Here is a 115343-nt window from a genome sequence, read left to right as displayed (position 1 = left end):
TTAGCCGGTTAATAGCAGTTTCAAATGATTTAGCATCTTCCTATTTAACGTTGGAGTTACAACTGAAATACCCTGATTATATTATGGCTTGTGTGGGATTTCACCCTGAATTGCCCCCACCAATTAAACAAGATTTTCATGAATGGAAATCACTTATTAAACAAGAACGTAATAGGATTACAGCTATTGGAGAAATTGGATTACCTCATTATAAACTTAGTCACTTGTCAGAATCACTTGAATACCACATCGATCTGTTCAAACAATACTTAGAAATCGCTAAATACTTTCAACTGCCTGTAGCACTACATGCTGTCCATGATAAGGCTGGGATTGTGTTATCTATACTCCAAGATACAGGGATCAAACAAGCCCATTTTCACTGGTTAAAAGCATCCGAAAAAGTCCTTGATGATATTATTCAGGCTAGGTATTTTGTTTCTGTAACCCCTGAAGTATGTTACCGTAGTCGCGATCAGCTGTTAGCAACTAAAGTACCACTTACACAATTGTTAATCGAAACAGATGGACCTTGGAAGTTTGATGACGTATTCAAACAGCATCAAACAACTCCTTTATTTCTACCGGCTATAATTAGAAAGCTGGCTGATATCAAAAAGGTTTCACATGCTAGAGTTAAGCATCAAACAATTAAAAATACAGAAAATTGTTATCAAATTACCTAATCAGTTGTTTGAGTTCGGAACTTGAGTAATTAGTAAGGACGCCTGGTTTGGAACGAAGATAGTCGATAATTTCAGAATCATGTAGCCCAACGTACCTTTTTAACCCTTCAATAATCATGCTTAAATATTCATTTGAAGGTTTATTAAAAGAAACATCTAGATCCCAATCTGCTGTGAAAGTAAATATAGGACGTCCTTTTTCTTTACCTAAATACAATATCGTTCCATACCATGAATCTCTGAGCGTTTTGTAACCGTTAGTTTCGACCTCTTTTAAATTAATGGCTAGTTCAAGCCCATTATTTTCTTGTTTGACAACATCCAAAAATTGTTCTTCTGTTATTAAATACTTCCTGCTATAAGTGCGAGTTTGTTCATCCTTGGTCAACCCAATAAAAGCAACACCTTGTTTTTGCCACCGACGAGATTCTTTTGCAAAGTATAAAGGATAATGCATTTCATATGTCGCTTCTTCAATCGGAAGGGACTTGTCACGACAGCCTACCTCAGCTTTTTCTGAACCTTCAGGCTGCCCACCTCTGATGTAACATAAAAACCGATCTCTGCTTAAGTTTGATCCGTAACTTGCATACCAAACATAATTATTTGTATTAATACTAATCACTTCCTTTTCGAGAAAGATTTCGCACACTCCAAAACAAACTGATTGAATACTAATTGCATGCTTTCGTCCTCGCTGGCCATCTCTTCTGGGTGCCATTGAAGCCCTACTAACAAGCTAGATTCATTTTTTCCTTCTACCGCTTCTATTACACCATCTGGGGCGACGGCGACCTTTTTTAAATTTGGTGCTAGCTTGTCAATAGCTTGATGATGCATACTATTAACTCGAACTTTTTCCATAAGAATAGTTGAGAAGAGCCAACTATCTTTAATTATGTTGATTTCATGTGTCGGGTCAGACCTTTCAGCTTGTTGATAATGTTTGATTGCAGTGGGGTTATACTGTTCAATGTCTTGTATAAGAGTGCCACCCAACGCAACATTCAACATCGTAATCCCTCTGCATATCCCTAATATTGGTTTCTTTTGAATTATTGCCTGTTTTACCAACTCGATTTCCACGTTGTCCCGTTTCATATCCGTTTTTTGTAATTTGGGATCAGGATTATCACCGTAAGAAAACGGCTCAACATCCTCACCGTTACTTAAAATAACCCCATCACAAATAGAAATCCAGTCCTCTGCTAAATCTTTTGAACCGATGGGAATCACAATCGGAGCTCCTCCAGCATCAGCTACTGCACGTATAAACTTATCATGTAAATGAACAGATCTGATTTGATTATGATACACAATAGAACTTGTAATACCTATAATAGGTTTAGTGGAGGTTTTTTTCATATCTCTGCTCCTCTAAAAATTCATCTCTTTTGGTCTTATTGTAATCTAATTATCGATGAAAAATTCAAGATGCAACTATTATTTAAGGAAAACGGAAAGAAGTCTACATGTTAGTGTAGACTTCTTTGTAAGATTGGTGGTATTGCTTCTTTATTTTTTGAATGCTTTTTTACGACCTTCAGCTCCAACTGAAATACCAGAATTAAAATCAGAATTTTGATCTTCTATCCCAAGCTTTGGTTTCTTTGCCCCACTTAGATACGGAGTTTTATGTTTCTTCTGTATTTTACTAATTTTATCGTAATCCTGGTTCATCAAAAGCCCTCCTTTTTATAAACCACCAACTTATAGGTTTCTCCAAATAGCTTTATTCATACTTAAAAAAAATACAAGCTTTTTAGCTCTGTTGTAAAGCTGTTACGACTTCTTCTAGCTTCATCCCTCTTGAAGCCTTTACTAAAACAAACGTTTGGTTATCTGTCATAGCTTTTAAGTCCTTAATTAGGTCTTTTTTCTTCTGATAAGCGAACACTCGATCTGTAGGTAATATGCTACGTGCACCTTCTGCAATATATTCTCCTAAAACTCCATACGTATATACAAAATGAATTTTTTCAGGATCAATATTTTTACCGATGTCATAATGGAATGCATTCTCATCAGGACCAAGCTCGAGCATATCTCCAAGAACAAGAATTTTTTTCGTATATCCAGGTAGATTGGCCGCTAGTTCAATGGCTGCCCTCATTGAAGTAGGACTTGCATTATAAGCATCATTGACAATCTTTTCACCTTTTGATCCATTAACTAATTCCATTCTCATATTCGTTAATTTTAAAGATGCAAAAGCCTGATTCATTTTTTCAAAAGGGATTCCAAAATGTTTAGCAACCAACATCCCACTTAGAGCGTTTAAAATATTATGTATACCTAGTACAGGCAGATTAAATTCAATTTCATGATCATTTATTTTGAACAAACTACCATTGTCACTTTGAGTAATCTCTCTTGGATAAACGGTATTGTTTTCAAGTCTTCCAAACGTTTGAATGTCAGCGTTCCCTTTAAAATTCTTTAGTGGTTCATTTAGTAATGGCTCGTCACCGTGATAAACGATTAATCCATTATCTTGTAAGCCTTGAACAATTTCTAATTTTGCCTCTGCAATCCCTTCTCTAGAGCCTAGATCTTGAAGGTGTGACTCACCAATATTGGTTATAATAACTACATGAGGCTCTGCTAGCTTCGTTAAAAACTCGATTTCTCCTCTTCCACTCATTCCCATTTCTAATACAGCCATCTCTGTATCTTCATCTAAATCAAGAATTGTTAACGGTAAGCCAAGATGATTATTGTAGTTCCCTTCTGTTTTTTGAACTTTATATTGTAATGTAAGAAGGTTTGCCACTATATCTTTAGTCGTGGTTTTTCCGTTACTTCCTGTAATTCCAACTACTTTTACATCCAAATCATTTCGATAGCTTCTTGCGAGTTCTTGCAAAGCTGTTAACGTATCATCTACAACTATAACTGGTAAGTGAAGTGGCGGGTTAGGAACATCACTTTGCCAAAGGGCTGCAGCTGCTCCACTTTTAATGGCATCCTCAACAAATTTGTGTCCATCGGAACGCTCTCCTTTGAACGGAACGAACAAGTTACCTTTTGCAATTTTTCTTGAATCAATCGAAACTCCATTAATTAATGAATCTTCATAAGTAGATAAGTCATTTTTAACATTTATCATACTGGTTATCTGTTTAATCGTTCGTTTTATCATAGTGATTGCTCCTTCTAAAAAAATGGTCGGACACGGCAAATAATGCCGTACCGACTTTCACTTACTAATTTACTTTATGGATAACGTATACCTTAGAACGTATGTTTAATTTTTTGTTTCTCACTATGTCTTTCGATTCCTAGTTCAACTAATTGTTCAATTAGTTTTGGATAATCCACTCCAGTATGCTTCCAAAGTAACGGGAACATACTGAACGGGGTAAATCCTGGCATCGTATTGACTTCATTAATATATGCTTTCCCATCTTTTGTTAAGAAGAAATCGGCTCTCACTAAACCTGAACAATCGAGGGCTTGAAATGCTTCAATCGCCATTTGTTTTAACAGATCATTTTCTTCTTTAGTTATTTCTGCTGGAATAACTAAAGCTGTATTGCCATCCTCGTATTTTGCTTTATAATCATAAAACTCAACTTTCGGAACAATTTCACCGGCAACAGAACATTCTGGGGCATCATTCCCTAAAACACCAAATTCGATTTCTCTAGCAGTAACTCCTTCTTCAATAATAATTTTACGATCAAATTGGAATGCTTCTTCAAATGCAGTCGCTAATTCTTCTCTATTTGTGCATTTACTAATCCCTACACTCGATCCAAGGTTAGCAGGTTTTACGAAGCAAGGATAGCCTATCTCACTCTCAACTTTTTCATATGTTTCTTCACTGGCATTTTCCCAACTACTGCGAATGAACCATACATAATTCACTTGAGGCAATCCAGCTTGAGCAAAAATATTTTTCATAATTACTTTATCCATACCTGCCGATGAGGCTAAGACACCATTTCCTACGTAAGGAAGGTTAAGGAGCTCTAATAATCCTTGTACGGTTCCGTCTTCACCATTTGGTCCATGAAGAAGAGGAAAAACGACATCAAATGATTCTTGTTGTTCTGTTGCCTGAAATAGAGTTGAAGCTAACGCTGTTGGAGGAAGTGTTTCCCCTTTAAATTCTAATTCTTTTACACTTTGAACTGGTCCAGTCAATAAAGGGCCTTTCATCCATTGTCCCTCTTCTGTAATGTAAATCGGGTGAATTTCAAATTTATTATGGTCTAATGCATTGATAACAGCTAAAGCTGTTTGCATTGAGACTTTATGTTCAGCAGATTTACCACCATATAACAACCCAAGTTTAGTTTTCATGTAAAAACCCTCCATCATGTATTGTACTTTTAAGTTTACCATTTCTTAATATAGGACAGAACAAATCGTTCGCATACCTACTATCTTCTTTTTAACACTAGTCTAATCTCACTCTATTCCATATTTATATGTATGTATTATACTGCTTGCTTAAATCCTTACAAAACAAAAAGCTATAGACTTTCAATAAGGAGATACATTTTAAAACAGTGTACTCGTTTTTAATCGTTGTACAGCCTCTTGTAAGAGTTCCTCACTTTGAACTAGAGAAATACGCACGTATCCCTCACCCTCTGAGCCGAATGCAACTCCTGGAATCATTACAATCCCTGTCTCATCAATTAATTTATAGGTAAACTCAGTTGAAGTAATATTTTTGGGGATTTTGGCCCAAATAAACATCGAAGCCCTCGGACGTTCAACCAACCAACCCAACTGATGTAACCCATTCACAAAGATATCACGACGTTTTTTATAAATGTTTCGTAAGTTCTCACTGAAATCAGTGTTGTTGTCTAACGCACGGATCGCAGCATGCTGAATCGGTAAAAATACACCGAAATCAAGATTAGATTTCAAGCGATTTAGTCCCTCGATCACATTCTTGTTGCCCACTACATAACCAATGCGACACCCTGCCATATTAAAACTTTTGGATAGAGAATTAAATTCAATTCCAATGTCTTTTGCTCCTTCAATCGATAAAAAGCTTATAGGTTTCTCTTCATAATACAGTTCAGAATAAGCAAAATCATGAAGTACGACAATGTTATATTTCTTAGCAAATATCACTACATTCTTGAAATACTCTTTCGTCGCAAGAGCTGGAACAGGATTTCCAGGGAAGCTTAAAATCATCAATTTTGCTTTCATTCTGATTTCTTCCGGTATCTTTTCTAAATCAGGTAGAAAATGATTCTCTTCTTTAATTGGCATAGGATAGGGTTGTGCCTCGGCTAAAGAAATACCTGCTGTGTATGCCGTATAACCTGGATTTGGTACTAAAATAACATCACCAGGATTGGTTAATACAGTCGGCAGATGAACTAAGCCATCTTGTGATCCCATAACCATTAATGCCTCATTGTTTGAGGAAATCGCAACATTGTATTGACGTAAATAATAGCGAGAAACTGCTTCGAGAAATTCTGGAGTGCCTTCCAATGAATAGCGATATAACGAAGGGTCTTTTGCTTTAGTAGCAATCTCTTCCATCACAAACTTAGGGGGCGACAAATCAGGACTGCCAATACTCAAATCAATTATATTGTAGCCTTCTTCAATTTTTTGTTTTTTGTATGTGGCTAATTCAGTAAAAATGCTCGTTTGAAAAGCTTTCATTTTATTTGAAAATGTGAAAGACATCTTTATACCTCACTTCTTGCTCCAAATGTACGTTAAAAAAATATTATAACAGATTCTTCCTTAGAATTATTCGTTTTCCGTCTAACTATCTTGAAAATAAAACGAAAGTCCAATAGAAACCAAAAGTACGTTTCTATTGGACTTTTATATATTCTCATTTAGCTTCTATGTCCCTTGTAATGTTTCGGAAAATAATAACTAGGTGGCTGGTTATTGATCGTTTTGGAAGGTTGATGATACGTTGACGGTTGGTTGAACATCTCTGCAGCATGAGTTCCATTCTTTGGATGAGGGTGCGTGTAATCCTGTGATGGCCAATGCGTAATATTCACCTTATGATAGTGTACAGGTTCATCTTGTACATATGCGCAGACATTTCCTTTGGTTTTCAGGTGTTTATCATCTTTTATTATTTGGTCAATCCCCATAACTGACGGAATTGTGATATGAGTGTCTCCTTTGATATAGGAGGGGTCTTGAATATGTTGATTCAATGACTGTAAAACCTCGACTTGTACGTTGCAGCTCTTGGCTACATCATATAACGACTCACCTTCACTTGTTACATAAATTTTCAATTTTATTGCCTCCTTATTTTATAATCTAATAGCATAGCAATATATGTGTATTCATTTAACCCAATTTTGCTATTTTCTACTTAAGGAAAATTATATTAATATGCAGGCACTTATTTAGTGACAACGCATAGTATGACGATGAGTCTATATAAAACTACACGTTTAACACGCAAACTAGAATCAACCATCTAAGGAGGAGAATTTCTCATGTGGACACATATGAATAATATATTTGGCATTCGTATTAACAGTACTTCTAATAACGCGTCAATGAACTTAGGGAATGCCTTGCATAAAGGGCATCAAGCTAATGTCAAAAGCCATACCGGTTACATTCAGCCAGGAGATGCGAACTTTTCCCCATTACAATTTAACAATGCCAATTTTACAAATGACCCTGACATCGTCGACCAAGCTCAAGGGCAAGTTTAAAATATTTATATATCAATTAAAAAAAACAGAATTTAGCGGATTTATTCGTTTCATTCTGTTTTTCTTTTTATTGAAGTAAACATCATTACAGTATTTCTATGCACTTCTTTCATTAGTACTACATACTATACAAATATTGAAGAATTTCGCTGTGTCATAGGCAGGTCAATAGGCATACGATTACAATATGAATGATGAATAGGAGGTATAAAGGTGACACATATAAATAATATCTTCGGCATTCGAATTAATAACGCCTCCAACAATGCCTCAGTGAACTTTGGTAACGTATTGCATAAAGGACATCAGGCAAATGTGAAGATGAACGTTGGTTATGCTCAGGCTGGAGATGCAAACTTCTCTCCACTTCAATTCAATAATGCTAATATGGTGAATGATCCTGATGTTGCTGATCAACCACAATCACAGGTTTAATGAGTATCGCGAAAGGACTGATTGTAATGCAAATAAATATTAGAAATATACGTATAAATTCAATTAGTACAATTGGCTCTTTGAATATCGGGAAAACAGTTTTGGCACAAAACAGAGCTACAAGTGCTCAATTTCCAAAACCCAACTATGAAGAAATTGAACCTGAAAATGAGAATGAGGAAAATAGTCCCTTTGTTGATTTTGTGCCGGCGATTGACGCTCCAGTTATGGGGTTGCCACCAGGTTCTGACCAATCTTAACTGAGTATACATTTAATTGATTGTGGTTAAATTGGCAAAGCTTTCACGTTTAACAAGGAGTGGATAGTATGTATTATTGGTATAATAATCAGTCATGTCCTTCAGGCTCTCAAGTAGATCCACAATTTGTGGAATATCCATTTCAACAACAATATACTCCTTATCCACAACACATGTACTATCCAGATCAAAATTATACGAATTATCATTCTACTTACTATTCCTATAACCCTTACCAAACAAACGAATATCAAATCAATCCATATTATCAAACGGTCCCAGCGCAACACATGCCATTACCAACTCATAGTCAATCCGATCAAAAGCGAAGTAAAAAGAAACAAGTGATCGAAAAACATAATAAACAGACAGAAAAGGAACAAAATCGCGACAAGCAAAATAGCACTAAAGGCAATCTTGTACCTGAAAATAATGCCTATAAACAATATTATGATAGCATTAGCCATCTAGATCCGCTCTTGTTGCTTGAAAAAATGAACAAGCAAATTACTCAACTAAGTGAAAAGTTAGATTTGGTTGAAAAAGAGAAAGAAGAATTAAAAGACCAAGTTGAACAAATCAAGCCTATTAATATTGAAAATATCAATTATAAAGTTCAAGAATTGACTGTTGAAGAGTTATCAGGGAATTTAATGATTGGTATGACAGCATTAGGTGACGCAGAAGAATTAAAAAACTTATTAAATGAAAATGGAAAAATTCAGTTCAATGATATCGATACCGAAAAGTTCGAACAGGAAATGGAAGATCAAGAGTTTGGCAATGAAGGTTGATGGATCGCGCTATAAATAACATAATTGTAAATTATTTCACTTGGAAATTATTATACAGTATTGTTAGGTTGAAGCATTTCATACAGCATCCTAGCTGCTTCTTGTTCTGTCCTTGGTAATTTCTTCGTGTCTAGCATACGAAACAGTCTTGCGATTACTGGTAAATGTAAGTTCGCCTTTCTTATCCACTCTTCATCTACCAATAATTCAGGTCCACCTACAGCAAGAAGCCGGCCTTCTTTCATTAATATAATCGTGTCAGCCCAAGAAGCAGCAAAATCGACATCGTGCGTCGATAATAAGATTGTTTTCCCCATAAAATTAAGTCCTTGTAGCAATGCAGCTACGTCGTCTCGTCCTTGGGGGTCTAAATAAGACATTGGCTCATCCAAAACAACGATGTCAGGTTTCATGGCTAATATACCAGCGATGGCCACTCTCTTTTTTTGTCCATAACTTAGATGAAAGGGCGCCTTTGATTTAAATTCTAACATTCCGACCGAACCAAGTGCCGCGCGACATACATCTTCAATTTCTTCCTCTGACATCCCTAAATTACGTGGACCAAACTCTACATCATCTAAAACGGTTCCAGAAAAGACTTGATCATCAGGGTCCTGAAAAACAATACCTACCTTTTGACGTATCGTTTTTGTGGTTTTTTTCGATAATGGGATTCCCATTATTGTTACACTGCCTGCTTGTGGCATTTTCAATCCATTTAAATGGTGAAGAAGAGTCGATTTCCCAGCTCCATTAGGCCCTAACAAAGCTACTTTAGCACCAATAGGTATTTGAAGTGTAATATCCTCAATAGCTGTTGTCCCATCTTGATAATCAAATGTTAAATTGGTAACTTCGATAGCATCCATTTTATCCCTCCTACATAAACTTTCCTAGATATATAGAAGTGACTAGCATCCGACTAGCCACCTCCACTTTAAAACTAGTGATTAGTTCTTATGAAAATTTCTTCCCTAACTTACCGGCATCGACCATTGACGCCAACACATCAGCAATAATACGCGTAGCAAGTAATGATGTTTTATCACTGATATCATAAGGAGGAGATACTTCTACAACTTCTAATCCACAAATCCCTTCCCGAGCAATTAAGTCTAAGAATTTCAATCCTTCTCTCGGTGTAAAACCCCCAGGTTCAGGCCAGCCTGTTCCAGGAACGAACCCAGCATCAAAGCTATCAATATCTACGCTAAGATAAACGGCTTTGGCTCCTTTCCATGCTTTTTCCAAAGCAATTTCTGCGACCTTCTCAATCCCTAACCGTTCAATATCCATAATCGATATTGCTGTTGTATTAAATTTTCTTACATTCTGAACAGCTTCCCGAGGTACTTGCCAACCACCAATCCCTACTTGAACTAGATTTTCAGGTGGAGCATTCGGGATGTTTGTTGCATGAAACCACGGGGTTGTGTGCATACGTTCATCCATGTCTTTTTCCTGTAAGTCTAAATGGCGGTCCATATGGATTATGCCGACTTTGCCATCGACATTGTCTGCAATTGCCCTCAGACATGGATAGCCTATAGCGTGGTCACCACCGAGCATGACGGGTAATGTCCCTTGAGCGAAAACATGAGAAACAGCTTTGAAAATTTGGTCAAAGCTTTTTTCAATATTAGCAATGGTAAATACATCGCCGACATCACACATGTTTAATGACTCAACCAAATCAACTCCCTTTTCATAGCTATAGCTCGTGTAGAGCTTTGAGATACGCCTAATCGCTTCAGGGCCAAATCTTGCTCCGGCTCTGTATGTTGTACCAATATCAAAAGGAACTCCCATAAAAGCTACATCATATTCTCCTACTTTACGCACATCTTCCAAAAAAGGGGTTCGTAAAAAAGTAGGAATTCCTGCATAAGCAGGTCTTGGTTCCCTTGTGAACGTCGATATGGTACGGTCCCCAATAGAAGGAGCAGCTTCTAACCCGTACTTTAGTGACCTTTCCAAAATCCTTTGGTTTTCCACTTCTGGAATTTTTGCTTCCTTTGCAGCTTGCTCAAGGCCTAATAAATCGTACTGCCTATCACTTTCGAGTGCTTTTTTCTTCCGGAAGCTCAGCCCATGATCGTCAAAAAAGCCCACTATCTACCACCTCTCTCCGTAATCTAGGATGATTATAAATCTTGCTGAAAGGAGTCGAAGTCCATTCCAACATCATATATATTCATAATGAATTCCCTTATTACATCAATAAAAAAGACCAGCTTTATTTTTTGCTGGTCTTATCTAAGTTTTGGACGATTACTTTGTTTTTGGACTGATTTGATCTAAATAACCGATGTAAATGAATAAATAAATGTCCACGTTTAAATAATGCTTCGACTTTATCGTCACGTACGGCAAATGGCAATTCAACTGAACGTTGTATTGGGCCCTGTGGGATTTCTTGATGTACTAAGCGAAACCCATTGTAATCAATATGAACCGTACCCCTTATTTCGAGAGTCTTTTCATATACATATATATCAACATCCTCTAACTTTAGCCCCGGTAGAGCGAAAACGCAAAGTAGTTCGTGCCCAGATTCATATATATTCATGTTGATATTGGTAGTCGCGCCACTACTATTATTCTCTACATCCATATTTTCAAATGCAGAAAAAAAATCTTCTCCTAAAAAGTTCGGCAAAGATTTTTTCCAATTATTTGGCCAATATTTATTCACCTTTGTCCCTCCTCATAAAAATTTCTTTATATATTTTATGAGATATAGATAAATAGGTGACTGATGAATACTTTTTCGTTTCTGTTTAATTGCTTATAATTGGTTATTTACCCTTCCATATTAATCCTATGTTCATACACTATGATATCAACAACTATATAGAAAAAATGGAGGAGTGAAAAAGAACATGTTTCCTAAACACCTTAACCAACGAATGAAACCACCAATGTCTCCGATGGGGTTCAACCCTTTTGAATATGGGATGCAACACCTTCCGATGAATACCCCTTTTTTCGGAAACTTTTTCAAGCAAGTCCCCCCTCATCAAGGAGCTAACCAAACACATGAGCCTAATCAACCAGGTCAACCGTTTCAAATTGAAAATCCATTCCATCCCTCTTTTATGAGTTTAGGAATCCCTAATAAAGGATCAATGAATCATCCATTTTTAAGTTCTTTTTTTGGTCCTGAAGATTATCCAGTAGGGGGTACGACGCAAAAACAAGGAAATTCACCACATTCACCAGAGCAACAAACACCTAATCAACAGCAAGCGGCAAACGCTATAGGAGGATTTCCTTTTAATATGATGGGAGGAGGAATTGGAAAGGCAATTAATTTTTATCAACAGGTAACTCCAATGTGGAAATTTTTTAATGATTTTATGAAGTAGGTACGTTGAACGGATGATGCGACATCCTAACCGATTGTCTTGGATGTTGTATTCCTCCCCTCTTAATGATGCCGATCAAAAATCATCATTATTTTCTTCTTCCTTATTTTTTTTAACTGGACATCCAAAGTTAAATTCATCACCAATGATAATCTCACCTGCATTGATTTTTTGGTTTGCCTGATGACCTTTATGAATGGATGGACCATAATTTATAGAAGCCCCTCCTGAAATATGATTAACAGTTAAATGGTTAATGATTGTTTTGTGTCCGTGCTTTCTCATCTCACCCTACCCCCTTCCTTATCATTAATTTATGTACTAACGGACAACCTTGTATAGTTGAGCGTCTTCTTACTTGCAAAATGTATGGTTGTCTATATGTTTCGATAAAAAGACTGCTTCGTTCTGAAATACAATGAAAGAATTTTGGGTTGGACAAACATATTTCATAATTGGCATTGATATAGATAATTGACTCCTTAAATAATAGTTGATTTAAATGCTAACGAATGAATCAGAATCAAAAGACAAGGGAGGTGATATTGATTTATGCATATAGCTGATGGTGTTATTAGTCTTCCGGTGGCTATAACAACGACTGTTGGAGCAGTTGGGGTGTTAGCTTACTCAATAAAAGGAGTAAGGGAGGAAGAGATTCCAAGAATCAGTCTTTTGACTGGGGCATTTTTTGTTGCATCTTTAATAAATATCCCGATCGGTCCTACATCCGTACACCCTCTTCTAGGTGGATTTCTTGGTCTAGTATTGGGAAAAAGAGCACCACTTGGTATTTTTATAGGACTAATTCTACAGGCTGTTTTGTTTCAACATGGTGGAATTACTACACTTGGGGCAAACATGTTATTAATGTCAATACCTGCTTTATTCATTTATTTCTTATTTAAACCTTTAAGAAACACTTCATTGTTATTTAAAGGTTTCATATCAGGATTTTTAGCGATTTGTTTGGGAGTTATCCTTCTAATTATCCTTCTACTTTTCTCTGATCAACGTTACGGAGAAGGTGTTTTCTCTGTGATTCGTATCGTCCTCATAGCTTATTTCCCATTAGCCTTGTTAGAAGGAACTTTAACCGCATTTGCAGTGAAACATCTCTATACAATGAAACCAGATCTACTAGATACTAAGTAGCAAATTTAGAATGGAGGTGATATATAAAACCGATGCGCACTATACTAATGCCCTTACTATTCTTAGGGACCTTTATCCTTTCTATACTTGTGATTCCCGAAACTGCTAACGCTCACAGGATGATAATTGAGCAAAATGACGACCGAACAATACTCGTTCGTTATGATGATGGAACGACCGCTGCTTTAGCTAACGTGTCTGTTTATCATCAGGACGGAACACTTCTTACAGAAGGAAAAGTTGATCAGGATGGCTATTTTTCTTTCGATAAAGAACAATCTCCTTATCGATTTGTTGCTGATGATGGTTTAGGTCATCGAGTCACATTAATAGTAGATCAGGATCCCAATTTTTTAGAATCAATGCCATTAGCAATTCGAACATTCTTAGGACTATCAGCCTTACTCTTTGTTGCGGCTATTTTTATTTTCCGTACCAGAAATTGAAACAGAGGTGAGTAATCGATATGAAGAAAAATATCGCTATTTTTATCTTTGCTTTTTCATTACTATTGTTACTTTTTCCAGGTTCTACTTCGGCCCATGAACTTTTTATTCAAGTAGAGGAACAGACTGAAGGTGAAGAGTTAAGAATAGATGTTTTATGGGGACATTTGAGTGACTTTGTAGATAACGCCGATCATGATCAATACGATTTATTTGTTAGATACCCAAACGGTGAAGAGGAGCAACTTGATATAGAGAGCATTGGCGTGCATGCAGTTTCATATGTACCTATCACGGACGAAGGAGATTATACGTTCTGGGCTGTCAGGGAACCGAGTACATATACACCTGATAACGGAGTGACTCAGTTAAGTAATCAGATGGCCAAAGTCATTCACCAAGTCGGAGGTAGCGCTTCAACTGCAGATGAACCAATTAACTTAGACTTAGAAATAGTCCCAACAATTAGTTTTTCAAATTTTACTACCGGATTATTTAGAGGTATAGTTCAATTAGATGGCCAGGAGGTTCCTGATGCAACAGTAACAGCATACGGACCAGATGGTGAAATCTTAGAAGGTATAACAGATAGTAATGGTGTTATTGAATTTAACTTTGAATCTACTGGACAATGGTTGTTAAAAGCAAATGTTAGATCAGAGACAGAGGGAGAACTTGATGGTGAAGAATATGAAGTTCTAAGTCAAACTTCCACTCTTTTATTAGATACATCTGAACCAGAGGAGAGTTCAGCAACAAATATTTGGACATTGATTGCTACCTTAGTAATTGGTTTATTTATTGGAGCTTCTGTCGTATTACTAACTATAAAGAAAAAGGGAAAAACGACTTAGGTCGATCCCCGAAGGTGTGAGAATCCATGACAAATAATGGAGAAAGCGAACAATTAGCAGGTATTTCGAATTGGGCAGTTGTTTGGGAACCTCGTGCCAAATTGTTAGCAGCTGTCATTTATATCTTTGGTGTTATCAGCTTAACAACTCCTTCCATTGCTCTGCTTGCCTATTCCGTTTCAGTATTAGCTGTACTAATTATGGGGATATCTATCACGTTATTACTAAAGAGGTATTTAATCATTTTGCCTTTCCTTCTATTAATGACTGTTCCATTATTATTTGGTCAAGGTATCCCACTGGCAATGGAAAACGTATCTTTCGCTAGTTTAGTGATCCTAAAAGCCTTTACTTCCATGACAGTTATTACCATAATTCTTGATACGCAATCACTTGAACAATTCATGACAAGTCTTGCTCACTTGAAAGTACCGCCAGTATTAATAACAGTGTTGATGCTCTCCTATCGTTATGTATTTTTATTTCTTGACGATATTCAAAAGATGCAAACTGCTGCAAAGTCACGTTTTTTCCGAGGTGGAATTGGACTTAAACAGTTGAAAATTTACGGACAGTTAACCGGATGTTTGCTACGAAAATCATTAGACCGATCAGATCAAGTTTACGAGGCAATGGCATCGCGTTGCTTTAACGGAAGGCTTCGTTTTGCCAATCCGCAGGTTGTGACTAATGTCGATATTGTGAAAACAGTATTAGCTATTACAATTGTTGGATTTCTAATTGGATTTGAGAGATTCATTATGTTGGCCTAAAACCAAAAGGGAAGGAGTTGTTAAAGATCAACTCCTTCCTTTTTTTTATTACTTTTTCGTTAACTCGATCGCTTTTTTAATATCTTTAAATGAATTGGATTTTCCATACATTAGTACTCCACCTCGGTATATCTTTGCACCAAATATAGCAAGTAGTACGATTGTAACTAACAATACTATAATTCCTAATATAGGTTCAATTGGAGCTATATTTAACATGCCGACTCGAAGAAACATCACCATTGGTGTGAAAAATGGAATATATGATGAAATCGTGATAAATGTTGATTCTGGAGCTCCTAACCCAAATATTGCAATAAAAAAACCAATCATAACAAGAAATGTCATCGGCAAGATCATTTGTTGGACATCTTCAATCCTACTAACAAGTGATCCTAATAAAGCCGCTAACGTAGCGTATAAAAAATATCCTAACAAAAAGAAAATAATAGCATATAGAATAATAGATGTTGATAAATCAGTAAATCCAAATACGTCGAAGAATCCTCCGACTAGATTCTCTTGATTTTGCATTAATGAAAAGTACCCTACTAATAGTAAGACAGTCAATTGAGTTAACCCCACTAACCCTACCCCTATTATCTTAGCAAACATTTGCTTCACCGGAGAAACACTCGAGATTAAAATTTCCATTACGCGTGAAGACTTTTCGGTTGCGACTTCTGTAGCTATCATATTCGCATACATAATGACAGAGAAATAGATGAAAAATAACAGGATGTATACGATCCCTCTTGCTTGATTTAATTCTTCATCTGATTTAGCACCTTCAACTATGGCTTCTTGTTGAAAATTAACCGGAGAGTTTAGTAATGTTAACTCTTCTGATGATAGATTTAACTGTGAGGCAGCAACTGTGGAATGAATATGTTGCAATGCTGTATGGATACTTGAGGAAATGGCATTCATTGACAAAGATGTTGACTTATAGACCGCCTCAGGAAGTTCATCTTCTCCATATGATAAAATTAGTAAACCTTCGTACTTACCTTCTTCGACATTCATTTCAAGTTCTGTAACGGCATTGCTTTCTTCTAACAGCTCAATACTTTCATTAATTAAATTCAATTCGGCCTCGAGCTTAGGTAGCAATTGATCTGTGTGGTCGAGAACGACTACCTGGTAAGTTCTATCTTCTTCTTGAAAAGCCCCTGTTATCGTACCAATATTTGCCATAATTAGTATACCAATAGCTAGAAGGATGGTCGTAATAATAAATGATCGAGCTTTTAATTTTGAGAAATACGCATGAGAAAGCATAATCCAAAAACTATTCATAAGAAGTTCCCACCTTTTCAATAAATATGTCTTGTAAGGACGGTTCTTCTAATTCAAATTTCCTAACAAACCCTTTTGAAACAACATGTTGAAAAACCTTTTCGGCAACAGATTCAGATTCAACTTGCAGGTGAACTCCTTCTGTTGTTTTTTTCCATTTCAACACACCAGGAAGATCTTCCAATGCCTTTAAATCAAAATCAGCATGGATGGAAATATTTTTCTTTCCAAATGACCGTTTAATCGTTTTTAAGTTTCCCAACACAACTGGTGATCCTTTGTGCATAATACAAAGGTTCTCGCATAGTTCCTCCACATGCTCCATTCGATGACTAGAAAACACAATCGTTTTTCCATTTTCCTTCATTTCTTTTACAGCATCTTTTAATAGTTCAACATTTAGAGGGTCCAACCCACTAAACGGTTCATCTAAAATGAGTAGCTCAGGTTTATGTATTACAGCTGCTATAAATTGGATTTTCTGTTGATTGCCCTTCGACAGTTCTTCCACTTTTTTATGCTTATATTCAGGGATGTTAAATCGGTCGAGCCAAATTTCTAATTCTTTTAAAATAGCTTGTTTTTTCATCCCTCGTAACCGAGCAAGATAAACAATTTGATCGCTTACTTTCATTTTAGGATAAAGTCCTCGTTCCTCTGGTAAATAACCAATTCTTGAAGTAGTTGAATAGTTTACCTCTTTACCTTGCCATGTTATTTTACCTTCTGTCTGATCCAACAAACCTAATATCATTCTGAATGTAGTTGTTTTTCCTGCCCCATTCGCTCCAAGGAATCCAAACATTTCTTGAGTCGGAACTTTTAGAGTTAGATTATCTACAGCAGTGAAATTACCAAATCGTTTGGAAACATTCTCTAGCAACAAACTCATTATATAATCCCCCTTCAACCTTTTTTGGTTTAAATGACCTAGCTCTTCTTAATTGAGAACTAAAGTTTCCTTCCATTTTATAGCTACTATCAAATACGAATTAAAGAGCAACACGTTTCATTTTTTATTAAACTTCAAAAAGAAAAGGTGTAACAAATGCTACACCTTTTCTTTTAAGTCAAAGCCAAACAGTAATGATTACTTCAACAGCTTTATTACTGGCCTACATTCGTAACTATGGAGTTTTGCACTATGATTAGAGCTCAAAATCTACTCCAATACTATCGATTCTACCTACTTCTTTAATGTAAGCAGCTACTGCTTGATGTTCTTTGTTTTCCACATACGCATTAAGTGCTTCTTTATCTTCAAAGCGCACAGTAAGGACTACTTGATACTCCTTGCTTTTTTCTGCAAAATTCAGACCAGCTTGAAGGTCAACAATTCCAGTTAGGTGGTCTTCCAACGCTTTAAAACGAGTAATAACATCCTGTAATTGCTCAGGAGTTGTAGTATCTGCAAATTTTATAAGTACGGTACGATTAATCATGGCGAATTCCTTCTTCCTATTCTTTATTTTCTCCTGTTTTATTTTAACGAACAATGTATGCAATCGCAATAATTTAGAATAGGTAACAATCACTGTAGTTGCCGTACTCGATTAAGTGTTATACAACAAAAAAATCATACACGATAAAAAAGAAAAGAATTTTTAAAATTTATTGTAAAACAGTATTGATTTTTATAAACTGTTATAATACAATTAACTCAACAAAACATTTGGAGGGATTACAAATGACACCAACACCTGAATACTTTAGAAATATCGAGCCAAAAAAATGCACTGATTGTGGGACTTCAATGGATGAAATGCACGAATGCTACTTGAATCAATGCGACAAATGCTTAAGACTTATCGATCATAATTAATAGCACCAACTGTTGTAATACAGGAAACCCGAAAAAGTCGACTTCATAATTAGTCGGCTTTTTTCTAGTTTGATTACTATTATTTACAATTCAATATAAGATCCGACTTCTATCGCTAATTTGTTAACGAAAGAACAAAAATGTCTAAGTACGTAAAAGAAAAGCAGCCATCAGGAATCGTCTTAATGGCTGCTTACTTTTTTATATTGTACATATCTCAACTGGGCAATCTCCACACTGCAAAAACTCTTTTAAAAATTGAATATCACGAATGACAATCCGATTGTCCTCGTAATGAATAATTCCTTCTTTTTTCAAGTCGCTCATCATCCGGTTCACACCTTCACGCGTAGTGCCAATATAGTTGGCGATTTCAACATTCGTTAAATTAACGCTAATTAAAATCCCGTGCTGATGCTTAACTCCGTATGAATTGCTAAAACGTATAAGTGTCGAGTACAATCCACCTTTTTTTCCACATAATAATAAATCTCGAAATTTCGATTGTGTTGATTGGTTTTGGATTGAGGACCACTTCATAAAAGCAACGGCTAACTCACCGTTTTCGATAAATAATTCCTCAATCGTTCTTCGTTCATACCGTATTAAGTGCGCGTCTTCTTCAACAGTAGCTGTTACTGTTACAGCTAGCTCGTTAAACATTGCTGCCTCCCCGATTAATTCGTCTTTTTGAAGAAGGCTTACTGAAAATTCTTTCCCATCTGCAGTCAACTTACTTAACCGAATAAGACCAGATAAAATTAAATAAATATATTTTGGGGCATCTCCTTCGGAAAAAAGAACTGAACCGGATTGCACATTAATCTTCGTTCCTTTACTAAGCATTAGTTGTTTATTTTCTTCTGATAATTGTTCCAAGAAACGAGTCTTATTTAGTTCTTGTTTTCCCATGTAACACCCTCACTTCCATAGTTTAGCTTCATCTATCCTAACAGCTATGTAATAGGATGTAAATTTATTTTCACTATAACAACAGTGTTAAACTCTCAAAACAAAAAACTTTGTTATTATTTTGGAGGAGTTTTCATATTTTATTCAGTGTTTCTAGCATTATCCAAGGTTCCATAAGAAAACAAAGAAGCCTGAATGAAAATACAGGCTTCAACTTTTATTTATATTCAATTTTTCTCCACTTAAACATTGTTACTAACGCAACAACCGAAGAAATGAGTGCAATCACTGTATAACGAAAAACAAGTTCAAACTCTAATCCTAAATATGCTTCAATGGTCCATTGCAACATAACAACATTTAATGCCAAAGTTAAAAATATAATACCCCAGCAAATTTTTTTAGCCATGGCGAATCTTCCTTCCGGCTGCATATACGACTCCATCATGAACTTCTAATTCAATCAGAGGTAACTCACGTTGAGGAGGCCCTGCTGTTGGATGACCACTATTTAAGTCAAAATACCCTTGATGACAAGGACATAACAATACTTCGCTTTCCTTTTCATAGAATACAGGACACATGAGATGTGTACAAGCACTGTTGTATGCTTTAAGCTCTCCTGCTTTTGTATGAACCAAAAGAGCTGGGTCATTATCAGTTGGGTAATTGAACGTGATCGATGAGCCTTTAGGTAAAGCATCTAGTTTTGTTATTTCGAAAAGCTCTATCTCTTCATCAAATTCTCCTAAAAAAGCTTTAACTGAGAAAGGTAATGTCGAAAGGCCAATAGCGACAGTTGCCCCGACTGCGGTTTTCAAAAAAGCTCTTCTATTAAATTTCAAATCGTCAAAACGACTAACGTTATCTGTTAAGTTCATCATATCTTCTTTGCTTTGGTGTTTTTCGCGTTTACATTTTGTCCGCTCACTCATAATTGAACCTCCTCTCTAATCAGAATACACTCCAAAAAATTCAGGTACGTACTTCCATTTATCGTTTTCGCTTGGTTTTTTGCCTTCTATTAAATTCATTTGTGTCCGGCGTCTTCGTAATTCTTGCATCTCATCGAAATCAATAAATCGGATCGCTTCCGATGGACATACTGACGCACACATTGGTGCAATATCATATTTGGAGCGATCATAACACATGTCGCATTTATACATTTTGTTTTCCTCAAAATCAAATTTAGGAATTCCAAACGGACAAGCAAATGTACAATTTCGGCAACCGATACATTTTTCTTCCATCGCAGATAGAACGACACCTTCATCTGTTATTTGAATAGCATTTGCAGGACATACTTTTGCACAAGCAGGATCTTTACATTGCATGCACATCATCGGAAATGTTTGTCGGCTTTCGGTAAAATCAATATATTCAACATAATTTCGCTCTTTCGCGTCATGGTCTCCACATTCTCGGCATGCCGCTTGACAAGCGCGGCAGCCGATACATCGTTCAAATTCAAGATACATAATTTTATTCATAGGAACATCCCCCTAATTAATTAACATCATTACACTTTTCTAATTTCACAGCGCATACCTTAAACTCTGGCATTCGTGAAGTTGGATCAAGAGCTGGATTTGTAAGTTTATTAACCGCAAGCTCTTTCCCCCAATGATACGGAACAAAGACCGTATCCTTTCGAATAGCTTTGGTTAGACGTACTTCCAATTTCATATCACTTCTTGGAGTTGTGAGTTTCACGGTATCTTTGTTATTCAGTTGATAGCGGCTAGCAAGTTCCGGATGGATTTCCACATAAGGAGTTGGACACTGCTCCATAAGAAAGTCAATTCTTCGCGTTTGCGTTCCTGATAAATAATGAAACACTACTCGTCCAGTTGTTAACGTGTAAGGGAATTCCTCAGTCGGCACCTCATCTGCGGGTTTCCAAGCAACTGAAGGTAGATTTGCTTTTCCATTTTCGGTACCAAATTTGTCTGTAAACATGACAGGAGTTCCAGGGTGGTCTTCTGATGGACATGGCCAGAATACACCATCTTCACGGTCAATTTTTTCATACGTAATACCCGAATAGTCTGCTTTCCCACCTTTTGTTGCTACACGAAGTTCTTCAAAAATCTCTCTTGGATTTTGATACTCAAAGTGTTTTCCTTTTCCAAGTTTCTTTGCAATTTCACTTAGAATAACCCAGTCAGGCTTTGACTGATGCAATGGGTCGACCACTTTACGAATCCTAATAACTCTTCCTTCAAGATTCGTTGTCGTTCCTTCATCTTCCGCCCATGATGTTGCAGGCAAAACAACGTCTGCAAATTCTGCAGTCTCAGAAAGGAATAAGTCATTTACAACTAGAAAGTCAAGTTTTTTTAAGCTGTCCCATACATATTCAACATTCGGCGCAGAAACAGCAGGATTACTACAGACGACATGCATTGCTCGTATCGTGCCTTTTTGTATTTCGTCAAACATTTCATAAGCCGAAACACCAGGCTTAGGCATTTCCTCAGGTTTAATCCCCCAAACCTTTGAAATATATTTGACTGCTTCAGGATCGGTGAGCTTACGATAACCTGGAAGAAGATCAGATTTTTGTCCGTGTTCACGACCACCCTGTCCATTCCCTTGACCAGTAAAGGTAGCCACTCCTGATGCAAATTTTCCAATTTGTCCACGAAGTAAAGCTAATGATGTATAAAGAGTTACATTATCGACGCCTTTTGATTGTTGTTCAGCACCACGGGCAAACATTACGACAGATTTAGGTGAACGTCCAAAGATATGAGCTGCTTTCACAATTTTCTCAACGGCAATTCCTGTTAGTTCTGAAGTATATTCCGGTGTGAAAACCTCTACAGATTTCTTTAAATCTTCATAGTTATTACAACGTTTTTCTACATACTCTTCGTCTACATACCCTTCTTCGATAATCAAGTGCAGTAAACCATTAGCAAGAGCCGAATCTGTACCGGCTTTTAAATCAAGATGTATATCAGCCAGTCGAGCTGTCGGTGTTTCTCGGGGATCAATAACAATCATTTTTGCTCCCTTATCTCGCGCTTTCCAGAACCATTGGATGCTAGTCGGGTGACATTCTGCTGTGTTAGATCCTGCAATTAAAAAGCAGTCTGTATGTTCTAGCTCAGTCCATGGCAATGTCGAACCACGATCGATACCTAGTGTTTTCATAAATCCCCCAGCAGCAGAACTCATACAAAAGCGACCATTATAATCGATAAAACGAGTTCCTATAGCTACGCGAGCATACTTACCAACTAAATAACACTTTTCGTTCGTCATTGACACGCCACCAAAAACTGAAACAGAATCTTTTCCATATTGAGTTTGTAATTCTGTAAATTTTGAAGCGATTAATGACAAAGCTTCTTCCCAGCTGCTTTCTACGAACTTTCCATTTTTCTTGATTAGGGGCTGTTTAATACGTTCTTTGTGATCAATTTGTTGATACGCTGTTACCCCTTTCGGACAAAGCTTTCCACGTGTTACTGGCCAATCATATCTCGGCTCCACTCCAACAATTTTCCCCGTACTTTCTTGAACTCGTATATGCATCCCACACTGCATTCCACAATAACTACAGTGTGTTGTGACCAACTTTTCCCCTTTATGCTGTAGGTTTTTTACACCGTCTTTTACTAAGTACTCACTCATTTATTCGTCCCCCGTTTTCTTATAATAAGAATCTTCTCTTTTTTGTCCGAATCCCGGGATATGAATACCGTTATTTGTTCGGATCGGTCCACTTGGTGAAGGTAAATGTGACTCAAGATTTAGCTGTTTCATAACACGAATTCTTCTTCGGCAACTTGGACAGTAGTCTGCTAGATAAGAGCCATCTTCTAACTTGAGATCAAAGTTCTGAACTGCAAGAATATCTTTTACATCTGATATTTGATCATCATTGCTATATGGAGTGTTACAAGACTTGCATTCTCTTGTATCAATCCCTATTTCTTCTTGGTAATTCATCGGGACAGCTGTCGCAAGTGGCCTTACTGGAAGGTGAAACAGTTTTCCAAATGGAAAATACACTAAGAAAATGACAACTGTAATTTGATGAATTAGAGCCAAATATGAGTGCATCCAGCCACCTAAAAATTTGTAAGAAATAGTTAAGAACAATCCTGATACAGTAACCCAAAGAAGAATATATAACGGTAGCAAATCAAACTCTACACGTTGAGTCACTTTGACATCTTGATTTTTTGATCGTCTAATTAAAGCCATCGTAACTCCACCTAACACCATAAGGGCAGTAATATTTAACCCTTCATACACTAACTTCGCCAATAACCCATTTGCAGCCATCGCTATAGTCGGAATTCCCATCACGACAATTTGGTATGTTTCGGGATCTATCAATTTAAAATGCACCCAACCGAATGTTAGCCCAAATGTAATTGCAAATGATCCGATACAGCCCCAAGCAATGAGCCAATGCATAATTCCTCGATAGATTCCACGTTTGAAGATGAATTTTTGAAGTAGAATATTATCAACAAATGTCTTGATAATTGCTTTCCAATTCCGTTTCACTCTTTTTTTATTCTTTATATTACTAAAACTTCTCTTTATTACTTGATGCGTTGCTGGTCTTATTGCCCATGCACTTATACGAATCGTCATTCCAATTGCAAAAACAAAAGAAGAAATCAAATAACCGAACAACATGATATCAACATGAGAAAACTGTCCAGTGCCGATCCACATTAGAAAGATTAATACCATGACGACGAGGAATGAATACATACTTGCTTTTGAATAAAATGATTTTTGTAACTGGCTCATTTTTTTACTCCTTATGACAACTTTTTGTTTTATAGTGCCATTCTAGATTTTTTCAGTATAGTAAACTATGATGTTTATCACACTTAGAAAAAACTACTTGATCGTTCAATATCTAGACAATTCTATAATAAAAAACGAGATACCCTTTTAAAATAAGCAGGTCTCTCGTTATATCGACATATTTTTAATTGAGTTGTTCTTTATCAAGTTGCATGACTTTTTGATAATCCAAATTGCTTACAACCCGAAATGGAAAAGGTTTTAATTTGTCTCCTTTTTCTAACGTATCTACGTTTAATACTTTAAATGTGACTTTTTCTAATATCTTCATTAAACCAAATTCTTCTTTTTCTACTAACTCTCTAGTCGCCTCTATACAGGAACGATCATATAAACCATGATATAAATGCAAACTCCCATTCCACTCTGGTGCGATGGCTTGCACACCTGTTTCCCTTTTCAATTCCACCATATAAGAAACCACATCAGCACAAAGATATGGCATGTCCGATGTAACAATCCATAATGCCTCATTTTTAGCTAATGAGAAAGCTGCATGTAAGCCACTTAGCGATCCAGCCCCTTTATAATAATCGGTAATCATACGAATTGAATTACCGAGCAGGGGCAAATAATCGTACGGATTATTTGTTACAAGGATGACTTCGTTGCAAATCTTTTTCATCTCCATGACTTGTTTCTCGATTAAAGTTTTCTCACCAATTTTAACAAAGCTCGTTAATTGATCGCCCTCCAACTTATGAGTTTCACTATCTAAAATTACTCCAGTCAACTGCATAGGTTTCACCCCCCTTTACTTACAACTATAAAAGTAAACCGAGATAATAACTGTTAAAAGTGTCACAGCTAGAATTTATGAACAAAATTCACAAATACTCATGGTGTGATTTTTATCACATTTTTCTTTGTGCCTTTTATATATAATGTAGTTAATTGGTTGTTAGGAGGAGTTTTCATGACAGAACTAACGTTAGAACGGAGCATTAATCAAAACACATATCATTTATCAGAAAAAACATTGACTGCACTGAGAGAAATTATGTATGAACAAGAAGTTAAAGCAGATACTTTCCTATTTTGGGAAGGCGATACTGCAGATAAACTTTTCTATATAAAAAAAGGAAATGTTAAATTAACAAAAACATCTTCTGATGGAAAAGAATATATTTTGAATATGTTTGATGAAGGTGATTTATTCGGTGAGTTAAGTAGTTTTATGTCTATTAATTATAGTTACAATGCACACGCAGTAACAGATTGTGTGATTGGTTTTATTCAACAAAAAGACTTAGAAATTCTTCTTTGGCAACATGGTGAAATTGCTGTAGAATTTTTAAAATGGACATCACTTTTAAACCAAATCACACAATCAAAACTTCGTGACCTTACTTTCCATGGCAAGCTAGGTGCTCTATGTTCTACACTAATTCGGATGGCTAATTCGTATGGTGAAACATATAATAACGATATTCGAATTACTAAAAAGGTTAAAAACGGGCAAATTGGTGAATATATTGGCGCTACCAGAGAAAGCGTTAACCGTATGCTTTCTGACTTACGTTCAAAAGGGATTATAGGTCAAGACAAAGGTTACCTTCTTATACACGACTTAGATGCGTTAAAGGATATTTGTCATTGTGAAAATTGCCCCCTTGAAATATGTAGAATGTAGAGGGATATCTCAACGAGGATGTCTCAAAAGGTAAAAAACAACCTTTTGAGACATCCTCGTTTTTATTTTTTACTTCATAACTAAATTATTATTCCTATTAGAAACAGAGTGATGGAGATCACAGTTTTTATTTGTTTAATTCGTTAATCTATTCTTAAAGGAGTGAGTAATTTGATAAACGGAAATGTGATCTCGATTACAAGTGGAAAAGGTGGGGTTGGTAAATCAACTGTCGCCGTCAATCTTGCATTATCTTTAGCGAAATTAAATAAAAGAGTGGCTCTCATTGATTTAGATATTTATGGCTATAGTATTCCAAAGATTTTAAATATCACTTCAAAGCCTAGAACAATGAATAACAAAATGATTCCAATTGGACACGGAGATATTACGGTTATGTCGATGGGGTTCTTATTAAAAGGAAACGATCCAGTCGTTTGGCGTGGGCCCATGCTTGGCAAGATGATTGACCATTTTTTTGATGATGTAATTTGGGGCAAACAAGATTACGTGATTCTAGATTTGCCCCCTGGTACCGGTGACATCGCCCTGGACTTGCATCAAAAATTGCCGGTGTGTCAAGAAATCATTGTAACAACCCCTCACCCTAATGCAGTTCATGTAGCTGAACGAGCTGGGCGTATGGCTAAACAGACTAAGCATACTATTTTAGGTGTGATTGAGAATATGTCTTACTTTTCTCCACCAGATTCTGATGAACAATACTATTTATTTGGACAAGGTGGAGGCAAGACACTTGCAAAGAATTTAGACACAGAACTATTGGCATCAATCCCTCTAGTCTCACCGAATGAGAATGGAGAACCAAAAGTATTAATTGAAGAGGACCCATCATTAGAAGCCGTCTACCAAATATTAGCAAAAAGACTAGTTGAGAGCCCTACATTAGTGGAAGTTGGTTTATAATAGAAACAATAGCTGCCTAGTATTTTTTCTAGGTGGCTTTTTTATTAAATTGAATTTGCTATTTCCATTAATCCTGCTAAATTATAGTTCACAGATTGTCTTGTACTTCCTCCAATCAAGTAACCCCAACCATTCTTTTTAAAAATTAATGAATGAAAGTGGTCATTTTCCTGGAAGTAAGCTTTTGTACCATCTTTAAGTGTTACTACTTTATCATCTGATTTAATGTGTGTCTCAATTTTATTCTCTGGGTGCATAACTGAAAATACAAATTCTTGATGTGGTTTATTGAAGAGTCTAATATAACGTAACTTTAAATCCCCTTCATTCGTAATTTGTCCAAATCGATGTGTTGGTTTAAAAGGAAGTTTCGTTGGCAGATTCACTTTTCTTCCCTGTTGTTGTTCAAAAAGTTTAATCGCCTTTTTAGCCGAAATATAATTATTATCATCCATAAACTCTTCAATTTCCTTATCAGGGTTATCTTGTGCATTAACATCTAATTCTGTAAATAATAGTGAGCAGCTGATAGCAATGAATGTGATCAATAATGTGAAAATTTTCATATTCAATTCTCCATTCCAGCAAATTATTCTTAGTTTTAGTATGTGTGTTTTCATGTTAAATATTTAGCTCTTAGAACCTAATTCCAAACTACAGAAACAACAAAAAAAGCAGAACACTTAGTTTCTGCTTTTTTTAAGGTATGTAGTTTCATGTTGATAATTGTTTAACGGTAATTAATGAATTGCACATCAATCGTTAAATCAGCTTCTCTTATTGCTGCAATAATCGCTTGTAAGTCGTCGCGTTTTTTACCAGTAACTCTAATTTGATCATCCTGAATTTGACTTTTTACCTTTACACCACTGTTTTTAATAATCGTATTAATTTTTTTCGCTTGTTCCTTATCGATGCCTTGAATTAACTTGGCTCTTTGACGGACTGTCCCACCTGAAGCGCCTTCAATTTTGCCGTAGTCTAAATTTTTAATTGAGACTTCACGTTTAATTAATTTACTTATTAAAACATCTTTTAATTGTTCCAATTTAAACTCATCATCAGATACTAATACAAGTTCTTCGTTTTCAAATGCAATGCTACTTTTACTGCCTTTAAAATCATAACGATTTTGAATTTCTTTCGTCGCCATCGTAACGGCGTTTGTCACTTCGGAAAGATCAATTTTAGAAACAATATCGAATGAACTATCTTTTGCCATCATGTACCTCCATTTGCTTTGATTAGTTCTATTATAGGTGATAAGTTATCAGAGCTTCAAGTAATCACTAATCTGTCAATCGATCACTTACTATTTTTTTTAAAACTATCAAAACACGTAGCACTACCTTTAATTTGTTTTTTTAAAGGTATCAAGACAGTTTTTACAAATACATGATTTCCTTAATTCATGCTCTGGCACCAATTCGAATATTTCACTCGGAAACGTTTCTTCTGTGCACCAACAGCTACGGCCAGAGCAATTATTTTCATTATTGCATATAGGACAGTATTTATTAGTCATTTAACCACCTGCCAATTGTTTTTATCACACAGTAATAGATATTCAGTGTGCTTTTAAAATATCATTACAACAACCAATTTCATAGACTTAACAATAGTAGGAGCATGCTGTTAATCTAAGTTTCAGGTAAAAAAGATCTGACCCTCTTATTATATATTTAGAATTTAAAAATTTGCTTACATCTTATTTCAGGGTCAGAATTTTAATTAGAAACCTGATTTGGATATCATTCGTCCTTTACTTTAATTTTTTCATGGATACTTTCAAGTTCCTTTAAAGACAGGTCACTTAATGATTTTTTTATTTCTTCTTCTAATTCTTTTCTATTACTTTCTCGGTATTGTTCCCACCACTCTCGCAGCCCTTCTGTATTTGTTAAAAGGTATTCGATATCGATTTCTTCAACTTCGTCATCTGATAAATAATTTAGAACAGCAGCCAATAATCGATTAAGCTTAGCAACTTCGTCTTCCGATTTCACCTTCGAGTTATTTGTCTTCTCATTTTCCTCTTCAGTTGGAGTCGTTTTTTTAGGCATGTTTGTCCTCCTTGCTTGGAATCATTTTGTAGGGATATATGTTAGTCTTTCCAAAGAGGTGCATTTCCTTTCTGTTTATTATCGCTGTTATAGGGTTATCTTCTTCTTTCTGATCGGGTTTTCATACTCAATTATAAGGAATAGATACCTACTTTTGTTGAAAACACTATGCCACCCCTACTGTATAAAGTGAGGGTGGCATAGTGTTTTTTATTAATCATACCATTACTTTACAAATATTATTAGTAAATTCCACAGGGTCGTTTACTGGTAACCCTTCAATTAGTAATGCCTGGTTATATAGAAGTTCAGTATATAGATTTAACTTATCTTTATCTTGTTCAAACGCATTTTTTAATGAGTTAAATACTTCGTGATTAATATTAATTTCTAAGATCTTATCAGCTTTTATGTTTTGGTTATCAGGCATTGATTGAAGTATTTTCTCCATTTCAATTGTTACTTCACCATCACTTGCTAAACAAACAGGGTGAGTTTTAAGTCTTTTTGATACTCTGACATCCTTTACTTTCCCTGCTAATGTTTGTTTCATATGTTCAAATAACTCTTTATACTCTTTTTCATTTGAAGTACTATCTTCACTTTCTTCTTCTTCAATACCTAAATCGCCACTTGATACAGACTTAAATTCCTTTTCTTTATAGGAAGTTAACATCTTAATAGCAAATTCATCAATATCCTCGGTGAAATATAAAATTTCAAACCCTTTTTCAGCAACCAGCTCTGTTTGAGGCATTTTTTCAATTCGCTCATAGCTTTCTCCAGAAGCATAATAGATGTATTTTTGATCATCAGACATTCTAGAAATATACTCAACTAATGTTACTAACTTCTTTTCTGATGACGAGTAAAATAATAGTAAGTCTTGCAATTCTTCTTTATTACTTCCAAAGTCACTATAAACTCCGTATTTAAGCTGTCTGCCAAACGATTTATAAAATAGCTCATACTTATCTCGTTCATCTTTTAACAAGCTTTGTAACTGGCTTTTTATCTTTTTCTTGATATTTTTTGCAATGACTTTTAATTGTCGGTCATGTTGCAGCAACTCTCTTGAAATGTTCAAAGATAAATCTTCGGAATCTACCATACCCTTAACAAAACTAAAGTAATCTGGAAGTAAGTCAGAACACTTCTCCATTATTAAAACACCGTTAGAATAAAGCTCTAATCCCTTTTCGAATTCTTTTGAATAATAATCATAAGGGATGTTATCAGGGAAATAAAGAATGGCATTGTATCTAACTGCTCCATCAACCTTAATGTGGATATGCTTTAGAGGTTTATCGAAACCATAACGCTTTTCTACATAAAAATTGTCATAATCTTCATCAGTTAGCTCATTTTTATTCTTTCTCCAAATAGGAACCATACTATTGACAATCTGTTCTTCTTTTTCATCTGTATTTTTAGCTTCATCAGATTGACTATTGCTACTATCAACATCCATTTTGATTGGATAACGAATGAAATCTGAGTACTTTTTAACAATAGCCTTTATTCGGTAATCCTCTAAATACTCATCATAATTTTCGTCTTCAGTATTTTCTTTTATATTTAAAATAATGTCTGTTCCAACTGTATCCTTTTCGGAAGGTATTATCGTATAGCCGTCTGCACCTTCTGATTCCCATTTATAAGCTTTGTCACTCCCTAGAGCCTTACTTATTACAGTAACTGTATCAGCTACCATAAATGCTGCATAAAATCCAACACCAAATTGTCCGATAATATCGTGACCATCTTTTAATTCATTTTCTTTTTTAAATGCCAAAGAGCCACTTTTTGCTATAGTTCCAAGGTTTTTCTCAAGCTCTTCTTTTGTCATTCCAATTCCAGTATCTGAAATTTTAAGTGTTCTTGTTTCTTTGTTAGCACTCAATTTTATGTAATAATTGTCTTGATCAAAATTTACATTCTCATCTGTTAGTGCTCTGTAATAAATTTTGTCAATTGCATCACTAGCATTAGAAATTAGCTCTCTAAGAAAGATCTCCCGATGTGTATAAATAGAATTAATCATCATTTCTAATAATCTTTTCGACTCAGCCTTAAATTGTGTTTTTGTCATATAAACTCTCTCTCCTTGTAAAATTAAATTGGAACATGAATTTTCTGAACCTAAGTATAACTGGATGTAGTAATTGTTAGAGTGATTTAGCACTCTCTGAAGTTAAGTGCTAACACAATATTTTAATATCATACAAGCTCATCATTTGTCAATACTATAGAAGATTAATTATTATTTTTTAGTCCAAAGTTAGGATTTAACTAATACTAAAAAATCTACACCTCCAAATGTTAGTTCGTGTCTTACAATTGGAGGTGTAGTTTATATCTGCTAGACTTTTTTCAGTTATATTGCCACAATGCCGTTCCTATTAATGCTGTTTTAATGAAGTTCATCGTCCGATCATTCACAGACTCCCTCCTTCAACACCAGGTGCGAACAATGTAGCTTGAAATGATTGGAATAAGTACAACAGTCTGTTTCCATAACGTTCGATAAGCCATGTTTTGTACCTTAGTACTTCAAACGGATTTATCCTCGTACTCCGGTGGTAATCATCTATCTACAAACAGAAATTCCTGTCTGTCTATCTATCCGTTGAAATTCCTTCAAGATAGTTCCCCTACCAAATTTGGGTTTCTCGCTCGTGGGGTTTACCGCGTTCCATCTCTTTCGTTTCCAAAAGAGCTTCGTCACTGTGGCACTTTCAGAGGTACTCGACCATAGCACTCAATGCCTTAGGTTCTTTTCCTCGCCGTCAATCCAGTTCAAACCAGATTGCCCTAGCTTATTGATTGGCTAGGCACGGACACTACGATCATTTCAGATCGTGCGAGCATGGACTTTCCTCTACATCAAAAGATGCAGCGATTACCTGAACGTTATTTCAGATGTTGTATTTGTAGTATAGCACGCTTTTTAATTCTGCGCAACTATGCGTTTTGATCCTCTTTATTATTATTATTTTTTAATTAATATAGAAAAATAGACAAGTTCCCCCTCCTCTTACGCATATAGTTATGTAATTACTTAAATAAAGGAGGACTGTAGCATGCTTATCGTCATAAGGAAAAAATGGTTTTTTCTTGCCATTACATTAGCACTTGTTAGTTGTGGTTGGTATTTTTTCACTTCAACAGTTACCACAGAGACACCAACTGTATCATCAGCGAAAGAAGTTTTCGAGGTGCACATGGTTACCAATGAAATCAAAACAACAACTGAAGACGGGAAAGAGATTGAATCGTACCGTTGGGATCCAGGAACCGTTGTTGTTCCAAAAGACCAACATGTAAAATTAAGAATATATGGAGTTAAAGGAAAAGAGCACCCATTTATTATTGAAGGAACAGATGTTAAGGAAACCGTTAAAAAAGGAGAAGAAACAGTTATAGATCTCCACTTTTCTGAGGAAGGTGTTTATCGGTTGATTTGTACATCCCATGTACATTACGATCAGGAAGGCCCGATGATTGCCTATATTGTTGTTGATTAAGTCTTTACTCTTTTAATTGGTACAATGAGAAAGGTGTTTCCACATATAGTTTGAACATTCTAACCTAATATCTTATTCAACCAAAACCTTGCTTTTTGGAATTCAAACACTAATAACCCCAACTTCAATTAAACTAATAGAGAAATTGGGGTTATTTTTTAACAATATTATATATCAGGGAGTCACCGCAATTTTTATAACTGGTTTTGATCGGTTTTCGAAGATTTCGTAACCTTTTTCAATATCGCTCAAGCTCATACGGTGTGTAATTAATGGCATTAAGTCTAACTTACCAGCATCAATCATACGGATAAGGCGGTTCATATTTTTAAGGTCCCCTAAACCAAATCGTCTACTGCTATTCCATTTCAGCAAGGTTCTGTGACGCAAAGCGATCAAGCAGTTCACGCACATCATCTGTTGACTCTGTGTTCATTAATTGATTTCTTAATCCACTCGCTCCTCGAAATCCCTTTACATATATCTTAAAAAAACGATGAAGAGCCTTGAACGGACGTAGCTCTAAATCTGAATATTGATCATGGAGATCTAAATGCAATCGTAAAAGATCAAGTAATTCCTTACTGCTATGATCTTGCGGTTCTTTTTCAAAGGCAAATGGGTTAGTGAAAATACCCCGGCCGATCATAACCCCATCAACGCCATATTGATCGGCAAGCTTCAACCCAGTTTGACGGTCAGGAATATCCCCATTGATCGTCAAAAGTGTATCTGGTGCCACCTGGTCACGAAGTTTTTTAATCTCCGGAATCAGCTCCCAATGTGCATCCGCCTTGCTCATTTCATTCCTTGTACGCAGATGGATGGAAAGATTTACAATGTCCTGTTCAAAAATATGGGTAAGCCAGCCTCGCCACTCGTCTACATCCGTGAAACCAAGCCTTGTCTTTACACTTACGGGCAATCCTCCTGCTTTTGCTGCTTGTATTAAATCTGCTGCAACTTCCGGACGACGGATAAGGCCACTTCCCTTCCCGTTTTGTGTCACATTAGGTACAGGACATCCCATATTGATATCCACACCTTTAAATCCAAGTTTCGCCATACCAATACTCATTTGCCGAAAGTTTTCAGGCTTATCCCCCCAAATATGCGCTACAATTGGTTGTTCATCCTCTGTAAAAGCCAAACGTCCACGCACACTCTGCTTCCCATCTGGATGACAATAACTCTCACTGTTTGTAAACTCTGTAAAGAACACATCAGGTCTGGCTGCCTCGCTCACTACATGGCGAAAAACAACATCCGTCACATCTTCCATCGGTGCCAGTATAAAAAAAGGTCGTGGTAAATCACGCCAAAAATTTTCTTCTATCATATTAAATTCAAATCCTCTCATTATGGGATAGCAGGCCAAGCCCTTATCCCAAAATAAAAAAGCAAAATGTCCATGCTTCTTTTACACTTATACCATGCTTAAACACTTTTTATCAAACTGAAAATTTGAGAAGGTGATTTCTCAAATCTGTTCTCTTTTTTCAGTACACGAAAAAGACGATCACTTTGAACGTGATCGTCTCTTAGATAGGTATTTTTCAGCAATAGCCGTACACTGCGCAAAAAAATAGTTATTTCACTTTTTTAATGTCCATTTCCTATAACCCAATTATTTCTGCCACGATTTGGTGGGAGTAGAGTCGAGCGTTGTGGTCATAAACCATTGAGCTCACCATTATCTCATCTGCTTTCGTCTCATCTAGGAAGGATTGCAGCTTTTTCTTAACGTTGGAAGGACTTCCGATGATCGTAGAGCCTAATTGTTTTTCTAAAACTGCCTTTTCATAAGAGCTCATGAGCTCATCCAAATTCTTTATTGGTGGTTGTAACTGTGATGGTGAATTCCTCATCATGCTTAGAAAACTTTGTTTGATGGAAGTGGCAAGTAATTCTGCTTCATCATCTGTATCTGCTGCTATGACGTTTACGGCTACCATTGCGTAAGGCTCTTTATAATCCTCCGACGGTTGGAAGTTCTCGTAATACAATTCCAGGGCTGGTATTGTGTTTTCAGGTGAAAAATGACTGGCGAAAGCAAACGGCATCCCGAGCTGTGCCGATAATCGGGCACTAAACCCACTAGAACCTAACAACCAAATAGGGATATTTGCTCCTTCTCCTGGGATTGCTCGTACCACTGCCGAACCTTGAAAATAGGCTTGCAGTTGCTCTAATTGTTCTGGGAAATCATCGCCATTAGTGTAGTTTGCCCCACGAAGGGCATGGGCTGTTCGTTGGTCCGTTCCCGGAGCACGCCCTAACCCTAAATCAATTCGGCCTGGAAACATCGCTTCGAGGGTTCCAAATTGCTCGGCGATAACCAGTGGCGAATGGTTGGGAAGCATGATACCACCGGATCCTACACGAATAGTTGAAGTATGTGCCGCTACATGCCCGATGACTACGGATGTTGCAGAGCTTGCTATGCCTGGCATATTATGATGCTCCGCTAACCAGTACCGTTTATAGCCTAGTTTTTCTGTTAACTGTGCTAACTCTATCGAATGTTGAAAGGACTCTCTTGGCGTCCCTCCTTGCACGATTGATGCAAGGTCAAGGACGGAAAAGTTTATTTCGTTGAGAGATTTTGTTGGTCTATTTATTGGCATGGAATAACCACTTCTTTCTTTTTCATTTACTAGTTGGAATAAGCTTTGATATGTTTGACTAGTATAATATTAAGCGACCCTATATAAAGGTATTACATATTAATATGTTTTTATCATAACAGGAAGAAGAGATGATTTAAATTGAAATGACTTAGTTGTAGAAGGCGTAAGTTCGTGCACTACTTTTTGGAAAACATCATTCGTTGCTCGATTTAGACTGCTGAATTGATACTGTTGGTTTGATTCAGTACCCTTTCTTATTATCTACCACACTAATAGCATTTCAGTTAGTTGCGAAAAAATCCCAAAACTACTATTATTTTTACTAGGGTAAGCACACAACATCTTTTTACATAGGAAGGAAAAAACCATGGCAAAATTACCTCCAGGACAATTCAAAACAGAGAAATGGCCTGTTTTACACCAAGGGGACGTGTATGAGTTTAACGAAGAAACATGGAGATTTAAACTGTTTGGCGAAGTAGAAGAAGAGAAAACATTCACTTACTCTGAAGTGATGGATTTACCAAAAACGATTTCTACGATTGACATGCACTGTGTAACGACATGGTCCAAATTCGGAATGGCGTTTGAAGGGATTACGTTGCGAGAGTTAGTAAACAAAGTAAGGCTTCGTCCAGATGTCCATTATGTGAAAATATTCGGTTACTATAATGAGGACCCCTTTGGTTACTCAGCAAATTTACCGTTGAAGGATTTAATGGGAAATGATGCATTGTTCGTGTATCGCTATAAGGATGTAAATCAGGAACAATGGACCGATATAACACCAAAGCACGGTTATCCATTAAGGTTTATCCCCCCTGCCTCCTTTTATCTATGGAAGGGATCGAAATGGGCTACTGGAATTCAATTCATGAAGGAAGATGAAGCTGGATTTTGGGAGGAGTTGGGCTATTCTATGACGGCGAATCCATTTAAGGAAGAGCGGTATCGTTGATTTTAATGCGAAATAGAACCGTCTGATTATATAAATAATTGCTTCACAAGTATCGGTGCACTGTGAAGCAATTGACCTGCTGTTCTTTCCGTATTCACTTCTTCAACGTAAGTTCCTGTCAATATAGTTTGTGGCTCAATGTATATTTTTCAGCGAATCCATTGTAATGACCTCCTTTTTAAATAGAGAATAACAATTATCAATGGAATCCGACTAACGGAGCACACTTCTGCAGGATGAAAGATATTGAGCAAAAAAGTTCTTGCCCCTCTGTGAAAAAATTTCACCGTATTTACTAGGAGACTACTGATAATTTATCGATATCTACTACGACATTTCTATTAACGGTAGCTCTAAGCATAATTTTTCCATCATTCGTCAACCCATTATTCTCGAAATAAAAATAAAAATCACAGTCATCTACCTGTGATTATGAGTAAACGGAATGTATCTTTCTGATCTTATTGCCTAAAAAATCACCTGACCAAATAAACCTAATTTCTCAACTGAAAAAGGAGTGTTAAGTGATCCGAATCCTCTTATAAGCATAAAAGAAGAAGGCAGAACGATCAACCTTTCTACATATAGCAAATCCCTATGCAAAATGAAGATGATTAAAGAAGGCCAGATTTTATAAAATCAATAGAAAATTTATAATGAACATATAGATCAGTCGTTTCTCATCCTACCTGTATAAATCAAAATCGCATCTCTCAAAAATTCTGTCATCCCTGACTTCTTTTCATAATACTTCTTAAATCGTTCATCGTCTAAATACACCTGGGCAAGACCTACATGAGCATCCTTGTTGTACTCACTCCAGTAATACATAAGCCACTTCTTATGCAACTCCACCGTATTTTGTGCAATATCACTTGATGGATCTCCCGTTTTAAAAGCTTCTTCAAGAGTCTCCTGAACTTTAATGGCAAGACGGCTAACCTCGTCATGTTCTTCTTTTCTCATATTCTTAATTTTTTCATTAGAACGGTTCACCACATCATCACCATATTTTTCACGAATCTCTTTCCCGTATTTCGCTTCGTTGTCATCAATCAATTGCTGCTTGAACCCTTCAAATTTCTCTTTATCTGTCATCATGATTCTCCCTTCCATTGAATCAATTGTTTTTTCTACATTGGCAATCAGCACTTCTAACTGCTTCCTTTTTATGAGAAGTTGTTCTCGATGTTCCTTCAGGGCTTGGGTTTCATCATATGAAGAGGAAGTGATGATTTTCTTGATCCTTTCAAGACTTATCCCTAACTCTTTATAAAACAAGATTTGCTGTAATCGATCCACTTCTTTCTGACCATAAATACGATATCCAGATGAGTTTATTCGTGCTGGTTTAAGAATCTCGATTTCATCATAATACCGAAGTGTTCTCGTACTGATGCCTGCCAGTTGAGCCAGTTTCTGTACGGTGTATTCCATTAGTTCACCTCCTAATACTAACAACTCTACACCTTTACGTACGCGTGAAGGTCAACTAAACTCCTTTATTAATTTCCCAAATTAATTCATGTCAGTTTTTACGATAAATAAAAAACTCAAAAACGCGCCACATTTTTGAGTTTTGTCATCTATTTTGTTATTAAACTAAGTTTCTGTGATCACACCTCTTGACGGAAGGTGTCGGCCATTCGTATCCATAACTCAGTAAACAATGGGAGCTGCCATCAACAATTCCTTGCTCTTACATCCGTTTAATTGAATAACTTATTCCATGTTACAGTGAAAGTAAGTCATTCTTAGTCCCGACTTTTCAATAATAGGAAGACCACCCATATCAAAACAACCATTAGAGGCTGCTGTCACTTCTAAATAACTAAAGTATGATTGGGTAGCGATTAAGATTGATACCATCAAAAATGCTATCGTGCCTATCAAAATTAATCCTTGTATTGGAGTAATCTGTTTTATCCAGTCCATATTTAGACCCTCCTGTCTCCTAAAGATGATATTAAATCATATTAACATAAAAAATTAACCTGATTGTTGCACAAGTAACAACTGATTTTTTTGAACAATCGATAATTGTTAATTTATTACCACAATTGTATCAGCGCTTTCTAAAGGTATTCCAGGTAATACTTTGTTATTGCTTTGTCTTAGCTAAAAAATAAGAACTACTCCCCATGATCACCCCTCCACCAATACCTAGGAGGGTTCCGAGTGCAACCCAATGAATAGATAAATATATACCTAACATTAGAATCACTAATCCCGTAAAAAACAAAACTATTCCTTTTTTCATATCTCCCTTCCACCCTTTTCACCCATTTGTCCTTTAAACTGCCACTCATTTTCTTTCATAAATTCTTAGGTTACGTTTTCTTGGAAAACACTTTTATTCTTTGAAACAAACCTAATTCCATTAGAAATGTCGGTAATTTGTATGTAATAAAAAAGAACAAGCCTTGTCTCATCATGACGAAACTGACAATATTTCTACTCCCATATAAGCCTCAGATGTTTTACTAAACGAAGAGAAAAAGCATCCTTAAGCATTAAAAGAAAGAGCACCTAATAAGAAAACAATCACAAAGCAGGGTAATAGAAACATGAGCTCTAGCATCGAGTACCAAAAAGATTTACTCTTCCAACTCAACTTTGCAAAAATGACAATATGGTCAAAAGAATACGAAGTAGTTACTTACTTTCCATTTCACTTACTACTTTATTGAGCATAATTCGTTAGCACACGTAGCAACTGAAATGGATGCAAATTTTTTCAATTGTTCCCCCTCCTTCCTTTACATATGCTTGTTCAAAAAGCGTTCAGTTGGCGGAACGCTATTAGTTAAATATTATTTATCTTTATTGTTCATCTCCTCAAGTAGTTCAATAATTCTTTTATTTTGATTTGATTGCTCTTTCAGATACCCTACTATTGTACCAATACCTATAACAACAAGTAATATCAAGATCCACATCATATATATTCCCCCGCTCGTTACTCAGACTTAAAGAATCGCTATCCTTACTTGAAGAAAAAAGCTTAAGACTATCCGCAAAATTCCCCCTTTATATTACCTTCATATTATCCCTATAAATAAATGTTAATTAAGTTATTCACAAAATATTCCTGTGATTGCGGAACAGAAGCTTCGATAGCTACTCCAACTGCTATAACTATATTAAAAATTGGGCAACCTAAAAATGGGAGGTATGAAAATGATCGCGTATTTTGGTACTACGATTAAAATTGAAAATTTTACTAGTGAAGCAAAGGTTCAAAATGTCAATAACGTTATTGGTACAATTGGATTTTGGCTAACATCTGATATTCATTCTGCTAAACCCTATGCAATAGATACGGAGACGGTTTATCAAAAGTCAGAAACAGAATTTTGGGAAGATGGAGCACCTAAGGTTATTCAAGTTAAAAAGCGAGTAACTGGCTTTATTTACAAAATATTTTTAGATGAACCAAACCTTAAAATATATGATTCTCATACCGTGGATTCGTATGAATTGTTTATGAATGATCGTGACAAATATTGTGAATATATTCATGCCAGAAAAAGAAACTTTACCTGGAAAGATGAGGCTATCCTTTTAAATATGGAGGAAGCCAATGAAAAATTTCGTAACAGCCTTATTCATCAGGGGTATGAAGGCTTCGTCATTCAAAATTGCAAACTACAAAATGGGGTTACTGACTTGTATTGTCTCTTTTCAATTAACTCTCCACTTATTTCAGATATTATAGCGGTAGAAACTTTGTAGTGTGAAGCAGTACGTTGAAACAGTACCTGTCCCCCAATCCACTAACGCTTAAAAAAGCGGGGGACCATTTCCCACAGTTAGCTATGTGATAACAGTGTTTTGCCTCATTAAATCCAAACAAAATCATAAAAACGCTTATCAGAGCTGATTATCAGGAAAACAAAAAGAACGCAACCATTTATGGCTACGTTCCTGATTTCACCACAAAATAAACATGAACCGGAAGGCCTATATTTCGTTCCTCTCGGCAAAATCCCTTCCTCTTGAATCTCTTCAGGAGTCTTTTCAATTAAATGCTCGACATATTGTCCAACCAACTCCGTAGCTGAAGAGAAAACGTGTGCTGATACATTAAAACAATCTTCTCGTCTGGCACTAGATGTTTGAAGAAGACACTTAGCGCATAACCGCGCCAAATCTAAAAAATAGAAATCTTTAGCGACAGGCTATTAATATGATAGTTGTGTTAACGATTTGTATTAATTATAGTATTTCACTTCGTTACTTCTTAGATCCTTGACCGTATTTCTGTCCGTAGATCCAGTCCACCTGACTAAAGTCTTTTGCATCTCGTTGTTTAAAAATCGTATCACGCAACAGGATAGAAGTTGGGTCTTCCGCATGAATAATTTCTCCCCAAATACGAGCATTTCTTTGTACTCTTGCCGTACGTGGAATACGTTCTTCTTGGAACGCTTTGAATGCTGCTTCATAGTTTTGGCCATGTTTCTTAAGCATATCAGCTAAATAGGATGCATCTTCCAACGCTTGACCACCACCTTGAGCCAAGTATTGAAGCATAGGGTGAGCAGCATCACCAAGAAGACAAATGTTCCCTTTTGTCCAATTATCGATTGGCTCCCTGTCATACATCGGCCAACGTATTTGACGTTCAATAAAGGATAGAGCCTTTTCAACAAGAGGGTGAGCTCCTTCAAATACTTGATCCATTTCTTCTGGAGTTCCCCAGTCATCAGAATCTTCTTTATAATTTAAGCTTTTAAATACAACAACTTGGTTGTAAAGCTCACCACGACGGACAGGATATTGGACAACATGATGATTTGGACCAATCCACATAATCACGTCATCCATATCCATATTGGTATTATCGCTAATTTCAGAGATTGGAATCGTACCACGATAAGCGACATATTGCGAACAAATTGCCTTATCATCAGAGAAATAAGCACGAGTCTTAGACCAAAGTCCATCTGCTCCAATTAACGCTTTGCCAACCACCTTTTCTCCGCTAGCCTTTATCGCAACAACACCCTCTGCTGTTTGTTCTATGTTTTCAATGTGTTGGTCAGTGATAAGATTAACTAAAGGATTCTTTTCACATGCGTTTAAAAGCGCAAAGTGCAAATCTGAACGGTGTAAAACGATGTATGGGAAATCATATTTTTCTTTAAATTCTTCCCCTAAATCTAATGTAGATAACTCTTCACCTGTAAACGTATCCTTTAAAACAAGTCGTTTTGGAAAAACTGCAATTTTTGAGATTTCCTCACCTACTCCAAAACGGTCTAAAACAGCCATTGCATTTGGCCCCATTTGAATACCCGCACCAATTTCCCCGAATTCAGGCGCTTGTTCCAGTACGGTTGTTTTTTGGCCAGCTTCTGCAGCTGCTAGAGCAGCTGCCAATCCTCCAATGCCTCCACCGACAATAATCATTCTATCTTCTGCTTTTGTCATTTTAAGTACCTCCACATTTAGAATGTTCTATCTCTATTTCAGTTACCAAGCTCTGGTTTAAATTCGCTTGTTATTTCTTGATAACCATTCCCTTGCTCATACACTTCTTCTCTCTCGACATCAAAGTGTTCCATAATAGGTAAGTCACTTACAGAAAAGAAGAACGTATCTTCATCAGCCACATGCTCATGCCATGCCCAATTTGGAACAATAAAGTAATCCCCTTTTGACCAATCAAAACGTTGACCATTAATCACACTATAACCAGACCCTTTATACACTTGGTAAATAGTCGAATGTGTATGGCGATGTGCTTTAGAATGGAATCCTTTTGGTAGCTTCTGCATCCAAGCTGCAATCGTTGGATTCGCTGTTTTACCAGTTGAAGGATTAATGAACTCAACTGCGTATCCATCATAGGTGTCTGGCTCAAAACGACTTAGCCCTTCAATCGCTGCCAATGTTCGATTCCACTTATATGAACCAAGCGGTGCTTTTTTCGGATGACGATCAGAAATGGGACGCATCATCCCACCCATATAACGTTGTGCAGAATAGTTATCTGGTACACTAGGTTGTTCAATTTTTTCTGGATAAGGCTCAAAGAAAGTAGCCCCCATCATGTAAACAGTTGGAATATCAAGAACATCCATCCAAATCATCGGCTCCTTCCCAACATGACCGTGACCATGCCAAAGATCTTTTGGTGTAATTAGGAAATCCCCTTCTTCCATAAAGAGGCGTTCACCTTGAACAATCGAATAGGCACCCTCGCCATGCGTGATAAAACGAAGCGCATTTTGAGTATGACGATGAGATGGAGCCTCTTCACCTGGCTGAAGCAGCTGCACAGCCGCATAGAGCGTTTGACTCGTTGAAGCCCATCCCCATGGCTTGCGATAGTCAAGTCCTGGATTTTGAAGATAGATCGCTCTTCTCTCCCCACCGCGTTCTGGAGTGAAAATTTGCGCCGCTTCACCTAATTTCTTTTCAAGAAGGTCCCATTTCCAAAGGTAGGCCTCTGCATGTGGCTCTGGTTGCTTATGCATGATTGCTGGAATCGCTTCCCAAAGGGGTCCAAGATTATACTGCCTAATATCGTTCGTGAAGTCTTGAACAATTTTACTTTTAAAAAAATCATTTTTCTCCGCCATGCTTATTCCACCTTTCGTTCTATCCTTAATTCCTTAATTTCGACAAATTACGCTGGATTTGGCCTTCATGTTTGTTAACATGTTGATCAATTAAATGATCAATAATAAAAGAAAGTGGTTTAGTTCCAAAGTTCGGATTAACACTTGTTGCTTCTGTCGCAAGTTGTTCAGGCGTCAAGTTTTCAATCCCTGCTTGAACCGTTTGTTTCACCTGTTCAAGTGATCGTATTATTTCATCTACACTAATCGCGTCTACCGTTTCAGGTTTAACCGCTTTCAAACGTGGCTCGTGTAAATGATTTCTTCCCCATTGTTTCCCAGGCGTTTCAACAAGCTGTTCAATTTCTTCTACCCAATAAGGTAGTGCTTCAACGATATGTGCCATTATTTGCATGATCGACCATTCATTTTCTGTTGGATTCCATCGAATTGTTTCTTCTGACAAACCTTTCACTGTTTCAATAATACGATTAATCGACTCGTTAACCGACGTAATATTGCTTTGTGTCATGCTTATTACTCTCCTTTCACCGTACGTACTGTGTTTTCTAACACGCCTACTTGATCGATTTCCACGCGTACCACGTCTCCATCTTTCAGCCAAACTTGAGGTTCCATTGCTTGAATGACACCACCAGGGGTTCCAGTAATGACGATATCACCAGGCTCTAATGTTGCAAGACTAGATAAGAATGATACTAAGTGTTTTACTGTGAATACTTGATTAGCTGTATTTGTACGTTGACGTTCTTCTCCATTAACTGTTAACACCATTTCCAACGTTTGAGGATCTTTTATTTCATCTGAAGTAACCATCCATGGCCCCATTGGTAAACTGCCATCCACTGTTTTACCTTGTAACCATTGAAGCGTACGTCGTTGAATGTCGCGATACGTCACGTCATTTGCTACTGTATAACCTGCAACATAATCTAATGCCTCTTCTTCTGAAACGTTTTTCGCGCGTTTACCGATGACAAATGCAAATTCTGCTTCATAATCTAGTTGTTCTGAAACGGGGTAGAATGGAATATCATCTTGTGGCCCAATAACCGTGTTTCCAAATTTAGCAAACAGAACTGGATTCGAAGGAAGTTCACGCCCCATCTCTAAAATATGCTCACGGTAGTTATGTCCTACTGCAAAGATTTTTCCTGGTTTTGGAACTGGTGCTTCTACTTTCACTTCATTATATGGATAAACCAATCGATAACCGTTATCTTCTTTGTTCGTAACTGCATAATCGATTGCCTTTTTAGCTAGTTCCATGCTTTCTAATCCACCTTGTAGCAAACCAGTCATATCAGCTGGAACAAACGCTTCGGCAATTTGCTCAGCACGAATTTTCCCTTCTGATTTAAGTAGCGCTTTATAAGAAGTATGTACATCGATTACTTCTTCATTGACAATTGCTCCAACACGGGAGATTCCTGCATGCTTAAATGTAATTAATTTCATTAGTTAGTTTGCTCCTTTTATTCTATTTTTTTATGATTTAAGGCCTAGACTTGAATTCAATTTAATCTTTTGTTAGATTTAAGCTTTTTATTCGCTCTTTATTTAACAGAAAAGCTACTATTTTTAAAGCTTCTAAAATTATTCATCATTTATGACAAATGGAGTGCGAAAGGCGATTGACGTGAAAAGATCCCAGCCTCTGGGTCAGTTAAAAAAAGAGGGGCTCTTTGTATCAAATACTTTCTTATGCAGTATATCTTTCTCAAGACCCACAATTCTATTTTTATCCTAGTCATATTGTTATTTACTGTATCGCCACATATCAATGAGGTAATCCCTCTTTTCTTAATGTTTCAATTTACCTGACCATATTCGGTATCCATAATACGATGTCTTGCCAAATCGTAATGATTAGTAACACGACAAATGAAACAATCAAAAAAGGAAAAATTGATTTTGTTAACTCTTCTATTTTAACTTTCCCTATCGAAGAGGCTATAAAAAGACCAGCTCCAACCGGAGGAGTAAGCAACCCGAGCGTTAAATTGATACATATAATAATCCCAAAGTGAACTGGATCAATGCCATATGTGGCTATTAAAGGCAGATAGATCGGAACTAAAATAATTAAAGCGGCAATTCCATCGATCACCGTACCCACTAAAAGTAACAAAAGATTTGTTAGCAATAAAAATAATAAAGGACTTTCTGTTAACCCTATCATCCCTCTTGCTATCATTTGCGGGATGCCTTCAAACGTTAACACCCAACCAAATATATTCGCCATGGCTATAAGCAACGTAACAGTAGCTGTTGTCATAGCTGTATTTACTAATATCTCAGGAATGTTTTTAATTTTAAGATCCTTATATAAGAGGAATCCTACAATTACGGCGATCAAACAGGCGATAGCTGCTGATTCAGTCGGAGTAAACACACCACTTATAATCCCTATGATAATGATTCCAGGGACCAGTAATGCTGGGATAATTTTAAAACTGGCCTCTAATACATTTTTCAATGGTTCTTTCTCTGAACGGGGTAATTCATAACGATACCCTATGTACATAATAAGAAAGATAAACGAAAGTCCTAATAAAATACCAGGCACGATTCCAGCTAAAAACATCGTCCCTATCGACGTTCCAGATTGAACACCATAAATAATAAATAACATACTTGGTGGAATAATCGGACCTAGTAATGCAGCTGCAGATGTAGTTGCAGCACCAAAAGATCGCTTATACCCTTCCTCTTCCATTGCAGGAACCATGATTTTGCTCATCATCGCAATTTGGGCTGTTGCAGAACCGATAATAGATGCTAAAAACATATTGGCGACAACATTTACGTAAGCTAAACCTGCTCTGTAATGTCCAAATAACACTTTAGCAAAACGAACAAGGCGTTTTGTGATGCCCCCTGAATTCATTAATTCTCCAGCAAGCATGAACAATGGAATCGCTAACAATCCATAACTTGCTAAGCCAGAATATAATCGTTGTGGAACCGTATTTAAAAGTCCTAAACTACCACTAATGATGATATAGGAAACACTCGTTATTCCTAAAACAATCGCTATCGGTATTCGTATTAATAATAAAACGATAAACACAAGTAATACTAATAACATAATAACCCCTCCTTTTTTATAAAGTCTCCTTTAAGCTTAGTAAAAATAAATGAATCGAATGTATACTCATAAAGAAAAAGCCTAAAGGAACGCTTAAATAAGGGTAAATCATTGGAAGTTGCATAGAAGCCGATTTCTGTAATACGATATTTGGTGAACTCAGCCATATAAATGAATAATACACGATAAGTAAACAAAAGATTAAGACAATTAAAAAGCCAATATTCGCGACTATCTTTCTAGGTTTATCGCTTAATTTATCTACTAAAATCGTAACGGCAGCTGTTTGCTGCCGTTTCACACTCATGCTTCCGCCTAAAAAGGTCAACCAAACTAAAGTGAAAATCGCAAACTCGTCACTCCAAAATAAGGGACTATTTAAGTAATAACGGAAAAACACACCAGCTGTAAGTGCTACAAACATAGAAATAATCAAGATCATTACTAGCGTCTTTTCTAATTTGAAAACGTAATCACTTATTTTTCCGAATATATTTCCTAAAGTCACTTCTATGCCCCCTATACGTTTTATTGATTGTTTTCAATAAACGTTTGAATTAGCTCATTATTGCTGTACTTTGAGTAGATTTGTTCTTGAATTTCGGTGAAAATTGTATGATCAAAATCCTCAACGACATTTAATCCTTCTTGTTTCACAAACTCTAGATTACCTTCTTCTCGTTGAATAGCATCTTCTACTCCCCAGTCTACCGCAGCCTCCATCGCTTCTTTTACAATTTCTTGGTCCTCAGTAGATAGTGATTCAAATACTTCTTGGCTCATGACGACGACTGCAGGAAATTGCATATGTTTCGTTAAGGTTAAATCGTTGGCAATTTCTTGTAAGTTAAGAGAGACAAGAGCATCTAAATCAATATCAATTCCATCAATCACACCCATTTGTAAGGACGAATATACCTCCCCAAGTGGCATTGGAGTGGGACTAACTCCTAAGCCTGTCCAAAACTCCTGCATAACTGGATTTCCAATTATACGCAACTTCTGACCAGACAAATCTTCTCGCGATTGTATGATCCCGTCTTTCATTAATACATGTCTTTCTCCAGCAAAACTAAAATCTAATCCGACTAGTCCTTGTACTTCAAGCTCATCTAACATTTGTCGTGCTTCTTCAGATTGTCTAGCTTGACTTGCTTCTTCTAAGTCTTCAAATAGAAATGGCATAAACCAAGCATTCAAAGATTCAGACCTTGTACTCAAATACGCATTTGTGATGAACCCAAAATCTAACATACCTGTTTCCATTTGTTGAACCATATCGGCCTCAGACCCAAGCTGTTCACTTGGGAAAACTTGAGCACTCATTCGTCCATTTGAACGAGCTTGAAGCTCTTCATTAAATTTTTCCGCCGTAACTGTCCATCCATGTGATGGTGGTGTTACCAACGATACATTAAATGAGTAAGTTGGTCCTTCCTCTATTTCATTCCTATTTTCGACGGGTCCACATGCACCAAGTATTATTACCAAAACTATCGATAGCATACTTAGAATGACCTTGTATTTTCTCAATATAATCCCCCCATGTTATAGCTTAATGCTTATACTTCCTTATCTGTCACTTGGATATTCAAGTGACAGATGAAATTTCACTAAACGGACAACACCCACATTTACGGGATAAAAACAATGATAATGACTTCAACTAATCCAGAGCCCACATAAATCATTCCACGAAGAGTTGGTTCAAATCCTATTTCAAATACAGGGAGCAGAAGTGAATAATCTTTTTTACTTAAATTCGCTGCCATGACAAAAAATCCTAAGACAATCACAATCGGTAGTAATATTCCGTTGACGATAGCAATCGTACGTATCGTCGTTGCAGCCATAAATAAACAAAGAATTAGAAAACTTATTGCAATAATAATCTCAAGGGTAGTTGGTAAATAGTAACTCTTATCCACAGTGTTAAGTCTTTTAGTGTAGTAATACTTATAGCCAATAAGTACAGCGCTATTAATACAATAACAATAGTAGCGAGCGGTTTGCCGTGGTTCGATTTCATCCACACATATATATTTTCTTGTTTCGTCCTGCGAATGATGAAATAAATCAAAGCGATATAAATAAGATACGGTGCGAAGGTAAGTATATCGAAACCCATGCATCCCAACCTGCTACTTCGAGTAAGGAAGGTATTATGATGACGTGATTATTTAAACCTGTTGACATCATAAACAGGAACACTACATGAAAAGTGGTAATTTCTTTATGCTGCACCATCCCCCTCCCAAATAAAAGATTATTCTTATCATGCTCTAAAGGAATTTAATATGTATTTTGGAAATATTACGTATGATTTGTTGCTTTAAAGTAAAGTTTGATGATTTTGATACTATTAACCTTGATAAATGAACAAAAAGAAAGAGCGTGTTTTGAAAAAAGATTGATCAAAACACGCTTTTAATACATTCAATTGAATCATTTTTCATAAAAAAGTTTGATCATTTCTGTGACCCTTCTTCCGTTAAATGGCCCGATTGTTGGATACCTACTTCCTATAAATAAAACTTCTTTAACAATGTACATTCTTTCATAAATGAAATTATTTGTTGCTCAGTATTTGTCTACTACGTAATTCAGAGTTACATCTTAATCTTTTCCGATTGTTTAACATCTCAATATTTAGTAGCAATCCTTATCTATTTTCAAAACTTTATCCAATATAATAAGATAACAAAAGTGTTAATAGGCGCTTACTCTACTAATGACCTTATGCATTCTTCTGTCTCATTCTTCGGACTATTCACCAATGTTGAAACCTCGTATGCTCTCATGTCATGGACTGGATATGGCTTTATAAGGTCGTTTAAGATTTGGTTTTCTTCCACACTAGGGTCCAACCAAACTTTCCTATTCTGTTTACTCAAGATAACTGGCATCCTATCATGAATTTCCTTCATAAGCTCATTAGGCTCTGTTGTAAGAATAGTACAAGAAACAATATCCTCATCATCAGACTTCCATCTATCCCATAATCCGGCAAATGTAAAGATTCCATCATTTACAGTTATTCTATATGGCTTTTTGTTTTCTTTAGTGCGCTTCCATTCATAGAAACCATCAGCAACAATTACACAACGGCGACGTTTAAGTAATCGCTTAAAAGCTGGCTTTTCATCAACGGTTTCACCACGAGCATTTATCATCTTAAAACCAATTTTAGAATCTTTTGCCCAAACAGGTACAAGTCCCCACCTTAAGTAACCAGCCCGTCTCTTTTCACCATCTGAAATAATACTTAGCACAGGCTGACTAGGGGCTATATTAAATCTTGGTTTATATTCAGTTAATTCTATTAGCAACTGCTCTTCAATTTGTTCTTTAGTCGCTGTCAAAGTAAACCTTCCACACATGAGTTACCACCTCTAATAATTAATATTGGTAAGTTTAACTTAATAAAAGAACGTACATTCCTAATAATGTTATTTTTTCGGGGCATTCATTCTTAATAAGCCAGTTAGTTGCTAAGAGGGGACTAGCCCCTCTTACTAGTGATATCAATTATAAATTGTAAATCGTGTAGGCATATTTTAAAATGAGCATGATTTACATCGTACAACATTTTCATCCTTTCTCCCTATTGTGAACAAACCCCCGACCCTCCAATCGGATTAATTATCGTGATATACGGCAATATGTCATGCGCTTTAGGAATAAAAAATTCAATTGTTATAATACTGGCTTACAAATCTTCCCGTTTCACAGATTTGGTAAAAGCTTCCTCGCCGCTAAGAATAACCATGTACAAAGAACAAAAGGCATTGTTAAAGTAGGTAATCCATAAGGTAAAAGAAATATGCTAATGCTTGCTGTTATAGGTATTGTTAAACAAGCGGCGATTATACCAGAATGTAGTGCAAAACGGTTTTGTTTACTATTAAAAACAGCAGATACGGCTATAATAGTTAATATCGCATTATACCCATAAAGACCTGCTGTAATTAAAGAGTGCTCTGCCCCTAAAACATATGCAATAATGACAGCAGATACACTTCCAATGACTGTATAAAATCCAAATTTTCTTCCCGTTATTAATACAGCAATAAATAATAAAACCCCAGATATTGTGTTATCTAGGAAAATTATTTGTCCAAACCCATGAATGATTGCTTCTATATACTTGATTTCTCCTACTATACTTATTTCCCAAGTTGTTAAATCCTGAGGCACCAATTTAGAATTTATGTTAATATTTTTAAAATTGTAAGTAGAAAGCAATATAATCCATGTCAGGATAATAAAGGGGAAAGTAAGAGTCGGCATTTCTGTTTTCCTCATAAAGTGATTCATGGCTGCTGTAAAAATTGCAGCTATCGCTGATCCAACTAAAGCAACAAACCACACATAAGGTCCAGTTAAGAATATTGCTAACGCTACTCCTGTCACCACAGAATTGAATCCTAATAAGCCTTGTTTTATACTCTTTTCATCTCCTCCTCCAAGTTTTGCAACTAAAGTGCCAATAAATGATGATAGTAGAGCAATAATACCTAAATAAAAAGAGGTAATTGATATTGCAACAAGGATTAGTAAACCGGTAAGGGCATTTTCAATCAACAATATTTGAGAAATTCCTTTGAGGGATGCCGATACGAAAGGGAAAAACAATCCTCTATTTAATATATTGGGTTTAATTGTTTGCATAGTAATCCCCTTTGGATTGTAAGTAAAGTTTAAGGCTTATTTCAAAAAACACCTTCAGGGAATCACGAATATCTTCATGACATTCGCTCTACTCGTGAAGGTGTTTAAAATAATCTTTTACTTTAGTCTCTGTAAGGAACTCATTCTAGTTTTGGAATGAGTACTATTGAAGTATTAAATATTACTCCAACCCATCTATATTATTAAACTTTTGAAGAATACCCGTTTCAATCAAATATTGGTTCTGTTCTGGCAATTCTGGGAGAACAACTGGTTCATATCCACCATTATAGTATTCTTCTACGTTTTCTTTCGTGAGCACTACCTGAGGGGAGAGAGTTACTTCCGGTGGTTCGGCACCGTTCAGTATAGCTACGCCCATCGCCATGATATACTGTCCCCAGTTACCCATAAAGAAACTTCCTTCAGCAACCCAATTCTCATTATTTCTTAATTCATCTAACCCTTGCTTGCTTCCACCTAGTCCCGCTACCAACGTTTTCTCAGTGCGGTTGGCGTCTTCAATAGCACGCCATGCTCCTATAGAAGAATCATCATTTATGGAATAAAGAAGAATATTACGGTCTTCTGGAATCGTCTGAATTACGTTCCTTACTGCCTGATAGCTTGATTCTAATGTTGCCTCTGAATCAACTTGTATTAAGTGTTCCCCAATAGTTGTGGTCATCGGAGTAATGTCTTCAGGTTTAACTTCTTGCATCCCCATTTCCTCCGCAACGGTAACATAGAAATAACGGACGCTGTTGTTTATTTCCCATCCACCTTTTGAACTTTGTACCAAGAGTACTGTTGTATTATCAGCTGTCCAACCTTTTTCCTTGGCTATCTCTGCAACTACCTTTCCAGTATCAATTCCAATATCCTCATTGCTCAGATTAAACAATGGACTACCAGGAACCGGAATGTTAACCGCAATTGTAGGAATGTTCGCGCTTTCAAATACAGCTTCAAGTGATTTACCTACTCCTTCCACACCATTATATTCAATGATTAAGTCTGGTTTCTCTTGAACCATTAATTTAGCGTTTTGTAGAGCCGTAGGACCATCAAATTTGTTATCGTAAGTTTTCAATTTAATACCAGCTACTTCTGCAGCCTCTTTTACCCCTTCACCCAGTTCAACGAATAATGGTCCTGACTCCGTGACATTAGCAAAGGTGAAAAAGTATTCTTCTTGTTCAGTTTGTTTTTCTGCATGATTATCTTCATTTTTGGATTTTTCTGAAACTTCCACCGAGTTTGCTGGTTTACTGTTTTCACCACATGCTGTAACTAATGCCATCATTACAATGAGAGTGAGGACAAATAACTTTTTACTGTAAAAATTCATCTGGTTCGCCCCTTTTTCAAATAATTTATTACGTATTTACCTCTTCAATTGCTTATTCCTCTGAGTTGTCATTGCGAAGACGACTTGAAATAACAGCAATTAATAGTACGACTCCAGTTGCAATTTGTTGGTAAAAGGATTGGACCTGGATTAACGCCATACCATTTGAAAGTGTACCGAGAATGAGTACGCCAACAAGAGTTCCAATAATTCCTCCAGTCCCTCCTGCTAAAGAACCCCCTCCCAAAATAACAGCAGTAATGGATAATAAATTAGTGTCAAGTCCCATCGTCCCTGAGCCAGCCATTAATTGACTCGCTACAACAATCCCTGCTAACGCAGCCAAGGTGCCACTAATAACGTAAACTAAGAACGTGATAAAATCTGTTGAAATACCTGCTAGTCTAGTAGCTTCTTTATTTCCTCCTAATGCATAAAGGGTGCGACCGAATAAAGTATAATGTAGTGTAATAAATCCCAATACACTTAGTAATATTAACAACCATACATAATAAGATATACCACCCACTGAACTGCCAGCAAGAAAGGCTGCATCTGGATTCTCTAAGGCGGTTGTCAACCCACCAGTAATGACGCTCGCCAAACCGGCGGTAATCGAAAAAGTACCAAGTGTCGCTATTAATGGAGTGATCTTCAACTTACCTATCAACAACCCATTTAATAGACCTACCATCGCCCCTATGGCTAGGACGATTATTATTGCTAAAGGTACGTTAACTCCTGCATTTATTACGGTTACATAAACGACCGCCCCTAGAGGAACTACTCCACCAACTGAAAAATCGAACCCTCCTGAAATGATGGTAAATGCTTGACCAATGGCTACTATCCCAAGCACTGCTATACTATCTAGAATATTTAATGTATTTGAAAAACTAAAAAAAGAATCTGTAATGGATGTAAAGAAAATGAGTATTATCACATAAAAAAGAAATAGTAATGCGACATCGTTTAACTGCTTTCTCTTACTTTTGATTGGCTCTGTCGATGGTAAAGTAGATTCAGAATCAGCCTTTAATTTCATTTAATTACTCCTCCATTTATCTAAGAATTTCCCGAGGCTAACCGAAGAACTTCATCTTGTGAGATTTTTTCTCCTTTTAATTCTCCAACCAAGGCACCGTCTCGCATAACTAGTAATCGATCACTAATATTAACTGCTTCTTCCACATCAGAGGTTACAACAAGAATTGCCGAACCTTCAGAAGCAAACTCCCTAAGTTGTTTATGAATTTCCAATCGTGCCCCTATATCAACACCACGTGATGGTTCTTGGAGAACCAGTACTTTCGGATCCATCGCAAACCTTCCTGCCAAAAGAACTTTCTGTTGATTCCCCCCACTCAACTCCGATACCTTTTGTTCAATACTCTGGCATTTTGTGTTAAAACGTGAGGTGTATTTTTCAGCCGTTTTACGCTCTTCCAAAGAGTTCATTAACCCTAACTTTGCTAATAGTCTTAAGATTGGAAGCGTTGCATTTTTTTTAATCGACAAATTCAATACCAATCCTTGCTTCTTTCGGTCAGCTGGTACATAAGCAATGTTGGCTTTTTTAGCCTCTAAAGGGGTACGAAAAATTCTGTGTTTTTCACCTTTTAATATTATTTCTCCTTCAATCTCTTTTTGGAGCCCAACAAGTCCTTCAGCTACTATTTCCGCACCACATCCACGTACCCCAAAGATACTTACTACTTCTTTTTCTTTCACATTAAAAGTCACATTTGATAAACTCGGTAACCCACGACTAGACCAATTTAGAACTGAAAGAATTGGATTATCACTAAGATACTCGAACTTCTCAAGTGTAATCTGTTCTCTCTTTTTCCCAAGCATATGAGTGATTAATTTTTCATGATCACTATCTGCTGTCTGTTCAGAAGCGACAAGTCTTCCATTTCTGAAGACATCTATGCGATCACTAAAATTAAATACCTCATCCATTCGATGGGATATATAAACGATTCCAACCTTTTCTTCTCTCGCAAGCTTACCGATAATGCGAAATAGATTTTTGCTCTCATTATCAGATAATGAAGCTGTAGGTTCATCAAGTAAAATCACACTCGCTCTTCTTGATAGAGCCTTAAGAATTTCTACAATTTGTTTGTCTGCTAATTTCAATGAGGACATCTTACGCAAAGGGTCAATATTTAACCCAAAACGTTCCGCCTCATTTTTTGTTCGTCTTATCATCTCTTTGTAAGAGATGAATCCTTTTCTATTCGGGATCCGGCCTAGCATAACATTCTCAGCAACCGTGAGTTCCGGTACATAAGCGAGTTCTTGTGGAATAAAGGCAATACCGTTTCTTAAAGCATTCTTAGGAGGGAATAATGTCACTCTGCGGCTTTTCACATAAATTTCACCTTCATCAGGTTGGATTGAACCGGCTATAATCTTAGCGAAAGTTGATTTGCCTGCCCCATTTTGTCCAATTACTGCAACTGTTTCTCCTGGCATTAACCTGAACGTAACATCTGAAAGAGCTTGGCTGGAACCGTAACTTTTCGAAACTGACCTTACCTCAAACAAATAATCTAGTTTAGATGACACTATTCACCCTCCCACTTTCTCAATTTTTTATATTTTTGCTTATTACCAATTTACAGATATCCACTTCATCGATAAATTCTTATCCTACAAAATACAAGTTACTTCTGTTAACTTTTAGCTAGGATCAATTGGGGTAATAACATCTGAGTGCGCCTCAATAACCTCAGCGGCTTCAAGCAAAGTATCCTCACGAAACCTTCTTCCTAAAAGCTGAACTCCAACGGGCAGCCCTTTTGCAATGGATGTAGGTACAGCGAGAGCTGGAAATCCTAGTACTGGTATCGACACCATTGACCACTGTGCTGCCGTAACTCGACGCATACTCTCTTCGCTAACTATATCGGCATCCTGCTCAAACGCTTGTTCAGCTGATACCGGCAGCAACAATATTGGATAGTCTTGTAAAAACTGCTGTAACTGCGCTATTAGAGTACCACGACGAGCATAGCCTTCCATGTAATCTTTCAGACTAGGATTCGGTCCCCACCAATCCTGCTGAACTGCATAGTAGTGTTTGGCTGCCACTTTCATACCTTCATCTCCAACCTGTTCCACAAGAGGCATTATCTGCCGAAACTCTTCCATACATAGCAAATACCAAAGTCTGTATGCTTCCGCGAGTAGAGGTATCTCCACCTCTTCTACAACATAACCAGCATTCTTTAAATTCATTGCTGCTGTATCTAAAGCCTGATTAACCACAGGGGTAGGTTTTGCCACACCAACATCTCGCAATAATCCGACACGAATTGGCTTTTGCAGTGACTCACCAACTAATGGAACTGGCATATGCAACGGGTCACGCGGATCAAAGCTACACATACCTGACAGTGCCAATCGAAGGTCAGCCACCGTACGTGCCAAAGGCCCCTGAACTAACATGGATTGATTTGATAAAACTTGATCAACATCGACTGGTCCACTCCACTGAGGGACTCTCCCAACTGTAGGACGTAATCCAGGTATTCCACATGCATAAGCAGGGTATCTAATCGATCCACCACTGTCATTACCGTGCGCAATCGGTACCATTCCTGTCGCAACAGCTGCAGCTGCACCACCACTTGAACCACCTGGGGTTCGCGAAACATTCCAGGGATTGAGCGTTCGTCCATGCAAATCATTATTTGTAAACCATCTAAAATTGAATGCTGGAGAATTGCTCCGCCCTACTAAAACTGCCCCCGATTTTCTCAAATTGGCAACTTGAGGACTGTCTGTAGCAGCCATATTGTCTTTAAAGGCAACAACACCGTTTGTGGTTGCATAATTTACCTGATCACTGTTTATCTTTATGGAGACTGGTACCCCATGGACTGGGCCCAAATGTTCTCCATTAGAGACAGCTTTGTCGGCAGCATCGGCTGCAGCTAACGCCTCCTCTCTGGAAACCTCTACAAGGGCATTAACCAGTGGGTTCACTTCCTCAATGCGATTTAAGCAACTGATAACTGTTTCACGTGATGAAAACATTTTGGTTCGGATTCCAAGAGCCAACTCCGTTGCAGGCAATTGCCATAATTCATGTTTGTTCATTCTTTAACCTCCTTTGTTTTTTGACTATTTATAATATTTGGACTTAATGGTATTATATATCTAGAAAGCGCTTACTAAAATGTCTATAATTAGTACTCTATTGATAGAAAAAGTACTTAATTTAGTATCTAGATTAAAAGGGGGAACTGTCGTATGCTTTCTCAAATCAACTTGTCCAAATCAGAGAATGGACGCATGATGCAATTGATTTCCGACTTATCCGTCAATTTTAAAAATGGGACAGATGAACTCCAGCATCTGCTATCTCAATATTTCGGCTATCATTCGTCAGTTTTTTGGAAAATTGACCAAGAAGGCAACTTATCCGATCCGACTAACCACAACCTAAGTGATTATTTAGTAGAAGATTATGTTAATTATTTCTATAATCATGATTATTTGCACCCCCAAAAACACATAGATTTATACCGTGAGAACATTGTTTTACGAATGGAAGATGTCATTTCCAAGGAAGAATATAAATCCTCAGCCTATTACAAGGAATTCATGAAAAAACACGGCCAATACCACAAAATGACGATAACATTTTATTCACATAATAAGTTCGTCGGTGTTCTTGGTATGTGCAGACCCCAATCGGAAAAAGGGTTTACTGAGGTTGATTTCCAAAGGGCACGGACTCTGTCCCCAATCGTATCAAATTTATTATACTTAGAAAGAGAATATGAAGAACTGCGCCAAGAGAAAGAATTATTGGAGTCATTTGCTTCCAAAAGCGATACGGGCTTAATATTGCTCGACCAAAAATATGAGATTATGTATATGAATCAAGCAGTATGGGGTATTTATAGAGAAACAAATGTATATAAAAGTATGGAGGACTTTGTAGAAGAAATAGTTTCAAACCTCTCAAATCAGTTAATGAGTCCCTCTATGCTGAGGCTGAATGGATACAAAATTAAAATCATAGGCCATCAAGAGCTATTTTTATCAAGGGAAAGCCGTTATGCTATTATAATAGAAAGAGATAAAGTAGTAACCCTACAAGAAAATGATTTTTTTAATGAACTGACAATGCGAGAAAAAGAGGTTTGTTTTTATTTAAAAAAGGGTTGCACTTATAAGGAAATTTCAAGCAAACTATTCATTAGTGTCCACACAGTAAATAAGCATGCTAAAAATATTTATAAGAAGTTAGGGGTCAACAGTCGATCTTCATTACAAGCCAAGCTACTTTTATGAAGGAACTGAGTAAGATTTAATATAACGCCGGAATTTTTTCCGGCTTGTTTTGATATACTTACAGAAACAAATTCGGGCATATGCTTCACGAAAAAGTCCCATCCATTCACAAAGACATTTTTTAAACCAAAGATCCTTTAATTCATTATCTGGATCAATTTGAGATAGGGTTAAAAAATTGCTTTATATGTACAATTCTTCTTATAACCGTTCATCGCAACTGTACCTAGCTTGAATGTGAGTCAATGTCAAATGCTCCGAACAAAACTCATCAAAGGCTAATAATAAAGCTTCAATCTTAGTCAGTATACCCTTTTCAGCCAACAACGTCTCGGCCATACATACATAAACACGACTTATGGAAGAACAAGCTTCCCATCAGTTCAGTGAACTCATAAAAAGCTTGTTCTAAACACATTTCAAAAAATGTGGTCAAGTGCATTACTCGCAATAAAAAAGCTATTCTCAAATAGCAAAAATCGTTACTGACAAACAATAATTTCTCTCGAAAAAGTACCTTTTTTCGCAACACATCGATCAACGATTTCAAAGCCAGCCGCTTCAATCACTGAGTCCATAGGTTCTATCGTAACAATAACTGCTTTTCGAGAAAACTTTCGAGCGCTTTGGATCATTTCTAGTTTTTCTTTCGATGTTATGACAGAACAGAGATTATACGGCATATCAATAATCGCCACGTCATACTCCCCTTGTACATCGCGAATATCACCTAATGTTATTTCTCCTTTAAATCCAAAATACGTTAAATTTTTTCTAGCGCCTGGCAAAACCAATGGATTGATATCTCTACCAACAACGTCAATGCCCAACGATAATGCTTCTATCAAAACCGTACCTATACCACAACAAGGATCAATTACTGTTTTTCCTTCCGTTTTTGGTACCGCTATATTGACAACTGATCTTGCAAGACGGGTACTAAGAGCTGTCGAGTAATTATGTGGTTTCTTTTGATGCTTGAGCCAAATAGCTTCGCTTTTATGGTATCTACCTAAGATCCATTTTTCCTTATCTTTCATTACACATAGCAAAACATCCGGCTTATGTAAGTCAGCTTTACCTTTTATACGCAAACCAATTTTGCGCTCGATTTCACGCCTATTTTCAAAACCAACTTTGTCGGACTTATCTGTATTAGGTACAAACATCACTTTGAATGTAGCTTCAGCTAATACCAGCTCTCCAGCTTTCTCAACTATCTCTTCAAGCCTTGTACCTTCTAATAAAATATCTATCCTTTCTTTAATAAACGGACTCCTGCTTGGGTCAATAGCAATGGCGCTATACAATATTGATTCATCTGTATCCTGCCCAAATAATGACCTCATTTCTAATTTACAAAGAGAATGTTCATCTTCATGATAGGAATATCTATATAAATAATTGACTGGAGTTATGTCGTTTACATCCATCTAATTCATTTCCACCCTTTGCTTATTCATTTCCACCTGTCATATTTCTTGAAGATACATTGCCTATGCACAAGGTGGATTTCACTCTTAGTATTATATAACATCCTCAATGCTAACGGCCGGTGTAATTGTCCATTCATTGGTTATATTATCAATGAGGTGATAAACTGATGCGAAAATTTGTTCTTTTTCTTTTTATTTATTCACTAATAGGAGTTCCAGCAACAAATGCTGAATTCAATGACAATGTTGAAATTTTTGATATCAAACAAGACAGAGTAGTAGAGAGTATTCCTGCTTCTAATAAGATCCTTGCAGAAGCCGAAAGTTACTTAGAAAATATTGATAGTATATATAAGAAGTTTAAACCGATGCCCAAAGAAGGCAAATTAATAAGAATCCCATTTAATCCTCCAATAACCATCCATAATCGTTGGATGAACTCAGACACCAAAGAAGTTATATTTATTATTCCAAAACATGATTCTCCACTATTATTAGTATTTGACGATGAAGGTTCTCCTTTCTTTTTTACGTTCAACAAAGAGATTAGCCAATTATTAGATATGTTGAACAAGCAGGAATCTTCTTAATTCGACAATCTAAGCTTTTTACCGTTCATTTAGCAATCACAATCAATAAAGCATTAAAAAGAGTTAACACCAATAACAAATTAGTGTTAACTTTTTTTGTTTATGTACATATCTTTTCAATTTGATAAACGAACATACATTCGTGTAATATAAATATAAAAGCGGTGGTGATCAACTGATGCTTACTGAAACGGAAGAGGAGTTAATAAAAAAATTCATTTATTTACCATTAGTTAGAAAGGTACTTGAACGGGACTTGAAAATGCTTCTTAATGCAAAACTAAAGTTTGCCGATCCATATATTCATCTTGTTGAGTCTGTAATTATTAAGATTGGAATTGATTTAGGCAAGGTAAAAAAAGAAATGGTAAAAAAGCAGTTATATGTTTATGATCTAGGTAGAACTGATGATGTTTGTAAATATTTAATTGTTCATAGAGGTTATCGCTCTGAATCCAATTTATTTCCACATCTAATGAAGCAAACCGTTGAGTCCTACATTGAACAGTACTTTAAAAAACGATAACAAATCTTACTGATTTTCTAATTTGAAATTGGGATCATTTACAAACTACCTATTTAAAATGGCACGAATAAAAAGAAACAAACTAAAAGATACTAATCTCAAATCCAAGAAAGAGGTGTTTAAACATGGTAAGTAGCAACAATAATTCAAATCAATTATTAGTTCCAGGTGTACAGCAAGCATTGGATCAAATGAAAGTTGAAATTGCATCAGAATTTGGGGTTCAATTAGGAGCTGACACGACTTCCCGTGCAAACGGCTCTGTTGGTGGAGAAATTACAAAACGTCTAGTCCAAATGGCTGAGCAGCAAATGGGTGGATCTCAGTTTTAGTTTAAAATAAGTACTTGGCGCCTACAAGATTTACTGGAAGCGCCAAGTACTTATTTACTTCAATGTCACAACTAGAATAAACTAAGCTGTCCGGTTTCAGTTACGGGCTCTTCTTCCTTCCGTTCACTATTAATCGAAAAGTCATTGCCGATAACCTTGTATTGTACGTTATCTTCCATTCTTGTTATTTCTATTTGTGCACTTGGTTTATAAGATTCTATATAGACAGCAACATGAGGGTAAATTTTATACTTGCCCGTTGCATACACAGCTGCACTTGAGCCATTATCTAGTAAGTAATCACATAAATCACTTAGAGTAAAACTTTTATGCCTCACCAGATACTCTTTTATTAACTCTTTTTCTTTATATGAGAGCACTTAAAAATCCTCCCCTCTCATAACATTTGCTTATTTTTCACCTCTGTCTATCGTAACATAATTCCTCAAAAAAAATCATTAAGGGTAAGGTTAATTTCAATATACCATTTTCCCTCATTTTGCTACTATGTGGAGAGTCTATTAATCTCTTAATAAAGGTTATTCAGTAACACACAAGTACTTAATGCCATTTATGGAAGAAAAAACTTTTATTTCTTCTAAAAAACAAATTAAAAAGGAAATACTCCAAACTTACATAATTTGTAAAAAACAGGAAAGTATAACAATTAAATTCAGAAAGGAGTCGTTTCTTATGAAACATAAACACCTCATTTTTATACTCTTTGTTGCCATCTTAAATATCTACAATAAGACTTGGAAGTCGTTACCTTACTATTACAAAAGTATAGGGTATTCTAGCTTTATTAATTCTTTTTATTATTATGTTTTTAAAAGGCACCTTTTATGGGAGTTCAAACCTGGGGACTTTAATTGGCGTTTATTAAGAGGCTTACATACTTTTTTTATAACACCTTCGTTGGTCCTCTTATGCTTATCTAACTTCCCTACCTCACGACTAAAACAAGTTATTCATATTATAAAATGGGTGTTCGTTTCAGCTACAGCGGAACACTTCATTGCGAAAGATAGGATGATCATCTTTAAATATGGTTGGAATATACTTTGGTCTGCAATGCTCTATGTTCAAATGTATGGATTTAGCTATTTATTTCCCAAACGCCCTAAACTTGTTTGGGCTCTTTCATTTCTTACTATCTTATTTTATATGCTCAAATTTAAAGTTCCCATAACGAAAAGGTTACTCAAAGGACCATTTTTTTTATTTTTCAATAAAGCTCGTAACCCCTATAAGGAGAATAGTAAAACAATGATCTATCCGTATTACTTTTACCTTGATCAACAACTATCAAAGATGCTGACTAAAACATTCTGAGCCACAACAAATCGTCTATAAAGGTGTGTAAGAAATGAATCAGTACATAAACATTGGAGCAAACCTAGAAACATTTATTTTATTGACGGTTATAAGCATTGGTGTCAGTGGACTTATTTTTATTCTAAGGATAGAGTGGAGACGCTACGGAGCTTTGTTTTTAATCAGTGCGAGTGTAGGACTTATTCTTTGTCACATCTTTGTTAAGTTAGGTTTTTACGCTTACCCTTACCGACTCTTTCCACACATATCTTCAATGCCTTTTTTAGCAATTATAACTTCTTTCCCCTTACTCGTCTTAATCGGCGTAAGGTATAGCCCTCAAACATGGGCTTGGAAAATTCCCTTTTATTGGACGATAATTCATATAGGGATGTTTATTGAAACACTTGTATTAACGGAAACTCAGATTATTGAGTATGTATTTAAATGGGATTTTTGGGACTCGTATACTTGGTGGTGGATATATTTTCTTACCTTTGAATGGGTTGGAGGAATGATCATACCTGAGCATTTACGGAAACCTCTTAGTATTTACCACCTTCAATATGGGAAAGTTGGATGGTTTATTATTCATTTTATTTTAATTGTTACAATATTCTTAGGGGGGTATTATTTAGGTTCATTACAGTAATAATTGAAAACAAAAGCACGGGAATGTTTCTCAAAAGCTCAAAGTTTAGTTTGCCATAGCTCCGTTTGCTAAGTCCCTTGAGAACAAACTTTTGATATTGATGTAACGATGCTTTGAAACACTCCCGTATAAAGAAAACCTCATGAACTTCTATCTTCGTTTAGTTTAAAGTTAACATCTCTCTCATATCTTCTTCTGCTGTTGTAATCAGTTTCAAATCAAATGCTTCTTGTAACACATTCAAGACACCTGGGGTAATCCACTCTGGTGGTTTGGGTCCAATTCGAATATCTTTAATACCTAAGCTAAATAAACCAAGAAGAATGGCCACTGCTTTTTGTTCAAACCACGACAATACGATACTTACAGGAAGTTCATTCACTTCACAATCGAATGCTTCAGCTAAAGCTAGTGCGATTTTTACTGTTGATACAGAGTTATTACACTGTCCTAAATCAATATAACGAGGAATACCCGTGTCAGCTACAGTGCCGAAATCATAATCATTAAAACGGAACTTCCCACATGAAGTCGTTAAAATCACCGTGTCATTTGGTAATGAAGTTGCTAATTCACGATAATAATTACCACCAGGACCTGGCGCATCACAACCTGCTATAACGAAGAAACGTTGTATTTTGCCTGCTTTTACAGCATCAACAATCTCAGGTGCAATTCCAATCACTGTGTTATGGTGAAACCCTGTTGTTAACTGTTCATCACTTTTCATATCTGCATCCGGTAAAGATAATGCTTTTTCAATTAAAGGAGTAAAATCATCGTTAATTATTTTTTCCACTCCTTCTAAGCCAGCAATATCATATGAGAAGAAGCGATCTGAATAGCTTCCTTTAATCGGCATGACACAGTTTGTTGTAGCTAGGATCGCACCAGGGAATTTCTGAAACAAACGACGTTGGTCAAACCATGCTTTCCCTATATTCCCTTTGAGATGTGGATATTTTTTTAATTCCGGATAACCATGGGCTGGCAGCATTTCAGAGTGAGTATAAATGTTAATACCTTTTCCATCTGTTTGTTTAAGTAATTCTTCCAATGCAAATAAATTATGACCTGTTACAATAATCGCTTTTCCTTCGACTTTATTTTGCGAAACCGTTATAGGCTCAGGAATTCCTAATTTACTTGTATGGGCTTTATCCAAAAGTTCCATTACTTTAACTGCTGACGTCCCTACTTTCATTGCCATATCAATATGCTCTTGCATATTGAAGTTTGAATTTGTTAATGTCATATACAAAGCCTCATGTGTAGTAGCATCGACATCTGGATCCGAAAAACCTAACTGCCTTGCATGAGTAGCATACGCAGCTATGCCTTTTAACGCAAATACAAGTGTGTCTTGTAAGCTTGCAATATCTTCATTTTTCCCACAAACGCCAACGACTGTACATCCCCCAGTCGGAGTTTGCTCACATTGGTGACAGAACATATAATCACCCTCCAATTTCAATAAGTTTAATCTTTTATAATATGTATTTTATATATATCTTTAAGTGAAATCTGTGACATTGATCACATTCCCGAAATTATTTGGCAAAAATAAAAACAGCTGTGAATAATACCACTAGCTGTTTTTAACATTTTATTTATTTAACAGAATAGCCTTCGCTTCCGAGATTTTTTCTTCAGTCGGAGGCTCAACACCTTCCAAAGCATAATCTAATCCTAGTTCTTTCCACTTATAAACACCTAACTTATGATATGGAAGAACTTCAACTTTTTCAACATTATTTAGTTGATCAATAAACAAACGTAAATTTTTCAAATCATTCACATCATCTGAAATTCCAGGAACAAGTACATGGCGGACCCATACTGGCATACGTTTACTTGAGAGATATTTAGCAAACGTCAAAATATGGTCATTTTTCATACCTGTTAAAGCTTGATGTTTTTCTCGATCAATATGCTTCAAGTCTAGTAGTACTAAATCTGTTAAGGACAATAATTTATCTAATTTCCGTAAAAATTCAGGATGTTCTTGGAAACAACCACCTGAAGAGTCAATTGTTGTATGAATACCTAATTCCTTACACTTTGTAAAAAGTTCTATTAAAAAGTCGAGGTGAAGCAACGGCTCTCCACCGGAAACGGTAATTCCACCACCACTACTTTCAAAATAGGGCAAGTAAGATTTTACATCCGTAACAATTTCATCAACTGATGTATCTTTGCCTTCACCAATTTTCCACGTGTCTGGATTATGACAATATTGACAGCGTAACAAACAACCTTGCATAAAGACGATATATCGTAATCCTGGTCCATCTACTGTTCCACATGTTTCTATTGAATGAACTTTTCCAATCATAACTATCCCTCATTTTCTGTGATAACCAAGGTGACTTAGAAGAATTGCCCCCATAAGTTTACTATCAGTTTTTGTTTCATTTAGGGGGCATTCCCATCAAGGAATCAAAAAGGGGAAAGGCACCCTTTTTGATAAAAACACCTACAGTGATTCGTGGAATGTACGATTAATAACATCGATTTGTTGATCACGTGTTAATTTAATGAAGTTAACAGCGTAACCCGATACACGAATCGTTAATTGTGGGTACTCTTCTGGATGTTCCATCGCGTCAATCAACGTATCACGATTGAATACATTAATGTTTAAGTGATGGCCCCCTTGTTTTGAATATCCGTCAAGAATCCCTACTAGATTTGATGTTTGATCCTGATCTTCTTTACCTAATGCTTTTGGTACAATGCTAAACGTGTTTGAAATACCATCAAGTGAGTACTCATATGGAATTTTCGCAACGGAAGTTAGTGAGGCAAGAGCTCCTTTTTGGTCACGACCATGTAATGGGTTAGCCCCTGGTGCGAACGGTTCTCCTGCTTTTCTACCGTCTGGTGTATTCCCTGTCTTTTTACCGTATACTACATTACTTGTAATCGTTAATACGGACATAGTTGGAATGGCATTGCGATACGTTTTGTGTTGTTTCAGTTTGTTCATAAATGTTTTCACAAGTGAAACCGCAATATCATCAACTCTATCATCATTATTACCATATTTAGGATAATCACCCTCGATTTCATAATCGACGGCAACACCTTGTTCGTCACGTATTACTTTTACTTTAGCATGTTTAATAGCACTCAAACTATCAGCAGTTACCGATAACCCTGCAATTCCACATGCCATCGTACGGATTACCTCTTTATCATGTAATGCCATCTCAATTCGCTCATAACTGTATTTATCATGCATATAGTGAATAATGTTTAGTGTGTTCATATAAAGTTCTGCTAACCAATCCATAGTTTTATCAAAGTTCGCAGTAACCTTATCGTAATCTAAATACTCATCAGTAATAGGTGCGAAAGCTGGTCCAACTTGCATTTTTAATTTCTCATCGACACCACCATTGATTGCATATAAAAGTGCTTTTGCAAGGTTAGCACGCGCTCCAAAGAATTGCATTTGCTTTCCAATTTTCATTGCACTAACACAGCAAGCAATCCCGTAGTCATCACCATAGCTAGCTCTCATCAAATCATCATTTTCATATTGGATTGAGCTGGTCTTAATGGACATTTTCGAACAGTATTCTTTAAAGTTATGAGTCAATTGGTTTGACCATAACACCGTTAAATTCGGCTCAGGAGCTGGTCCTAAATTGTCTAATGTGTGTAAGAAACGGAATGAGTTCTTAGTCACTAAAGGTCGACCGTCAACTCCAACACCACCAATAGACTCTGTTACCCATGTAGGGTCTCCACTAAATAATTCGTTATAATCAGGAGTTCTCGCAAATTTCACAAGACGGAGCTTCATTACAAAATGATCAACCAATTCTTGTGCTTCAACCTCTGTTAGCGTACCTTCTTGTAAATCACGCTCAATGTAAATATCTAAGAATGTAGATACACGGCCTAGACTCATTGCTGCACCATTTTGCTCTTTAATTGCTGCTAAATAACCGAAATATAACCATTGGAATGCTTCTTTTGCATTTTTTGCTGGTTCAGAAATATCAAACCCGTAAGAAGCTGCCATTTGTTTCAATTCTTGAAGCGCTCTGATTTGTTCTGTCATTTCTTCACGGTCACGAATTACATCTTCTGACATAGTCGATCCAGTTGTTGCTAATTCTTCTTGTTTTTGTTTAATTAAGAAGTCAAGACCGTATAATGCTACGCGACGATAGTCCCCTATAATACGACCACGTCCGTAAGCATCTGGAAGGCCTGTCACAATTCCTGCTTTCCGAGCCAATTTCATTTCAGGAGTGTATGCATCAAATACTCCTTGGTTATGGGTTTTACGATATTTAGTAAAAGTCTCTTCTACTTCAGGAGACAACGTGTAACCATATGATGCACACGAATCTTTTGCCATTCGAATGCCACCGAAAGGTTGAAGAGATCTTTTGAAAGGTTCATCAGTTTGAAGCCCAACGACTTGCTCTAAATCTTTGTTCAAATAGCCTGGACCATGAGATACAATTGTAGAAACAATTGATGTATCCATATCAACAACTCCGCCATTCTCACGTTCTTTTTTGCTAAGATCCATAATTTGATCCCACAATTTTAAAGAATGGTCAGTTGCTTTTGCTAAAAATTCTTCATTTCCTTCATATAAAACGTAATTACGTTGTATGAAATCTCTAACATCTACTTCATTTTCCCATTTTCCTTGTTTGAATGTTCTCCAGTAACTCATTAACATCACCCTCAGTCATCAAATTCAAATACGACTATTATAACTATTATAAATGTGAACTCATTCACAAAGCGAGGCGCAATCTTTTTAAGAAAAAGAATCTGATTCATTCGCTCTCAACTCGGCGGGAGTCATAACCTGTTGCTTACATTTATAAGATTACTATTTTATCTCCTTAAACAATGTGATAAAAATCACACCACACCTCATAATTACGTGACAATTTTTTGAACGGACTGTATATTTCTATACAACTAGAAAAACGTCATCATTTTGCATCTCAATACAATACGTTTGAACGTTGCCCGTATCAGGTGCCTGAACTTTTCCGTCCTCTAGAGAGATCCTCCAATCGTGAATCGGACAAAAGACATACTCACCACTAACAAGACCGTCTGATAACTTTCCTCCTTTAGGATGAGGACTCCTATTTTCAATAGCTTTTACCTCTCCATTTGAAAGCCGAAAAATAACAATTTCTTTTTGCCCGACAACAAATACTTGACCAACCTTACTTGGTATTTCATTATAGTTACTTAGTTTTATTCGAGTTCCGTTATTAATCATTACTACCTACCCCTCTCATTTTACATTCACCTATACATTCAATAACTCTCGTTTCGTGTAATAAACATCACGTATTTGTTCGTCTTCAATTGCTTGTTTCCAAGGTTCTTTATAACGAGTTAGTGTTTTCTCCAAACGTTTATTCAATTCACTTCTCACCTTACCATCAGCCAATACTTCTTGAACATGCTTTAACCCTAGCCGTTCTAGCCAAGTTGATGTACGCTCTAAGTAAAGTGCTGTTTCACGATAGTATTGCAAATAGGCTCCTGTGATCTCGAATACTTCATCCTCTGTTTTTACTTTACATAGAAGATCACCAGCCCGTAAGTCTGTTCCTCCGTTTCCAGCTACATAGATTTCCCATCCACCGTCAAGACCCACAATTCCCACGTCTTTTATTCCTGCTTCTGCGCAATTTCTAGGACAAGCTGATACACCCATCTTCACTTTGTGTGGTGTGTCTAACCGCTCAAACCTCTTTTCCAATTCAATTCCTAAACTCATAGAATCTTGCGTACCAAAACGACAGAATTTTGCTCCGACACATGTCTTAACTGTACGTAACGTTTTTCCGTATGCATATCCAGACGGCATTCCCAGATCTTCCCACACTTCAGGCAATTGCTCCTTTTCAAGCCCGTACAATCCAATTCGTTGTCCACCAGTAATTTTCAGCAGTTCGACATTGTATTTGTCTGCTACATCTGCGAGTCTCCGTAGATCTTTTGCTGTAGTGACACCTCCATACATTCTTGGAATGACTGAATACGTTCCATCTTTTTGTATGTTTGCATGCATTTTTTCATTTACTAAGCGTGAATCCCTTTCATCTACATATTCAGGATAAATCATTCCTAAAAAGTAATTAAGTGCTGGTCTGCATTTTGAACAGCCTTCATCGTTCGTCCATTCTAAAACATTCATGACTTCCCGAATCGTTGTTAACCCTTTTAACTTAATTTCTTCAACTACTTCATCACGACTTCGTGTTGTACAGCCACAAATTGTCTGTTTCTCAACTCTTTGCTCGAATTCATCTCCTAGTGTATGGACAATAATATCTTTAATTATCGGTTTACAACGGCCACAAGAACGCCCTGCATTGGTACACCCACCAACTTGTTCAACGGTTGTCAAGTTCTCTTCTTGAATAGCGTTAACAATTGTCTCCTTATCGATGCCATTACAACCACATACAATCTCTTCATTTGACATATTTGAGACATCATTTGCTTCAGAAATGCTCTCTGCTTGAAAAAATGAGATTGATGTAAAATTCGAGACATCTTCCTTTTTAGTTAACATCTTAAATAAACGATTACTGTCTTTCGTATCACCGTATAAAACAATACCGACTATGCGATTGTCCCTTATGAGTACTTTCTTATAGATTCCTTCATATTCATTATGAATAACGATTGATTTTGAAGTAGGATCATCATAAATTTCACCGGCTGAAAAAAGATCAATTCCCGAAACTTTCAATTGTGTCCCAGTAACCGAACCTTCATAACCTTTGGCTTTTTGGTTACAGAGAGTTTTTGTTAGAACTTTTCCTTGTTCATAAAGGGGGGCTACAAGACCATAAACCATTTCTCTATGTTCAACGCATTCACCTATGGCATAGATATTTTGGATATTTGTTTCCATATAATCATTTACAACAATTCCCCGATTTACATAGATTCCACTTTTTTCTGCCAACTTAACATTGGGTACAATACCTGCAGTCATTACCACTAATTCTGTATCAATGTTCGCTCCATCTTTAAATCGGATTCCTTCCACACGGTCAGACCCAATGATTTCAACAGTTTCTTTTCCCATCAGAAAATTCATGCCCTGTTTCTCTAATTCCTCTTTCAGCATAGTAGATGCAACTTCATCGAGTTGGCGCTCCATCAAATGGTCTACTAAATGAACAACATCAACGCTCATCCCAAGATGTAATAAGCCTTTGGCAGCTTCTAATCCCAGAAGCCCTCCTCCGATAACAACTGCCTTTTTAGATTGTTTCGAAACTTCCATCATCGTTTCACAGTCTTTAATATCTCGAAAACCAATCACACCGTCTTTCTCTACTCCAGGTACCGGAAGCACATACGGCAGTGAGCCAGTTGCTATAATTAATTTGTCATATTCTATTTCTTGCTCTTTATCGGTATGAACACGTTGATTATTCACATCAATTTTGATTACTGTTTCACCAGTAAATAGTTTAATATGATTAGATTCATACCAATGCTTATCATTTATAATGGTCTCTTCAAACGTTGTATGTCCTTGAAGAACATTTGAAAGCTGGATTCGATTATAGTTGGGGTGTGGTTCATTACCAATAATCGTTATACTAAATAGGTTTGGGGTAAGTTTCAAAATCTCTTCAATTGTACGAACTCCTGCCATCCCATTCCCTATCATTACTAATTTCATCTTATCCATATGTATCCCTCCATTATGCTCACCATTTCACAAGTTATGTTTTCTAATACACATACTACATAACTAAAAATCGTTTGAATGTGAAATGAATCACAATATCTAATCTAATTTACTTTTTACATGCCTCTTATAAAACACACTTTTATAGTTTATTTACTTTTTTAATAACTAGTTTTCTATTACACCCTTTCACTTTGTGACGAACATCACTTTCACCAGCTATATATACTTGTATGATGTTCATATATTAAATTGAATCTTATATAAGTAAATTATTGGAGGAAACATCATGGGAAGAATAAAAGATTGGAATCCAGAAAACACAGAATTCTGGGAAACAGAAGGAAAACGACATGCAAAAAGGAATCTATGGATCTCAGTACCATCTTTAATGTTAGCCTTTGTTGTATGGCAAATTTGGTCAGTCGTTGCTGTTAGGTTAAACGACATAGGTTTTACATTCACGAATGAACAACTATTTACTCTAGCCGCCATCCCAGGACTTGTAGGAGCAACATTACGTTTTGTGTATACTTTTGCAGTCGGCAAATTCGGTGGGAGAAACTGGACTGTTTTCTCTACTGCAATTTTATTAATTCCTACTTTGGGGATTGGTTTTGCAGTACAGAATCCCGAAACACCTTATTGGGTTATGCTTCTACTAGCTGCACTATGTGGCCTTGGTGGAGGTAGTTTTTCATCTTCTTCATCGAACATAAGCTTCTTTTATCCGAAAAAAGAAAAAGGAACTGCACTGGGAATTAACGGTGGTTTGGGTAATATGGGGGTATCTGTCGTTCAATTTGTTACTCCTTTAATTATTGTTGTAAGTACATTTGCTTTTATAGGTGGAGAAGGCCAGTTTTTAGCAAATGGACAAGAAATATGGCTACAAAACGCTGCTTTTATATGGGTTATTCCAATTATTATAATGACAATTGCCGCTTATTTTGGAATGGATAACCTTCCAACAGCAAAACAATCAGTAAAAGATCAATTTGTTATTGTCAAGCGCAAGCACACTTGGATCATGACAATTTTGTATGTGGCAACATTTGGTTCATTCATTGGATATGGTGCCGCTTTCCCTTTATTACTAAGTTCTCAATTCCCTGAGTATGTAGGATTAGCTTTCATCGGTGCCTTTTTGGCTGCAGCTTTTCGCCCTATTGGAGGATGGATTTCCGATAAGTTCGGTGGTGCTAGAGTTACAGCTTACCTTTTAGCGATCATGTCTCTTGGAGCACTTTCTGTAATTTATTTTAGTGGCCAGCAACAGTTTGTTGGGTTCTTACTATCCTTTTTAATCTTATTTATGGCAGCTGGAGCCGGTTCAGGTTCTACTTTCCAAATGATTCCTATTATCTTTCCAGCAAAAGAAGCAGCACCTGTCCTAGGCTTTACAGCTGCATTTGCAGCTTATGGATCGTTCTTTATTCCTCAATTATTTGGTTGGTCGGTTTCTACTACTGGAACACCAGTTACTGCGTTGTACTTCTTTATCGGATTTTATGTAATCTCTAGTCTGCTCAACTGGTACTATTATCAAAGGAAAAATGCAGAAGTTCGTTGCGATGATGTGACAAAGGACGCTGCCTAGATTATTTCCTTTTTAGGGGGCATTTCAAAGGTTCAAACCTTATGCCCCCTGCTTCTTTTTATTTCACAGTTTAAGAAATAAAGACTTATTTATTGATAATTAAAACTTTCTGAATGCCAATGTTACATTATGTCCACCAAATCCAAGAGAGTTAGATAAAACAACATTTACATCTTTTTCTTTTGCAATATTTGGAACATAATCTAAATCAAGTTCCTCATCAGCTGTTACATAATTAATTGTCGGTGGAACAATCCCGTCCTTCATAGCTAATAATGAAAAAATAGCTTCAATTGCTCCTGCAGCACCGAGTAAGTGCCCCGTCATTGATTTTGTTGAACTGATAGACAGTTGATTCGCGTGGGTACCAAAAATCTCTTTAATTGCTGTTGTTTCATATAAATCATTATAATAAGTACTCGTCCCATGAGCATTAATATAATCGACGTCATCCGGCGAGAGTTGGCTATCGGCTAACGCTAATTTCATCGCTCTTTGGGCTCCTTCACCATTCGGTGCGGGTGTCGTAATGTGATGTGCATCTCCCGTTGCTCCGTAACCGATGATCTCTCCATAAATACTTGCTCCACGTGCTAACGCATGATCTAACTCTTCTAAAATAATAACTCCCGCACCTTCAGCTATTACAAATCCATCCCGGTTCTTATCAAAAGGACGACTTGCAGTTTTGGGATCTGGATTCGTAGAAAGAGCAGTCATATTAGAAAATCCAGCAATGGTCATTTCGGTAATAGCAGCTTCTGTTCCACCAGTGATCATAGCGTCAGCCTCGCCATTTTGGATAACACGGAATGCATCGCCAATTGAATTCGCCCCTGAAGCACAAGCAGTCACCGAGCAATTATTAATTCCTTTTGCTCCTGTTTCAATAGATACTCTCCCAGAGGCCATATCAGGGATGAGCATTGGAATGATAAACGGACTCACGCGTTTTGGTCCTTTGTCTAGAAAACGCTTGTGTTGTTCTTCAAATGCGTCTAAACCACCAATACCCGATCCAATCCATACCCCAACTCGCTCTGAGTTTATATTTTCACCAATTTGAAGTCCTGCATCCTTCACTGCCATCTTACTTGCACCGATTGCAAACTGAGTGAAACGTGCCATTCTACGTGCTTCTTTTCCATCCATATAATCAGATGGCACAAAATCTTTTACTTCTCCAGCAACTTTCACATTAAATTTCTCTGAATCTATTCTAGTTATTGAATCAATACCAGAGACTCCTTTTTTAATGTTTGACCATGTAGTACTAGCATCATTTCCTAACGGAGTAATAGCTCCAATACCAGTTATCACAACACGCTTTTTCATAAATGCCCCTCCTAAAAATAGTGTTTATTATTTACCCCATCTTAAACAAATAGATCCCCAGGTTAATCCTGCACCAAAGCCGACCATGACAACAACATCTCCATCAAGAATGTTCCCATTTTTTATTTCCTCATGTAGTGCTAGAGGAATTGATGCTGCTGAAGTATTTCCATGCATGCTTACGGTTGTTGAGACTTTCTCTTTTTCAAGACCAAGGCGTTCTCTAGCTGCATGTATTATCCTCATATTTGCTTGGTGTGGTACAAGGAAATCAACATCTTCCTTACTCAAACCAGCTTTTTCAACCACTCTTAAGCTTGAGTCTGGCATTTGTCTTACAGCAAATTTAAAAACCTCTCTACCTTTCATCTCTACGAAGTTTGTTTCTTTATCTACATATAGGTGATTGGCTCCGGCACCCTCTGCTCCTAATTCAAAAGAGAGTATTCCTTTCCCCTCTGGAACCTGACTTATAACTACTGCGCCAGCTCCATCCCCGAATAATACACATGTATCTCGATCGGACCAATCAACTATTTTAGAGAATTTTTCACTTCCTATTACTAAAACATTTTTGTATGTGCCACTCTCAATAAATTGTTTTCCAGTCACTAAAGCATAAATAAAACCTGAACACGCAGCACTTATATCCATCGCCGGTACTTGATGAATGTCTAATGCGTCTTGTACCATACAAGCAACCGAAGGAAAAGGATAATCTGGAGTCGCTGTCGCAACTAGGATTAAATCAATGTCGTTCGGTTCTAGGAAAGCATCAGCTAGAGCCTGTCTCGCTGCATGAATTGCCATATGAGATGTATCCATATCATCACTAGCAATTCTTCGTTCACAAATACCTGTTCTTGTTTGAATCCATTCGTCACTCGTTTCAACTTTTCTTTCTAGTTCCTTATTAGTCACTATATTTTCTGGAACATAAGTACCAATCCCAACGATCCCGACTCGTTTCATTTTATCACCCTAACTTTTATGACTAGGTCATAATATCTCCTATAAAAACTATAGTACATGAAAACACTACGAAAATGAAGAAAAATAAATTAAGAGCGAACAACTCCCTAATTTCGAGTAGTAGTTCGCTCTTAATTTATTCAACTAAAACGTTGTTAATCCTGTCTTTTTTTGCAGCCTAAAAAGATATTTTTTGTATTCTGAGAAATCTTCCAAATATTCATTCACATGAACCGTATAGGTTGCGTCTTCGTTGTTCCATAACTTTGAAAAATATGCTGACACATCATTAATGATAGTCGCCTTATTTACTGCTTTTACTTTTAATGAAGTATCAAGATTAAAATCATCTAAATTTCTTCTTGTGAAATTAGCAGATCCACCAATAACAGTACTTATTTCATCTCTTTCGATAAAAATTATTTTAGAATGGTATTGTTCTTCATTTGTATTGTACCATTTTACTTGTAAATGGTCGTTCCCATATTCGACTAAATCATACGCAACCGGCCGATTCGGTATGCCGATATTTTCGTTCCCAATCACAGTTTCATTTGGATCTAATATCATGTTCACTTTCACACCACGCTCAGATGCAGCTATTAATTCTTTGACAACTCCACTATCAGCAAGATTGAACATTCCGACATATATTGAATCATTAGTACTAGTTTGGTTAATTTCATTTAATAAGTGTTCTCTTATTTGTCCTTCCGTTAATAATTGAATGTGAATGTCACCATTTTCCTCATGTTCGATTGAATAGTTTGGTAACTGCTGTCCCCCAGAAAAGTTCGCCACTACCTGCTCTGATTGTAAAATATCTTGAATAATGTTCCCTTCAACAACAAAGGCAATATTAGAATTATAACCACTGGCATCATGTGGGTTAGCAGATGTTACCATTGCTCTCTTATCAGTCGTCATCACTTTGCGATGGTTCCCTTTTAGGTTTAACATTTTTAGATAGGATCCCAATGTAACTTTCGGTCCATTATCACTAAACGGATTTTGTAGCCACCCTTCACCTTCTCTTCCGAACGTACTTAAATATGCTCTCCACAATCCTGAATAAATCGGATTGGCATCTCGTAGTGGCGTTAAATTGGTTAAAATTACGTCAACCCCATGTTTCTCCAGTCTCGATAAGTGTTTAGATGGGTGTGATCGGTACGTTGTATTGATTTCGTCTGTTATAAATACCACTTCAATCTCAGGCGATTGTTCTTTTTTCTCAATCAATGCCTTTGTAATGGCATCAGTTATTTCCGGATACTCTTTATCTTCATCGTATTTATCATTAAACAAAAACATATCAAACACTATAAACTCTTCGGCCTCGTTGATCATTTCTAGAAGCCGATCAAAGATTTGATGATCACGTATAATCTTCTCACCTTTTTCATAGGTAAGATCGTATAAAAATTCAACATCTGACACTCGGTGTACTTGTCCTTCATAAGAAACTCCTTTGGGGAGTGGTTTATACAAACCGTATATCGTATAAGGGACAATCGTAACAATTAATAGAATAACTAAAAACATTACTACTTTTTTCATAATAAACACCTACTGAAAATTCGATTCTTTTAGTATCCCAACCTATGAAGAAATGATTCAGATGATAAGGTTTTTATATACAAAAAGAGGCTGTTTCATAAGAATCTGACCCAGTCACGTATACCACTTACATGTTCAGGATCAGAAACTTAATTTTAACAGCCTCTTTAATTATGAGATAAATTGTGTGAATCCTAAAATAAAAATAACCCAAATCCCTATCATCATGTGAGAGAGTGAAACACCTACTATAGAACGTTGACGTGCAAACATCCACCCCCAGAAAAGTCCAGGAACGAAAGCGACTAAAGCGAATAACATCCCGATATGTGAATGCGCCATCGCAAATAATAAGTTTGAGACAACAATTGATGTGATCAATTTCCCTTTTGAATTAGGAAGAAATTCTTGGAGGGCTGATTGTAAACCAGCTCTTGCGATAAACTCTTGAACAATGGAAAACAACATGTAAATAACAACTGAAAAGATAAACATTGAATAGGTAAATCCTATATCTTCAAAAGTTGCAGCCGGGCTGAATAGTGGTATACCTGAAAAAGCAGGAACAAATGTAATTAACCCCCATTTTAATACAAGAAAGAACAATAATATTGGAACTGTTAACAATATAGCCTCTTTGCTGTGCTGCCTCCAATTGTTCATTGTTATTCCAAAGGCAGAAAAGGGGTATCCACTTTTTTTCATAACAATAAATATCATAAGAGCGAAACCGATTATTAGACTTATATCCACAAAAGTGGATACACCAAACCATTCAACTATTTCGGTAAGTGAAATTAACATGAGAGTATAAACCGAGAGGACCGTAAGTAAGCTTGTGGCTAAAAGACCCAACGCTTTATACGCTCTGTTATGTTTATATTCTTCTTTCACAATAAGAGTTTGTTTTTGATTTAATTTAGACGATAATTGTTGTACTAACTTGCTCAACAGTTTTATTTTTATGTCTTTATAGGGGGGAGCTGCAAAAAGCCTGTCTACATTTATACGAACAATTTGCGATGATTCATTCGCGATTACATTTTGGTTTCTAAAGCTAGATCCATCAAGAAGTACTTGTTCACCAAACAATTCTCCTTGCTTTGGTGTGGATACAAGGTGTATTCCTGTTCCTCTCTCTTTTTTATAGATTCCGACACTTCCAGATTGAATTAAATATAAGGACTGATCATCGTCCCCTTCTCTAAATATATATTGGCCTTCTTCCACTTGAAGCACTTCAGAAAACCTTGTGATTATTAAAACTTCTTGGTCTGTCAATTCTGATGTCAGATGATTTTTTCTCATCTCGGTGTATACATCTAAGTTTGTACTTACCATCTAACCGACTCCTAGTATAATAGTCTCTCTATAAGTATACTGGAATCTAAAATATGAGTGAAGCTGAATGGCAGTAACAATATTTAGCAGTTAGCCACCTATAGCTTTGCAATTAAAAAGAGCCCGATAAACGGACTCTTTCAAATTATTAGCGTTGATAAGGAATCCCCAATAATTCAGGGACGGTAACAAATTCTAAACCTTGTGCTTGCAACGCCGGTATAATTTGGTGAAGTGATTCAATTGTACTTGTTCTGTCTGATTCCCAGTCTCCACCATCATGCATTAAAATAATTGATCCTGGTCTTGTATTGCTTAGAACATTAAAAGCTGTATCATCTGCTCCTAATTCTCGCCAGTCCAGAGAATCAACATCCCATCCAACCACTGTATAATCCATTTCCGCTAGTCTCTCAACCAACTCTTCATATAAAAAGCCATATGGCGCTCTAAATAAACTCGTTCTGTAACCAATAATCTCTGAAAGAAGTTCTTCTGTTTGTGTAACCTCTTGTTCCATTGTAGCAATATCCCCCTCAGCTACAAGGTTCGGATGCCACTTTGTATGGTTGCCAACAATGTGCCCTTCATTTACCATACGTGTAACAAGATCAGGGTAGGCTCGGGCCCTTGCCCCCATCACGAAGAATGTTGCTGGCACATTATACTCACTTAAAACATCTAACACTTGTGGAGTAAACCTTGGGTCTGGACCGTCATCAAACGTCAATGCAACTCGATTATCTCCTTCTGCTCCCCTTAAGACAACGGTTTCAGGATACATTTGTTGCAGGACAATATTGGAAACCGGCTGACGTACGCGTTCAGTATACTCCGGTCCCCCTTCTGGTTGTGGTAGATCTTCTGGGTCCTCAGGATTATTTCGGTCTTTATTCCACCACCATTTTGCTTCGACATTACCGGATGACGTCTGCTCATTTGCATCTGCCATCATCACACTCACTGCTTGCACCCCAACTATAAGTGCCAAAACCAATATGAGTTTCAACCATCTTTGTTTCATTCGTTCATCTCCTTATAACAATTAAAATGCATTGTTATTTTTCATTAAAACAGGAAAATTATTCATTCAAATGAAACTAGATAAATAAATCTTGAGCGATGACCATTTATACAACATTTTAGGAAACTAGAATGTAAGTGACACAACTGAAATTCAATCTAGAAAAGCCTCTTTAAATAATATATGTATAGTAGTCCATACAACGGTTTGTACTTGTCATATATTATACTAACTCTACAAATGTAGAGGAAAATTTTATGAAAGGAGAATGTAGTATGTCATTAAACAGAAACTTAGGGCTTGAGGACCTATTAAAAGAACTTTTAGATAAAAAAAAGAAAGATTGTGGAGTTGAGGACATCCTAAAAAAACTTCCACCTAACTATCCAGTTGGTGGAGTATTCTTAAAAGGAAAGCTTGTACCAGTTGCGGCTTTCTCTAATCTATGTGATTGCCTTGCTTACTTTGTTGACGAAGACGGCCAAATCATTGTTGTAGATGTAGATAAACTTTCTGGAATAGCATTTGGAGAAGGTGTCGAATAAGGCATAGCGATTGTTTTTGGGGGAAGACAATATTTCCGTCTTCCCTTTTTCAAAGTAGTATGATAAAAAAACTTATAGTTCTTCTCTTCCCCAATGAACGCCATCTATTTTCTTAATATCGAATGTTTTCATATTTCCCTCGTCAGAAAAGTGAACTAAATCTCCTTCAGTATTTATATTCAGATATCTCGAAACTTCAACAGCAGAACCATTCAGAAACACTTCATTCACCGGATAATTCGCTGGCAAGGACTGAAACAGAGTACGAAACGGACTATTATAAACACCCAGTTGATTAAGTTTGTTTTCAAGCTCTTTGTTCATTTCTAACTGATTTTGGTATTTCTCTAAAAGTTCAGAATAACTGTCACCTTCAGCTGGTTCCTCATGATAATTTGTTGTATCTAAGAATTCTGTAAGCTCTTGCTCTAACTGTTTTTTTAGTATTGCATGTTTATCGTCTGCTTTTTTTCTAGTAGCACGAGAGTAATACATCGTTTGATTGACATGATCTGTATCTTCAAGTCCTAATCTTTGGGGTATTGAGACGGATTTTTCTTTAATAAAAGCACTCTTTAACATCTCGTTACTCTCCTTTTGGGATTATGATTATTATATGGGGTATTTAATCTGTAAGTGTTTATTAAGAGGAGATTGGGCCAGGTATTATATCCCGTTTTTATTAAATAGGCTTGAGAAATAAATGGTGTTGGTTGCTTGTACCTTGCGATCTATTTCTTTCTTCATAGAATATAGTAGATCCTAATGAAAGAGGTGAATGAATCAATGAGCCATAGCTTTGAATGTCACTCTTGTGGAAGAGTGCGTCACGATTGTTTCTCACGTTGCCATTGTGGAGTTGACTTCCGGCATCTTAGACACCACCATGATTTTCACAGACATCACCGTTGCCACAGCTTATGCGACTGTCATAGAAGATTCGATCATAGAGATAGACACTTTGACCACCACTTTAGACACAGAGATCATCACTGTTTAACAAGACATGGAATTTGTGATGACAGATTTAATGTGCGTCTAAGAGGATTAGATGGAGGACTAGCGTTTAGACTGCGCCAACTTGTTGGTTGTGTGGTGAAATTTGAAATTGAATGTGGAGATGAGTGTAGAGAATTCCGAGCAATCATCTGCCATGTTGGACGTGACTTTGTTGAAGTAGAAAAGCTCGATGACGATAAAAAACGTCATAGACACTGTGATTGTAAAGCACGAAAAAGACGTGATTGTAAGTGTAAAGATCATAAGCATAGATTTATGATTGTTCCATTAGACGAAATTAAATTCTTTAAGCTTGATGATAAAAAGGGTTGTTGATAAGCAAATTGCCATTTGCTATTTTAGTGTGTTTTGAGTTACAAACACACACTATTTTAAAAACGGGGTTAATCCTTTAGACAGATGAATGCTAACAACTTTTATTTCATCTAAAGGATTATCACCCTATCTACGTCTTCTTCTTCGTTTTCTCTTATTGAAGATATTTATTCTAATGACGCTAATATCTTCCCTTCTAATTCGCTTTTCCCTTTTCCCTTTGCAAAATACTAACACATGATCGTCTATGTCAACAAAATCACCACTTATATTTTTGTTTTTTGTTTTTATAACGATTCGCTTTTTATCCTGTTCAAGAAAGCATAGAAATGTTTTTAGAGTTAGGCCAAAAAATAACTGGATTAATTCAGGAGACTTAGCAACTGTTGCACCAAAGTCTAGAGTGATTGCACGCCTTAAACATGGATCAATGGCAATTAAGTCCTGTCTATGCAGTGGCTCTATAAATCTCTTTGGGTGTTTAATAGAGCAAACATCTTCTAATTGAATGAGGATTTTATCTTTTTCATCTTGAAGCAATACAAAATCCCGACCTACGAAGCAAAGATGTCCAGTCACTTGCAATTTACGCTTTTGTCCTTCTTTAGCAACTTGAACTCGAATACATTGCCCAAGCAATCCTTCAAAGGCTTCTCGCAGCCTTTCTTCTTCCGCGATATCAGCCGCTCCTTCTGCTCGATCTCTTCTATTTAAAGCTAGACTCAATAATAATTGATTAGCTGCTCGTATTCTTTCCTCAAGTTCTTCTAGCACATCTTCAGGCAAGCATGAGGTCGGTGATGGAAATTTCGGAGTTGGGATTTGCTTAGGACAACATTCTTCTGGTATACAAAAATCATCTGGTGCGTCTGCTGGAACAAATGGTGGACAACGAAATTCGTTACAATCATGTTCGTGACTCATTTATTCCACCTCCGTATTGGAACACGGCAACTCAATAATTGGTGGAAGGTGAGGCTGCAACTTTCCGTGTACGCGCATGATTCCCCACATTCCTAACTCAATATCCCATCTAATATTTCCAGATCGATACATATAGTCACCTGGAAAACTGTATAATCCACCAGCACCATAGGCAAGTCGGGCATCCAATTTGTGTCCAATAATGTTTTGGCCTTCTGTTGATCTAAAAGTTGAATCGACATCCTCGCGATCTCTTCTCCAATAATGTCCATGGATATGGAACGTGTGAGACCTTCTTCGTTCTGCAGGAACAGCTAACCGTACTATTGTTGGTTCACCAGCATAAGCTTCAAATACTGGTGTTGCTGGATCTCTGAATGCGACTGAACTGGCCCAATCATTAATAATCAAACGCTCTGTAAATCTGTTAATTAGCCGCTCAGTACGATAGTTAAATCCACGTGACCCTTGATCGTACGTATCAAACTCTTCTTCATCTGTATCCTCTAATAGTCCATCTGGTGGATCAACAATTAATTGACCATTTTTATCAAGTAACCTTACACCATCATGCATCAGTAGAACAAACTCCCTGAAATCGGGAAGCAGAGGGTTGGTAATGACGACACTTGTACCTGCCTTCACAGGTTCTAACGTGCAAGGATCAAGATAAACAGAACCCCTTGGCTCTGCTATAAACGCACCAAATGCACCGTGATGGCGATGGTTACGAATGTCAGCCATATCCCACAAGTTACAGATTCCATATGGTTTATCTACAAACCAACGGTACGTAATACACTCACCTGGTCCAACGGTTTGATCAGGATTAAATCCGACTGTTTCCCCACTTGATGTCTTCACATCAATCTCTAGTAACTGAGGATGCAATGAAATCCGAGGAGAAGGTGGGTAAAAGGCTGGTACTTTTACATCAGGGTATCTGTGCACACCATCTTCTATATGAAATAATTCTGGATCTAACTTGTTTAATAAATTAATTTCAACACATTCATCCACATTCGCCCTGATGACTAAAGGTTCTGGATTTTTCTTTCCAGAGATGATATCATCGACATCTTCTGCTAAGGCAAAGATGATCGCATGAGGATCATGGTTACCATACTCGTTATATTGTATACATGTTTGAAACGCGACTACATCATACCTACGAATCGTAGAGCAGTCTGGACATACACAGCCATCATCAACTGCCTTTTCGGGAGGACATCCCGTTACTTCTGGCAGTGATGTAACTCTTGGTGGTGGAAGTGGCCGGTCTGGCAGAGGTAATAAAAAGTCAACCTCTTCAGCAAAAGCTCTTAGTATTCCCCACGTTCCAATCCAAAGGTCTTCAACGTCTTCGAATGCCCATAAATAGTCTCCTGAGCGAGGTATAAAGGTTTCAAAGGTAAAAGATTCTGAAATTCCGAGATGCTCTTGATTTTGTTCATTTGAATCGACATCTCTTCTTGCTTCATTCCACTTCAGTCCGTGAACATTAAAACTATGACTTTCTTCATGAGCTCCTTGTAAAATTCTAAAACGAATCGGATCCCCTTCATAAGCTTGTAAAAGTGGAGTAATTGGGTCACCGTGTACAGTCGAACTAAATGAATAAGCAGGGTCACAATCCTTATCTAACCTAAACTGCAATGGTTCATTTTTATAATTCACTCCAAAAACACCCGGGTCATCTTGTGAACCAGGAAATGGTGGTGGTTCAATTGGGCATTTATCTTTATCGAACAATAAAGCAAAGTCGTGTACAAAGAGCGTGTAATCACGATAGTCTGGGATAATTGGATTTGTAACCGTTACTTGCGTTCCATGATCAACTTCTTCACCTGTACAAGAATCATACACACAGGAGAATCTTGGGAGGAGATTGATTGATCCAAATACTCCGTGTTGTTGTTGGGAAGATGCAAATAGATGATCGTGGAAGAACGTTGCTTTCAATTCTACATCCGCATACCATTCATAACGTATTGTCTCTCCTGGTAAAACACTGCTATCATAATTCCAACCTACATTTCCTCCATCTGAAACAAGTACATCAAATTTTACGAAGTGAACATGCATAGACGATTCATATATTCGTGTAACTAGTTGAAAGGCATCGCCATCTAATATATTCGGTAGCCGATTTGTGAAGTTAATTCGAATACATGACCCTGCCTCAGCTTGTAACACAAGTGGTTCAGGCTCCTTTTTCCCTGCTAATACCTCATCTAAATCCTCATCCAAAACATACAATCTACCTTTAGGATCATGCCAACCTTGTTTGTTATAAATTATCGGCATTTCGATAAGGGATACATTAAACTCTTTGACAACTGGATTTCCAATACAAGTATCAACAAACACAGCACCAGGTCGCGCATTGGGTACAGCTGCATTTTCCTCAAGCTCCGTCATCTCTCTCCCACCAATAATTCCAAGTGGTGGTCTAGGTGCTTTGCACCCTACTTTTCCAGGAATAAAGTTAGGGAATCCTGGTCTTTCAAGAGTGGGTGCTGGTGGACATGGTCGATCTGGAAGTGGCTGTAATGGCTTAATAGGCACTCCATTTGGGTAACACTGTGAACCGTCTTGTAACGTATTAAATATACGATTTATATTATACATCCCGTCTTCAAAATGAGGATATAGGTGGCAGTGAATGATGACATCACCAATTGCTCCATGTAAACTCCCCAGTCCGTAAAGTGGTTCGATTGTATAATGGTTTTGAGGGCTTATTGCTTGCGAATCTTTCGTAAATGAGTCAACATCTTCAGGATCGAATAACCACTGGTGTACATGATAGTGAAAGACATGAGTTTCTTTGACCCCACCATGAACTAAACGAAATTTTATCGGATCTCCAACATACCCTCTAAAGGTGGGAGTTGCAGGGTCTCCAAATACCCACGAATCGTGATGCACTTCTTCGCCATGTGCATCAGGTGCTACCACTCCTTCTTCGAGTAATCGGATCCGATTGGCTAATGGTTCGGAGCGATAATTAATGGCATGAACCGATTCTGCCGGCTGCCCTGTCATTGGATTAATCCGTTCATTTCCAGTTAAATCATCATTTTCTGGTTCATCATTAAAGAAGTATCCAAATTCTCGAAATGAAGGCAGTATAGGATGATGAATATCAGCAACTGCCCCACTATTGATCGGACCACCCGTTACTGGATCCGTCCAAGTTGATCCCCTTCTTTGTACGAAAAGCGCACCAAATAAACCATGGATATTTGTTCCTAAATTTTCTCCTTCAATTGGATTAGCGACATCTGAGAAAAAATGAATTCCTTCTTTATTTACCCTCAAACAATATAAAATCTCTCCTCCAGGCTCAACGGTTGTGTCCGGATTGAACCCAACATTTGCTCCATCTGAGGTCAACACATCATAATCAGCTTCTTGGAAATGCATAGATGATGGTGTTTTCAATTGATTTTCAAACAAGATTTCTACTTCATCTCCTACATTCGCGCGTATAGTCAGTGGTTCCACTAAGTCAACAGGTGTAAAGGGATTTTTTCGAACTAGATCTCTGACCAATTCTTCATTTTCTTTTAATACATACATTCGTCCATCCGGATCATGATCACCAAAGTTGTTGTACACGATTCGGATAGGGATCGCAACCACGTGGTACCGTCTTAACATATGAGTCCTCCTCTCAACTAAAATACTGGAATTGTGATACCATCTCTTTCAACAAAGAACGTATGAATCGTGTCAATATGAACTTCCCAAATTCGGTTTTCTAACTGTTCGATGTGTGTTCTTTCTACATCTAGCAAGATCTGATCTTCTATCACCTCAAGAATCGTTCCGATATACATAAACGGAAATTGTGGTACAAGGATAAATACTCGACTTCCAATATTTTCTTTAAAATGGTCGGCTAAAGCTTGAGTTCTCATATCATGGTTCATCATACAATCTCTCCTCTAAACTGATTGTTACGTTAATGGAATAATCGTTTCAGGGTCAAAATGTGTAATTCCGACAACTTTTTCTATTGGAAAACTAAGCGGTGTTGGAAACTTAAAAAACGGAGCATTCGGCATTTTAATGATGGCATTTTCTAAGGTTAGATGACCTAACGTCACTTCAACTATTGTTCCTGTAAAGATAGGACGGAAGGTTTGACCTAGAATATTTAATTGATGGGACTCCAGTACAACTAACACCTCTTCATCGACTAAGTCTCGAATTAATCCAGTATCTGTGCCAACTAACTCTGATAATGGAGGAAAATCTCTCCTCTGATCTTGCTTCTGTTTTTGCTTTTGCTTTTTTCCCATATTGATCAGTCCTCCACGCAGTGAAATTTCTTACTCTTCATTGACTATCGCTGTTTTTTCACCAATAAGGATAATAGATTAAATAGTCTGATTGTTTTAATAAAAATGATGTCCTGAAGTGGTATACTACGTTGCTCCTTTACACTTCTTACTACCACGTTTTCATCTTTAGATTCCACAATCTTCCCAACAAATTCTGAATCCTTCGTTGCAACTTGCACACGTGTATTCTTCCAAGTCTGTAAATTGGTTCTTAATGTCTCTTCAAAAAATTGTTGGATCAAAACGTCTTTTGATGCCACTGTTTCACTAAAACGTGTAATTAACTTCGTTCGTAACTCCTCATCGTAAACAAAGTGTTGATGAGAAGATGATACTTCCGGTAACCCATAAGGGACTTTCGTTGATTCAATATTTTGAAATGGAATCCATACGCGATCTTTCAATGTAAGCAGCGTAACAAAGTCACGGCCGATGGTGTTGACTTTCCCTAAAAATTGGATTGGATTCGCACCATTTTCTACATAGACTTCTACTTGTTGATTGCGTTTGTGCTTAAAAAACTTTCGTAAAACAAGAAACTTTTTTCTTTCTGGTAACGCTTTTCCCATATTCAGTAAATTAGAGCGATGCACATATTGCTCAACCATTTTCAATTCTTCAGCCGGGAGCTCACTAGAAGGAGAAGTTAACCCTTTTCCTTTCTGAAGACTCACAACATTTTCTAAACTTTCATTGACTTTTTCCTGCCTTCTTTTCTCCCAAAGCAACTTCGAATACTCATCTAATCTCATGTTCGATCGTTTCATGCCATTCGCCTCCCTCCTTTCCTTATCTCAACATATGACCGCTCACCTATATGTGGAATATTTTGGTGGAAATCTAGGCTTTTGACTAACAAAATTAAGAAAAGTGCATATGGTGAACGGGGGAGGGATTTATGTGACTGCTTCAATTCTATGGCTTCTTTTCTATTTCAACTTCATTGTCGCCGGGATCTCTTATGCATACTTATTTAAATATCGTAAATTAGTCGGCTATCATTTAGGGATGAATATAGCAATGACACCGACAGGGATCATTTCAATTGCATCAGGATTAATTCTTATTTATCATTTTCCCTTTTACTTTACAGAGATAACGATCATTACAACTTTAATAGGGATTGTGATAGGAATCATTTTTGGTGCCTTAATTGAATATCAAACTGTTATTATGGGGGTCTCAAGTGGTGTCATGGCTGGGATTATGGCTCCTATGATAGGAGATATGGCCCAACATAGTTTATTATTGATAGGGTTTACAGAAGTGATTCTCTTTGGCTTGATGGGGATGCTTTGTTTTTCTATTCGATCTTAGGAATAAATAAAAGAAGTTTATAACATCGGTGGTGTACCCATGTATAAATGGAGTTTTTTTATTTTCTTGTCTAATTCGCCTGTTACTTCATTACATTATCTAGATGTACAACATTTATTATTGGCCTTGTCGCCTGTGATGAATCTACTCAACATCCCTACGCTTTTAAATACAATTGAATCCTTTACAATGATTTTATTAGCAGGCTACTATTTTTTTACACGCTGGGTAATTGGAGAAAAAACAACTCCCTTATTACGGTACCCTTTTACAAAACAAACAGACATAACTGTTTGTCTAGCAGTGCTAATTGTATTTATTTCAACTGGGTTCACGCAGTTATATGTACGAGCCAATTTTTTGACGGATGCAACGCTGTTTGACCATGAACTTTGGCAAATGATCAGTCTTATCGCTTCAACCACAACCATTGGAGTGATTGCTTGGATTCAGCCTCTACTAATTGGAGGGTTCACTTATTTCCTTATCCGCTCTTCAGCTAAATGGCCTGAAATTTTAACCCTTCTTCTATTCATGTTGACCTCATCCAATTCAGGCCATGCGATGCAATACAATATGGTCTTCTCTCAAGTTTTGCATATTCTTGGTGTTTCCATTTGGGTTGGGGGATTAGCAGGGTTTTTTATTTTTTCTTTTTTCATCCAGGATTCTTTCGAGAAATTGAAATTTATCCATTTGCGTTTAAGACGCTTTTCAATCATTGCATTAAGTATGTTCATTGTGATTGGTTTTACTGGATTCATTATGAGTTTTGCTTATCTTGGTACATGGAGCGCTTTAAACACTAGTATGTACGGAAGCCTTGTTATATGGAAAATTCTCCTGTTTAGTTTGGTTTTATTAGTTGCTAGTTTTCATCGTTTTTTCTGGTTACCTAAACTAAAACGTACAGCAAAATTTCCAGAGAAAAAGAGAGCTTTCAAGCAACTGATTTGGACTGTTCGGATTGAGTTAATTTTAGTTACCGTTATTGTTCTCATAGCTGGTATATTATCAACAACCTCACCACCATCGAGTCCAAATGACCCAAATAACCCACCTGCTATTCATCACAATCATTAATAAAGAGCAGATACCTTTGGTATCTGCTCTTCAGTAATTTCATCCAGTTCTAATCCGTTTTCTTCTATACGGTCTTTCCTGTTGCTTTTCAGCAAATTCATTTCTTTCCCCACCGTCAGAAAGCTCTTCAGCAAATTCGTGATCTTGATCTTGTAACAAATGTTCTAACGGTTCATCACAGTCTTTATTTCTTTCCATTTTATTACCTCTTTCTTTTCTTCTTCTATTCATATCATGGTGCAATTACTTATATAGGTTTTGTTGTGCCATACGAATCATCTCTTTTACCATACTTCCACCTATTTTCCCTCCGACTTTACCTGCTTGCTTAGATGTAAGGTGGCCATTATAACCTTTCTTTAAAGGGATTTCCAAGTCGTTTGCTACTTCGTATTTAACGTTTTCTTCACGGTTCGCTTGAACATGATAACCTTGTTTTGCCATTACATTTTCTTTAAATTGATTAATTGAATGTTCAGCTTCAGGTACAAGCAATCGTTTTCTTCTAGTCATATTTTCATCCCCAATCTACCGATAACTTCTCCTCTCGTAGCTAATAAAATGCAAGCACTTTTTACCTCTTAGTTAATGAATATTCTTCCCATAAAAAATTTCATCCATTTCGGTTGTTAACTTTGCTGTTATTTCCTCTGCTTCACCAGGGTGTAAATTCACCTTTGTTGTCCCAAATAAATAATTGTCCAAATCAAATTCTTTTAATTTGCATTTTGTATGAAAGATGTTTTCTTGATATATGTTTACATCAATCATGTCATACAATTTTTTCACTTCATCCGGTATGTAGTTTTGGATAGAATTAATCTCATGGTCAATGAACAGTTTTTGCCCATTGACATCTCTAGTAAACCCTCTCACACGGTAATCCATCGTCATAATGTCTGTCTCAAAAGAATGAATTAAATAATTAAGTGCTTTAAGTGGAGAAATCTCTCCACATGTGGAGACATCAATATCAGCTCTAAATGTACTAATTCCTTCTACCGGATGATATTCAGGGTACGTATGAACCGTGATGTGACTTTTATCCAGTGATAAAACAACCGACTCCGGGAGAGGACCTGGTGATTCATCATAGGATTCATTTGGAACTTCTACAACTGGTCCCTCTGAGACCAATAACGTAACACTCGCTCCCTGAGGAACAAAATCTTGTTTTGCCACGTTTAAAACATGGGCTCCAATAATATCCGAGACATTTTCTAAAATTTTGGTTAAACGATCGGCATTATATTGTTCGTCAATATACTCAATATAAGCTTCTCTCTCTGATTTTGTTTTTGTATAACAGACATCATACATATTAAAACTCAATGATTTCGTCAAGTTATTGAATTCATGTAATGTAACTCGTTGGTCTGGTGTAATTTTCATGAATAAGGTTCCCCCTTATTGACATTGTCTTAAATTTTATGGTACCCACCTTTATTAATCTCAAACAAAAATAATTGAATGCTTCAGAAATAGTAATGTTAATAATTAACTGAGAGAGGACTTACTTTAAAGGAAATACTGTTTTAAAGACAAGATAATTTTTTTAGTAGACAGCGATTGGAGTGAGAGAATGAAGGCGGTTACGTATCAAGGGCCTAATAAGGTTGCAGTAACGAATGTTGAAGATGCAAGAATCGAGAAAAAAGATGATATTATTGTAAAAATAACCTCAACCGCTATATGTGGTTCAGACTTACATTTGTACCAAGGTAACTTCCCTGTACCAAAAGGCTATAGTATCGGGCATGAACCAATGGGGATCGTTGAAGAAGTGGGGCCAGACGTTACAAAAGTAAAAAAAGGAGACCGTGTTGTTGTTCCTTTCAATGTTGCGTGTGGCCACTGTATGTATTGTGATCATGGTCAAACGAGCCAATGTGACAACTCTAATCCACACTATGATGCAGGTGGGTATTTCGGTTATACTGAAAAATTCGGGAATCACCCAGGAGGGCAAGCTGAATACTTAAAAGTCCCGTTTGGTAACTTCACCCCGTTCGTTATTCCAGAATCATGTGAACTGGAAGATGAATCTCTTCTCTTTTTATCAGATGTACTTCCAACTGCTTATTGGAGTGTAGAACATGCAGGTGTAAAGGAAGGAGATACAGTTATTGTACTTGGTGCTGGCCCTGTTGGCCTAATGACCCAAAAGTACGCTTGGAGAAAAGGAGCTAAACGTGTCATCGCCATCGACTATTTAGATTATCGGTTGCAGCATGCAAAAAAAACAAATAATGTAGAGATATTTGATTTTACTGAGTTTCCAGATATGGGAGAACACTTAAAAGAAATTACTCAAGGTGGGGCTGATGTCGTCATCGATTGTGTTGGAATGGATGGTAAGAAGTCACCTCTAGAGTTCATAGAACAAAAGTTAAAACTACAAGGTGGCACACTTGGTCCAATACAAATTGCTACAAAAGCTGTTAGAAAAGCCGGAACCGTTCAACTAACAGGTGTGTATGGAGCACACTATAATAACTTCCCATTAGGACCTTTCTTCTCTAGAAATATAACGATTAAGATGGGACAAGCTCCAGTTATTCCGATCATGCCTACATTATATGAACAAATTACGAATAACGAATATGATCCAACAGAAATTATTACTCATAAGGTAGCTCTTGATGATGCGAGTCAAGCATACAAAATCTTTAACAGTCATGAAGACAATTGCATAAAAGTTGTGTTAAAGCCTTAAACACGAAGAGAAGTGAATCCCACTTCTCTTTTTTTGATAACATCCTACTTGTTCACTTTCTTCTTTTCAAAAAAGTCCAAGTTTAAAGTTCAAAATTTAGTATCACAAACACCTATAGATGAATACCTTGGTCTTAGAAAAGGAGGAGAAAAACTTATGCACAACTACAATCAAATGCCTTTAGGTCAACCAATGCACGCCGGAGGAATGGATCCTAGCTTCCAGCAACCACACACGCAAATGGACCCTAGTTTTCACCAGCAACATCCACAAATGGGAATGGATCCGAGTCACCACCAGCAACATCATATGCCAATGGATCCAGGAGTACATCAGCAACAACTACATGACTTATGCCAAAGGTATCATCATCACCTAATGCAATTTGAGACATCAGATGGTCAAACGCATACAGGTATTATTGATGGAATTGATCGTAACGGCGTGAACATGTTAATGCCAGTCGGAGATATGGAACGTGACGAGCAAGAAGAAGATCAACGATATGGGTATGGATATGGTGGTTATCCACCTTACGGATATGGTCCTGGTTTCCCTAGAAGATTTCGTCGATTTAGACGTCGTCATTTCCCATTTCCTTTTTTAAGAGCATTCTTTTTCCCATATTTCTATTAAGAATCTTTCAAGCTGCTGAAAATGGTGTGCTGACCTTCTCAGCAGCTTCTATAAAATCTAAGCAAGAGTTTTGTGTTTTTTTATAAAGGATTTTAAATACACGAATTATTCTACTTCAATCAGTTCTAAGTGAAACATACCCACTTGATTTGCTTCATATAAATTTGTAAAAGATGTTGAATAATTAGCAATGGTCCCTCTAAATGTAAGATTCTCTTCAATGACTTTTACATCAAACGTCATTTTATAAAGCAATGTTGTTAATTGATGATATTCTGGACCACTTCTCACTTGAAAGTCACATGTTATTTTGTTTAATGAACGCCCCTTATCAGAAATTCGTTTTTCACTCTTGAAGTTAATAACTGGAATCGGAACATCGTTTAAAGTGACCTCTTTAGTCAATTGAATCACCTCATATTCTCTCCTATATGACTGGTTTGCCCTAATCTACTTACTTAAAAAATTTTTTATTTCATCTTTTCTCTCCTCGTATGTCTGTTTCCCTAGTTCTATTAATTCATCTATAAAAGTAACCTCATCAAATGGAACTTCACTGCCTAGTTCCTTGTTTAAACGAAAATATTTATCCCCTAAAAGAATTTTGCAATGATAAGAGATTGATTCAGAAGATAAATCCAAAGCTAAGTCAAGCAGTTTGGGCTGCACTTTCATCGACATAAATTTAAATGGTAACCATTTTTTAATACCCCAATATTTATCTTTCTCTATTGTATATTCGATGTCTTGTAAACCAGTGCCAAGCGATAAAATTTTTAGCTCATTCATGTTTTTGTTAAAGAAATCTAATGCTTCAGTTATACAAACCAATGAAGGATTATTAGCCCATAATCCACCATCCACTGATAGGTATTGATTCTTTATATTATTTGGTGGGAAATAAACAGGAGCCGAACAAGAGGAAAGAACGGCATCCCATAAGGCAATTGATAAGTCATCACTTCCAGGATGACCATAATTTGAACGATAGACATATGGTTTCCCGTGAGTTACATCAACAGCTGGAATTAGTAAAGGCTTCGAAATGTCAGCAAGAGTCATGTTACCATACATACTTTGAAAATATTTACGTAAATCTTCATCGCTATAAACACTTTTAAACAATCCAATTTTAGCTTGGCGAATAAAGATTTTCTTTCCAAGTTCCTTATAGCTATCTAAAACTTCATACATTTGTTTTTTTAAAGTTACAGCAGTTGCAATGATTGCCCCTGTACTTGTTCCAGCGATAAGATCAAAGTGATCACTAATTGGTGTGTTGAATTCTTTTTCTAATTCATGTAAAATTGCAACTTCAAACACACCTCTAATTCCGCCCCCATCAAGGCATAAAATTTTCATCTATCCCACCCAACTCACTATAGTTTTCTTATTAGCATTTACTTGAAACTACATACATATAACTTTTTTTCATTTACTGTAAAAATCAACCGTAGTATAGAACTGTATGATAAAAGGAAAATTATAAGTACATAAAGAAGTGGAGGGATCTTCTATGGAACAAAAAGAACCAATGGAAAATGATCGTTATACTGCAGCTGACTTAAACCCAGAACTATTAGAGCGACTAATGACGCTTGAAAAGGAGATTAATACCTCAACACATAAAGATATTGTTCTGATTGCCTATGAAGAGAGTCAGCATAATCCAACTTAAAAGTAATAAGGTCATTTTACTTTTAAGCATTTTCATCTAAATAATATTTCAACAGTGTTACTTTGGTTACTGCGAAAATAAAAAAGGTGATTTCAGTTATTGAAATCACCTTTTTTATTATTTTATTTTTCCATCCAGTTTGTATGGAAAATCCCTTCTTTATCAATTCGTTGATACGTGTGCGCACCAAAGTAATCTCTTTGTGCTTGAAGAAGGTTGGCAGGCAAAGTTTCTGTACGATAGCTATCGTAATAAGCTAGAGCACTCGATAGGCCTGGTACCGGAATTCCAAGTTTCACTGCTGTTGCAACAACATCACGAGCTGCTTCTTGATAACTTTCTACGATTTCTTTGAAATAAGGGTCAAGTAGTAAGTTCGTTAAGTTAGTATCACGATCATACGCTTCTTTGATATTTTGTAAGAAGCGAGCACGAATAATACAACCACCTCTAAAGATCATCGAGATATTCCCTAAGTTCAAGTTCCAATCATATTCTTCTGAAGCAACTTTCATTTGCGCAAAGCCTTGAGCATATGAACAAACTTTACTTAAGTATAATGCTTTACGAATTTTCTCAACAAATTCCTTCTTATCACCATCAAAAACAGCATTTGGACCACTTAGGATTTTACTTGCTTTTACACGCTCTTCTTTCATAGCGGAGATAAAACGAGAAAATACAGATTCTGTAATAATCGAAAGTGGGACACCTAGATCAAGGGCACTTTGGCTTGTCCATTTTCCTGTTCCCTTTTGACCGGCTGTATCTAAAATGACATCCACCATTGGTTTACCCGTATCCTCATCAACTTTCGTGAAAATATCAGTCGTAATTTCGATTAAGTAGCTATCAAGCTCTCCTTCGTTCCATTCTTTAAACGTTTCATGAAGTTCTTGTGCACTTAAGCCTAGAACTTCTTTCATTAAATGATAGGATTCACAAATTAACTGCATATCGCCGTATTCAATTCCATTATGAACCATTTTCACATAGTGGCCAGCACCATCTGGGCCAATATATGTGCAACAAGCATCGTCTCCTACCTTAGCTGAAATGTCTTTTAAAATAGGTTCAACGAGATCATATGCTTCCTTTTGGCCCCCAGGCATGATTGAAGGTCCTTTTAAAGCACCTTCTTCTCCACCAGAAACGCCAGTTCCAATAAAATGAATTCCTGACTCCGCAAGTTCTTTGTTTCTACGGCGAGTGTCTTCGAAGAATGTATTTCCACCATCGATTAAAATATCGCCTTTATCTAAATGAGGTAACAATTGCTCGATTGTTGCGTCAGTTGCAAAACCAGCCTTTACCATTAACATTATTTTTCTTGGTGTTTCTAAAGAGGAAACAAATTCCTCGATACTATATGTACCAACCACATTCTTACCTTCAGCTTCCTTCAACATTTCTTCTGTTTTTTCCGAAGATCTGTTATATACAGAAACGCTATATCCTCTACTTTCGATGTTTAGCGCAAGATTTCGACCCATAACAGCAAGGCCAATAACACCTACTTGTTGCTTACTCATGTTTAACCACTCCTATTTCTTTCTATCATTTACCCTTACTATGCCCAATACATCATTATTCTCTCATACCAAGCATAAACAGGTAAATTTTCAATTACTCATTTATATTACTATCACTGCAGCTAACTAGCAAATATTTGTTTTATGCCGTAATAAACGTTGTGTATCCGCCTTAATTATCTGAAATTACTAATAATTAGAGCTTGCTTGCATATGATGGAAATATAACAATAATATGTAGGTGATTATTTGAATCGACATACAAAGTTACCTTATATATTTCAAAATTTACAGAGAAAAAACATGTCGTTTAACCAAGTGTTTAACCATATCATTAAATTTATGAATCGTAACCCGAGTGGAAATTATCGACTAATGGTTGGGACTGATTCTCAAGTTCATGCAAAGTGTACTGTTTTCATTACGGGAATTGTCATTCAAAATGCAGGAAAAGGTGCCTGGGCTTGTATTAGAAAAGTAACAATTCAAAAAAAAATGCTGCATTTACATGAGCGTATCTCATACGAAACTTCTTTAACAGAAGAGATTGTTTCAATGTTTACCGAAGAAAGAAAGACGAAGCTTATCAATATTGTGCTACCCTATATTTACCAAGGGGCTACTTTTACAATTGAAGGACATATTGATATAGGATCCGGTCCCCGAAACAAGACGAGAGCATATGTCCAAGAGATGGTTTCGCGATTAGAGACAATGGGGGTTGAACCTAAAATTAAACCTGATGCATTTGTCGCTTCAAGCTATGCAAATAAGTATACAAAAAAAGCAGGGGGATAACGAAACTCCATTTCCCCCTCATATACTATGTTAATATCACTACATTCATAACTTCATATTACTCACTACGCCTTTTCCATATTTACCTGTTCATTTTCAAGAAGTTGACGCTTTACACTTCTTTTTTGTTTTATCCATCTTACAAAAATAAAAACAAAACTAAAAATGGTTCCAATTGCTACTGCCTTCCAAATGTTGTTAGAGATCCAGTAAATAATCATATCTATTCTTGGAATCAACCATAAAGTACTTAAAAATAATGTAAACCATGTAATCTTTAACAAATCAGACAAATGCCTCTCCCCCTACTATCTTGCCTCACATTCTATATATGTGGCAAGAAACATAAACATGCCATCAATTAAAAACATTTTGACTGATGTTTTTAAAAGCACAAAAGCTATTGAGAAAGTGAACTATTGCAACCAAATAGTTTGTTATAAAAAAGAACGCATCAATAGTAAGTAGCAGAAAACGCTTGGAGTGTACGCAATACACTCCAAGCGTTTTTGAGTTGTTTTCCTGATCCTTCTAAATTAGAGTTTTGATTTCTCCCTAACATCCTCATACACAATATTTCCATTTACAATTGTGTACTTTGTTTTTCCAATAAATTTTTTTCCGAGATAAGGACTAATCTTATGTTGATAATAGAGATCTTCTTCTTTTAAAGTAAACGTTTCATCTAAATTTACTAAAGCTAAATCAGCATCAGCCCCCACTTTAATCGAACCTTTTTCAGGGTGTAATCCAAATCTTTTCGCAGGTTGATATGCCGTTAACTCTGCGATCTTCGTTAAAGGAACATGACGTTTGTGATACCCTTCTGTTAAGAGCGCTGTCAATGTACTTTGACAGCCAGCAATTCCACCCCATACATCAAAAATCGTTTCAGCTTTACTTTTTAGCTCTATTGGAGAAGGTGAATGATCAGAGCTGATCATATCAATATCGCCTGCTTTCAAAGACTCCCATAACATCTCTACTTCTTCACGTTCCCTTAAAGGAGGAGCACATTTAGCAGCAGACCCAATCCTTTCAAAATCATTAATGGAAAATACTAAATAATGTGTACAGGTTTCAACAGAAACATCTACACCTTTTTCTCTAGCCTCGATAATACGGTCTATCACACGCTTACTGCTAACATGTACGATATGTAGCTTGCATCCAGTAAGTTCGGCAAAGTTTAATACTCTTTCAACGGCTTCGAGTTCAGATAAAATAGGCCTTGAATCACAATAATCTCTTATAGATAATCGTTTCTCGCTTATTGCTTTTTCCGTTAAGTAGTTAATTATATCATCTGATTCTGCATGAAGTGCTAAGATCGATTCTAATTCTGTAATTTTCTCCATTCCTTTAAGCAAAGTTGTATTATCGGCATATTGGAAATCGTCCGTACCTGAAGCTGACATAAATGCTTTAAAGCCAATCACTCCTGCATCGTGAAGTTCATTCAGTTTGTCGATATTATCAGGTACCAACCCTCCCCATAAGCGAAAATCAACGACCGATTTCTCAGTAGCTAATTGTTTCTTAATTTGAAGTTGCTCTTTGGTCGTGGTAGGAGGATTGCTATTTAATGGCATATCAAAAAATGTAGTCCCCCCACCAGCTGCTATACTTTTGCTTCCTGTTTCGAGCCCTTCCCAATTATCACGTCCTGGTTCATTAAAATGTACGTGAACATCGATAAGTCCAGGAAGAATGTGTAACCCTGTAGCATCAATAGTTTGAGTATTTCTGTAACGAAGACTTCCCGGCTGCGAAATCATTACAATTTTACCATTATGTATTCCTAAATCTGCTTCAAAACGATCCTTCTCCGTTACAATCATTCCAGAGTGTATAATTAGATCATAATCCATACCATCTCTCCCTTTTATTTTAGTCTAGCGTTTTTCAGATCCTCTATCTGCTAAAGAGCCAATACAATTGCTTACTGAAATAGTAAATAGAATTCCAACCTTTCCCAAATACTTCTAACCCATTTTTAACAAAAATTTCAATATAGTAGTCATTATTTGTAAGAAAATGTTACAGACTTTATTAATTTAAATAGTCGTAACTTCATAAATAATAAAAAAAATTAGCTGCTTAGCAGCAAGAAAAAAATCGTTATTTACTGTTAATGATCCTAACGTAAAATAACGATTTTATTATTGATTATGGTATATGAAATTTTCCCGTTTGCTAGTGATAGATTAGCTAGGGTTTACTTCACACCAGTCGATTAATGTTAATGCAATAATTTCTGCTACTTCGAATACCTTGTCGATTTCAATATACTCATTAGGAAAATGGGCTTTCTCAGTGATGCCAGGGCCAAACACAACGGTTGGTGTATTTCCAATTTTTGTTATAAGTCCTCCGTCAGTTCCCCATGGTGAGGCCTCAATGATGGGTTCTTTGTTTAAAACAGTCTGATAATGTTTGGATAATGTTTTCATTAATTGGTGCTCTGTTCCTATTTCTCCAGGCAGCCATCTCGCTCCAAACCATTCAATCCTCGGTGGGGACTCGGCAAACCAAGAATCTAAATCTTTTATTTTAATTAACCACTCTTCCATTTCTTGCTTTGCTTGTTCTAATGTTTCTTCTGGTGCTACCCCGATGCGTCCTTCAATTTTGACGAGGTCTGCGACGGAAGAAGGCCAATCTCCTCCTTCAATTTTTCCAATATTAATAGGAATTGGTATGGGGATATTTTTATATAATGGATCAGTAATACGAAGATTCCTTTTTTTCTCTAATTGACGAATATGCTCAAGCAGAACGATACTTTTTTCAATCGCACTTACCCCCTCATACCTCGTACCTCCATGTGCTGAACGTCCTTTTATGAATATGCGAAACCACATGGAACCTTGCTGCTTTGGAAAGATCTTCATATTAGTTGGTTCAGGGATGATTGCAGCATCTGCCTTGTATCCTTTAATAATACTTGCTAAAGTTCCAGATCCTCCACTTTCTTCTTCTATTACACTTTCAAAAATCACATCACCTTTTAATGATACTCCAAGTGTTTGTATGGCCAAAAGCGCAAGAAGAAGAGAGACATTTCCACCCTTCATATCTGTAACACCACGTCCATACATTTTTCCATTTTTAATAATCCCACTGAACGGGTCATTATCCCACTGTTCACGATCTCCAGGTGGAACAACATCAATATGACCATTTAATATAATTGAACGACCTCCACCAGTTCCCTTCAATACCCCTACTACATTTGGACTTCCTTGAAAATCATCGCGCGAGGAAACAAAATACGGGTGTTTGCTCAATTCATCTCTATTAGGTTCCCATATATCAATGTCCATGCCCATTTGTATTAATTTTTCTATAATGATGTTTTGTGCTTTGGCCTCATTCCCTTGAGTACTTTCGGCCTGAACGAGATTCTGAAGCAATTTTATCCCTTCACCTTTATATGATTCGAGCCATTCTGAAATGGTTGCTTTTATTTGATCTTCATTAGACTCCATTTTCTTCCCACCTTTGCTTCTTAATTACCTTCACGTCTTCAGGTATAAAGAGAGTGGCGTCTGTTGCTTTCACTACTTCATCAATCGTATATGGCTCCATCACTTCTTTTAAAGTCATTTTAGAGTCACTGACTTCAATTACTGCCATATCAGTAATAATTAAATCAACACATCTCTTTGCTGTTAATGGGAGGCTGCATTCTTTTACAACTTTTGCATCACCATTTTTATTAGTATGATTCATAACTACTATTACTTTTTTTGCTTTCTTAGCAAGCTCCATTGCCCCACCAATTCCAGGAACTCGTTTGTTCGGTACAATCCAATTAGCCAAGTCTCCTTGTTCACTTACTTCTAATCCTCCTAAAATCGTTATATCTAAATAACCGGAACGAATCATACCAAAGGCTGTCGCGCTGTCAAAGTAAGAAGCACCCTGTACAACCGTTACAGGAAAGCCTGCAGCGTTACATAATGTAGGGTCTTCCTTCCCTTTTTCTGCTGATTTTCCAATTCCGAGAATGCCATTTTCTGCATGAAACATCACCTGACAATTTTCTGGTAAATAATTAGGGACGAGCGAAGGAATTCCGATTCCTAAATTGACCATCATCCCCTCTTCTATTTCTGCTGCTGCACGCTTTGCAATACGTTCTCGTGCACTTATTCCCATGCCCATTTCCAATCGACCCCTTTGCTTTCGACCACCATATCAACGAAGATTCCTGGCGTTATAATTTCATTTGGATGGAGTTCACCTATTGGAACAACCTCTTCTACCTCAGCAATGGTTACTTTACCAGCCATAGCTACTAATGGGTTCGTATTTCTGGCACTTGTTTCATAGATTAAATTACCAAACGTATCTGCCTTTTTGGCATATACTATCGCGACATCAGCATGTAAAGCTGACTCTAGTAAAAATTGCTTTCCGTTAACGTTGATTTTCTTTTTGCCTTCTTCTATTATGCTATCTATTCCAATGTCCGTTAAAATGCCTCCAAGTCCGACCCCAGCTGCTCTAATCCGTTCGGCTAATGTACCTTGTGGTGAAAATTCAACATCTAGCTTCCCTTCTACCATTAATTTTCCGGCAATAGGGTTTGAACCAATATGAGAAGCGATTAATTTTTTTGCTCGCCCTAGACTAACAAGTTTCCCTATTCCGATCGTCGGAAACCCTGCATCATTTCCGATTAATGTAAGATCATTAACATGTTTATTGATTATCCCATTAATTAACGTAGGTGGGTTTCCTACTCCCCCAAACCCACCAAACATTACCGAACAACCGTCATGTATAGGTTCCATAGCAGTTTGTAATGGTTTTAATTTATTTAATGAGTTTTGAGATCGTTTCACAGTTTGACCTCCTCTTACTCATAAACTTCTTTAATGGTTTTTTCAAAAAGTTTAATAAGTTGATTGATTTCTTTTTTCCTAATTGTAAATGGTGGTGCTATTATAATGGCATCACCATCAATTCCCTCTTTTCCAGCTGAAGCTGGATATAGAAGCAGGCCGTTGTCTCTCGCCTTTTTTACTATTTCATTTGTTATATTGATTTGACTTTTGTTATTTTCAGATTTGATAAATTCAACACCGATCATAAGCCCTTTTCCACGAACGTCTCCGATTATTGGGTACTTTTCAGTTAGCTGTTGAAGCTTATTAAATAAATACAAACCTAATTTATGAGATTTTTCTACCAAATTTTTTTCTTCAATATAGGTAAGTACTGCTAAAGCAATAGCAGCCGATTGAGGATTAGCGCTAAATGTGTGTCCACTCATAATGGATTTCGACCCTTGTAATATAGGCTTCATCACATTTTCACTTGCTATTGCTGCTGCAATCGGAGTATATCCAGCGCTCATTCCTTTTCCAAGAGTAATAATATCCGGTTTCACTCCCCAATGATCAATGGCAAACATTTGTCCTGTTCGACCAATGCCTGTCATCACTTCATCAGCAATAAACAAAACATTATGTTTTTCACAGATTTGTTTAACCTTTTCAAAGTATCCATCTGGTGGGACAATGACACCCCCAGCTGCACCTACAATAGGTTCAGCAATAAAAGCAGCTACGTGCTCAGCTCCGATTCGCATAATTGCCGTTTCAAGTTCATTCGCACACGCTAGCCTACAGTTAGGGTAGGCTTTCCCTAAAGGGCAAGAGTAGCAGTAGGGCGCTGAAATACTAGGATATTCCTCTAAAAGTGGAACAAACCGTTCGCGCCTTTTAATATGACCAGACAAGGACAAAGCCCCCATAGTGATACCGTGATAACTCATCCAACGTGATAAAAATTTATTTTTCTTATCATTTCCCTGTTCCTGCCAGTGTTGAATAGCTATTTTCATAGCTGTTTCCGTGGCCTCTGATCCACTATTGACAAAAAAGGACCAATAATCCACGCTAGCGCCTAGTAACTCATTTAACTTCAAAGCCAATTCTTCTGCAGGAACAGAGGTAAACTGAGAACGATAAACAAAGGAAAGTTTCTCCGACTGCTTACGAATCGTTTTGATGATTTCAGGAACTGTATGACCAATACTGGCCGTAACAGCTCCTGATGACCCATCAATATATTTCTTTCCTTTATCATCGTAAAGGTAAATTCCCTCACCACGCACAGCTATTGGATAGATTTCATCCATCATTGGTTTTATTAGCAATGAATCTCTCATTAACATCCCTCTTTCTTAGGATAAAGGGCAAATCAAAAACGAAAATAATTATATTTCAATAGCCTTGGTTCTTTCATTAAGTCTTCGTATCGAATGCTTTTGCCTATTTTGTTTGTGTTAATAAGCATTAATTGGTCTTCAAGTTCTTCGATAACTTTTTCCTCTTGATACTCCATCCCGCATGCTCGACAGGAACGTCCTGGGGTTTCAGTTATTTCAATTGCCCGAGTACCATCTGGAAGCTCCCAATATACCGTACACGTAATCGCCTCAGCTTGCTGTTTGTCACACCATTCGCATTGCATGTTCAATCCTCCTTTACTCTTCACCCGATCCTTTTCCATACTTCTTTAATTCAGCTTGATATTTTTTCGCTTTTAACTGATCACGTTTTTCACGTCTATCTTTTAATGTTGTGTAACCTTCATTTTGTTGGTAATTCGATCTGCGATTATAGCGTTCTAATGAATTGGGAACGATCGTTTCTTGTTCATCACTCAATATCGAAGAAATTCCAGTATTTAATTGTTTTTGTTCATAATTTTTATAGATATTTCTGAAATAATCATCGGCGCTACCAGGTACATACCCCTTTGGTTCAGGATAACTCGTAATCACCCCTTCAAAATTGCGTAAGACTACTTTTTCTGGACTTTGGGAGATCATATAGTTTGGTTGGAGAGTGATTTTCCCTCCTCCTCCGGGTGCATCTACGACAAATTCCGGTACACTATATCCTGAGGTATGACCCCGTAACCCCTCTATAATTTCCAACCCTTTTGAAATCGGTGCCCGAAAATGACCAATCCCTTCCGACAGATCACACTGATAAATGTAATAAGGACGAACACGCATTTTAACTAAGTCATGATTTAATTTCTTCATAATTGGCAAACTATCATTAATCCCTGCTAAAATAACTGCTTGGTTGCCAACAGGAACACCTGAATTGACAAGCATTTCACAAGCCTTCTTCGATTCTTCTGTAATTTCAATTGACGTATTAAAGTGAGTGTTTAACCAGACAGGATGGTACTTTTTTAATATGTTGCAGAGATTTTCTGTAATGCGTTGTGGGAATACGACTGGGGCTCTTGTTCCGATTCTAATAATCTCTACATGAGGGATCGCTCGCAAGTTCTTTAAAATATATTCGAGTATTTTGTCGTTTATTAATAATCCATCTCCACCAGAAAGAAGGACATCTCGAACTTGTGGAGTATTACGGATATAGGCAATGGCGTCATCCAGCTGCTTTTTGGGAACCCCCATTCCGATCTGACCTGAAAAACGGCGACGAGTACAATAACGGCAGTACATCGAACATTGATTCGTGACAAGAAACAGGACACGGTCAGGATAACGGTGCGTTAGACCCGGTGTAGGAGAATCTTCGTCTTCCTCTAATGGATCTTCTAAGTCATATTTCGTTTTATTAATTTCTTCCCCTATCGGAACAGATTGCATTCGAATTGGGCATCTTGGGTCATCAGGATTCATTAGCGATGCATAATAAGGGGTAATATTTAATGGAATCGTTTTCGTTGAGATTTTGACTCCCTCTTCTTCCTCTGGTGTGAGATTAATAACTTTCCTCAAATCTTCCAATGTTCGAATGGTATTCGTTAGTTGCCAAAGCCAATCGTTCCATTGTTCCTCTGTAACATCTTTCCATAACTCGATTTTTGTCCAATGACGGTTAGGTTTATATAAATCCATCTTCATTATTTCAACCTCCTACTCAAAGCTCTCACAATAAGAAAATGCAACTTTTATGCCAGTTTCAAAAAATTCAACAAAGTGTAAGAAATCTGTAGTTACAGTAGTTGGAATACTATTAAAGCTCCTGTAAAATTACATAAAAAATGAAGAACTGCTAATTTCTTGGCAGTTCTTCAATAAAAGAGTAACATTATGGAATTCTACAATGCCGAAAACTTAGCAAAAGTGTCAGAAATTCAGCAGCTTATCTAGATAGATCTTTGACCCAAACATTCATATCTTCTAATTTATCGTAAATGTAACAGTTATTTGTTAGTCTCCCTTTGTATCCATAGCCAAGTTGATAAAAGGCTGCGTTCATCCCAAATGACAAAGCTCGAGCGATCGAAAATGCACAATAAATTTGATTGCTTTTTAACTCTCCCTCTAAATTAGCTAATAATTTTTTCATTAACCCATATTTCCGATGAGCTGGATCCGTGGCACAATCTGTAAGTTCTGCATTATGATATGTTTGATTAACATCAGCTGAAGCTGCACTAACAATATCGCCATTACACTCAACCACATAAAAAATAGACCCGTCTCGCATTGTCTTCTTTACATAATCAGGTTCATTCATCGGTGTTGGATAAACGTCAAATACGCTTCCATATAAACTAGCAAGCTTATTTATATCTTTTGGGGCTGCTCTTCTAAATTTGTATTGGAGTGGGATTGTTTTTGACTCAATATTTCTTCCTTTTTGATAAACAGACTTCAAGATTTCATCTTCTTTGATCCAATGCTCACTTATTCTTCTTTTGTTATCTTTATAAAGCGCCATTGTATACTGGTCCGACCCATTATAATACCCTTTAAAAATAGCTTCTAATTCAAATCCATATGTGAGAAGTTGTTGCCAATCTTCACTTCTAGCATGAAAAATTACTTTCGTGAATGGAGGAGTATCTATCAATTTTTGCAAATACTCTACCAATAGATCGATATTGCCTCTATAATCATCTACTCGAAGTCGTTCATTAAATGGATCAAGAAATAATTGTGCCATATAGGTAGATGTTGTGACTTTTTTTACCTCAGGTAGTTTCACATTCATTCTCCTCTCTATTTACATACTCAAAGAGAAATGTCAAATTTCTTTATTTTATATTGCAGCGTTTGCCTCGGTATTTCTAATAATTTCGCTGCATGAAGAATGTTGCCATTCGCTTCTTTTAATGCTTGTTTGATCATCAACTTTTCAGTCTTTGTTAGTGTTTCTCTTAGTGGTTTAACCTCTGTTTGTTCGATTATGTCGGTTGGTTTTTCTTGTAGATATAAGGGAAGGTACTCTCTTGTTAGATGGTCCCCCTCAATCATATTCATTGCATATTCAATCGTATGTTCTAGCTCACGAACATTTCCTGGCCAGTCATGCGCGTTAAGTCTCTTTATGACATCATCATCAATCGTCACAACTAACTTATTAAAGGCGTAATTATATTTCTTTATAAAATAATCCACTAAAAGGGGAATATCACTTTTTCGATCCCGTAAAGGCGGGATTTCAATAAAGATCACATTTAAACGATAAAATAAATCTGAACGTAACTGTTTTTTTTCGACACAAACTAATGGGTGTTCATTCATTGCCACAATCATTCTTACATCGACTAAGTATGATTCCGTTCCGCCAACTCTTCGAATCACACCATCTTCTAATACACGCAAAAGCTTTGTTTGAAAATCCAGTGACATTGTATTGATTTCATCTAGAAACAATGTCCCTCTATGGGCAAGTTCAAATAATCCCGATCGATCAACTGCTCCAGTATAACTTCCTTTTTTTGTTCCAAATAACGTACTTTCAAGCAAAGATGCAGGCAAGGAAGCACAGTTTTGTGCAATAAAGTGATTGTTCTGGCGTGCTGATTCGTTGTGAATAGATTGAATAAACAGTTCCTTCCCTGTACCTGTTTCTCCATATACCATAACTGGTGAAGAAGAATGAGCAGCTTTCTTCGCTAAAGTAATAACTTGTTTCATCTTAGGACAATTGGTGATGATATCACTAAACTTATACTTTGCACCGGCAATGCTTACAGGCTTAGAGCGTTGATGATGAACTTTCCCTTGTAGATCGAGAAGGGATTGTGAGAGCTTTTTGACTGTTGTTAAATCTTTAGCGATTTCCACTGCCCCAATCATTCGTTTTCCTACTTTAATTGGCAGTGTTGTATTGACGGTGTCAATTAATTGACCTTTAATATTTTTGTATGTTTGTGACTGTTGATAGATCGGATTGCCAGTCTCTATCACTTTTAACAACGTACTTGATTGTTTGTTTAAAGATGGAAATACATCTAACACATGTTTACCAAGTACGTCATCAATATTTGTTCCGTCATTTACTGCTGCAACTTGATTATAGTAGATGGTAATACCTTCAGAATTGACGACATGTATCCCTTCATCAATACTACCTAATATGGCCTCCAACATCTGTTTCGTTTCAAAAGGTTTTAAAAACAGTGTCATCACCTCTATAACTTTCCTACATTATAAAATAGGGGAAAGTAATCGCGATATCGATTCTTTAAAACGAATTTTTAATGATCGCTTCTCATACTCCTCAAGTGTTAAAAGTTTTGATTGTTTCATGTCTTCATGGAAAATTCTTGTTAGTTCAGGTACTTCATTTTTTGAGTATAGGAACGCGTTCACTTCAAAGTTTAAACGAAAACTACGAACATCAATATTAGCTGTACCTACTGATGCAATCGTGTCATCTGACACAATCATCTTACAATGTAAAAAGCCGTTATCATATATGTATACTTTTGCACCTATTTTTAATAGCTCTCCAATATTTGAATACGTTGCCCAATATACAAATGGATGATCCGGCTTATTCGGTATCATAATGCGAACATCTAACCCGGAAAAACAAGCAATTTTTAAGGCATCAAGTAAACTATCGTCCGGGATAAAATAAGGTGATTGAATATAAACATATTTTTTGGCAGATAAAATCATCTTAATATAAGATTTTTTAATTTGTTCAAGCTGTGAATCAGGTCCACTTGAGACAATTTGAATACCATATTGACCGTAAAATTCATGAAAAGATAATCGAAAATCTTTAATTAACAGTTCTTTTCTTGCAGCTTGATTCCAGTCTTGGATGAACCGGGTTTGTATATTGTTAACGGCTTCTCCTACTATTCGTAAATGCGTGTCACGCCAATACCCAAAGCTTTCGTTTAAACCAAGGTATTCATCACCAACATTAAATCCACCGATATAGCCAATTTTTCCATCAATAACAACAAGCTTTCTATGGTTTCTGAAATTTATAGTTAGATTAATGAGGGGAATTTTAGAAGGAAAGAAAGATTCTACTTCCCCACCAGCAGATTTTATTTTTTGAATGAATGACTTACTTAAACTACGTGATCCTAGATCATCATATAATAATCTAACGGCCACTCCTTCTTTTGCTTTTTTTGCTAACGCATTAGCTAATTTATTCCCTAATTCGTCATCGCGAATAATGTAATACAATATATGTATATGTCTCTTAGCATTTTCAATATCAATAAAAAGAGAATCAAATTTCTCTTTTCCATCAGTGAAAACTTCGACCTGATTATTTTGTGTAAAAAGGGATGCATTGTTTGCTAAATTCATAATAATAAAGTCTTTATTTTTTTTTACAGCAGTGTCATTAACGTAAGTTCGGTTGCTCCTAAATGCATATAACTGCTTTGATACTAATTCCTTCAAAAGATGATAACTTTCTTCATCCCACCTAAATAACTTGGAGCGGCTTAAATTTCGCCCAAATATGATATATAATACGAATCCAGCAACTGGGAGTAACGTCAAAACTAGAACCCACATCCAAATCGAATTTACATTTCGTCGCTCTAAAAAAATAATCGTAATCGCCAACACAGTATTTATGATGAAGATAATTGTGACGATTATAGCGGTATAACTCATCGACTGTTCCCCCATACATGAAAATTGTTATACTATTAGAATACCACGTTTCGACAAATTGTTAAATTTTCTCAAGTTGGAGGTTGACTTACTTGCTTCCCTTTTTGGGTGGAAGGGGACGGACTACCTTAAAAATGAATGATGTGACCCTTCGTCCCCCATCATAAACTTGCAACACTCTTCTCACCCTTAAGCTTACTATTTAATCGTGTCGTTATCGCTTTATGACATCGAAATTCTCTTGGATTAGAAGCCAGTTTTGAGGGAATGGCAATCCTAGTTTCCAATAACTTACTCCCCTTAGCCCTAGTCGCTTAATTAAATCGAATTTGGCTTGAATAGACCTAGCATCTTCAAACCAAACTTTATGAGATCTTCCTTGCTCATCTACATAGTCAAAGTGAGGTGCCTGTGAACGTGTATCATATTGTATAGGGACGTTATATATATTCGCTATTTCAATTGCTCTTTGTGGACTAATCGCTCTTGCATATGGTCCTCCAGGTACATACGGGAGAGTCCAATCATAGCCATACAAGTTCTGACCCATCATAATTTTTGATGCTGGCATTTCAGAAAGTGCATACTGAATTACATCTTCAACAGGCCCGATTGGAGAAACGGGCATTGGTGGTCCTCCTGAATACCCCCACTCATAAGTCATCAACACAACAAAATCGACAATTTCACCATGCGCCCGATAATCATGCGCTTCATACCACTGACCTGGTTGGTCCGGGCGAGTTTTAGGAGCTAATGCACTTGAGATCAATAAACCTTCTGCATGAAGACGTTCTGCAGCTATACGGAGAAATTGATTATAAGCCAATCTTTGATCCCCAGGTAAAAACTCAAAGTCAAAATGTACATCAGTAAACCGACCAACACGTCTTGTTTCGGTAATGATGTTATCTAACAAACGGTCCTGCACAGCCCGACTTTGTAAAATATCTCTACCTAACTCACCACTGAATTGTCCACCTTCTAAATTTGTTATCACCATCATAAGTGAAGCTCCTGTATCTCTTGCTACCTCTGGTATCCCAGCTAGCGGTTGAGCTCTAAGCGTTCCATCTCTTCTCGCTTCATAGCTAAATGGTGCTAAATATGTTAAAAAAGGACCCGTTTGTCTCGCCTCATCCAATAACGCTTGGCTTACAGATGTCCCACGTGGCTCAATATAGGCATTTGTTTCCACTCTAGATCTTGGCACTGGTGGAATATACAACCTTAATCCAACCCAAAGTGGTTGGGTTAGATCGATTCGATTCATTGCAGCTATTGTTTGATAAGGAATTCTAAACCTTTGACCAATTATCCACAAACTATCTCCAGGTTGAACCCAATAAAATTGTCCCCATATCGGAATAACGATTGCCTGCCCAACTACTAATTGATTTGGGTCTGTAATTACGTTAGTCCTTACGATATCAGAAACTGTCGTATTATAGTTTTGCGCTAAGCCCCAAAGTGTTTCTCCTGATTGAACGACATGTATTTGCATCATACCCCTCTTTCCTTCAAACATTACAGATTTGCCTTCCTAATCTTTATGAAAAAAAACAAGCAGACTATTCTTATTAACTTAATCTAGTGTTATTTTAGAAGGTATTCTTGGCAAAGCTTTTATAAGGAAAAGAGGTGGAAGAATGAATCAACTGTACGTATATTTACTGAGTGCTGTCATTATTTCGTACCTTCCAATAGTCCGTTCACTTTTTGGAATCATTCACACATTAGTTCATGAGTCCGGTCACGCAATTGCTGCACTAGTAACGAGTGGAAAAGTTTATTCGATTTCGTTATACCCTAGTACAAACGGCGTTGCCTATACAGGGTCTACGTCTCGGTTAAGTTCCGTTATTGTAACTTACGCTGGTTATACGTTTTCTTCTATTATTACTTTGCTAGCTTTCTTCCTCATTTCTAAAGGTCAAATTGCTAGTTTATTTTACCTATTTTTTGGTTTAGCACTAATCAATTTATTTCTATGGGTTCACAACTTCTATGGAATACTTTGGTTGATCATATATCTTGCATGTTGTGCTTTAATTGTTTATTTCCAGCTCTTTTTCATAAAAAAAATAGTGGTCTATTTATTATCAAGTGTTGTTCTCGTGCAATCTGTGTTGGCCTCTTATACGATCATGTACGTAAGTATCACGAATTCTCAAAATGCAGGTGATGCCCAAATGTTACAAAAGTTGACCTATATCCCCGCCTTTATTTGGGGGATTCTCTTCTTTATACAATCAATTTTCACAACTTATTATGTATTTCGGACCTTTTTATAGAATATAAAAAAGCTGTACCAAAACGATTTATGTTAAGGACCTCGTTCTTGGACAGCTCTCTTACCGTTAAATACTTATGATAACCACGTAGTCACTTCTTCAATTGGTTTCCTTTTCACCATTGGAGTCTTCATATCCGGATAGCCTAGGTAAATAAAAGCAAGTACTTCCCCTTTGTCTGATAAACCAAAAAATCTATTAACTTTTTCGTGGTAACATAACTTTCCCGTTCTCCAAATTGCACCTAATCCTAATGCATGAGCTGCTAATAACATATTTTGAATGGAACTATTAACAGCTGCATACTCTTCTTTCATGATCACTTTTTCATTATCACTTGGTTCAACTGCCACAGCAATAATCACAGGTGCTCTCAGTGGATTTTTCTTACTCCTTTCCATTTTCTTTTTACTTTCATCAGACAATGGCTTAGCTGCTTCTTCCTTTGTTATTTCTTCAAAAACAGAACCTAAACGTTCCCTTGCGTTTCCACTTAATACGAAAAACCTCCACGGCTCAGTCCGAAAATGATTAGGTGCATATGTCCCGGCATGTAAAATTTTCTCGATCAATTCATTCGGTATAGGGTCTTGTTTCACAACTCCAATTGTTCTCCTCGTTACAATCGCTTTAAAAATATCCATTCAACCAACTCCTTAAATGACAAAAATAGATCCCATTTCATCATAAGAGCTAACTGATTGCGTTATGACAAAAATAATGAATTCTAAGTAGTATTAATAGGAATTGTCTCTTCCTTTATACTTATTTTATTCTTTTTACTTTACGCAAACGTGAGCTAACCTTAGAATAAGGTAAAACCCTTAAATAAGGCTTAATCTAATTTGAGAGGGGGGCTTCATTACGCAACATACTATTTTAACTCGCATATTAGGACTCCTTTGCTATATTACAACGATTTTATATATAGTTGAGGTATTTAATCCTAGTCTCATACTTACATATCTTTTTAGTTCAAGTGCTGCAATTTTACTCGTTTTCACACTCTTTTATTTATCAAACATAAACCGGTTCATTGTGATAGTTCTCTTTGCTGTTGGATCGTACTTATTAGTACGTGAGCAAGCTGGATGGCAAGTCGCATTACTTGGTTTTGGTGAGAATGTTAATATATTATCATTGTTTTTGCTTATCCCTTTAATTGGAACGTTTATGTCAACAGCTGGTTATTTAACTGCTTTAAAGAGGAAAGTGCAAGAACGTCAAAAAGCATTAAAATCAAAGCAGCACCCTTATCGTTTAAGTTTTATTTTAACTGCAACAATGGGTATCTTACTAAACTTTGGTTCAATGGCAATTGTCAAAAGAATAGCAGACGAAAGCTTCTCTGGTTTCCAAAATCAAAAGCTTACATTAACCATTATGAGAGCATTTGCTGCTTCTATGTTATGGTCGCCTTATTTTGTCAACATCGGACTAGTATTAATTTTATTTGAAGTTACATGGTTTGATATTGGAGGATACGGTCTCATCATTGCTAGTATTTACATTATTATTTGTGCGATCATGTATAAACGCATAAATTTTCCTGATGATCCTATTATCGAACAAAATCAATTTAACGAAAAAAGTACAACACCTGAAGTATCACTAGTTTCGTTTGGAATATTTTGTTTCGTCCTCATCAGTTTATCTTTTTTATTGGACTATCTATTACCAGTTAATATGATATCCGTTGTTTCTTTATTAGCTGTACTTTTGCCACTGTTTTGGGCTTTATTTACCAAAATACTCAAAACCTATATACAAGATGTTTCCGAGCAAGTACAATCGTCTTTTTTGCGCTTAAAAAATGAATTGGCTGTTTTTATTAGTGCGGGTTTTCTCGGAATGGCCATGTCACTAACGGAAATTGGAACATATTTATCCAACCTGTTGTTTCAAGCTTCATTTGGTTCTATCTATTTATTAAGCTTGTTGTTGGTTATACTCTCTACTCTCCTAGCGCAAATTGCTATTCACCCTGTTATTATTGTAATTGGGATTGGAAATGCACTATCCCCCGTCCAGTTTGGCGTCAGTCCAGAATATTTAGCTCTTATCCTGATCGTTGCTTGGACAGTTTCAACGCAATTATCGCCATTTTCTGGCCAAGTACTAATGGCGTCCAAATTAATGGAGAGACCAACCAGGGTTATCGTCAAAGAAAATGTTCCTTTCGTCTGCTTAATCGGGCTCATTTTACCAGCAGTCCTTTATGGATTTTATTTATTAGGTTGGTTGTAAGTAATTTTTGGAAAGGGATTTTAATATGGAAAGCAAGATTCACAAGCATCTTAAGACACAATCACTTTATTGGTTAAAAGAAAAAATGACAGACTTATGTGCAAATGAAGTAAAACTATTCGTACGTAGGAAGCGATTAAAGGCTGATGCATTAGGGATTAATATGAAAAGAAGAGAAGCTAGAATCATTGAGGTGAAAGCGACACGTGCTGACTTTCTTCGCGATGACGTTCTTCACTCTGACTACGGCTACCACCAAATCGCTGATTATGCCTACTTATTGACACCTGTTGGCCTCCTGAAGTCTGAAGAAATCCCAAAAGGATATGGATTATTAGAAATGGATGAATATGACAGTATTACCGTTAAGAAAAAACCTGTTAGAAACCCTAAACCTATTATGACATTAGAGACACTTATTAAACGTACTGGTCGAGCTGCAACAAACGCAGTCCTTTTTCAGGAGTTATCAAAGGAAACGAAAGACCAAACAGCTGGTGCATTCTCAAAAGGAGCTAAAGTTCAATTAATTAGTGCAACATGCCCAGCTTGTAAAAAACGAAAAAAATATCTAGTGCAACTAACTCAAACTGAAGTAGCTTGTGAAGCCCGAAGCTGTAAGCAAGTGATACCACTTGATAAAGCAAGAGTGCATATTATCACATCGTATAATGATAAGTTTTTAAAACAGTTACAAACATTAATGGATTAATGAATAAAAGGAGCTCGACTCGTAATGAACCGAAATGAAATGGAAGATAAAATTATTAACAGCTATCAACGTGATGAACATATGATGATCCTCGTATTCGCACAATGGTGTGTCAATAACGATCTCAAACCAATCGAGTTATATGAACGTGCTTATCCACAACAAGGAAGTAACCCAGCATTACTACAAGGTATTGAATTAACCGTTTCAAAAGAAGAATCTGAACCAATTGCCGATGAGACGTTGCTAGGCGTATTATCACTTTTTGGCAATGATGACCTTGCATTTGTCGTTACTGAGGAAATTAAGAAGCGGAAGAAATAAGCAAATTACCAAATAAACTTTCCACTATTAACGGATTAGAGGGCTTCATTTCTCCTATATGAACCCTCTCTTCTGACTTTTCAAACGTTGATGGCTTTATCTCCCCTATGAAACTCTTTCACTCACTCATATTTTTTGTCGTAATTCCTTCCGTGGTGTCATAATTATATAAGACATTTCATTGCGGAGGTGTATAAAATGATTCCATCTATCTTGATTCAGATTGCACTCATTATTATTGTGATACGATCTGGATATGTTGCCATTAGCATTTTGAATAAATCCATCGGCAGAAATTTACTAGATTTATTGTATCATTTATCGATCTTTGTAATTGCTTTATCATTTTTGCTTTAAGCTTTGTCACCTCAAAAATAACTAAGCAATTCACTTGACATTAGACTATAAAGGAAATTTTTCATGTTTTTAGAAACAATAATTATAAAAAGCCATTCATCTCCTTTCCCTCATTCTTAAATTAGAGGTGAGATATGAATGGCTTATACTCTTTTAAACTCTCACTTAAAATAGAAAGGCAAGGTACCAAACGAGACTAGAAATGATAAATGAACATGATAATATTATTCGTTTTTCACCAAAAATTAAGAATGACAAAATTGCGCAACCGACTCCAATCAAAATAAATGATAGAAAAGAAATCGCTCCAAATACACTAACAACGATATACCCCACTGCCAACATCAACAACACTGGTATAAATACTTGCGATAGTAATTTCAATTCCTCTTTTATCGTATCCATTAACACAGCACCTCCTATTTACTGTCATATGTCTATGCATCTACTCTTTAAAAAATACAAGGAGAGTTAGATCCTACTTATAAAGATGACTTAGGAGAAGGAATGATTAAGTATTTAAAAGAAGGTACTAGTTCATTAGTTTAAATCATTCATACACTTGAAAGTAGTGATTTGTGATGATGAATATTGGGGTCCCTGGTTTAATTTTAATTATTCTAATTGCATTCATTATTTTCGGTCCTGCTAAGCTCCCACAACTAGGGAAAGCAGTAGGAGAAACGTTGCGTGAATTTAAAAGCTCAACAAAAGAAGTCATTGATGAGGTAACAGAAGTATTTGATCTAAGTGACAAAAAGAAACCCGATGAAAAAGAAAACAAAAAGGTTGTAAAATAATTGCCTTCCTACCTGCCTCAACAGCACCTAAAAACAGTGTAACGAAAGAAATTTTATTTTCTTTCGTTACACTGCTCTATCAATAAGTATGATTGCTACGCTTTTTTAGATAAGCCAACAATCCAATATAAAGGAGGTTCATCACAACGGTAAATAATAGAATCTCTAAAACATATTCCCTTCCTGTAAATAAACTTCCGATTAATAGCCCATTTGCAAAGAAAAAACCAATTATGATTAACACCTTATCAACACTCAATGAACTCACTCCTACCAAGAATTAATAATCTTTTATGGTCTTATCGATAAACTTTTTTGTTTCGATAAGAACCTCGATACTTGCGCTGGTAACGTTCTTTATGACATTCGTCGCACATTGTAAATTCGTGATTCCAAGACATGTTCTTTCCACAATGTTTACATTTTTTTGCCAGATGCTTCACATCGTTTTTCAAAAACTCATGAACGCCATCACTTATCTCCTCACGAACTCTTTCCCAATAAATCGCCTCTGTTCGTCGGTCTAAACGGTACAAAAATAATAAATGCAATCCGATTGCTTTATATGAAAGTTCTAAGTCTTCAAGTGATCCTTTTGTTAATTGTGGCTCTGGAAGCTCTTCTCCTTTTACAATGGCAATCATCTTTTCTTGCCACTGTTCCACTAATCCAGGCTCTTTGGATGAAAACGGCAAATGTAGGAAGCCATATAAATCCATCATCGACAGCCTTACCTCAATCTCAGTTCCTTTAATTGTTTCATACAAATCACGTTCTTCTGAGAGTGTAGCTTTTTTTGTTCCTTTTGGACTTTCAAACTTCTCCCAAAGCTCAAAGAATGTATCTAAGTCCCGATAATATTTTTGAAAACGTTCAAATACAGAGTTTGTAGGAGCAATAGCAAATGTTTGAATCGATTCATCTTCTTGTTGTAAGAGATGTTTCATCATCTTAATGTCACTACTAAAAGCTACTTTGCCGATATCATATATCCCTTTCCGGCCAGCACGACCAGCTATTTGTTTCACTTCTTGTGATGTTAACCTTCTTCTTCTTGTTCCATCAAACTTTTCATTTTCTAAAAATGCAATTCGACGTATTGGCAAATTTAGCCCCATACCGATTGCATCTGTTGAAACAATCACTGTTGTTACACCGTCAATGAATTGCTGCATCTGTTTTTTCCTTGTTTCAGGTGGCATACTCCCGTAAATCATGCTAACTGTATGGCCACTTTTCTGCAGTTGAGAAGCTGTTTCAAGAACTCTTCTTCTCGAAAAACAAACGAGGGCATCACCCTTTTTTGTGTGACTAAGTTTGAACTCTTTTCTTTCCACTTTTAACGGGATATCCCTTGTATAATCATGAATTTCAACATCTTCAGTGTCACCTAATAATTGTAGGACCATTCGTTCGGCATTTCGGCTGCCAATTATGTGTACTTCATTAGCATTTGCTTTTGTCACTGCTTTGTACCAAGAGAAACCTCTGTCTTTATCGGCGATCATTTGTGCTTCGTCAATGACAATAACATCATAAAATTCCTTCTCATGAAACATTTCAACCGTGCATGAATTATGAGTAGCTCCAACAACTACCTTCTCTTCTTCACCCGTTTTTAACGTACATGGGACACCCTCTTCGTTTAATTTGTCATACACTTCAAGGGCGAGCAGTCGTAATGGAGCAAGATATAGTCCACTAGAAGCTTTTTTCATTCGTTCAAGTGCGTGGTGAGTTTTCCCTGTATTCGTTTCACCAATATGTAAAATGTAACGAATATTCCTTCCTGTCGACGGCCTATATTCACGTCCAAAAATATCATCGAGAATTCGTGCTTCCTCTTCTTTCTTTCTCTGTTGCTCTTCTTCTTCTTCTGCTTTTCGTTGCTCACGTTCAGCTAAGTCTTGTTCATATTTAAGTTTATGCACATTGGGATCAAACGGAATATCAGCTAGTTGTAAGAGGTGTTCAACTAACTCGGATTGTATATTGGAGAAAAATTGTTTCTCTATATATGAAAGATTTAGTTTTACAAGACCTCTTAATTTTGCCTCAGTGAGTGGTTCTTTATAAGCATCAAGGTATTGCTCATATACCTGAGGCTCTAGCTCCTTTATCACAAGCTTGCTAACATATAATGATAGCTTTTCATCCACAAACCTGCTATACGTATCAAGATAGGTCTCATATTCCCAATAATAGGCTTTTTGGACTGCACCGGTTAATTCATCAAAAAATTTAGAAGCAGTAAAATAATTCGTCGGGTCAAACGGCCCTTCTTCTTCTAAAATTTCTTCAATCTTGAATTT

At 36.6% G+C, this 115343-nt stretch carries 123 protein-coding genes and 1 other RNA gene (2 of these 124 only partly in view); 36 read left to right on the top strand and 88 right to left on the bottom strand.

What is annotated here, in order from left to right; all coding sequences use genetic code 11:
* Positions 1–686, top strand: partial view of a TatD family hydrolase gene (locus AC1FXZ_RS02200; protein WP_480050575.1) — the 3' portion only. Its footprint begins 82 nt before the window's first position; only the last 686 of its 768 coding nucleotides appear in the window; its start codon lies beyond the left edge, outside the window; the stop codon is at positions 684–686.
* Here AC1FXZ_RS02200 and AC1FXZ_RS02195 read toward each other — a convergent pair.
* The 7 genes from AC1FXZ_RS02195 to AC1FXZ_RS02165 all read right to left on the bottom strand — a co-directional run bounded on the left by AC1FXZ_RS02195 (position 679) and on the right by AC1FXZ_RS02165 (position 6937).
* Positions 679–1338, bottom strand: coding sequence for a hypothetical protein (locus tag AC1FXZ_RS02195; protein WP_480050573.1), 660 nt, complete (start codon positions 1336–1338; stop codon positions 679–681). The genes AC1FXZ_RS02200 and AC1FXZ_RS02195 overlap by 8 nt on opposite strands.
* Positions 1308–2051 carry a gamma-glutamyl-gamma-aminobutyrate hydrolase family protein gene (locus AC1FXZ_RS02190; protein ID WP_480050571.1) on the bottom strand — a complete coding sequence of 248 codons (744 nt, stop codon included), beginning with the start codon at positions 2049–2051 and terminating at the stop codon, positions 1308–1310. Before AC1FXZ_RS02190 ends, AC1FXZ_RS02195 begins: the two co-directional genes overlap by 31 nt.
* A gap of 150 nt (positions 2052–2201) precedes the next feature.
* Entirely contained in the window at positions 2202–2366 is a 165-nt protein-coding gene (locus tag AC1FXZ_RS02185; RefSeq protein WP_480050569.1) for a hypothetical protein, read from the bottom strand.
* 82 nt (positions 2367–2448) lie between these two features.
* Positions 2449–3828 carry a UDP-N-acetylmuramoyl-tripeptide--D-alanyl-D-alanine ligase gene (locus tag AC1FXZ_RS02180; RefSeq protein ID WP_480050567.1) on the bottom strand — a complete coding sequence of 460 codons (1380 nt, stop codon included), beginning with the start codon at positions 3826–3828 and terminating at the stop codon, positions 2449–2451.
* Positions 3829–3920: 92 nt separating this feature from the next.
* Positions 3921–4994: a D-alanine--D-alanine ligase gene (locus tag AC1FXZ_RS02175; RefSeq protein ID WP_480050565.1), complete on the bottom strand. Its 1074-nt coding sequence runs from the start codon at positions 4992–4994 to the stop codon at positions 3921–3923.
* Between the two features lie 201 nt (positions 4995–5195).
* The gene (locus AC1FXZ_RS02170; RefSeq protein WP_480050563.1) at positions 5196–6359 is read right to left on the bottom strand and encodes an LL-diaminopimelate aminotransferase; all 1164 of its coding nucleotides are present in this window, start codon (positions 6357–6359) and stop codon (positions 5196–5198) included.
* 158 nt (positions 6360–6517) lie between these two features.
* Complete coding sequence (locus AC1FXZ_RS02165; protein ID WP_480050561.1) at positions 6518–6937, bottom strand: LysM peptidoglycan-binding domain-containing protein; 420 nt, start codon at positions 6935–6937, stop codon at positions 6518–6520.
* Between the two features lie 207 nt (positions 6938–7144).
* Here AC1FXZ_RS02165 and AC1FXZ_RS02160 point away from each other — a divergent pair, with 207 nt between their 5' ends.
* The 4 genes from AC1FXZ_RS02160 to AC1FXZ_RS02145 all read left to right on the top strand — a co-directional run bounded on the left by AC1FXZ_RS02160 (position 7145) and on the right by AC1FXZ_RS02145 (position 8858).
* Positions 7145–7369: a spore germination protein gene (locus AC1FXZ_RS02160; protein ID WP_480050559.1), complete on the top strand. Its 225-nt coding sequence runs from the start codon at positions 7145–7147 to the stop codon at positions 7367–7369.
* A 213-nt stretch (positions 7370–7582) separates the two neighbouring features.
* Complete coding sequence (locus AC1FXZ_RS02155) at positions 7583–7804, top strand: spore germination protein (RefSeq protein WP_480050557.1); 222 nt, start codon at positions 7583–7585, stop codon at positions 7802–7804.
* A gap of 26 nt (positions 7805–7830) precedes the next feature.
* Positions 7831–8064, top strand: coding sequence for a hypothetical protein (locus AC1FXZ_RS02150; RefSeq protein ID WP_480050555.1), 234 nt, complete (start codon positions 7831–7833; stop codon positions 8062–8064).
* Between the two features lie 68 nt (positions 8065–8132).
* Complete coding sequence (locus AC1FXZ_RS02145) at positions 8133–8858, top strand: hypothetical protein (protein ID WP_480050553.1); 726 nt, start codon at positions 8133–8135, stop codon at positions 8856–8858.
* Positions 8859–8908: 50 nt separating this feature from the next.
* On the opposite strand, the gene AC1FXZ_RS02140 is transcribed toward AC1FXZ_RS02145, so the two are convergent.
* The 3 genes from AC1FXZ_RS02140 to AC1FXZ_RS02130 form a co-directional block, all read right to left on the bottom strand.
* Positions 8909–9730 (bottom strand): ATP-binding cassette domain-containing protein, encoded by an 822-nt coding sequence (locus AC1FXZ_RS02140; RefSeq protein ID WP_480050551.1) that lies wholly within the window; start codon positions 9728–9730, stop codon positions 8909–8911.
* Positions 9731–9818: 88 nt separating this feature from the next.
* The gene (locus AC1FXZ_RS02135; protein ID WP_480050549.1) at positions 9819–10973 is read right to left on the bottom strand and encodes an agmatinase family protein; all 1155 of its coding nucleotides are present in this window, start codon (positions 10971–10973) and stop codon (positions 9819–9821) included.
* Positions 10974–11097: 124 nt separating this feature from the next.
* Positions 11098–11556: an Hsp20/alpha crystallin family protein gene (locus AC1FXZ_RS02130; RefSeq protein ID WP_480050547.1), complete on the bottom strand. Its 459-nt coding sequence runs from the start codon at positions 11554–11556 to the stop codon at positions 11098–11100.
* Between the two features lie 187 nt (positions 11557–11743).
* On the opposite strand from AC1FXZ_RS02130, the gene AC1FXZ_RS02125 reads away from it, so the two are divergent.
* A complete protein-coding gene (locus AC1FXZ_RS02125) occupies positions 11744–12229 on the top strand; it encodes a hypothetical protein (RefSeq protein WP_480050545.1) in 486 nt (161 codons plus the stop codon).
* A 75-nt stretch (positions 12230–12304) separates the two neighbouring features.
* Here the strand turns inward: AC1FXZ_RS02125 and AC1FXZ_RS02120 are convergent, their stop codons facing one another.
* Complete coding sequence (locus AC1FXZ_RS02120; protein ID WP_480050543.1) at positions 12305–12514, bottom strand: spore germination protein; 210 nt, start codon at positions 12512–12514, stop codon at positions 12305–12307.
* A gap of 267 nt (positions 12515–12781) precedes the next feature.
* On the opposite strand from AC1FXZ_RS02120, the gene AC1FXZ_RS02115 reads away from it, so the two are divergent.
* From AC1FXZ_RS02115 to cbiQ, 4 genes are read left to right on the top strand one after another with little or no spacing between them, the layout of a single operon-like run.
* On the top strand, positions 12782–13384 hold the full coding sequence (locus tag AC1FXZ_RS02115) for a CbiM family transporter (RefSeq protein ID WP_480050541.1): 603 nt from the start codon (positions 12782–12784) through the stop codon (positions 13382–13384).
* A gap of 32 nt (positions 13385–13416) precedes the next feature.
* A complete protein-coding gene (locus tag AC1FXZ_RS02110) occupies positions 13417–13830 on the top strand; it encodes an Ig-like domain-containing protein (RefSeq protein WP_480050539.1) in 414 nt (137 codons plus the stop codon).
* Positions 13831–13850: 20 nt separating this feature from the next.
* Positions 13851–14684: a DUF4198 domain-containing protein gene (locus AC1FXZ_RS02105; protein ID WP_480050537.1), complete on the top strand. Its 834-nt coding sequence runs from the start codon at positions 13851–13853 to the stop codon at positions 14682–14684.
* Positions 14685–14710: 26 nt separating this feature from the next.
* The gene (cbiQ, locus tag AC1FXZ_RS02100) at positions 14711–15457 is read left to right on the top strand and encodes a cobalt ECF transporter T component CbiQ (RefSeq protein ID WP_480050535.1); all 747 of its coding nucleotides are present in this window, start codon (positions 14711–14713) and stop codon (positions 15455–15457) included.
* A gap of 48 nt (positions 15458–15505) precedes the next feature.
* Here cbiQ and AC1FXZ_RS02095 read toward each other — a convergent pair whose 3' ends face one another.
* The 3 genes from AC1FXZ_RS02095 to AC1FXZ_RS02085 all read right to left on the bottom strand — a co-directional run bounded on the left by AC1FXZ_RS02095 (position 15506) and on the right by AC1FXZ_RS02085 (position 18198).
* Positions 15506–16756, bottom strand: a complete 1251-nt coding sequence (locus tag AC1FXZ_RS02095) for an ABC transporter permease (protein ID WP_480050533.1) — start codon at positions 16754–16756, stop codon at positions 15506–15508.
* On the bottom strand, positions 16749–17648 hold the full coding sequence (locus AC1FXZ_RS02090; protein WP_480050531.1) for an ABC transporter ATP-binding protein: 900 nt from the start codon (positions 17646–17648) through the stop codon (positions 16749–16751). The genes AC1FXZ_RS02095 and AC1FXZ_RS02090 overlap by 8 nt, the downstream gene beginning before the upstream one ends.
* A gap of 256 nt (positions 17649–17904) precedes the next feature.
* Positions 17905–18198 (bottom strand): Dabb family protein, encoded by a 294-nt coding sequence (locus tag AC1FXZ_RS02085; protein ID WP_480050530.1) that lies wholly within the window; start codon positions 18196–18198, stop codon positions 17905–17907.
* A 245-nt stretch (positions 18199–18443) separates the two neighbouring features.
* Here AC1FXZ_RS02085 and yhfH point away from each other — a divergent pair, with 245 nt between their 5' ends.
* Positions 18444–18578 (top strand): protein YhfH, encoded by a 135-nt coding sequence (gene yhfH / locus AC1FXZ_RS02080; RefSeq protein ID WP_480050528.1) that lies wholly within the window; start codon positions 18444–18446, stop codon positions 18576–18578.
* A 201-nt stretch (positions 18579–18779) separates the two neighbouring features.
* Here the strand turns inward: yhfH and AC1FXZ_RS02075 are convergent, their stop codons facing one another.
* From AC1FXZ_RS02075 to mobA, 7 genes are all read right to left on the bottom strand, one after another.
* On the bottom strand, positions 18780–19490 hold the full coding sequence (locus tag AC1FXZ_RS02075; protein ID WP_480050526.1) for a Crp/Fnr family transcriptional regulator: 711 nt from the start codon (positions 19488–19490) through the stop codon (positions 18780–18782).
* 217 nt (positions 19491–19707) lie between these two features.
* The gene (locus AC1FXZ_RS02070) at positions 19708–19899 is read right to left on the bottom strand and encodes a hypothetical protein (RefSeq protein ID WP_480050524.1); all 192 of its coding nucleotides are present in this window, start codon (positions 19897–19899) and stop codon (positions 19708–19710) included.
* On the bottom strand, positions 19892–20425 hold the full coding sequence (locus tag AC1FXZ_RS02065) for a QcrA and Rieske domain-containing protein (protein WP_480050522.1): 534 nt from the start codon (positions 20423–20425) through the stop codon (positions 19892–19894). Before AC1FXZ_RS02065 ends, AC1FXZ_RS02070 begins: the two co-directional genes overlap by 8 nt.
* A gap of 15 nt (positions 20426–20440) precedes the next feature.
* Positions 20441–20983, bottom strand: a complete 543-nt coding sequence (locus tag AC1FXZ_RS02060; RefSeq protein WP_480050520.1) for a 4Fe-4S dicluster domain-containing protein — start codon at positions 20981–20983, stop codon at positions 20441–20443.
* A 16-nt stretch (positions 20984–20999) separates the two neighbouring features.
* The gene (gene fdhF / locus AC1FXZ_RS02055) at positions 21000–23135 is read right to left on the bottom strand and encodes a formate dehydrogenase subunit alpha (RefSeq protein WP_480050518.1); all 2136 of its coding nucleotides are present in this window, start codon (positions 23133–23135) and stop codon (positions 21000–21002) included.
* The gene (locus AC1FXZ_RS02050; protein WP_480050516.1) at positions 23136–24272 is read right to left on the bottom strand and encodes an MFS transporter; all 1137 of its coding nucleotides are present in this window, start codon (positions 24270–24272) and stop codon (positions 23136–23138) included.
* 184 nt (positions 24273–24456) lie between these two features.
* Positions 24457–25071: a molybdenum cofactor guanylyltransferase gene (gene mobA / locus AC1FXZ_RS02045; protein WP_480050514.1), complete on the bottom strand. Its 615-nt coding sequence runs from the start codon at positions 25069–25071 to the stop codon at positions 24457–24459.
* 177 nt (positions 25072–25248) lie between these two features.
* Here mobA and AC1FXZ_RS02040 point away from each other — a divergent pair, with 177 nt between their 5' ends.
* Positions 25249–25965, top strand: coding sequence for a Crp/Fnr family transcriptional regulator (locus AC1FXZ_RS02040; protein WP_480050512.1), 717 nt, complete (start codon positions 25249–25251; stop codon positions 25963–25965).
* 171 nt (positions 25966–26136) lie between these two features.
* Complete coding sequence (locus tag AC1FXZ_RS02035) at positions 26137–26892, top strand: Mrp/NBP35 family ATP-binding protein (protein WP_480050510.1); 756 nt, start codon at positions 26137–26139, stop codon at positions 26890–26892.
* Positions 26893–26936: 44 nt separating this feature from the next.
* On the opposite strand, the gene AC1FXZ_RS02030 is transcribed toward AC1FXZ_RS02035, so the two are convergent.
* The 6 genes from AC1FXZ_RS02030 to rnpB form a co-directional block, all read right to left on the bottom strand.
* The gene (locus AC1FXZ_RS02030) at positions 26937–27458 is read right to left on the bottom strand and encodes an autoinducer (RefSeq protein ID WP_480050508.1); all 522 of its coding nucleotides are present in this window, start codon (positions 27456–27458) and stop codon (positions 26937–26939) included.
* Positions 27459–27622: 164 nt separating this feature from the next.
* Entirely contained in the window at positions 27623–28114 is a 492-nt protein-coding gene (locus tag AC1FXZ_RS02025; RefSeq protein WP_480050506.1) for a YajQ family cyclic di-GMP-binding protein, read from the bottom strand.
* 129 nt (positions 28115–28243) lie between these two features.
* Complete coding sequence (locus tag AC1FXZ_RS02020) at positions 28244–28417, bottom strand: cysteine-rich CWC family protein (RefSeq protein WP_480050504.1); 174 nt, start codon at positions 28415–28417, stop codon at positions 28244–28246.
* Between the two features lie 226 nt (positions 28418–28643).
* On the bottom strand, positions 28644–28955 hold the full coding sequence (locus AC1FXZ_RS02015; RefSeq protein ID WP_480050502.1) for a hypothetical protein: 312 nt from the start codon (positions 28953–28955) through the stop codon (positions 28644–28646).
* 217 nt (positions 28956–29172) lie between these two features.
* Entirely contained in the window at positions 29173–31047 is a 1875-nt protein-coding gene (gene htpG / locus AC1FXZ_RS02010; protein WP_480050500.1) for a molecular chaperone HtpG, read from the bottom strand.
* A 430-nt stretch (positions 31048–31477) separates the two neighbouring features.
* An RNA gene (rnpB, locus tag AC1FXZ_RS02005) (RNase P RNA component class B) lies at positions 31478–31869 on the bottom strand.
* A gap of 169 nt (positions 31870–32038) precedes the next feature.
* On the opposite strand from rnpB, the gene AC1FXZ_RS02000 reads away from it, so the two are divergent.
* Positions 32039–32482, top strand: a complete 444-nt coding sequence (locus AC1FXZ_RS02000) for a cupredoxin domain-containing protein (protein ID WP_480050498.1) — start codon at positions 32039–32041, stop codon at positions 32480–32482.
* Positions 32483–32656: 174 nt separating this feature from the next.
* Here the strand turns inward: AC1FXZ_RS02000 and AC1FXZ_RS01995 are convergent, their stop codons facing one another.
* The 3 genes from AC1FXZ_RS01995 to AC1FXZ_RS01985 form a co-directional block, all read right to left on the bottom strand.
* The gene (locus AC1FXZ_RS01995; RefSeq protein WP_480050496.1) at positions 32657–32806 is read right to left on the bottom strand and encodes a hypothetical protein; all 150 of its coding nucleotides are present in this window, start codon (positions 32804–32806) and stop codon (positions 32657–32659) included.
* A 34-nt stretch (positions 32807–32840) separates the two neighbouring features.
* Positions 32841–33818 (bottom strand): tRNA dihydrouridine synthase, encoded by a 978-nt coding sequence (locus AC1FXZ_RS01990; RefSeq protein ID WP_480050681.1) that lies wholly within the window; start codon positions 33816–33818, stop codon positions 32841–32843.
* A 280-nt stretch (positions 33819–34098) separates the two neighbouring features.
* On the bottom strand, positions 34099–35109 hold the full coding sequence (locus AC1FXZ_RS01985; protein ID WP_480050494.1) for an LLM class flavin-dependent oxidoreductase: 1011 nt from the start codon (positions 35107–35109) through the stop codon (positions 34099–34101).
* Between the two features lie 370 nt (positions 35110–35479).
* On the opposite strand from AC1FXZ_RS01985, the gene AC1FXZ_RS01980 reads away from it, so the two are divergent.
* On the top strand, positions 35480–36070 hold the full coding sequence (locus AC1FXZ_RS01980; RefSeq protein WP_480050492.1) for a molybdopterin-dependent oxidoreductase: 591 nt from the start codon (positions 35480–35482) through the stop codon (positions 36068–36070).
* Positions 36071–36739: 669 nt separating this feature from the next.
* Here the strand turns inward: AC1FXZ_RS01980 and AC1FXZ_RS01975 are convergent.
* The 4 genes from AC1FXZ_RS01975 to AC1FXZ_RS01960 all read right to left on the bottom strand — a co-directional run bounded on the left by AC1FXZ_RS01975 (position 36740) and on the right by AC1FXZ_RS01960 (position 39012).
* Entirely contained in the window at positions 36740–37507 is a 768-nt protein-coding gene (locus AC1FXZ_RS01975; RefSeq protein ID WP_480050490.1) for a MerR family transcriptional regulator, read from the bottom strand.
* A 285-nt stretch (positions 37508–37792) separates the two neighbouring features.
* Positions 37793–38005, bottom strand: a complete 213-nt coding sequence (locus tag AC1FXZ_RS01970; protein ID WP_480050488.1) for a hypothetical protein — start codon at positions 38003–38005, stop codon at positions 37793–37795.
* Positions 38006–38171: 166 nt separating this feature from the next.
* Complete coding sequence (locus AC1FXZ_RS01965) at positions 38172–38330, bottom strand: hypothetical protein (protein WP_480050486.1); 159 nt, start codon at positions 38328–38330, stop codon at positions 38172–38174.
* Positions 38331–38883: 553 nt separating this feature from the next.
* Positions 38884–39012, bottom strand: a complete 129-nt coding sequence (locus AC1FXZ_RS01960; protein WP_480050484.1) for a hypothetical protein — start codon at positions 39010–39012, stop codon at positions 38884–38886.
* Positions 39013–39250: 238 nt separating this feature from the next.
* On the opposite strand from AC1FXZ_RS01960, the gene AC1FXZ_RS01955 reads away from it, so the two are divergent.
* Positions 39251–39805 (top strand): hypothetical protein, encoded by a 555-nt coding sequence (locus AC1FXZ_RS01955; RefSeq protein WP_480050482.1) that lies wholly within the window; start codon positions 39251–39253, stop codon positions 39803–39805.
* Between the two features lie 501 nt (positions 39806–40306).
* Here AC1FXZ_RS01955 and AC1FXZ_RS01950 read toward each other — a convergent pair.
* The 14 genes from AC1FXZ_RS01950 to AC1FXZ_RS01885 all read right to left on the bottom strand — a co-directional run bounded on the left by AC1FXZ_RS01950 (position 40307) and on the right by AC1FXZ_RS01885 (position 55886).
* Positions 40307–41506: an FAD-dependent monooxygenase gene (locus AC1FXZ_RS01950; protein ID WP_480050480.1), complete on the bottom strand. Its 1200-nt coding sequence runs from the start codon at positions 41504–41506 to the stop codon at positions 40307–40309.
* Between the two features lie 38 nt (positions 41507–41544).
* On the bottom strand, positions 41545–42660 hold the full coding sequence (locus AC1FXZ_RS01945; RefSeq protein WP_480050478.1) for a cupin domain-containing protein: 1116 nt from the start codon (positions 42658–42660) through the stop codon (positions 41545–41547).
* Positions 42661–42685: 25 nt separating this feature from the next.
* Positions 42686–43171 (bottom strand): DinB family protein, encoded by a 486-nt coding sequence (locus AC1FXZ_RS01940; RefSeq protein ID WP_480050476.1) that lies wholly within the window; start codon positions 43169–43171, stop codon positions 42686–42688.
* Positions 43172–43176: 5 nt separating this feature from the next.
* Entirely contained in the window at positions 43177–44118 is a 942-nt protein-coding gene (locus tag AC1FXZ_RS01935) for a fumarylacetoacetate hydrolase family protein (RefSeq protein ID WP_480050474.1), read from the bottom strand.
* Positions 44119–44476: 358 nt separating this feature from the next.
* Entirely contained in the window at positions 44477–45751 is a 1275-nt protein-coding gene (locus tag AC1FXZ_RS01930) for a TRAP transporter large permease (protein ID WP_480050472.1), read from the bottom strand.
* A 16-nt stretch (positions 45752–45767) separates the two neighbouring features.
* Complete coding sequence (locus AC1FXZ_RS01925; RefSeq protein ID WP_480050470.1) at positions 45768–46259, bottom strand: TRAP transporter small permease; 492 nt, start codon at positions 46257–46259, stop codon at positions 45768–45770.
* 20 nt (positions 46260–46279) lie between these two features.
* A complete protein-coding gene (locus AC1FXZ_RS01920; protein WP_480050468.1) occupies positions 46280–47284 on the bottom strand; it encodes a TRAP transporter substrate-binding protein in 1005 nt (334 codons plus the stop codon).
* 101 nt (positions 47285–47385) lie between these two features.
* Positions 47386–47883, bottom strand: a complete 498-nt coding sequence (locus AC1FXZ_RS01915) for a hypothetical protein (RefSeq protein ID WP_480050466.1) — start codon at positions 47881–47883, stop codon at positions 47386–47388.
* Positions 47884–48471: 588 nt separating this feature from the next.
* Entirely contained in the window at positions 48472–49131 is a 660-nt protein-coding gene (locus AC1FXZ_RS01910; protein ID WP_480050464.1) for an SOS response-associated peptidase, read from the bottom strand.
* A gap of 346 nt (positions 49132–49477) precedes the next feature.
* Positions 49478–50422, bottom strand: a complete 945-nt coding sequence (locus AC1FXZ_RS01905; RefSeq protein ID WP_480050462.1) for an urea transporter — start codon at positions 50420–50422, stop codon at positions 49478–49480.
* Positions 50423–50603: 181 nt separating this feature from the next.
* Positions 50604–51773, bottom strand: a complete 1170-nt coding sequence (locus AC1FXZ_RS01900) for a sugar ABC transporter substrate-binding protein (protein ID WP_480050460.1) — start codon at positions 51771–51773, stop codon at positions 50604–50606.
* A 52-nt stretch (positions 51774–51825) separates the two neighbouring features.
* Complete coding sequence (locus AC1FXZ_RS01895) at positions 51826–52818, bottom strand: ABC transporter permease (protein ID WP_480050458.1); 993 nt, start codon at positions 52816–52818, stop codon at positions 51826–51828.
* 20 nt (positions 52819–52838) lie between these two features.
* Positions 52839–54350, bottom strand: coding sequence for a sugar ABC transporter ATP-binding protein (locus tag AC1FXZ_RS01890; RefSeq protein ID WP_480050456.1), 1512 nt, complete (start codon positions 54348–54350; stop codon positions 52839–52841).
* 114 nt (positions 54351–54464) lie between these two features.
* The gene (locus AC1FXZ_RS01885) at positions 54465–55886 is read right to left on the bottom strand and encodes an amidase family protein (protein WP_480050454.1); all 1422 of its coding nucleotides are present in this window, start codon (positions 55884–55886) and stop codon (positions 54465–54467) included.
* Between the two features lie 153 nt (positions 55887–56039).
* Here AC1FXZ_RS01885 and AC1FXZ_RS01880 point away from each other — a divergent pair, with 153 nt between their 5' ends.
* Positions 56040–57089: a helix-turn-helix transcriptional regulator gene (locus AC1FXZ_RS01880; protein ID WP_480050452.1), complete on the top strand. Its 1050-nt coding sequence runs from the start codon at positions 56040–56042 to the stop codon at positions 57087–57089.
* Positions 57090–57571: 482 nt separating this feature from the next.
* Here the strand turns inward: AC1FXZ_RS01880 and AC1FXZ_RS01875 are convergent, their stop codons facing one another.
* A complete protein-coding gene (locus tag AC1FXZ_RS01875; RefSeq protein WP_480050450.1) occupies positions 57572–58522 on the bottom strand; it encodes a methyltransferase domain-containing protein in 951 nt (316 codons plus the stop codon).
* Positions 58523–58692: 170 nt separating this feature from the next.
* On the opposite strand from AC1FXZ_RS01875, the gene AC1FXZ_RS01870 reads away from it, so the two are divergent.
* The 3 genes from AC1FXZ_RS01870 to AC1FXZ_RS01860 all read left to right on the top strand — a co-directional run bounded on the left by AC1FXZ_RS01870 (position 58693) and on the right by AC1FXZ_RS01860 (position 59973).
* Positions 58693–59115, top strand: a complete 423-nt coding sequence (locus AC1FXZ_RS01870) for a hypothetical protein (RefSeq protein WP_480050448.1) — start codon at positions 58693–58695, stop codon at positions 59113–59115.
* 178 nt (positions 59116–59293) lie between these two features.
* Entirely contained in the window at positions 59294–59641 is a 348-nt protein-coding gene (locus AC1FXZ_RS01865; RefSeq protein ID WP_480050446.1) for a YhjD family protein, read from the top strand.
* A gap of 125 nt (positions 59642–59766) precedes the next feature.
* On the top strand, positions 59767–59973 hold the full coding sequence (locus AC1FXZ_RS01860) for an alpha/beta-type small acid-soluble spore protein (protein WP_480050444.1): 207 nt from the start codon (positions 59767–59769) through the stop codon (positions 59971–59973).
* Between the two features lie 71 nt (positions 59974–60044).
* Here the strand turns inward: AC1FXZ_RS01860 and AC1FXZ_RS01855 are convergent, their stop codons facing one another.
* Complete coding sequence (locus AC1FXZ_RS01855) at positions 60045–60353, bottom strand: DUF3895 domain-containing protein (protein WP_480050442.1); 309 nt, start codon at positions 60351–60353, stop codon at positions 60045–60047.
* Positions 60354–61342: 989 nt separating this feature from the next.
* Here AC1FXZ_RS01855 and AC1FXZ_RS01850 point away from each other — a divergent pair.
* Positions 61343–61942: a CBO0543 family protein gene (locus AC1FXZ_RS01850; protein ID WP_480050440.1), complete on the top strand. Its 600-nt coding sequence runs from the start codon at positions 61343–61345 to the stop codon at positions 61940–61942.
* Positions 61943–62102: 160 nt separating this feature from the next.
* Here AC1FXZ_RS01850 and hcp read toward each other — a convergent pair whose 3' ends face one another.
* From hcp to nirB, 5 genes are all read right to left on the bottom strand, one after another.
* A complete protein-coding gene (hcp, locus tag AC1FXZ_RS01845; RefSeq protein WP_480050438.1) occupies positions 62103–63395 on the bottom strand; it encodes a hydroxylamine reductase in 1293 nt (430 codons plus the stop codon).
* A gap of 153 nt (positions 63396–63548) precedes the next feature.
* Positions 63549–64277, bottom strand: coding sequence for a pyruvate formate-lyase-activating protein (gene pflA / locus AC1FXZ_RS01840; protein ID WP_480050436.1), 729 nt, complete (start codon positions 64275–64277; stop codon positions 63549–63551).
* Between the two features lie 141 nt (positions 64278–64418).
* The gene (gene pflB / locus AC1FXZ_RS01835; RefSeq protein ID WP_480050434.1) at positions 64419–66650 is read right to left on the bottom strand and encodes a formate C-acetyltransferase; all 2232 of its coding nucleotides are present in this window, start codon (positions 66648–66650) and stop codon (positions 64419–64421) included.
* Between the two features lie 240 nt (positions 66651–66890).
* Complete coding sequence (nirD, locus tag AC1FXZ_RS01830; protein WP_480050433.1) at positions 66891–67211, bottom strand: nitrite reductase small subunit NirD; 321 nt, start codon at positions 67209–67211, stop codon at positions 66891–66893.
* 30 nt (positions 67212–67241) lie between these two features.
* Positions 67242–69656 carry a nitrite reductase large subunit NirB gene (gene nirB / locus AC1FXZ_RS01825; RefSeq protein WP_480050431.1) on the bottom strand — a complete coding sequence of 805 codons (2415 nt, stop codon included), beginning with the start codon at positions 69654–69656 and terminating at the stop codon, positions 67242–67244.
* A 289-nt stretch (positions 69657–69945) separates the two neighbouring features.
* Between nirB and AC1FXZ_RS01820 the strand changes: the two genes are divergently transcribed.
* Positions 69946–71256, top strand: a complete 1311-nt coding sequence (locus tag AC1FXZ_RS01820; protein ID WP_480050429.1) for a NarK family nitrate/nitrite MFS transporter — start codon at positions 69946–69948, stop codon at positions 71254–71256.
* A 99-nt stretch (positions 71257–71355) separates the two neighbouring features.
* Here the strand turns inward: AC1FXZ_RS01820 and fabF are convergent, their stop codons facing one another.
* The 5 genes from fabF to AC1FXZ_RS01795 form a co-directional block, all read right to left on the bottom strand.
* Positions 71356–72591 (bottom strand): beta-ketoacyl-ACP synthase II, encoded by a 1236-nt coding sequence (fabF, locus tag AC1FXZ_RS01815; protein WP_480050428.1) that lies wholly within the window; start codon positions 72589–72591, stop codon positions 71356–71358.
* A gap of 27 nt (positions 72592–72618) precedes the next feature.
* A complete protein-coding gene (locus AC1FXZ_RS01810; protein WP_480050426.1) occupies positions 72619–73563 on the bottom strand; it encodes a beta-ketoacyl-ACP synthase III in 945 nt (314 codons plus the stop codon).
* A gap of 144 nt (positions 73564–73707) precedes the next feature.
* The gene (locus AC1FXZ_RS01805) at positions 73708–75123 is read right to left on the bottom strand and encodes a phospholipase D family protein (RefSeq protein ID WP_480050424.1); all 1416 of its coding nucleotides are present in this window, start codon (positions 75121–75123) and stop codon (positions 73708–73710) included.
* 171 nt (positions 75124–75294) lie between these two features.
* Positions 75295–76464 (bottom strand): cyclic nucleotide-binding domain-containing protein, encoded by a 1170-nt coding sequence (locus AC1FXZ_RS01800; protein WP_480050423.1) that lies wholly within the window; start codon positions 76462–76464, stop codon positions 75295–75297.
* A 148-nt stretch (positions 76465–76612) separates the two neighbouring features.
* The gene (locus AC1FXZ_RS01795; RefSeq protein WP_480050421.1) at positions 76613–77488 is read right to left on the bottom strand and encodes a polysaccharide deacetylase family protein; all 876 of its coding nucleotides are present in this window, start codon (positions 77486–77488) and stop codon (positions 76613–76615) included.
* Between the two features lie 275 nt (positions 77489–77763).
* On the opposite strand from AC1FXZ_RS01795, the gene AC1FXZ_RS01790 reads away from it, so the two are divergent.
* Positions 77764–78033, top strand: a complete 270-nt coding sequence (locus AC1FXZ_RS01790) for a hypothetical protein (RefSeq protein WP_480050419.1) — start codon at positions 77764–77766, stop codon at positions 78031–78033.
* A 72-nt stretch (positions 78034–78105) separates the two neighbouring features.
* Here AC1FXZ_RS01790 and AC1FXZ_RS01785 read toward each other — a convergent pair whose 3' ends face one another.
* Positions 78106–78615: a hypothetical protein gene (locus AC1FXZ_RS01785; RefSeq protein ID WP_480050417.1), complete on the bottom strand. Its 510-nt coding sequence runs from the start codon at positions 78613–78615 to the stop codon at positions 78106–78108.
* A 204-nt stretch (positions 78616–78819) separates the two neighbouring features.
* On the opposite strand from AC1FXZ_RS01785, the gene AC1FXZ_RS01780 reads away from it, so the two are divergent.
* Positions 78820–79368 (top strand): hypothetical protein, encoded by a 549-nt coding sequence (locus tag AC1FXZ_RS01780; protein ID WP_480050416.1) that lies wholly within the window; start codon positions 78820–78822, stop codon positions 79366–79368.
* Between the two features lie 126 nt (positions 79369–79494).
* Here AC1FXZ_RS01780 and AC1FXZ_RS01775 read toward each other — a convergent pair whose 3' ends face one another.
* From AC1FXZ_RS01775 to AC1FXZ_RS01755, 5 genes are read right to left on the bottom strand one after another with little or no spacing between them, the layout of a single operon-like run.
* On the bottom strand, positions 79495–80292 hold the full coding sequence (locus AC1FXZ_RS01775) for a hypothetical protein (protein ID WP_480050414.1): 798 nt from the start codon (positions 80290–80292) through the stop codon (positions 79495–79497).
* Positions 80293–83958: a multicopper oxidase domain-containing protein gene (locus AC1FXZ_RS01770; protein WP_480050412.1), complete on the bottom strand. Its 3666-nt coding sequence runs from the start codon at positions 83956–83958 to the stop codon at positions 80293–80295. It abuts the gene before it with no gap.
* A gap of 17 nt (positions 83959–83975) precedes the next feature.
* A complete protein-coding gene (locus AC1FXZ_RS01765; protein ID WP_480050410.1) occupies positions 83976–84233 on the bottom strand; it encodes a hypothetical protein in 258 nt (85 codons plus the stop codon).
* Between the two features lie 24 nt (positions 84234–84257).
* Positions 84258–84602 (bottom strand): hypothetical protein, encoded by a 345-nt coding sequence (locus tag AC1FXZ_RS01760; protein ID WP_480050408.1) that lies wholly within the window; start codon positions 84600–84602, stop codon positions 84258–84260.
* 44 nt (positions 84603–84646) lie between these two features.
* A complete protein-coding gene (locus tag AC1FXZ_RS01755; protein ID WP_480050406.1) occupies positions 84647–85411 on the bottom strand; it encodes a hypothetical protein in 765 nt (254 codons plus the stop codon).
* Between the two features lie 133 nt (positions 85412–85544).
* Here AC1FXZ_RS01755 and AC1FXZ_RS01750 point away from each other — a divergent pair, with 133 nt between their 5' ends.
* Together AC1FXZ_RS01750 and AC1FXZ_RS01745 are read left to right on the top strand one after the other, a co-directional pair.
* On the top strand, positions 85545–85961 hold the full coding sequence (locus tag AC1FXZ_RS01750) for a hypothetical protein (RefSeq protein ID WP_480050404.1): 417 nt from the start codon (positions 85545–85547) through the stop codon (positions 85959–85961).
* 39 nt (positions 85962–86000) lie between these two features.
* Positions 86001–87044 carry a copper resistance D family protein gene (locus AC1FXZ_RS01745; protein WP_480050402.1) on the top strand — a complete coding sequence of 348 codons (1044 nt, stop codon included), beginning with the start codon at positions 86001–86003 and terminating at the stop codon, positions 87042–87044.
* Between the two features lie 39 nt (positions 87045–87083).
* Here AC1FXZ_RS01745 and AC1FXZ_RS01740 read toward each other — a convergent pair whose 3' ends face one another.
* The 3 genes from AC1FXZ_RS01740 to speD all read right to left on the bottom strand — a co-directional run bounded on the left by AC1FXZ_RS01740 (position 87084) and on the right by speD (position 88436).
* Positions 87084–87242, bottom strand: coding sequence for a hypothetical protein (locus AC1FXZ_RS01740; RefSeq protein ID WP_480050400.1), 159 nt, complete (start codon positions 87240–87242; stop codon positions 87084–87086).
* A gap of 45 nt (positions 87243–87287) precedes the next feature.
* Positions 87288–87557 carry an alpha/beta-type small acid-soluble spore protein gene (locus tag AC1FXZ_RS01735; RefSeq protein ID WP_480050398.1) on the bottom strand — a complete coding sequence of 90 codons (270 nt, stop codon included), beginning with the start codon at positions 87555–87557 and terminating at the stop codon, positions 87288–87290.
* 72 nt (positions 87558–87629) lie between these two features.
* Positions 87630–88436 (bottom strand): adenosylmethionine decarboxylase, encoded by an 807-nt coding sequence (speD, locus tag AC1FXZ_RS01730; protein ID WP_480050396.1) that lies wholly within the window; start codon positions 88434–88436, stop codon positions 87630–87632.
* Between the two features lie 190 nt (positions 88437–88626).
* On the opposite strand from speD, the gene AC1FXZ_RS01725 reads away from it, so the two are divergent.
* Positions 88627–89760, top strand: coding sequence for a zinc-dependent alcohol dehydrogenase (locus tag AC1FXZ_RS01725; RefSeq protein ID WP_480050394.1), 1134 nt, complete (start codon positions 88627–88629; stop codon positions 89758–89760).
* A gap of 156 nt (positions 89761–89916) precedes the next feature.
* On the top strand, positions 89917–90396 hold the full coding sequence (locus AC1FXZ_RS01720; protein ID WP_480050392.1) for a hypothetical protein: 480 nt from the start codon (positions 89917–89919) through the stop codon (positions 90394–90396).
* A 105-nt stretch (positions 90397–90501) separates the two neighbouring features.
* Here the strand turns inward: AC1FXZ_RS01720 and AC1FXZ_RS01715 are convergent, their stop codons facing one another.
* Entirely contained in the window at positions 90502–90810 is a 309-nt protein-coding gene (locus tag AC1FXZ_RS01715) for a DUF3219 family protein (RefSeq protein WP_480050390.1), read from the bottom strand.
* A gap of 36 nt (positions 90811–90846) precedes the next feature.
* Complete coding sequence (locus tag AC1FXZ_RS01710; protein ID WP_480050388.1) at positions 90847–91758, bottom strand: CBASS cGAMP-activated phospholipase; 912 nt, start codon at positions 91756–91758, stop codon at positions 90847–90849.
* A 154-nt stretch (positions 91759–91912) separates the two neighbouring features.
* Here AC1FXZ_RS01710 and AC1FXZ_RS01705 point away from each other — a divergent pair, with 154 nt between their 5' ends.
* Positions 91913–92074, top strand: coding sequence for a hypothetical protein (locus tag AC1FXZ_RS01705; RefSeq protein WP_480050386.1), 162 nt, complete (start codon positions 91913–91915; stop codon positions 92072–92074).
* 122 nt (positions 92075–92196) lie between these two features.
* On the opposite strand, the gene gndA is transcribed toward AC1FXZ_RS01705, so the two are convergent.
* Positions 92197–93606: an NADP-dependent phosphogluconate dehydrogenase gene (gene gndA, locus AC1FXZ_RS01700; RefSeq protein WP_480050384.1), complete on the bottom strand. Its 1410-nt coding sequence runs from the start codon at positions 93604–93606 to the stop codon at positions 92197–92199.
* Between the two features lie 303 nt (positions 93607–93909).
* Here gndA and AC1FXZ_RS01695 point away from each other — a divergent pair, with 303 nt between their 5' ends.
* A complete protein-coding gene (locus AC1FXZ_RS01695; RefSeq protein ID WP_480050382.1) occupies positions 93910–94404 on the top strand; it encodes a ribonuclease H-like YkuK family protein in 495 nt (164 codons plus the stop codon).
* A 65-nt stretch (positions 94405–94469) separates the two neighbouring features.
* On the opposite strand, the gene AC1FXZ_RS01690 is transcribed toward AC1FXZ_RS01695, so the two are convergent.
* From AC1FXZ_RS01690 to AC1FXZ_RS01635, 12 genes are all read right to left on the bottom strand, one after another.
* Positions 94470–94697 carry a hypothetical protein gene (locus AC1FXZ_RS01690; protein WP_480050380.1) on the bottom strand — a complete coding sequence of 76 codons (228 nt, stop codon included), beginning with the start codon at positions 94695–94697 and terminating at the stop codon, positions 94470–94472.
* Between the two features lie 243 nt (positions 94698–94940).
* Positions 94941–96275, bottom strand: a complete 1335-nt coding sequence (locus tag AC1FXZ_RS01685; protein WP_480050378.1) for an allantoinase — start codon at positions 96273–96275, stop codon at positions 94941–94943.
* A 336-nt stretch (positions 96276–96611) separates the two neighbouring features.
* Complete coding sequence (locus tag AC1FXZ_RS01680; protein WP_480050376.1) at positions 96612–97895, bottom strand: peptidase; 1284 nt, start codon at positions 97893–97895, stop codon at positions 96612–96614.
* Positions 97885–98574 carry a 3-oxoacid CoA-transferase subunit B gene (locus AC1FXZ_RS01675; RefSeq protein WP_480050374.1) on the bottom strand — a complete coding sequence of 230 codons (690 nt, stop codon included), beginning with the start codon at positions 98572–98574 and terminating at the stop codon, positions 97885–97887. The genes AC1FXZ_RS01680 and AC1FXZ_RS01675 overlap by 11 nt, the downstream gene beginning before the upstream one ends.
* The gene (locus tag AC1FXZ_RS01670; RefSeq protein ID WP_480050372.1) at positions 98559–99257 is read right to left on the bottom strand and encodes a CoA transferase subunit A; all 699 of its coding nucleotides are present in this window, start codon (positions 99255–99257) and stop codon (positions 98559–98561) included. Before AC1FXZ_RS01670 ends, AC1FXZ_RS01675 begins: the two co-directional genes overlap by 16 nt.
* A 14-nt stretch (positions 99258–99271) precedes the next feature.
* Positions 99272–100588: an aspartate aminotransferase family protein gene (locus AC1FXZ_RS01665; RefSeq protein ID WP_480050370.1), complete on the bottom strand. Its 1317-nt coding sequence runs from the start codon at positions 100586–100588 to the stop codon at positions 99272–99274.
* A 32-nt stretch (positions 100589–100620) separates the two neighbouring features.
* Positions 100621–100893 carry a YokU family protein gene (locus AC1FXZ_RS01660; protein WP_480050368.1) on the bottom strand — a complete coding sequence of 91 codons (273 nt, stop codon included), beginning with the start codon at positions 100891–100893 and terminating at the stop codon, positions 100621–100623.
* Positions 100894–100906: 13 nt separating this feature from the next.
* Positions 100907–102313, bottom strand: coding sequence for a lysine 2,3-aminomutase (gene kamA, locus AC1FXZ_RS01655; RefSeq protein ID WP_480050366.1), 1407 nt, complete (start codon positions 102311–102313; stop codon positions 100907–100909).
* Positions 102314–102554: 241 nt separating this feature from the next.
* A complete protein-coding gene (gene ablB / locus AC1FXZ_RS01650; protein ID WP_480050365.1) occupies positions 102555–103403 on the bottom strand; it encodes a putative beta-lysine N-acetyltransferase in 849 nt (282 codons plus the stop codon).
* 26 nt (positions 103404–103429) lie between these two features.
* Positions 103430–104830, bottom strand: coding sequence for a sigma-54 interaction domain-containing protein (locus AC1FXZ_RS01645; RefSeq protein ID WP_480050679.1), 1401 nt, complete (start codon positions 104828–104830; stop codon positions 103430–103432).
* A 21-nt stretch (positions 104831–104851) separates the two neighbouring features.
* A complete protein-coding gene (cls, locus tag AC1FXZ_RS01640) occupies positions 104852–106297 on the bottom strand; it encodes a cardiolipin synthase (RefSeq protein WP_480050363.1) in 1446 nt (481 codons plus the stop codon).
* A 214-nt stretch (positions 106298–106511) separates the two neighbouring features.
* Complete coding sequence (locus AC1FXZ_RS01635) at positions 106512–107801, bottom strand: LysM peptidoglycan-binding domain-containing protein (protein ID WP_480050361.1); 1290 nt, start codon at positions 107799–107801, stop codon at positions 106512–106514.
* Between the two features lie 145 nt (positions 107802–107946).
* Between AC1FXZ_RS01635 and AC1FXZ_RS01630 the strand changes: the two genes are divergently transcribed.
* Entirely contained in the window at positions 107947–108591 is a 645-nt protein-coding gene (locus AC1FXZ_RS01630) for a M50 family metallopeptidase (RefSeq protein WP_480050359.1), read from the top strand.
* A 74-nt stretch (positions 108592–108665) separates the two neighbouring features.
* Here AC1FXZ_RS01630 and AC1FXZ_RS01625 read toward each other — a convergent pair whose 3' ends face one another.
* Positions 108666–109235 (bottom strand): nitroreductase family protein, encoded by a 570-nt coding sequence (locus tag AC1FXZ_RS01625; RefSeq protein WP_480050357.1) that lies wholly within the window; start codon positions 109233–109235, stop codon positions 108666–108668.
* Positions 109236–109629: 394 nt separating this feature from the next.
* Here AC1FXZ_RS01625 and AC1FXZ_RS01620 point away from each other — a divergent pair, with 394 nt between their 5' ends.
* From AC1FXZ_RS01620 to AC1FXZ_RS01605, 4 genes are all read left to right on the top strand, one after another.
* A complete protein-coding gene (locus tag AC1FXZ_RS01620) occupies positions 109630–110838 on the top strand; it encodes a TRAP transporter large permease subunit (RefSeq protein WP_480050355.1) in 1209 nt (402 codons plus the stop codon).
* 25 nt (positions 110839–110863) lie between these two features.
* Positions 110864–111550 carry a hypothetical protein gene (locus AC1FXZ_RS01615; protein ID WP_480050353.1) on the top strand — a complete coding sequence of 229 codons (687 nt, stop codon included), beginning with the start codon at positions 110864–110866 and terminating at the stop codon, positions 111548–111550.
* 24 nt (positions 111551–111574) lie between these two features.
* Positions 111575–111874, top strand: coding sequence for a hypothetical protein (locus AC1FXZ_RS01610; protein ID WP_480050351.1), 300 nt, complete (start codon positions 111575–111577; stop codon positions 111872–111874).
* A 198-nt stretch (positions 111875–112072) separates the two neighbouring features.
* Positions 112073–112231 carry a hypothetical protein gene (locus AC1FXZ_RS01605; RefSeq protein ID WP_480050349.1) on the top strand — a complete coding sequence of 53 codons (159 nt, stop codon included), beginning with the start codon at positions 112073–112075 and terminating at the stop codon, positions 112229–112231.
* 165 nt (positions 112232–112396) lie between these two features.
* Here AC1FXZ_RS01605 and AC1FXZ_RS01600 read toward each other — a convergent pair whose 3' ends face one another.
* Complete coding sequence (locus AC1FXZ_RS01600) at positions 112397–112636, bottom strand: hypothetical protein (RefSeq protein WP_480050347.1); 240 nt, start codon at positions 112634–112636, stop codon at positions 112397–112399.
* Between the two features lie 173 nt (positions 112637–112809).
* Here AC1FXZ_RS01600 and tatA point away from each other — a divergent pair, with 173 nt between their 5' ends.
* Entirely contained in the window at positions 112810–113031 is a 222-nt protein-coding gene (tatA, locus tag AC1FXZ_RS01595; protein ID WP_480050345.1) for a twin-arginine translocase TatA/TatE family subunit, read from the top strand.
* A gap of 79 nt (positions 113032–113110) precedes the next feature.
* Here the strand turns inward: tatA and AC1FXZ_RS01590 are convergent, their stop codons facing one another.
* The gene (locus AC1FXZ_RS01590) at positions 113111–113290 is read right to left on the bottom strand and encodes a hypothetical protein (protein ID WP_480050343.1); all 180 of its coding nucleotides are present in this window, start codon (positions 113288–113290) and stop codon (positions 113111–113113) included.
* 40 nt (positions 113291–113330) lie between these two features.
* Positions 113331–115343, bottom strand: the 3' portion of a protein-coding gene (locus AC1FXZ_RS01585) for a helicase-related protein (protein WP_480050341.1). 570 nt of this gene lie beyond the right edge of the window; the window shows 2013 of its 2583 coding nt (coding positions 571–2583); its start codon lies beyond the right edge, outside the window — the gene reads right to left on this strand; it ends in the stop codon at positions 113331–113333.

The organism is Halalkalibacter sp. HAAS-P014 (assembly GCF_056619965.1).
The sequence above is the reverse complement of the archived record's forward strand: the minus strand, read 5'-3'. Positions and strand labels throughout refer to the sequence as shown.

Excerpts from the sequence above, each read along its gene's own strand:
- AC1FXZ_RS02190 (WP_480050571.1), bottom strand. The coding sequence starts at position 2,051 with ATGAAAAAAACCTCCACTAAACCTATTATAGGTATTACAAGTTCTATT.
- AC1FXZ_RS02185 (WP_480050569.1), bottom strand. The coding sequence starts at position 2,366 with ATGAACCAGGATTACGATAAAATTAGTAAAATACAGAAGAAACATAAA.
- AC1FXZ_RS02180 (WP_480050567.1), bottom strand. The coding sequence starts at position 3,828 with ATGATAAAACGAACGATTAAACAGATAACCAGTATGATAAATGTTAAA.
- AC1FXZ_RS02175 (WP_480050565.1), bottom strand. The coding sequence starts at position 4,994 with ATGAAAACTAAACTTGGGTTGTTATATGGTGGTAAATCTGCTGAACAT.
- AC1FXZ_RS02170 (WP_480050563.1), bottom strand. The coding sequence starts at position 6,359 with ATGTCTTTCACATTTTCAAATAAAATGAAAGCTTTTCAAACGAGCATT.
- AC1FXZ_RS02160 (WP_480050559.1), top strand. The coding sequence starts at position 7,145 with ATGTGGACACATATGAATAATATATTTGGCATTCGTATTAACAGTACT.
- AC1FXZ_RS02150 (WP_480050555.1), top strand. The coding sequence starts at position 7,831 with ATGCAAATAAATATTAGAAATATACGTATAAATTCAATTAGTACAATT.
- AC1FXZ_RS02145 (WP_480050553.1), top strand. The coding sequence starts at position 8,133 with ATGTATTATTGGTATAATAATCAGTCATGTCCTTCAGGCTCTCAAGTA.
- AC1FXZ_RS02140 (WP_480050551.1), bottom strand. The coding sequence starts at position 9,730 with ATGGATGCTATCGAAGTTACCAATTTAACATTTGATTATCAAGATGGG.
- AC1FXZ_RS02125 (WP_480050545.1), top strand. The coding sequence starts at position 11,744 with ATGTTTCCTAAACACCTTAACCAACGAATGAAACCACCAATGTCTCCG.
- AC1FXZ_RS02120 (WP_480050543.1), bottom strand. The coding sequence starts at position 12,514 with ATGAGAAAGCACGGACACAAAACAATCATTAACCATTTAACTGTTAAT.
- AC1FXZ_RS02115 (WP_480050541.1), top strand. The coding sequence starts at position 12,782 with ATGCATATAGCTGATGGTGTTATTAGTCTTCCGGTGGCTATAACAACG.
- AC1FXZ_RS02110 (WP_480050539.1), top strand. The coding sequence starts at position 13,417 with ATGCGCACTATACTAATGCCCTTACTATTCTTAGGGACCTTTATCCTT.
- AC1FXZ_RS02105 (WP_480050537.1), top strand. The coding sequence starts at position 13,851 with ATGAAGAAAAATATCGCTATTTTTATCTTTGCTTTTTCATTACTATTG.
- cbiQ (WP_480050535.1), top strand. The coding sequence starts at position 14,711 with ATGACAAATAATGGAGAAAGCGAACAATTAGCAGGTATTTCGAATTGG.
- AC1FXZ_RS02095 (WP_480050533.1), bottom strand. The coding sequence starts at position 16,756 with ATGAATAGTTTTTGGATTATGCTTTCTCATGCGTATTTCTCAAAATTA.
- AC1FXZ_RS02090 (WP_480050531.1), bottom strand. The coding sequence starts at position 17,648 with ATGAGTTTGTTGCTAGAGAATGTTTCCAAACGATTTGGTAATTTCACT.
- AC1FXZ_RS02085 (WP_480050530.1), bottom strand. The coding sequence starts at position 18,198 with ATGATTAATCGTACCGTACTTATAAAATTTGCAGATACTACAACTCCT.
- yhfH (WP_480050528.1), top strand. The coding sequence starts at position 18,444 with ATGACACCAACACCTGAATACTTTAGAAATATCGAGCCAAAAAAATGC.
- AC1FXZ_RS02075 (WP_480050526.1), bottom strand. The coding sequence starts at position 19,490 with ATGGGAAAACAAGAACTAAATAAGACTCGTTTCTTGGAACAATTATCA.
- AC1FXZ_RS02070 (WP_480050524.1), bottom strand. The coding sequence starts at position 19,899 with ATGGCTAAAAAAATTTGCTGGGGTATTATATTTTTAACTTTGGCATTA.
- AC1FXZ_RS02065 (WP_480050522.1), bottom strand. The coding sequence starts at position 20,425 with ATGAGTGAGCGGACAAAATGTAAACGCGAAAAACACCAAAGCAAAGAA.
- AC1FXZ_RS02060 (WP_480050520.1), bottom strand. The coding sequence starts at position 20,983 with ATGAATAAAATTATGTATCTTGAATTTGAACGATGTATCGGCTGCCGC.
- fdhF (WP_480050518.1), bottom strand. The coding sequence starts at position 23,135 with ATGAGTGAGTACTTAGTAAAAGACGGTGTAAAAAACCTACAGCATAAA.
- AC1FXZ_RS02050 (WP_480050516.1), bottom strand. The coding sequence starts at position 24,272 with ATGAGCCAGTTACAAAAATCATTTTATTCAAAAGCAAGTATGTATTCA.
- mobA (WP_480050514.1), bottom strand. The coding sequence starts at position 25,071 with ATGCAGTTGACTGGAGTAATTTTAGATAGTGAAACTCATAAGTTGGAG.
- AC1FXZ_RS02040 (WP_480050512.1), top strand. The coding sequence starts at position 25,249 with ATGACAGAACTAACGTTAGAACGGAGCATTAATCAAAACACATATCAT.
- AC1FXZ_RS02030 (WP_480050508.1), bottom strand. The coding sequence starts at position 27,458 with ATGAAAATTTTCACATTATTGATCACATTCATTGCTATCAGCTGCTCA.
- AC1FXZ_RS02025 (WP_480050506.1), bottom strand. The coding sequence starts at position 28,114 with ATGGCAAAAGATAGTTCATTCGATATTGTTTCTAAAATTGATCTTTCC.
- AC1FXZ_RS02020 (WP_480050504.1), bottom strand. The coding sequence starts at position 28,417 with ATGACTAATAAATACTGTCCTATATGCAATAATGAAAATAATTGCTCT.
- AC1FXZ_RS02015 (WP_480050502.1), bottom strand. The coding sequence starts at position 28,955 with ATGCCTAAAAAAACGACTCCAACTGAAGAGGAAAATGAGAAGACAAAT.
- htpG (WP_480050500.1), bottom strand. The coding sequence starts at position 31,047 with ATGACAAAAACACAATTTAAGGCTGAGTCGAAAAGATTATTAGAAATG.
- AC1FXZ_RS02000 (WP_480050498.1), top strand. The coding sequence starts at position 32,039 with ATGCTTATCGTCATAAGGAAAAAATGGTTTTTTCTTGCCATTACATTA.
- AC1FXZ_RS01995 (WP_480050496.1), bottom strand. The coding sequence starts at position 32,806 with ATGAACCGCCTTATCCGTATGATTGATGCTGGTAAGTTAGACTTAATG.
- AC1FXZ_RS01985 (WP_480050494.1), bottom strand. The coding sequence starts at position 35,109 with ATGCCAATAAATAGACCAACAAAATCTCTCAACGAAATAAACTTTTCC.
- AC1FXZ_RS01980 (WP_480050492.1), top strand. The coding sequence starts at position 35,480 with ATGGCAAAATTACCTCCAGGACAATTCAAAACAGAGAAATGGCCTGTT.
- AC1FXZ_RS01975 (WP_480050490.1), bottom strand. The coding sequence starts at position 37,507 with ATGGAATACACCGTACAGAAACTGGCTCAACTGGCAGGCATCAGTACG.
- AC1FXZ_RS01970 (WP_480050488.1), bottom strand. The coding sequence starts at position 38,005 with ATGGACTGGATAAAACAGATTACTCCAATACAAGGATTAATTTTGATA.
- AC1FXZ_RS01965 (WP_480050486.1), bottom strand. The coding sequence starts at position 38,330 with ATGAAAAAAGGAATAGTTTTGTTTTTTACGGGATTAGTGATTCTAATG.
- AC1FXZ_RS01960 (WP_480050484.1), bottom strand. The coding sequence starts at position 39,012 with ATGATGTGGATCTTGATATTACTTGTTGTTATAGGTATTGGTACAATA.
- AC1FXZ_RS01955 (WP_480050482.1), top strand. The coding sequence starts at position 39,251 with ATGATCGCGTATTTTGGTACTACGATTAAAATTGAAAATTTTACTAGT.
- AC1FXZ_RS01950 (WP_480050480.1), bottom strand. The coding sequence starts at position 41,506 with ATGACAAAAGCAGAAGATAGAATGATTATTGTCGGTGGAGGCATTGGA.
- AC1FXZ_RS01945 (WP_480050478.1), bottom strand. The coding sequence starts at position 42,660 with ATGGCGGAGAAAAATGATTTTTTTAAAAGTAAAATTGTTCAAGACTTC.
- AC1FXZ_RS01940 (WP_480050476.1), bottom strand. The coding sequence starts at position 43,171 with ATGACACAAAGCAATATTACGTCGGTTAACGAGTCGATTAATCGTATT.
- AC1FXZ_RS01935 (WP_480050474.1), bottom strand. The coding sequence starts at position 44,118 with ATGAAATTAATTACATTTAAGCATGCAGGAATCTCCCGTGTTGGAGCA.
- AC1FXZ_RS01930 (WP_480050472.1), bottom strand. The coding sequence starts at position 45,751 with ATGTTATTAGTATTACTTGTGTTTATCGTTTTATTATTAATACGAATA.
- AC1FXZ_RS01915 (WP_480050466.1), bottom strand. The coding sequence starts at position 47,883 with ATGCATGGGTTTCGATATACTTACCTTCGCACCGTATCTTATTTATAT.
- AC1FXZ_RS01910 (WP_480050464.1), bottom strand. The coding sequence starts at position 49,131 with ATGTGTGGAAGGTTTACTTTGACAGCGACTAAAGAACAAATTGAAGAG.
- AC1FXZ_RS01905 (WP_480050462.1), bottom strand. The coding sequence starts at position 50,422 with ATGCAAACAATTAAACCCAATATATTAAATAGAGGATTGTTTTTCCCT.
- AC1FXZ_RS01900 (WP_480050460.1), bottom strand. The coding sequence starts at position 51,773 with ATGAATTTTTACAGTAAAAAGTTATTTGTCCTCACTCTCATTGTAATG.
- AC1FXZ_RS01895 (WP_480050458.1), bottom strand. The coding sequence starts at position 52,818 with ATGAAATTAAAGGCTGATTCTGAATCTACTTTACCATCGACAGAGCCA.
- AC1FXZ_RS01885 (WP_480050454.1), bottom strand. The coding sequence starts at position 55,886 with ATGAACAAACATGAATTATGGCAATTGCCTGCAACGGAGTTGGCTCTT.
- AC1FXZ_RS01880 (WP_480050452.1), top strand. The coding sequence starts at position 56,040 with ATGCTTTCTCAAATCAACTTGTCCAAATCAGAGAATGGACGCATGATG.
- AC1FXZ_RS01875 (WP_480050450.1), bottom strand. The coding sequence starts at position 58,522 with ATGGATGTAAACGACATAACTCCAGTCAATTATTTATATAGATATTCC.
- AC1FXZ_RS01870 (WP_480050448.1), top strand. The coding sequence starts at position 58,693 with ATGCGAAAATTTGTTCTTTTTCTTTTTATTTATTCACTAATAGGAGTT.
- AC1FXZ_RS01865 (WP_480050446.1), top strand. The coding sequence starts at position 59,294 with ATGCTTACTGAAACGGAAGAGGAGTTAATAAAAAAATTCATTTATTTA.
- AC1FXZ_RS01860 (WP_480050444.1), top strand. The coding sequence starts at position 59,767 with ATGGTAAGTAGCAACAATAATTCAAATCAATTATTAGTTCCAGGTGTA.
- AC1FXZ_RS01850 (WP_480050440.1), top strand. The coding sequence starts at position 61,343 with ATGAATCAGTACATAAACATTGGAGCAAACCTAGAAACATTTATTTTA.
- hcp (WP_480050438.1), bottom strand. The coding sequence starts at position 63,395 with ATGTTCTGTCACCAATGTGAGCAAACTCCGACTGGGGGATGTACAGTC.
- pflA (WP_480050436.1), bottom strand. The coding sequence starts at position 64,277 with ATGATTGGAAAAGTTCATTCAATAGAAACATGTGGAACAGTAGATGGA.
- pflB (WP_480050434.1), bottom strand. The coding sequence starts at position 66,650 with ATGTTAATGAGTTACTGGAGAACATTCAAACAAGGAAAATGGGAAAAT.
- nirD (WP_480050433.1), bottom strand. The coding sequence starts at position 67,211 with ATGATTAATAACGGAACTCGAATAAAACTAAGTAACTATAATGAAATA.
- nirB (WP_480050431.1), bottom strand. The coding sequence starts at position 69,656 with ATGGATAAGATGAAATTAGTAATGATAGGGAATGGGATGGCAGGAGTT.
- AC1FXZ_RS01820 (WP_480050429.1), top strand. The coding sequence starts at position 69,946 with ATGGGAAGAATAAAAGATTGGAATCCAGAAAACACAGAATTCTGGGAA.
- fabF (WP_480050428.1), bottom strand. The coding sequence starts at position 72,591 with ATGAAAAAGCGTGTTGTGATAACTGGTATTGGAGCTATTACTCCGTTA.
- AC1FXZ_RS01810 (WP_480050426.1), bottom strand. The coding sequence starts at position 73,563 with ATGAAACGAGTCGGGATCGTTGGGATTGGTACTTATGTTCCAGAAAAT.
- AC1FXZ_RS01805 (WP_480050424.1), bottom strand. The coding sequence starts at position 75,123 with ATGAAAAAAGTAGTAATGTTTTTAGTTATTCTATTAATTGTTACGATT.
- AC1FXZ_RS01800 (WP_480050423.1), bottom strand. The coding sequence starts at position 76,464 with ATGGTAAGTACAAACTTAGATGTATACACCGAGATGAGAAAAAATCAT.
- AC1FXZ_RS01795 (WP_480050421.1), bottom strand. The coding sequence starts at position 77,488 with ATGAAACAAAGATGGTTGAAACTCATATTGGTTTTGGCACTTATAGTT.
- AC1FXZ_RS01790 (WP_480050419.1), top strand. The coding sequence starts at position 77,764 with ATGTCATTAAACAGAAACTTAGGGCTTGAGGACCTATTAAAAGAACTT.
- AC1FXZ_RS01785 (WP_480050417.1), bottom strand. The coding sequence starts at position 78,615 with ATGTTAAAGAGTGCTTTTATTAAAGAAAAATCCGTCTCAATACCCCAA.
- AC1FXZ_RS01780 (WP_480050416.1), top strand. The coding sequence starts at position 78,820 with ATGAGCCATAGCTTTGAATGTCACTCTTGTGGAAGAGTGCGTCACGAT.
- AC1FXZ_RS01775 (WP_480050414.1), bottom strand. The coding sequence starts at position 80,292 with ATGAGTCACGAACATGATTGTAACGAATTTCGTTGTCCACCATTTGTT.
- AC1FXZ_RS01770 (WP_480050412.1), bottom strand. The coding sequence starts at position 83,958 with ATGTTAAGACGGTACCACGTGGTTGCGATCCCTATCCGAATCGTGTAC.
- AC1FXZ_RS01765 (WP_480050410.1), bottom strand. The coding sequence starts at position 84,233 with ATGATGAACCATGATATGAGAACTCAAGCTTTAGCCGACCATTTTAAA.
- AC1FXZ_RS01760 (WP_480050408.1), bottom strand. The coding sequence starts at position 84,602 with ATGGGAAAAAAGCAAAAGCAAAAACAGAAGCAAGATCAGAGGAGAGAT.
- AC1FXZ_RS01755 (WP_480050406.1), bottom strand. The coding sequence starts at position 85,411 with ATGAAACGATCGAACATGAGATTAGATGAGTATTCGAAGTTGCTTTGG.
- AC1FXZ_RS01745 (WP_480050402.1), top strand. The coding sequence starts at position 86,001 with ATGTATAAATGGAGTTTTTTTATTTTCTTGTCTAATTCGCCTGTTACT.
- AC1FXZ_RS01740 (WP_480050400.1), bottom strand. The coding sequence starts at position 87,242 with ATGGAAAGAAATAAAGACTGTGATGAACCGTTAGAACATTTGTTACAA.
- AC1FXZ_RS01735 (WP_480050398.1), bottom strand. The coding sequence starts at position 87,557 with ATGACTAGAAGAAAACGATTGCTTGTACCTGAAGCTGAACATTCAATT.
- speD (WP_480050396.1), bottom strand. The coding sequence starts at position 88,436 with ATGAAAATTACACCAGACCAACGAGTTACATTACATGAATTCAATAAC.
- AC1FXZ_RS01725 (WP_480050394.1), top strand. The coding sequence starts at position 88,627 with ATGAAGGCGGTTACGTATCAAGGGCCTAATAAGGTTGCAGTAACGAAT.
- AC1FXZ_RS01720 (WP_480050392.1), top strand. The coding sequence starts at position 89,917 with ATGCACAACTACAATCAAATGCCTTTAGGTCAACCAATGCACGCCGGA.
- AC1FXZ_RS01710 (WP_480050388.1), bottom strand. The coding sequence starts at position 91,758 with ATGAAAATTTTATGCCTTGATGGGGGCGGAATTAGAGGTGTGTTTGAA.
- AC1FXZ_RS01705 (WP_480050386.1), top strand. The coding sequence starts at position 91,913 with ATGGAACAAAAAGAACCAATGGAAAATGATCGTTATACTGCAGCTGAC.
- gndA (WP_480050384.1), bottom strand. The coding sequence starts at position 93,606 with ATGAGTAAGCAACAAGTAGGTGTTATTGGCCTTGCTGTTATGGGTCGA.
- AC1FXZ_RS01695 (WP_480050382.1), top strand. The coding sequence starts at position 93,910 with ATGTCGTTTAACCAAGTGTTTAACCATATCATTAAATTTATGAATCGT.
- AC1FXZ_RS01685 (WP_480050378.1), bottom strand. The coding sequence starts at position 96,275 with ATGGATTATGATCTAATTATACACTCTGGAATGATTGTAACGGAGAAG.
- AC1FXZ_RS01680 (WP_480050376.1), bottom strand. The coding sequence starts at position 97,895 with ATGGAGTCTAATGAAGATCAAATAAAAGCAACCATTTCAGAATGGCTC.
- AC1FXZ_RS01675 (WP_480050374.1), bottom strand. The coding sequence starts at position 98,574 with ATGGGCATGGGAATAAGTGCACGAGAACGTATTGCAAAGCGTGCAGCA.
- AC1FXZ_RS01665 (WP_480050370.1), bottom strand. The coding sequence starts at position 100,588 with ATGAGAGATTCATTGCTAATAAAACCAATGATGGATGAAATCTATCCA.
- AC1FXZ_RS01660 (WP_480050368.1), bottom strand. The coding sequence starts at position 100,893 with ATGCAATGCGAATGGTGTGACAAACAGCAAGCTGAGGCGATTACGTGT.
- kamA (WP_480050366.1), bottom strand. The coding sequence starts at position 102,313 with ATGAAGATGGATTTATATAAACCTAACCGTCATTGGACAAAAATCGAG.
- AC1FXZ_RS01645 (WP_480050679.1), bottom strand. The coding sequence starts at position 104,830 with ATGACACTGTTTTTAAAACCTTTTGAAACGAAACAGATGTTGGAGGCC.
- cls (WP_480050363.1), bottom strand. The coding sequence starts at position 106,297 with ATGAGTTATACCGCTATAATCGTCACAATTATCTTCATCATAAATACT.
- AC1FXZ_RS01635 (WP_480050361.1), bottom strand. The coding sequence starts at position 107,801 with ATGCAAATACATGTCGTTCAATCAGGAGAAACACTTTGGGGCTTAGCG.
- AC1FXZ_RS01630 (WP_480050359.1), top strand. The coding sequence starts at position 107,947 with ATGAATCAACTGTACGTATATTTACTGAGTGCTGTCATTATTTCGTAC.
- AC1FXZ_RS01625 (WP_480050357.1), bottom strand. The coding sequence starts at position 109,235 with ATGGATATTTTTAAAGCGATTGTAACGAGGAGAACAATTGGAGTTGTG.
- AC1FXZ_RS01615 (WP_480050353.1), top strand. The coding sequence starts at position 110,864 with ATGGAAAGCAAGATTCACAAGCATCTTAAGACACAATCACTTTATTGG.
- AC1FXZ_RS01610 (WP_480050351.1), top strand. The coding sequence starts at position 111,575 with ATGAACCGAAATGAAATGGAAGATAAAATTATTAACAGCTATCAACGT.
- AC1FXZ_RS01605 (WP_480050349.1), top strand. The coding sequence starts at position 112,073 with ATGATTCCATCTATCTTGATTCAGATTGCACTCATTATTATTGTGATA.
- AC1FXZ_RS01600 (WP_480050347.1), bottom strand. The coding sequence starts at position 112,636 with ATGGATACGATAAAAGAGGAATTGAAATTACTATCGCAAGTATTTATA.